The organism is Vibrio sp. AND4 (assembly GCF_000171815.1).
Taxonomy (GTDB): domain Bacteria; phylum Pseudomonadota; class Gammaproteobacteria; order Enterobacterales; family Vibrionaceae; genus Vibrio.
This window is the reverse complement of the sequence record NZ_ABGR01000012.1, coordinates 1-91,734: the sequence shown is the minus strand read 5'-3', so window position 1 is coordinate 91,734 and position 91,734 is coordinate 1. Positions and strand designations below refer to the sequence as shown.

At 46.6% G+C, this 91,734-nt stretch carries 82 protein-coding genes, 6 tRNA genes and 2 pseudogenes; 31 read left to right on the top strand and 59 right to left on the bottom strand.

Features of this window, described 5'->3' with window-relative positions:
* Window positions 1-271 (bottom strand): annotated as a pseudogene (locus AND4_RS13065) (N-acetyl-gamma-glutamyl-phosphate reductase); the annotation flags it as partial.
* A 143-nt stretch (window positions 272-414) separates the two neighbouring features.
* On the opposite strand from AND4_RS13065, the gene argE reads away from it, so the two are divergent.
* The 3 genes from argE (at window position 415) to AND4_RS13050 (ending at window position 5,461) form a co-directional block, all read left to right on the top strand.
* On the top strand, window positions 415-1,551 hold the full coding sequence (gene argE, locus AND4_RS13060) for an acetylornithine deacetylase (RefSeq protein ID WP_009843448.1): 1,137 nt from the start codon (window positions 415-417) through the stop codon (window positions 1,549-1,551).
* 299 nt (window positions 1,552-1,850) lie between these two features.
* Window positions 1,851-4,484, top strand: a complete 2,634-nt coding sequence (gene ppc, locus AND4_RS13055; protein WP_009843447.1) for a phosphoenolpyruvate carboxylase — start codon at window positions 1,851-1,853, stop codon at window positions 4,482-4,484.
* Between the two features lie 437 nt (window positions 4,485-4,921).
* Window positions 4,922-5,461, top strand: coding sequence for a PadR family transcriptional regulator (locus tag AND4_RS13050; RefSeq protein ID WP_009843446.1), 540 nt, complete (start codon window positions 4,922-4,924; stop codon window positions 5,459-5,461).
* A 79-nt stretch (window positions 5,462-5,540) separates the two neighbouring features.
* Here the strand turns inward: AND4_RS13050 and metF are convergent, their stop codons facing one another.
* From metF to AND4_RS13035, 3 genes are all read right to left on the bottom strand, one after another.
* The gene (gene metF, locus AND4_RS13045; RefSeq protein WP_009843445.1) at window positions 5,541-6,443 is read right to left on the bottom strand and encodes a methylenetetrahydrofolate reductase; all 903 of its coding nucleotides are present in this window, start codon (window positions 6,441-6,443) and stop codon (window positions 5,541-5,543) included.
* A 260-nt stretch (window positions 6,444-6,703) separates the two neighbouring features.
* A complete protein-coding gene (locus tag AND4_RS13040) occupies window positions 6,704-9,112 on the bottom strand; it encodes a bifunctional aspartate kinase/homoserine dehydrogenase II (RefSeq protein ID WP_009843444.1) in 2,409 nt (802 codons plus the stop codon).
* Window positions 9,113-9,129: 17 nt separating this feature from the next.
* On the bottom strand, window positions 9,130-10,290 hold the full coding sequence (locus AND4_RS13035; RefSeq protein ID WP_009843443.1) for an O-succinylhomoserine (thiol)-lyase: 1,161 nt from the start codon (window positions 10,288-10,290) through the stop codon (window positions 9,130-9,132).
* Between the two features lie 228 nt (window positions 10,291-10,518).
* Here AND4_RS13035 and metJ point away from each other — a divergent pair, with 228 nt between their 5' ends.
* Window positions 10,519-10,839 (top strand): met regulon transcriptional regulator MetJ, encoded by a 321-nt coding sequence (gene metJ, locus AND4_RS13030; protein ID WP_009843441.1) that lies wholly within the window; start codon window positions 10,519-10,521, stop codon window positions 10,837-10,839.
* A 109-nt stretch (window positions 10,840-10,948) separates the two neighbouring features.
* On the opposite strand, the gene AND4_RS13025 is transcribed toward metJ, so the two are convergent.
* The 10 genes from AND4_RS13025 to fkpA all read right to left on the bottom strand — a co-directional run bounded on the left by AND4_RS13025 (window position 10,949) and on the right by fkpA (window position 19,917).
* On the bottom strand, window positions 10,949-12,226 hold the full coding sequence (locus tag AND4_RS13025) for a malic enzyme-like NAD(P)-binding protein (RefSeq protein WP_009843440.1): 1,278 nt from the start codon (window positions 12,224-12,226) through the stop codon (window positions 10,949-10,951).
* Window positions 12,227-12,522: 296 nt separating this feature from the next.
* Window positions 12,523-13,707, bottom strand: coding sequence for an elongation factor Tu (gene tuf / locus AND4_RS13020; RefSeq protein WP_009843439.1), 1,185 nt, complete (start codon window positions 13,705-13,707; stop codon window positions 12,523-12,525).
* A gap of 151 nt (window positions 13,708-13,858) precedes the next feature.
* Window positions 13,859-15,958, bottom strand: coding sequence for an elongation factor G (gene fusA / locus AND4_RS13015; RefSeq protein ID WP_009843438.1), 2,100 nt, complete (start codon window positions 15,956-15,958; stop codon window positions 13,859-13,861).
* A gap of 134 nt (window positions 15,959-16,092) precedes the next feature.
* The gene (gene rpsG / locus AND4_RS13010) at window positions 16,093-16,563 is read right to left on the bottom strand and encodes a 30S ribosomal protein S7 (protein ID WP_009843437.1); all 471 of its coding nucleotides are present in this window, start codon (window positions 16,561-16,563) and stop codon (window positions 16,093-16,095) included.
* 118 nt (window positions 16,564-16,681) lie between these two features.
* Window positions 16,682-17,056, bottom strand: coding sequence for a 30S ribosomal protein S12 (gene rpsL, locus AND4_RS13005; RefSeq protein ID WP_004399892.1), 375 nt, complete (start codon window positions 17,054-17,056; stop codon window positions 16,682-16,684).
* A 178-nt stretch (window positions 17,057-17,234) separates the two neighbouring features.
* On the bottom strand, window positions 17,235-17,510 hold the full coding sequence (gene tusB, locus AND4_RS13000; protein ID WP_009843436.1) for a sulfurtransferase complex subunit TusB: 276 nt from the start codon (window positions 17,508-17,510) through the stop codon (window positions 17,235-17,237).
* A 7-nt stretch (window positions 17,511-17,517) separates the two neighbouring features.
* Window positions 17,518-17,874 (bottom strand): sulfurtransferase complex subunit TusC, encoded by a 357-nt coding sequence (gene tusC, locus AND4_RS12995; RefSeq protein WP_009843435.1) that lies wholly within the window; start codon window positions 17,872-17,874, stop codon window positions 17,518-17,520.
* Window positions 17,871-18,266 (bottom strand): sulfurtransferase complex subunit TusD, encoded by a 396-nt coding sequence (gene tusD, locus AND4_RS12990; protein WP_009843434.1) that lies wholly within the window; start codon window positions 18,264-18,266, stop codon window positions 17,871-17,873. Before tusD ends, tusC begins: the two co-directional genes overlap by 4 nt.
* A gap of 2 nt (window positions 18,267-18,268) precedes the next feature.
* A complete protein-coding gene (locus AND4_RS12985) occupies window positions 18,269-18,985 on the bottom strand; it encodes a transcriptional regulator (protein WP_083796290.1) in 717 nt (238 codons plus the stop codon).
* Between the two features lie 143 nt (window positions 18,986-19,128).
* Window positions 19,129-19,917, bottom strand: coding sequence for an FKBP-type peptidyl-prolyl cis-trans isomerase (gene fkpA / locus AND4_RS12980; RefSeq protein WP_009843432.1), 789 nt, complete (start codon window positions 19,915-19,917; stop codon window positions 19,129-19,131).
* A 128-nt stretch (window positions 19,918-20,045) separates the two neighbouring features.
* Between fkpA and AND4_RS12975 the strand changes: the two genes are divergently transcribed.
* Both AND4_RS12975 and AND4_RS12970 read left to right on the top strand, forming a co-directional pair.
* Entirely contained in the window at window positions 20,046-21,032 is a 987-nt protein-coding gene (locus tag AND4_RS12975) for a PQQ-binding-like beta-propeller repeat protein (RefSeq protein ID WP_009843431.1), read from the top strand.
* Window positions 21,029-21,256: a SlyX family protein gene (locus tag AND4_RS12970; RefSeq protein ID WP_009843430.1), complete on the top strand. Its 228-nt coding sequence runs from the start codon at window positions 21,029-21,031 to the stop codon at window positions 21,254-21,256. Before AND4_RS12975 ends, AND4_RS12970 begins: the two co-directional genes overlap by 4 nt.
* A 95-nt stretch (window positions 21,257-21,351) precedes the next feature.
* Here AND4_RS12970 and AND4_RS12965 read toward each other — a convergent pair whose 3' ends face one another.
* The 5 genes from AND4_RS12965 to kefG all read right to left on the bottom strand — a co-directional run bounded on the left by AND4_RS12965 (window position 21,352) and on the right by kefG (window position 25,656).
* Window positions 21,352-22,293, bottom strand: coding sequence for an isoaspartyl peptidase/L-asparaginase (locus AND4_RS12965; RefSeq protein WP_009843429.1), 942 nt, complete (start codon window positions 22,291-22,293; stop codon window positions 21,352-21,354).
* A 131-nt stretch (window positions 22,294-22,424) separates the two neighbouring features.
* Window positions 22,425-22,964 (bottom strand): peptidylprolyl isomerase, encoded by a 540-nt coding sequence (gene slyD, locus AND4_RS12960; protein ID WP_009843428.1) that lies wholly within the window; start codon window positions 22,962-22,964, stop codon window positions 22,425-22,427.
* A gap of 88 nt (window positions 22,965-23,052) precedes the next feature.
* Window positions 23,053-23,253 carry a YheV family putative zinc ribbon protein gene (locus AND4_RS12955; protein ID WP_043991662.1) on the bottom strand — a complete coding sequence of 67 codons (201 nt, stop codon included), beginning with the start codon at window positions 23,251-23,253 and terminating at the stop codon, window positions 23,053-23,055.
* Between the two features lie 35 nt (window positions 23,254-23,288).
* Window positions 23,289-25,085, bottom strand: coding sequence for a glutathione-regulated potassium-efflux system protein KefB (kefB, locus tag AND4_RS12950; RefSeq protein WP_009843426.1), 1,797 nt, complete (start codon window positions 25,083-25,085; stop codon window positions 23,289-23,291).
* Window positions 25,069-25,656 (bottom strand): glutathione-regulated potassium-efflux system ancillary protein KefG, encoded by a 588-nt coding sequence (gene kefG, locus AND4_RS12945; RefSeq protein ID WP_009843425.1) that lies wholly within the window; start codon window positions 25,654-25,656, stop codon window positions 25,069-25,071. Before kefG ends, kefB begins: the two co-directional genes overlap by 17 nt.
* A gap of 167 nt (window positions 25,657-25,823) precedes the next feature.
* Between kefG and AND4_RS12940 the strand changes: the two genes are divergently transcribed.
* The 6 genes from AND4_RS12940 to crp all read left to right on the top strand — a co-directional run bounded on the left by AND4_RS12940 (window position 25,824) and on the right by crp (window position 31,468).
* Entirely contained in the window at window positions 25,824-27,743 is a 1,920-nt protein-coding gene (locus AND4_RS12940) for an ABC transporter ATP-binding protein (protein ID WP_009843424.1), read from the top strand.
* Window positions 27,740-28,219: a TIGR02444 family protein gene (locus AND4_RS12935; protein ID WP_009843423.1), complete on the top strand. Its 480-nt coding sequence runs from the start codon at window positions 27,740-27,742 to the stop codon at window positions 28,217-28,219. The genes AND4_RS12940 and AND4_RS12935 overlap by 4 nt, the downstream gene beginning before the upstream one ends.
* 95 nt (window positions 28,220-28,314) lie before the next feature.
* Complete coding sequence (locus AND4_RS12930; RefSeq protein WP_009843422.1) at window positions 28,315-29,322, top strand: hydrolase; 1,008 nt, start codon at window positions 28,315-28,317, stop codon at window positions 29,320-29,322.
* Between the two features lie 69 nt (window positions 29,323-29,391).
* Window positions 29,392-29,604 carry a YheU family protein gene (locus AND4_RS12925; protein WP_009843421.1) on the top strand — a complete coding sequence of 71 codons (213 nt, stop codon included), beginning with the start codon at window positions 29,392-29,394 and terminating at the stop codon, window positions 29,602-29,604.
* Between the two features lie 124 nt (window positions 29,605-29,728).
* Window positions 29,729-30,598: a phosphoribulokinase gene (locus AND4_RS12920; RefSeq protein ID WP_009843420.1), complete on the top strand. Its 870-nt coding sequence runs from the start codon at window positions 29,729-29,731 to the stop codon at window positions 30,596-30,598.
* A 237-nt stretch (window positions 30,599-30,835) separates the two neighbouring features.
* On the top strand, window positions 30,836-31,468 hold the full coding sequence (gene crp / locus AND4_RS12915; RefSeq protein WP_005381432.1) for a cAMP-activated global transcriptional regulator CRP: 633 nt from the start codon (window positions 30,836-30,838) through the stop codon (window positions 31,466-31,468).
* A 679-nt stretch (window positions 31,469-32,147) separates the two neighbouring features.
* Here the strand turns inward: crp and AND4_RS12905 are convergent.
* The 6 genes from AND4_RS12905 to AND4_RS12880 all read right to left on the bottom strand — a co-directional run bounded on the left by AND4_RS12905 (window position 32,148) and on the right by AND4_RS12880 (window position 41,085).
* Window positions 32,148-32,939 (bottom strand): DUF1338 domain-containing protein, encoded by a 792-nt coding sequence (locus AND4_RS12905; protein WP_009843418.1) that lies wholly within the window; start codon window positions 32,937-32,939, stop codon window positions 32,148-32,150.
* Between the two features lie 257 nt (window positions 32,940-33,196).
* Window positions 33,197-34,654, bottom strand: a complete 1,458-nt coding sequence (astD, locus tag AND4_RS12900) for a succinylglutamate-semialdehyde dehydrogenase (protein WP_009843417.1) — start codon at window positions 34,652-34,654, stop codon at window positions 33,197-33,199.
* 28 nt (window positions 34,655-34,682) lie between these two features.
* Entirely contained in the window at window positions 34,683-35,702 is a 1,020-nt protein-coding gene (gene astA, locus AND4_RS12895) for an arginine N-succinyltransferase (RefSeq protein WP_009843416.1), read from the bottom strand.
* 108 nt (window positions 35,703-35,810) lie between these two features.
* A complete protein-coding gene (locus AND4_RS12890; RefSeq protein WP_009843415.1) occupies window positions 35,811-37,022 on the bottom strand; it encodes an aspartate aminotransferase family protein in 1,212 nt (403 codons plus the stop codon).
* Between the two features lie 361 nt (window positions 37,023-37,383).
* A complete protein-coding gene (locus tag AND4_RS12885; RefSeq protein ID WP_009843414.1) occupies window positions 37,384-37,971 on the bottom strand; it encodes an aminodeoxychorismate/anthranilate synthase component II in 588 nt (195 codons plus the stop codon).
* Window positions 37,972-38,157: 186 nt separating this feature from the next.
* On the bottom strand, window positions 38,158-41,085 hold the full coding sequence (locus AND4_RS12880; RefSeq protein ID WP_009843413.1) for an ExeM/NucH family extracellular endonuclease: 2,928 nt from the start codon (window positions 41,083-41,085) through the stop codon (window positions 38,158-38,160).
* A 514-nt stretch (window positions 41,086-41,599) separates the two neighbouring features.
* Here AND4_RS12880 and AND4_RS12875 point away from each other — a divergent pair.
* Entirely contained in the window at window positions 41,600-41,995 is a 396-nt protein-coding gene (locus AND4_RS12875) for a hypothetical protein (protein WP_009843412.1), read from the top strand.
* 50 nt (window positions 41,996-42,045) lie between these two features.
* Here AND4_RS12875 and trpS read toward each other — a convergent pair whose 3' ends face one another.
* The 5 genes from trpS to nsrR form a co-directional block, all read right to left on the bottom strand.
* Window positions 42,046-43,083: a tryptophan--tRNA ligase gene (gene trpS / locus AND4_RS12870; RefSeq protein ID WP_009843411.1), complete on the bottom strand. Its 1,038-nt coding sequence runs from the start codon at window positions 43,081-43,083 to the stop codon at window positions 42,046-42,048.
* A gap of 115 nt (window positions 43,084-43,198) precedes the next feature.
* The gene (locus AND4_RS12865) at window positions 43,199-43,885 is read right to left on the bottom strand and encodes a phosphoglycolate phosphatase (protein ID WP_009843410.1); all 687 of its coding nucleotides are present in this window, start codon (window positions 43,883-43,885) and stop codon (window positions 43,199-43,201) included.
* Between the two features lie 110 nt (window positions 43,886-43,995).
* Entirely contained in the window at window positions 43,996-44,739 is a 744-nt protein-coding gene (gene rlmB / locus AND4_RS12860; protein WP_009843409.1) for a 23S rRNA (guanosine(2251)-2'-O)-methyltransferase RlmB, read from the bottom strand.
* Window positions 44,740-44,815: 76 nt separating this feature from the next.
* Window positions 44,816-47,308, bottom strand: coding sequence for a ribonuclease R (rnr, locus tag AND4_RS12855; RefSeq protein ID WP_009843408.1), 2,493 nt, complete (start codon window positions 47,306-47,308; stop codon window positions 44,816-44,818).
* Window positions 47,309-47,425: 117 nt separating this feature from the next.
* A complete protein-coding gene (gene nsrR, locus AND4_RS12850; RefSeq protein ID WP_009843407.1) occupies window positions 47,426-47,851 on the bottom strand; it encodes a nitric oxide-sensing transcriptional repressor NsrR in 426 nt (141 codons plus the stop codon).
* Window positions 47,852-47,962: 111 nt separating this feature from the next.
* Between nsrR and hmpA the strand changes: the two genes are divergently transcribed.
* Complete coding sequence (gene hmpA, locus AND4_RS12845; protein WP_009843406.1) at window positions 47,963-49,147, top strand: NO-inducible flavohemoprotein; 1,185 nt, start codon at window positions 47,963-47,965, stop codon at window positions 49,145-49,147.
* Between the two features lie 106 nt (window positions 49,148-49,253).
* On the opposite strand, the gene AND4_RS12840 is transcribed toward hmpA, so the two are convergent.
* Window positions 49,254-49,889, bottom strand: a complete 636-nt coding sequence (locus AND4_RS12840) for a tetratricopeptide repeat protein (protein ID WP_009843405.1) — start codon at window positions 49,887-49,889, stop codon at window positions 49,254-49,256.
* Window positions 49,890-50,122: 233 nt separating this feature from the next.
* Window positions 50,123-51,439, bottom strand: a complete 1,317-nt coding sequence (locus AND4_RS12835; RefSeq protein ID WP_009843404.1) for an adenylosuccinate synthase — start codon at window positions 51,437-51,439, stop codon at window positions 50,123-50,125.
* Between the two features lie 173 nt (window positions 51,440-51,612).
* On the opposite strand from AND4_RS12835, the gene AND4_RS12830 reads away from it, so the two are divergent.
* The gene (locus tag AND4_RS12830) at window positions 51,613-51,798 is read left to right on the top strand and encodes a DUF2065 domain-containing protein (RefSeq protein ID WP_009843403.1); all 186 of its coding nucleotides are present in this window, start codon (window positions 51,613-51,615) and stop codon (window positions 51,796-51,798) included.
* A gap of 107 nt (window positions 51,799-51,905) precedes the next feature.
* Here AND4_RS12830 and hflC read toward each other — a convergent pair whose 3' ends face one another.
* The 8 genes from hflC to tsaE form a co-directional block, all read right to left on the bottom strand.
* Window positions 51,906-52,883 carry a protease modulator HflC gene (gene hflC / locus AND4_RS12825; protein ID WP_009843402.1) on the bottom strand — a complete coding sequence of 326 codons (978 nt, stop codon included), beginning with the start codon at window positions 52,881-52,883 and terminating at the stop codon, window positions 51,906-51,908.
* Window positions 52,884-52,885: 2 nt separating this feature from the next.
* Window positions 52,886-54,088, bottom strand: coding sequence for an FtsH protease activity modulator HflK (hflK, locus tag AND4_RS12820; protein WP_009843401.1), 1,203 nt, complete (start codon window positions 54,086-54,088; stop codon window positions 52,886-52,888).
* A 45-nt stretch (window positions 54,089-54,133) separates the two neighbouring features.
* Window positions 54,134-55,423 carry a ribosome rescue GTPase HflX gene (hflX, locus tag AND4_RS12815; protein WP_009843400.1) on the bottom strand — a complete coding sequence of 430 codons (1,290 nt, stop codon included), beginning with the start codon at window positions 55,421-55,423 and terminating at the stop codon, window positions 54,134-54,136.
* Window positions 55,424-55,461: 38 nt separating this feature from the next.
* A complete protein-coding gene (gene hfq / locus AND4_RS12810; protein ID WP_009843399.1) occupies window positions 55,462-55,725 on the bottom strand; it encodes an RNA chaperone Hfq in 264 nt (87 codons plus the stop codon).
* A gap of 192 nt (window positions 55,726-55,917) precedes the next feature.
* A complete protein-coding gene (miaA, locus tag AND4_RS12805; RefSeq protein WP_009843398.1) occupies window positions 55,918-56,850 on the bottom strand; it encodes a tRNA (adenosine(37)-N6)-dimethylallyltransferase MiaA in 933 nt (310 codons plus the stop codon).
* The gene (gene mutL / locus AND4_RS12800) at window positions 56,847-58,877 is read right to left on the bottom strand and encodes a DNA mismatch repair endonuclease MutL (RefSeq protein WP_009843397.1); all 2,031 of its coding nucleotides are present in this window, start codon (window positions 58,875-58,877) and stop codon (window positions 56,847-56,849) included. The genes miaA and mutL overlap by 4 nt, the downstream gene beginning before the upstream one ends.
* Window positions 58,878-58,895: 18 nt before the next feature.
* Complete coding sequence (locus AND4_RS12795) at window positions 58,896-60,626, bottom strand: N-acetylmuramoyl-L-alanine amidase (RefSeq protein ID WP_009843396.1); 1,731 nt, start codon at window positions 60,624-60,626, stop codon at window positions 58,896-58,898.
* Window positions 60,620-61,084: a tRNA (adenosine(37)-N6)-threonylcarbamoyltransferase complex ATPase subunit type 1 TsaE gene (gene tsaE / locus AND4_RS12790; RefSeq protein WP_009843395.1), complete on the bottom strand. Its 465-nt coding sequence runs from the start codon at window positions 61,082-61,084 to the stop codon at window positions 60,620-60,622. The genes AND4_RS12795 and tsaE overlap by 7 nt, the downstream gene beginning before the upstream one ends.
* Window positions 61,085-61,380: 296 nt before the next feature.
* On the opposite strand from tsaE, the gene queG reads away from it, so the two are divergent.
* Window positions 61,381-62,508, top strand: a complete 1,128-nt coding sequence (gene queG / locus AND4_RS12785; protein WP_009843394.1) for a tRNA epoxyqueuosine(34) reductase QueG — start codon at window positions 61,381-61,383, stop codon at window positions 62,506-62,508.
* A gap of 868 nt (window positions 62,509-63,376) precedes the next feature.
* On the opposite strand, the gene AND4_RS20280 is transcribed toward queG, so the two are convergent.
* From AND4_RS20280 to orn, 7 genes are all read right to left on the bottom strand, one after another.
* Window positions 63,377-63,466: transfer RNA gene (locus AND4_RS20280), tRNA-Gly, on the bottom strand.
* A gap of 51 nt (window positions 63,467-63,517) precedes the next feature.
* Window positions 63,518-63,593 (bottom strand) — tRNA-Gly (locus AND4_RS12780).
* A gap of 42 nt (window positions 63,594-63,635) precedes the next feature.
* Window positions 63,636-63,712, bottom strand: a tRNA-Met gene (locus AND4_RS12775).
* 55 nt (window positions 63,713-63,767) lie between these two features.
* Window positions 63,768-63,843 (bottom strand) — tRNA-Gly (locus tag AND4_RS12770).
* Between the two features lie 53 nt (window positions 63,844-63,896).
* Window positions 63,897-63,973, bottom strand: a tRNA-Met gene (locus AND4_RS12765).
* A gap of 54 nt (window positions 63,974-64,027) precedes the next feature.
* Window positions 64,028-64,103 (bottom strand) — tRNA-Gly (locus AND4_RS12760).
* 156 nt (window positions 64,104-64,259) lie between these two features.
* On the bottom strand, window positions 64,260-64,805 hold the full coding sequence (gene orn / locus AND4_RS12755) for an oligoribonuclease (protein ID WP_009843393.1): 546 nt from the start codon (window positions 64,803-64,805) through the stop codon (window positions 64,260-64,262).
* A gap of 128 nt (window positions 64,806-64,933) precedes the next feature.
* Between orn and rsgA the strand changes: the two genes are divergently transcribed.
* The 3 genes from rsgA to AND4_RS12740 all read left to right on the top strand — a co-directional run bounded on the left by rsgA (window position 64,934) and on the right by AND4_RS12740 (window position 67,872).
* Window positions 64,934-65,998: a small ribosomal subunit biogenesis GTPase RsgA gene (gene rsgA / locus AND4_RS12750; protein WP_009843392.1), complete on the top strand. Its 1,065-nt coding sequence runs from the start codon at window positions 64,934-64,936 to the stop codon at window positions 65,996-65,998.
* 117 nt (window positions 65,999-66,115) lie between these two features.
* Window positions 66,116-66,973 carry an archaetidylserine decarboxylase gene (asd, locus tag AND4_RS12745; protein ID WP_009843391.1) on the top strand — a complete coding sequence of 286 codons (858 nt, stop codon included), beginning with the start codon at window positions 66,116-66,118 and terminating at the stop codon, window positions 66,971-66,973.
* Window positions 66,974-66,984: 11 nt separating this feature from the next.
* Window positions 66,985-67,872, top strand: coding sequence for a DMT family transporter (locus tag AND4_RS12740; RefSeq protein WP_009843390.1), 888 nt, complete (start codon window positions 66,985-66,987; stop codon window positions 67,870-67,872).
* A 112-nt stretch (window positions 67,873-67,984) separates the two neighbouring features.
* Here AND4_RS12740 and gpmM read toward each other — a convergent pair whose 3' ends face one another.
* Window positions 67,985-69,517 (bottom strand): 2,3-bisphosphoglycerate-independent phosphoglycerate mutase, encoded by a 1,533-nt coding sequence (gene gpmM, locus AND4_RS12735; RefSeq protein ID WP_009843389.1) that lies wholly within the window; start codon window positions 69,515-69,517, stop codon window positions 67,985-67,987.
* Window positions 69,518-70,002: 485 nt separating this feature from the next.
* On the opposite strand from gpmM, the gene AND4_RS12730 reads away from it, so the two are divergent.
* From AND4_RS12730 to AND4_RS12710, 5 genes are all read left to right on the top strand, one after another.
* Window positions 70,003-70,437 (top strand): rhodanese-like domain-containing protein, encoded by a 435-nt coding sequence (locus tag AND4_RS12730; RefSeq protein ID WP_009843388.1) that lies wholly within the window; start codon window positions 70,003-70,005, stop codon window positions 70,435-70,437.
* A 199-nt stretch (window positions 70,438-70,636) separates the two neighbouring features.
* Entirely contained in the window at window positions 70,637-71,101 is a 465-nt protein-coding gene (secB, locus tag AND4_RS12725; protein WP_009843387.1) for a protein-export chaperone SecB, read from the top strand.
* 202 nt (window positions 71,102-71,303) lie between these two features.
* Window positions 71,304-72,359 carry an NAD(P)H-dependent glycerol-3-phosphate dehydrogenase gene (gpsA, locus tag AND4_RS12720; protein WP_009843386.1) on the top strand — a complete coding sequence of 352 codons (1,056 nt, stop codon included), beginning with the start codon at window positions 71,304-71,306 and terminating at the stop codon, window positions 72,357-72,359.
* Window positions 72,360-72,437: 78 nt separating this feature from the next.
* Window positions 72,438-73,259, top strand: a complete 822-nt coding sequence (gene cysE, locus AND4_RS12715) for a serine O-acetyltransferase (protein ID WP_009843385.1) — start codon at window positions 72,438-72,440, stop codon at window positions 73,257-73,259.
* 26 nt (window positions 73,260-73,285) lie between these two features.
* A complete protein-coding gene (locus tag AND4_RS12710) occupies window positions 73,286-74,434 on the top strand; it encodes a murein hydrolase activator EnvC (protein WP_009843384.1) in 1,149 nt (382 codons plus the stop codon).
* Between the two features lie 97 nt (window positions 74,435-74,531).
* On the opposite strand, the gene AND4_RS12705 is transcribed toward AND4_RS12710, so the two are convergent.
* The 4 genes from AND4_RS12705 to epmA form a co-directional block, all read right to left on the bottom strand.
* Window positions 74,532-75,488: an acetyltransferase gene (locus AND4_RS12705; RefSeq protein WP_009843383.1), complete on the bottom strand. Its 957-nt coding sequence runs from the start codon at window positions 75,486-75,488 to the stop codon at window positions 74,532-74,534.
* Window positions 75,489-75,672: 184 nt separating this feature from the next.
* Window positions 75,673-76,308: a TetR/AcrR family transcriptional regulator gene (locus AND4_RS12700; RefSeq protein ID WP_009843382.1), complete on the bottom strand. Its 636-nt coding sequence runs from the start codon at window positions 76,306-76,308 to the stop codon at window positions 75,673-75,675.
* 21 nt (window positions 76,309-76,329) lie between these two features.
* Window positions 76,330-76,704, bottom strand: coding sequence for a VanZ family protein (locus tag AND4_RS12695; RefSeq protein WP_009843381.1), 375 nt, complete (start codon window positions 76,702-76,704; stop codon window positions 76,330-76,332).
* Window positions 76,705-76,713: 9 nt separating this feature from the next.
* Window positions 76,714-77,685: an elongation factor P--(R)-beta-lysine ligase gene (gene epmA, locus AND4_RS12690; protein WP_009843380.1), complete on the bottom strand. Its 972-nt coding sequence runs from the start codon at window positions 77,683-77,685 to the stop codon at window positions 76,714-76,716.
* 448 nt (window positions 77,686-78,133) lie between these two features.
* Here epmA and frdA point away from each other — a divergent pair, with 448 nt between their 5' ends.
* The 4 genes from frdA to frdD are packed head-to-tail and all read left to right on the top strand — an operon-like array spanning window position 78,134 to window position 81,488.
* On the top strand, window positions 78,134-79,954 hold the full coding sequence (gene frdA / locus AND4_RS12685; RefSeq protein ID WP_009843378.1) for a fumarate reductase (quinol) flavoprotein subunit: 1,821 nt from the start codon (window positions 78,134-78,136) through the stop codon (window positions 79,952-79,954).
* On the top strand, window positions 79,954-80,712 hold the full coding sequence (locus AND4_RS12680) for a succinate dehydrogenase/fumarate reductase iron-sulfur subunit (RefSeq protein WP_009843377.1): 759 nt from the start codon (window positions 79,954-79,956) through the stop codon (window positions 80,710-80,712). Before frdA ends, AND4_RS12680 begins: the two co-directional genes overlap by 1 nt.
* A gap of 2 nt (window positions 80,713-80,714) precedes the next feature.
* On the top strand, window positions 80,715-81,098 hold the full coding sequence (frdC, locus tag AND4_RS12675) for a fumarate reductase subunit FrdC (protein WP_009843376.1): 384 nt from the start codon (window positions 80,715-80,717) through the stop codon (window positions 81,096-81,098).
* Between the two features lie 12 nt (window positions 81,099-81,110).
* Window positions 81,111-81,488 (top strand): fumarate reductase subunit FrdD, encoded by a 378-nt coding sequence (gene frdD, locus AND4_RS12670; RefSeq protein ID WP_009843375.1) that lies wholly within the window; start codon window positions 81,111-81,113, stop codon window positions 81,486-81,488.
* 487 nt (window positions 81,489-81,975) lie between these two features.
* Here frdD and efp read toward each other — a convergent pair whose 3' ends face one another.
* On the bottom strand, window positions 81,976-82,542 hold the full coding sequence (gene efp, locus AND4_RS12665) for an elongation factor P (RefSeq protein ID WP_009843373.1): 567 nt from the start codon (window positions 82,540-82,542) through the stop codon (window positions 81,976-81,978).
* A gap of 33 nt (window positions 82,543-82,575) precedes the next feature.
* Between efp and epmB the strand changes: the two genes are divergently transcribed.
* Window positions 82,576-83,598, top strand: coding sequence for an EF-P beta-lysylation protein EpmB (epmB, locus tag AND4_RS12660; RefSeq protein WP_009843372.1), 1,023 nt, complete (start codon window positions 82,576-82,578; stop codon window positions 83,596-83,598).
* 94 nt (window positions 83,599-83,692) lie between these two features.
* Complete coding sequence (locus tag AND4_RS12655; RefSeq protein WP_009843371.1) at window positions 83,693-84,190, top strand: MgtC/SapB family protein; 498 nt, start codon at window positions 83,693-83,695, stop codon at window positions 84,188-84,190.
* Window positions 84,191-84,307: 117 nt separating this feature from the next.
* On the opposite strand, the gene AND4_RS12650 is transcribed toward AND4_RS12655, so the two are convergent.
* The 3 genes from AND4_RS12650 to AND4_RS12640 all read right to left on the bottom strand — a co-directional run bounded on the left by AND4_RS12650 (window position 84,308) and on the right by AND4_RS12640 (window position 87,227).
* A complete protein-coding gene (locus AND4_RS12650) occupies window positions 84,308-84,871 on the bottom strand; it encodes a hypothetical protein (RefSeq protein ID WP_009843370.1) in 564 nt (187 codons plus the stop codon).
* 345 nt (window positions 84,872-85,216) lie between these two features.
* A complete protein-coding gene (gene groL / locus AND4_RS12645; RefSeq protein ID WP_009843369.1) occupies window positions 85,217-86,863 on the bottom strand; it encodes a chaperonin GroEL in 1,647 nt (548 codons plus the stop codon).
* A gap of 73 nt (window positions 86,864-86,936) precedes the next feature.
* On the bottom strand, window positions 86,937-87,227 hold the full coding sequence (locus AND4_RS12640) for a co-chaperone GroES (RefSeq protein ID WP_009843368.1): 291 nt from the start codon (window positions 87,225-87,227) through the stop codon (window positions 86,937-86,939).
* A gap of 229 nt (window positions 87,228-87,456) precedes the next feature.
* Here AND4_RS12640 and AND4_RS12635 point away from each other — a divergent pair, with 229 nt between their 5' ends.
* Complete coding sequence (locus AND4_RS12635; RefSeq protein ID WP_009843367.1) at window positions 87,457-88,836, top strand: MATE family efflux transporter; 1,380 nt, start codon at window positions 87,457-87,459, stop codon at window positions 88,834-88,836.
* A gap of 90 nt (window positions 88,837-88,926) precedes the next feature.
* On the opposite strand, the gene pfkA is transcribed toward AND4_RS12635, so the two are convergent.
* The 3 genes and pseudogenes from pfkA to AND4_RS12620 form a co-directional block, all read right to left on the bottom strand.
* On the bottom strand, window positions 88,927-89,889 hold the full coding sequence (gene pfkA / locus AND4_RS12630; RefSeq protein WP_009843366.1) for a 6-phosphofructokinase: 963 nt from the start codon (window positions 89,887-89,889) through the stop codon (window positions 88,927-88,929).
* Between the two features lie 284 nt (window positions 89,890-90,173).
* A pseudogene (gene fieF, locus AND4_RS12625) lies at window positions 90,174-91,081 on the bottom strand (CDF family cation-efflux transporter FieF).
* Window positions 91,082-91,200: 119 nt separating this feature from the next.
* Window positions 91,201-91,710, bottom strand: a complete 510-nt coding sequence (locus AND4_RS12620; protein ID WP_009843363.1) for a CpxP family protein — start codon at window positions 91,708-91,710, stop codon at window positions 91,201-91,203.
* Window positions 91,711-91,734 lie beyond the last annotated feature (24 nt).

The window sequence follows — 91,734 nt, the reverse complement described above, 5'->3', positions numbered from 1 at the left end:
CCGGGGCTAAATCGTGACTCACTTCGTGCGCCGTCGCCAAAAAGACCACATCAGATGCTTGGGCAACTTGCTCAGGGTTGATCAGCGGCGATACTGGCATATCAATCACACCGGTCAATTTTCCGTGCAATTGAGCAATATTCTTTCCTGCATCCACGCTATTGGCGGAAACGTATAAACCTGCTAGCGTGAGTTCAGGGTGTTTGTTGACCATGAAAGCCAGTTCTGCGCCAGTGTAGCCACTGGCTCCGATAATCGTGGTTTTTAGCATGACGTGGCATCCATATACTTAAGGATCAAATGACTATCCATGTTTAAAATTAACTTCATTGTGATTTATTATTCATAAAATATGATTTAATATGTGTTTTACATTTTTGTGCTTTGTCTGTCAACAGGAGAATTGAACAATCCATGCAATTACCAAGTTTTCTAGAGGTCTATGAAGGACTGATCAGCACCTCTTCGATCAGCTCAACCGATCCCAGTTGGGATCAAGGCAATGCCAAAGTGATCGAGAAGCTCGCTTCTTGGTTTAACGATCTTGGCTTCAGTGTTGAAGTGATCGAAGTCGCAACAGGCAAACACAATATGATCGCACGTATGGGCGAAGGTGAAGGCGGTCTGCTGCTCGCGGGTCACAGTGATACTGTGCCATTTGATGAAGGCCGTTGGAGTTTTGACCCACATAAGCTAACCGAAAAAGACAACCGCTTTTACGGTCTGGGGACTGCTGACATGAAAGGCTTCTTCGCGTTTATTTATGAAGCGGTGAAGAAAGTCGATTGGAGTAAACAGACCAAGCCACTTTATGTATTGGCGACCTGTGATGAAGAGACCACCATGCTGGGTGCGCGTCACTTTACTGAGAACGCTCCCTTTCAACCGGATTACTGCATCATTGGTGAGCCCACCAGCCTGGTGCCAATTCGAGGCCACAAAGGGCATGTGGCAAACGCGATTCGCGTAACAGGCAAATCCGGTCACTCATCCGATCCTGCTCTTGGCGTCAACGCGATTGAGATCATGCATGAAGTCATGTTTGCTATGATGCAGCTACGCGATAAGTTGGTAAAAGAGTATCATCACCCAGGATTTGCGATTCCAAGCCCTACCTTGAACCTTGGGCATATTCACGGTGGTGACAGTGCGAACCGTATCTGCGGTTGCTGTGAATTGCATTATGATGTGCGCCCCCTCCCTGGCATCAGCCTTGATGGGTTAGAGAACATGCTGCGCGGCGCGCTAAAGGAAATCGAAGCCAAATGGCCTGGGCGATTAGAAATTATTCCCCTGCACGAACCCATTCCAGGCTACGAATGCCAACATGACCACCCATTTATCGGAGGTGTAGAAGAAATTTGCCAAACCAGCTCAGAAACCGTGAACTACTGCACTGAAGCGCCATTTCTACAGCAGTTGTGTCCCACCTTGGTTCTCGGCCCAGGTTCAATTGATCAAGCTCATCAACCGGATGAGTTCCTATCTCTCGACTTTATCGACCCAACCATTGATGTGCTCTCGCGTGCGATGGTGAAATATTGTTGTTAGTCGCATTTTGTACTTTTCTGACAATGCAGCGCTATTGGGCTGCATTTTGTCATCTTCGACTCCCACTCCCCTCGGCGCTATTTGCTTCTTGAAGTACGCTACATCGCTATTTAAGCGGTCATTTTGTAATTAATTTTCACATCAACTTAGTCAAGCAGACCTAATTTTGCTCTAAATCAGCTAAACAGCAGAATGATTACAAACTGACTCGGCTTTATTTGACTATAACTGGTTATTTTGGCTAGATTGGAGTCTAAACAAGGACAATGGATGTAGTTTTTTTACGAGGCAGGATGACAATGAACGAGAAATACGCCGCACTGAAAAGTAATGTGCGCATGTTGGGCCACCTTCTGGGTAACACAATTCGTGATGCTCATGGCGAAGAAATCTTCGAGAAAGTGGAAACCATTCGTAAATTATCCAAATCGGCTCAAGCTGGAAATCGGGCTGACAGGGAAAGTTTAATAGAAGAAATTAAAAGCCTGCCAGGTGAACAATTGACGCCCGTTACGCGCGCGTTCAACCAATTTCTCAACCTGACCAATATTGCAGAGCAATACCACACCATTTCACGTCATTGTGAAGAACACATCTGCGAACCTGACGCAATTAACTCGCTGTTCGCAAAACTTGAGCAAAATGATGTGAGTAAGCTGGAGACGGCCCAAGCAATCCGCGACCTAAACATTGAACTCGTGCTCACCGCACACCCAACCGAAATCACTCGTCGCACCATGATCAACAAGCTTGTTAAGATTAATGAATGTCTGTCTAAGCTAGAGTTAAGTGATCTCTCTTTCAAAGAACGCAAGAAAACCGAACGTCGCCTTGAACAGCTGATCGTTCAAAGCTGGCACTCTGACGTTATTCGTCAGCAGCGACCTACACCGCTTGATGAAGCTAAATGGGGTTTTGCCGTTGTAGAAAACTCACTGTGGGAAGCCGTACCTGACTTCTTACGTGAAATGAACGACCGCCTGAAATCTTACCTTGGCGAAGATCTGCCAATTGATGCTCGCCCTGTGCACTTCTCATCTTGGATGGGTGGTGACCGCGACGGTAACCCATTTGTGACCCACAGTGTGACTCGTGAAGTGCTGCTTCTGTCTCGTTGGAAAGCTGCTGATCTGTATCTCAACGACATCAACGAGTTGATCAGCGAACTGTCGATGACAGTGTGCAACGACAAAGTTCGTGAGCTTGCCGGTGAAGATCAACACGAACCATACCGTGCAATCCTAAAACAGCTGCGTTCACTGCTGAGCGAAACTAAAGACATTTTAGATGCAAAAGTTCATGGCCAGAAACTGGCAGTCAAAGCACCACTGCAAAAAGTAGAACAACTTTGGGAACCACTTTACGCCTGTTACCAATCGCTGAATGAATGTGGCATGGGCGTGATTGCCAACGGTTCGCTGCTGGATACGCTGCGCCGTGTTAAAGCATTCGGTATCCACTTGGTTCGTCTCGATATTCGTCAAGAGAGCACCCGTCACGCAGACGTTCTGTCTGAGCTGACTCGTTACCTTGGTATTGGTGACTACGAACAATGGAGCGAGCAAGATAAGATTGCTTTCCTAACCAACGAACTTGCGTCTAAGCGCCCTCTTCTACCTCGTGATTGGGAGCCGTCAGAACCGGTTAAAGAGGTTTTGGATACCTGTAAAATTGTTGCAGCGCAGCCTCGTGAAGCATTTGGGGCTTATGTTATCTCCATGGCGCGCACCGCCTCTGACGTCCTGGCTGTTCATTTACTGCTGCAAGAAGCAGGCTGTCCGTATCGCATGGACGTATGCCCTCTATTCGAAACACTGGATGATTTGAACAACGCGGAAGCAGTCATCAAACAGCTGATGGGCATTGACCTATACCGTGGCTTTATCCAGAACCACCAAATGGTCATGATCGGCTATTCTGACTCAGCAAAAGATGCAGGTGTCATGTCTGCAGGATGGGCGCAATACCACGCTATGGACTCTCTGGTTAACGTTGCAGAGGAAGAAGGTGTTGAATTGACACTGTTTCACGGTCGTGGCGGTACGATTGGTCGTGGGGGCGCGCCAGCGCATGCCGCATTATTATCTCAACCACCTAAGAGCCTGAAAGGCGGTCTACGCGTGACCGAGCAAGGGGAGATGATTCGCTTTAAGCTTGGTCTACCTGACGTTGCAGTCAATAGCTTTAACCTGTACGCGAGTGCCATCCTAGAAGCAAACCTGCTCCCACCACCTGAGCCGAAGCAAGAGTGGCGAGACCTAATGGATGTTTTATCTGAAGTTAGCTGTGAAGCGTATCGCAGTATCGTTCGTGGCGAACCAGACTTTGTCCCTTACTTCCGCCAGGCAACTCCGGAGCTAGAACTCGGTAAATTGCCACTTGGCTCACGCCCAGCAAAACGTAACCCAAATGGTGGCGTAGAGAGCTTACGTGCGATTCCATGGATTTTTTCTTGGAGCCAAAATCGTTTAGTTCTTCCTGCATGGTTAGGCGCTGGTGAGGCGATTCAGTACTCGGTAGACAAGGGGCATCAGGCACTACTGGAAGAAATGTGTCGTGAATGGCCATTTTTCTCAACTCGTTTAGGTATGCTTGAAATGGTATACACCAAGTGCAACATGGAAATCTCTCACTACTATGATCAACGCTTAGTTGACGATCAGTTACAACCATTAGGAGATCGACTACGGAAGCAACTGCAACAAGACATCAAGTCAGTGCTGAATGTAGAGAACAACGAGAACCTAATGCAAAGTGACCCATGGGGCTTAGAATCTATTCGCCTTCGTAATACCTATGTTGAGCCATTAAATATGCTTCAAGCGGAATTACTATACCGTACTCGTCAAACAGAGGAAGCTTCTGCAAACCTAGAAGAAGCACTAATGGTGACAATTGCCGGTATTGCTGCTGGCATGCGTAACACGGGCTAATTGAACCGCGTAACGATACACAAAGGCTGAGTAGCAGCTCAGCCTTTATTGTCAGGCAACCATTCCTGCTATTTTGGCAAGATTCGGCCAGATAATTAACCTAAGTAACGAACAAAAAGTCCCCAACAAACAAAATAATTCACTAAACAAGCTTGCTATTGAGTATTTTATTAGTTTTTTTGGGTAATTTTGTCCTACTATTCCACTTCATGCTTATTATTTATATACTACCTCTCCGCTGGAAGCTCACAAATCTAATCATATAAGCTCCAGCTCGATGGAAACATCCATCAACTCTAGGTGATAAACGGCTTTAAGGTGACAGGACCAACATTGTTGGTGCTAGCTACACATTAAAAAACTTAAGCGTCATTAAGAACGCAAATGAAAGTGTAGTTAGCTTATTCACAAGTTTATTGACCATTTGGATTGAAGACATGTCATTACCACACGTAATTCTAACTGTACTCAGCACTCGCGACGCTACCGGTTACGATATCACTAAAGAATTCTCAGCTAGCATCGGTTACTTCTGGAAAGCAAGCCACCAGCAAGTTTATCGTGAACTTAATAAAATGGCCGAGAAAGCACTGGTAACTTGCGTATTAGAGCCCCAAGAAGGCAAACCAGACCGCAAAGTTTACTCAATCACTGACGCAGGCCGTAGCGCGTTGGGCGAATGGTTTGATCAACCAACAGCACATCCAACGGTACGCGACGAATTCTCTGCGAAGCTTGTTGCTTGTGCCGTGCAACCAGCAGCGCCGTTCCGCGACCAACTTTCTGAACTTGTCGAAGAGTCTCGTAAATTGGTTGCTCATTACAAAGAGATCGAAGCGGCTTACTACGCAACGCCATCAACGCTAGACAAGCAAGCACGTCTGGAGCGTCTGACTCTTCGTCGTAACCTAATGCTACGTGAAGCGTGGATTAACTGGGCAGAAGAAGTACTGACAGAACTTGAGGTGATTGGCTAATTCATCACTTTAAATCAAACAAAAGGCTTGCCAGTAGGCAAGCCTTTTCTTTTTACTGTCTCAATCTGAGGAAAACAGATTAAACGCTGACAGCGACTTGTGGACGAACGCCTAAAGTGTGGCACAGTGCGTAGGTCATCTCCGCTCGATTCAGGGTGTAAAAATGGAAATCTTTCACCCCCTCACGGCTTAATACACGGACCATATCAATCGCTTGGCTCGCACCAACTAGCTGACGAGTCACTGGGTCTTCATCCAAACCTTCAAACTGTTTGCTCATCCAACCAGGCACTTTCACATTGTTCTGCGCCGCAAAGCGAGATGCTTGTTTGAAGTTCGAAACGGGCAAGATTCCCGGAACGATCTCTACGTCGATTCCAGCGGCAACGCAGCGGTCACGAAAACGAAGGTAAGACTCGACATCAAAGAAAAACTGAGTAATCGCACGGTTAGCCCCAGCGTCGACTTTGCGCTTTAAGTTGAGTAGATCCGACTGAGCACTTTTCGCTTCTGGGTGTACTTCGGGAAATGCCGCCACTGAAATATCAAAGTCGTGACGCGCTTTAAGCAGTCCAACCAAATCCGAAGCGTACATATCTGGAGCCCCTCCACCCGCTGGAATATCACCACGCAGAGCTACGATGTTTTTAATACCGTTATGCCAGTAATCATCGGCAATACGGATCAGCTCATCACGACTTGCATCAATACACGTTAAGTGAGGCGCAGCAACGAGACCCGTCGCTGTTTTGATCTCTTTAATAATGGAATGAGTTCTATCACGCTCGCCTGAGTTTGCACCATACGTTACAGAGACAAATTTTGGTTGAAGGGTTTTAAGACGGTGCACCGAATTCCACAGCGTTTCTTCCATCTTCTCACTGCTTGGTGGAAAAAACTCAAATGAGACGTTGATATTGTCTGATAGTTCAGCGATATTCTGGTTTAAGGCATCGATGTGCCCTGCATGCGTGTATCCCATCTTACTCTCCCTGCGGCAATTTCACCACGAAATCAAAATTCCTTAAGTTGACGTTTAGACGTCTATATGTCCACAGAATGTATTGAATAGGATTTAATGTCAACCTTGTGATTATGAATTTTTCTCAACTTTAGAATGAAGAGAGTTCAAGTTGCTTAGTCTCTCATCCTCAGACTTACTTTTCGATTTTGCAGAGGCGATAAAAAACCCCAGAAACAATCCGAGGTTTTATCGTCTTTCGTAAACGTGTTGTTGTCAGCTTAGAACAAACCAGCCAAGCGATTGAGGTCAGATTGAATCGCCCCAGCTGTCACTTCACGCCCAGCTCCTGGACCACGAATCACCAGTGGATTATCTTTGTACCATTTACTCTCAATTGCGAAGATATTGTCACACGGCAGTAAGTTCGCCAATGCGTGCTCACGTGATAACGCTTCGACCCCCACTGTCGCGTTACCATTACGCTCTAAACGCGCAACATAACGCAACACTTGGTCATTTCGCAGTGCTTTGACCAAACGCGCTTGTAGCATCTCACTTAGGACATCAGCTCGATCAAAGAAGGCGTCTAAACTCAGTTCTCGCAACTCTTCTGGTACAAGCGATTCCACTTTTACGTTTTCTGGTTCAATATCCAAACCAGATTCACGAGCCAAGATAACCAACTTACGCATCACGTCAGAACCATCTAAGTCAGCACGAGGGTCTGGCTCAGTCAAACCTTGTTGCCAAGCCAAATCGACCAGTTCAGCAAACGATACTGAGCCATCAAATTGCTGGAATAACCAAGATAAGGTGCCCGAAAAAACACCCGATATGGCGACAATATCATCACCACTTTCGCGCAGATCTCGGACGGTATGGTTTATCGGTAGCCCTGCGCCAACAGTGGCATTGTATAGCCAATGACGTCCGATTTTAGCAAAAGCATCTTGTACCTTATGGTAATACTGACTCCCTGCCGAACCTGCTACTTTGTTGGCAGAAATAAGGTGAATACCTTGCTGAGCGACTTCCACGTAACGTGTTGCCAGATCTTTACTCGCCGTGACATCTAATACCACGGCTTCATCGAAGTTCTGTACCGCACTCAGCTTAGTTAACCAATCTCCATCGTTCTCAATACTCTCATCATTAAAACGTTGAGCCACAGTTTCCGCATCAATGCCGTTTTCATCAAACCAGTAAGTTTGACTGTCGACCACGGCGACCAGATCAAAACTCATGCCGTGACGTTTTTCGAGCTCTTCTTTTTGCTCTGCAAACAGTGATAGCCAACTTGACCCAATGTTTCCTTTACCGCACAAGGCTATCGCGACACGCTTTTGTGCTTGAAACAGTTGACTATGAATACTTTGTACCAGCTCTTCGACTTCTGCGCGGCGAAGCACGGCAACCAAGCTTAAGCCAGATTCTGCTTCTGAAATAAACTCCACTGGTGCACGCTTTAATTGTTGATAAAAGCCAAAGCAATGATTGGCGTTTTTTGTCACGCCAGCACCAACTGCAGCCACTAATGAGTAGCCTTCTTTCAGTTTGATTTCGGCTTCAACGGCCAAATCTTGCAGATAAGCCAGTGCACCACCAGCAATCTCAGCAGTATATGCCAGGCGCAAAGTACATTGATCTTCTTGAGCTTCAAATGCTAAAGGCTCTAATTGAACACGCTTTAAAGCTTGCAGAACCTCTTTCTGTGCTCGATCAAAATCGTGGCCATGGAGAAAAGACAGCTGAACCAATAGCACGTCATCAAGTGAGGTAATGATTTTTGCGCCGCGACCCGATGCCAATACACGTTCAATGCGCGTTGAGCCAGATTCTGGCTGATAACTACATTTGAGATTCAAGTCCATTGCACTCTGCGCCACAGGCTGCAGCGTTCGGCTATGAAGTACAGGAGCAGCCAAACGAGCAAGTTCACTTGCCTCATCCAAACGTAGCAGCGGAAGTAGGCAAGCATCCGATACCAAGCGAGGATCTGCACTATAAACACCAGCCACATCACTCCAAATAGTGACTGAACTTACTTCCGCCAGAGCTCCAATTATGGTTGCTGAGTAGTCTGAACCATTACGTCCAAGCAGTACCGTTTCTCCAGCTTGGTTTTGTGCCATAAAACCCGTGATGATCACGCGTTTATGCTTGTGTTGAATCAGTGCGTCTTTGATCAGTTCATATGAACGAGCACGATCGACTTCTGGCTGTGTTCCTGCTTCCGCGCGCAGAAACACACGCGAATCTTGTGCCACCGCTGGCAGGTCCTCTTGCGATAACAGCGCAGCAAGCAAGCGTGAAGACCATACTTCACCATGGCCCAATACCGCCGCTTTTTGTGTGTCTGTCAGCGGAACAGTTAACTCAGCCAAGGTGCTGAATTCATCTTGAAGCAAAGCAAGCAGTTGCGCCTTTACTTGACCTTCTAGCAGAGCTTCTACTAATTCTGTTTGAAACTGTCGTAAGCCCTGCAAGGCCTCATGGGCAATACGACCATCGTTATCTAACCCGTCTAAAAACTCGATCAAACGGTTCGTCGTTTTTCCTGCCGCTGAAACCACCACCAAGTCATTTTCTGCAGAATACTCTTTAAGAATACTGACCACACGCTGGTAGCATTTGGGGTTCGCTAAGCTGCTGCCGCCAAATTTATGCAGCTGACGTTGTACACTCATGACCTTTCCTCCCCCAACTACTGTGCAGCTTTCGCGAATGCTTGCTCAAGATCGGCAATCAGATCTTGCGCATCTTCCAAACCAACCGACAGACGCAGTAACTGTTGAGAGACACCCGCTTCAGCCAATGCTTCTTCACCCATGGCACGATGTGTCATTGAAGCAGGGTGGCAAATTAAGCTTTCAACACCGCCTAACGATTCAGCGAGAGAGAATAGTTCAAGCGCTTTCACGAACACTTTTAACTGCTCAAAAGACCCTGCAAATTCAAAACTCAGCATAGAGCCAAAACCAGATTGTTGTTTTTTCGCGATGTCATGACCAGGATGCTCTGGCAGGCTTGGATGATAAATCTTCGCCACCAAAGATTGCGTTTGTAGCGATGCCAACACTTGCTGAGAGCTTTCTTCATGAACTCGCATCCGCGCACCCAACGTACGGAGCCCTCTTAGTGTCATGTAGCTGTCGAATGGCGTGCCCGTTGCGCCAATACAGTTACCCCACCATGCTAATTCTTCAGCATGCGCTTCGCTCTTGGTGACCACCACACCACCAATGACATCAGAGTGTCCATTAATGTATTTCGTCGTTGAGTGAATAACAAAATCCGCCCCAAGCTCCAGAGGCTTTTGGTACACAGGTGTCAAAAAAGTATTATCCACGGCAACGAGTGCGCCAACTTGTTTTGCTTTTTCACACACGGTGGCAATATCAACCACACGCACCAGCGGGTTTGACGGCGTTTCTAACAAGATAAGCTTTGGTTTCTTCACCATCGCTGCATCCAGAGCTTGCTGATCCGATTGGTCGACAAACTGCACTTTAAAGTCACCTTTATTTGCTCGAGTGTTGAACAATCGATACGTACCACCGTAGCAATCGTGTGGTGCTACAATTAGGTCATCAGGGCCAAGAAACGCGGATATCCAAAGGTTTAAAGCCGACGTACCACAGTTAGTAACGACCGCACCTTTGCCTGATTCGAGTTCATACAACGCTTGCTCGAGCAGACCTCGGTTTGGGTTTCCGGAACGGGTGTAATCATATTGTGGAACCTCGCCAAACGCAGGAAAACCATAGTTAGTCGAAAGATAAATGGGTGGTACAACCGCATGGTATTGACTATCTGATTCAATACCAGTGCGTACAGCAATGGTCGCTGGGTTACGAGTGGTCATGGGTGTATCCTTTCACGGGTGATGACATCTTAAGGGGAATGCGCTATATCTAGCTTGTATAGTTCAATTGATTAACAAGCATCCCTAACGAATAACCTCACTTTACTTGTCTAAAAATGAGACGTCAACACTTCTGGACGTCTATATGTCTTTGCTTATGGCGGTAAATGCAGCTAAAATCAGTGCCTATATTTATTTTCTAACTTATTACATTAATGAAGGTGCGCAATGGCTGACTGGAATGGCGAATACATTAGCCCGTATGCTGAGCACGGTAAAAAAAGCGAACAAGTAAAAAAAATTACCGTCTCTATCCCGCTAAAAGTTTTAAAAGTGCTGACAGATGAGCGAACTCGCCGCCAGATCAACAACTTACGCCATGCGACTAACAGTGAACTACTGTGTGAAGCTTTCCTGCATGCTTACACTGGCCAGCCCTTGCCAACCGATGAAGACCTTCGCAAAGATCGTCCAGATGAAATTCCTACAGAAGCGCAAGCACTGATGACGGCAATGGGGATAGAATTCGAAGCGTTCGACGAAGAATAATTATTTACAAATCCATCAGAATAATAAAGTTGCCCTGATGCAATTTTCGACCAAACCAAAAAAGGGACGCCATCGCGTCCCTTTTCTTTACCATAACAACGACTCTGGCTTACTCAGCCATGTAGTTTTCTGGCATTTCAATACGCGCGACACCTGAATCAACGGCTGCTTTTGCAACCGCTTTTGCTACGCGTGGAAGTAGACGTGGATCCATTGGTTTAGGAATGATGTAGTCAGAGCCAAATTCTAGTTTATCGACACCAGCCGCTTTCAATACCGCTTTAGGAACGGGCTCTTTAGCGAGTCCACGAATCGCATCAACTGCCGCTAGCTTCATTTCATCATTAATTTCGCTTGCACGAACGTCCAATGCGCCACGGAAGATGAATGGGAAGCAGAGTACGTTGTTGACTTGGTTCGGGTAATCACTGCGCCCTGTCCCCATGATCAAATCATCACGGACTGCACGAGCCAGTTCCGGTTTAATTTCTGGATCTGGGTTTGAACATGCAAACACCACAGGTTTTTCAGCCATTAGCTTCAACGCTTCTGCTGGTAGTAGGTTTGGACCCGATACGCCCAAGAACAGATCCGCACCCTCAATCACATCTTCCAAAGTACGCTTATCTGTATTGTTCGCAAATAGCTGTTTGTATTCATTTAGGTCATCGCGACGTGTATGGATGACGCCTTTACGATCCAGCATGTAGATCTTCTCGCGCATTGCGCCACATTTGATCAACAGCTCCATGCATGCAACCGCCGCAGCACCAGCACCAAGACAAACGATGGTTGATTCTTCAAGCTTCTTACCTTGCAGTTCAATTGCGTTCAGCATACCCGCAGCGGTTACGATTGCAGTACCGTGTTGATCATCGTGGAACACTGGTACATCACAACGTTCGATAAGACGCTTTTCAATCTCGAAACAATCTGGGGCCTTAATGTCTTCAAGATTGATGCCACCGAAAGTGTCAGCAATATTGGCAACTGTGTCGACAAATTCGTCGATCGTACGGTGTTTTACTTCGATATCAATTGAATCTAAACCAGCAAAGCGTTTGAACAACAGCGCTTTACCTTCCATTACTGGTTTAGAGGCTAACGGACCAAGGTTACCAAGACCAAGAATCGCCGTACCGTTAGAGATAACCGCAACCATGTTGCCTTTCGCCGTGTACTTGTACACATTGTCAGCGTTCTGCGCGATTTCACGTACAGGCTCTGCCACACCAGGGCTATATGCCAATGCAAGATCGTTAGCTGTCTCAGCAGGCTTAGTCAGTTCTACTGAGATCTTTCCTGGAGTTGGGTACGCATGGTAGTCCAATGCTTGTTGACGACGTTCTTCTTCTGGGCTGACTTCTTGGCGATTGTCTTCAGACATGGATTGTTTCTCTTTTTTATTCTTCGGTAAGGGGGATAAATTCTAAAGGATAGAGGTCCATCTTCATAGGTAAGATTACGAGCGATATCTTTAAAAAAGGTAATAAAGAAACAGATAAGACCAGATATCTGTGACTAGGGCAGACTGAGCGCGGTATAAATCACTTTGTCTATAATGAGAAGAACTGATATGGCGAGAAATTTACAGGTATAAAAAAGGGAAGCCTCAGCTTCCCTTTTTCTAGCGCTTTCTTCAAAAAGAAGAAGAGTGCAAGATTACGATTAATTCAGTAAGAATTAGTCGAAGATCTTAGCAACAACACCAGCACCTACAGTACGGCCACCTTCACGGATAGCGAAACGTAGACCTTCGTCCATAGCGATTGGAGCAATTAGCTCAACTTGCATTTGGATGTTGTCACCTGGCATTACCATTTCTACGCCTTCTGGTAGAGAGATGTCACCAGTTACGTCAGTTGTACGGAAGTAGAACTGTGGACGGTAGCCTTTGAAGAACGGAGTATGACGGCCGCCTTCGTCTTTAGAAAGTACGTATACTTCTGACTCGAACTTAGTGTGTGGGTGGATTGACTTAGGAGCTGCTAGTACTTGACCACGCTCTACTTCGTCACGTTTAGTACCACGTAGAAGTGCACCAACGTTCTCACCCGCACGGCCTTCGTCTAGAAGCTTACGGAACATTTCAACACCAGTACATGTAGTAGTAGTAGTGTCTTTGATACCAACGATTTCTACTTCGTCACCTACACGTAGGATACCGCTCTCAATACGGCCAGTTACTACTGTACCACGACCTTGGATAGAGAATACGTCTTCGATTGGTAGTAGGAACGGCTTGTCAATTTCACGCTCTGGCTCAGGAATGTATGAATCTAGCGCTTCTGCTAGTTCAACAATCTTCGCTTCCCACTGCTCTTCACCATTTAGTGCGCCTAGTGCAGAACCTTGGATAACTGGTAGGTCATCACCTGGGAAGTCGTACTCAGATAGAAGCTCACGAACTTCCATTTCTACTAGTTCTAGTAGCTCTTCATCGTCAACCATGTCACATTTGTTCATGAATACGATGATGTATGGGATACCAACCTGACGGCCTAGTAGGATGTGCTCACGAGTTTGTGGCATTGGACCATCTGTCGCAGCAACAACTAGGATACCACCGTCCATCTGTGCAGCACCTGTGATCATGTTTTTAACATAATCCGCGTGTCCTGGACAGTCTACGTGTGCGTAGTGACGAGTTGGAGTATCGTACTCAACGTGAGAAGTAGCGATTGTGATACCGCGCTCACGCTCTTCTGGAGCGTTATCGATAGATGCGAAGTCTTTAGCTACACCGCCGTAAACTTTAGCAAGAGTAGTACAGATAGCTGCAGTTAGAGTTGTTTTACCGTGGTCAACGTGGCCGATAGTACCAACGTTAACGTGCGGTTTAGTACGTTCAAATTTTTCTTTAGACACAATCGTGTTCCTTCCTAGTTATGATTCATCGTGACCATTATTGATCTCGACGCGCCAGAAATTGTTATTTTATGCGCCAACGCCTGTTAGCGCAATATTTCGACGGCTTGATCTAGCAAAAAGTCATAAACTTTTTAAGCTCAATCGTCTATTAGTAACCACGCTCAGCCATGATGGCTTCAGCAAACGTCTTCGGCACTTCAGCGTACTCATTAAACTCCATAGAGTAAGAAGCACGGCCTTGAGTTGCAGAACGTAGGTCCGTTGCGTAACCAAACATCTCAGACAGAGGAACTTGAGCACGCATGATCTTAAGACCAGCCACACCCTCATCCATACCTTCGATCATACCGCGACGACGGTTTAGGTCACCAACAACGTCACCCATCCAGTCTTCCGGAGTAGTTACTTCGACATTCATCATTGGTTCTAGAATCACAGGTTGTGCTTCTAGTGCACCTTTCCTGAATGCCATTGAGCCAGCGATCTTAAACGCCATCTCGCTTGAGTCAACATCGTGGTAAGAGCCATCGAATAATGTCGCTTTAATATCTAAAACAGGGTAACCCGCTAGAACACCACTATTCATTTGCTCTTCGATACCTTTCGATACCGAGCTGATGTATTCCTTAGGAACCGCACCACCCACAATCTCGTCTACGAATACAAAACCTTCACCAGGTTCTGAAGGTTCAAGTTTGATCCATACGTGACCGTATTGACCACGACCGCCTGATTGACGGACGAACTTACCTTCAACTTCCGCAGAACCACGAATGGTTTCACGGTAAGCAACCTGAGGTTTACCAACGTTACAATCAACGCTGAATTCACGCTTCATACGGTCAACGATGATATCTAGGTGAAGCTCACCCATACCAGAGATCAGAATCTGACCTGTTTCGTCATCCGTTTCCACGCGGAATGATGGGTCTTCCGCGGCTAGTTTACCCAGCGCAATACCCATTTTCTCTTGGTCTGCTTTAGAACGAGGTTCTACAGCGATCTGAATAACAGGTTCAGGAAATTCCATGCGCTCTAGAACTACTTTGTGGTTCTGATCACATAGCGTGTCACCTGTCGTGACGTCTTTCAGACCGATAGCAGCTGCGATATCACCAGCGCGAACTTCTTTTACTTCTTCACGCTTGTTCGCATGCATCTGAACAATACGACCGAGACGCTCTTTCTTGTCTTTTACTGAGTTGTAAACGGCATCACCTGAGTTCACAACACCTGAGTAAACGCGCATGAAAGTGAGCGTGCCCACAAATGGGTCTGTCGCGATCTTAAACGCAAGTGCTGAGAACGGTTCGTTGTCGTCAGCGTGACGTTCAATTTCGTTCTCTTTTTCGTCAAGACCTTTAATTGCTGGTACATCGATTGGCGATGGTAGAAACTCGATCACTGCATCTAATACTGCTTGAACACCTTTATTTTTAAATGCACTACCACAAGTGGCAAGTACGATTTCATTATTTAGTGTGCGAGTACGTAGCGCTTGTTTGATCTCAGCTTCAGAAAGTTCACCTTCTTCAAGGTACTTATCCATCAGCTCTTCCGTTGCTTCCGCTGCCGCTTCAACTAGGTTGTTGCGCCATTCTTCAGCAAGTTCTTGCATGTCAGCCGGAATTTCGTCGTATGTAAACGACATGCCTTGGTCGGCTTCATTCCAGTTGATCATCTTCATCTTGATTAGGTCGATAACACCACGAAAGCCCTCTTCTGCGCCAACGTTCAGTTGGATTGGAACAGGGTTCGCACCAAGACGATGTTTAATTTGGTCCACAACACGCAGAAAATCAGCGCCTGCACGGTCCATTTTGTTAACAAATACCATTCGTGGAACGTGATATTTGTCAGCTTGACGCCATACAGTTTCAGACTGAGGTTCAACACCAGATGAACCACAGAACACAACAACCGCACCATCAAGTACGCGAAGAGAACGCTCTACTTCGATAGTAAAGTCAACGTGTCCAGGGGTGTCGATGATGTTAACGCGGTGCTCTTGGAATTGCGCTTCCATACCACGCCAGAAGGTAGTAGTCGCCGCAGACGTGATGGTGATACCACGCTCTTGCTCCTGCTCCATCCAGTCCATGGTTGCTGCGCCATCGTGAACTTCACCGATTTTATGAGACAGACCAGTGTAGAACAGAATACGTTCCGTAGTCGTTGTTTTACCTGCATCTACGTGAGCACAGATACCGATGTTACGGTAGCGCTCAATAGGAGTTTTGCGAGCCACGATTGAATCCTCTTATTAGAGATAGGGACTATTGCTATAACTAAAAATGCCATTCCCTAGATATAGCAATAGTTCCTAGCATAGGCATAGGAACTAAAGAAGTGCTGCAAGGAACCTTGCAGCACTGAAAGGTATTACCAGCGGTAATGTGCGAACGCTTTGTTTGCGTCAGCCATGCGGTGAACGTCTTCACGTTTCTTAACCGCAGTACCTTTGTTCTCAGACGCGTCTAGCATTTCAGCAGCTAGGCGTTGAGCCATAGATTTTTCACCACGCTTACGCGCAGCTTCAACCAACCAACGCATAGCAAGTGCGTTACGGCGAACCGGACGTACTTCTACAGGTACTTGGTAAGTTGAACCACCTACACGGCGAGATTTAACTTCTACCGCTGGGCGAACATTTTCAAGAGCTTCTTCAAAAACAGCTAAGTGGTCTTTACCAGACTTTTCAGCCATTGAGTCTAGTGCAGTGTAAACGATTTTTTCTGCAGTAGATTTTTTACCGTCAACCATAAGGATGTTAACGAATTTTGCCAGCAGTTCAGATTTGAACTTAGGATCTGGAAGGATCTTACGCTGACCAATAACGCGACGACGTGGCATGGATTTATCTCCGTAGTCTTATTCTTCAGGTTATCCAAAACTTTTCAGTTTCTTCAAAAATTAAAATTTAATTTTAGTGTTTGGCCTTACTTAACGCTTCTCTCTTACAAGAAGGGCATTAAGACTTAGGACGCTTCACACCGTACTTAGAACGACCCTGTTTACGGTCGTTAACGCCAGCACAGTCAAGTGCACCGCGAACAGTGTGGTAACGTACACCCGGAAGGTCTTTTACACGACCGCCACGGATTAGTACAACACTGTGCTCTTGAAGGTTGTGACCTTCACCGCCGATGTACGATGTAACTTCGAAACCGTTTGTCAGACGTACACGACAAACTTTACGAAGTGCTGAGTTAGGTTTTTTTGGTGTAGTAGTGTAAACACGAGTACATACACCACGTTTTTGTGGGCACGCTTCTAGTGCAGGCACGTTGCTTTTAACAACTTGCTTTGCACGTGGCTTGCGTACCAACTGGTTAATAGTTGCCATTAACTAGCTCCTGATTTACTTGAAAGTAAGCTTTGTGAAAAATCTATCCCTAACCGCAGATGGCAGTCAGGGACGCAAAATTCTATGCAGCAGTGAGAGGTGTGTCAAGAAATATACGAATCTTTTTTGTTCGATTAGGACAATTAGTCCGTAAAGCTCAACCGAAAAGAAAAAAGGGTTAATCCCAAGTCAGAGATTTGGCTTGTTTTACCGTTAACTCAACAAAACCAGCGTAATCAATCACAGTTACAGATGGGCTAATACGATTGCCCATGCCTCGAGCTTCAATATCGCTTTGCAAAGCGAACACTGACGGACCTTTTACTTTACTGAACGCCTTATGCTGTGGGTTTGCTGCGTACACGGCTTCTTCAATCAACAAGGCATCATCTTGTTCACTGTACAATGCCATCGCATCGTCTAATGCTGCTACGGATTTGATGATATGTAACATGGCTTCCTCAGAATGACAGCAGTTTGCCCGCTTGCTGCAATTTCGCTTTAAGTTGCTCGGTATTCAGTGCCTTGGCATCAATGATTAAATCCGCTTGCGCCAATCCACGCTCAGATAGCGAGTCGGCACAGACAAACACTTGCTCGATGTCATACAAATCGAACAGCTTTAGCATCGGCGCGTAGTCTTTACTTAAAATGTCGTGCGGATTTTGTCCGAGCAGCAATTGATAAATACCATCACCAACAAACAAGACCGTAATATCTTCACAATATGCAGACGCTGCAAGCAGCGCATCCACGCCTTCACGTCCAGCATTGTTGCCATGAGGCGCGCTACGAAATAAATAAGTTAGCTGACTCAAAACTGCACCACTCTATCTTGCGTTAGCATTGCTTCAGCTAAACTGCCTAAGCCTGCTTGAGCGAATCCTTCTGCTAGATTATTTTGCTCAAGGCCATGTTGACGAGCTTCGTCTTCGCTGATGATACCGCGACGTAAAGCTGCAGCTACGCAGGTTTCCAGGCGAACATCATATTGTTGGGCGAGTGATTGCCATGCTTTAGTTAGGTCAAACTCATCGTTGGCAGGCACGCTCAACGCCGTACCATTGGTGACGCCATCTTGGTAAAAGAACACACTTACCAGAGTGTGACCCTGTTCAATCAGTGCTTGAGCAAATTGGTATGCGCTTCGCGCCGATTGGGTGCCGTAAACTGAGCCGTTGACCACTAGCGTATAAGTTAATCCATTCACACTTATTCTTCCTCAGTCTTACGCTGACGAATATATAAGTAAACGGTGTGTTTGGAAATGTTCAGTCGCTCTGCGACGCGGTTAATTGCGTCTTTGATATCAAAGATGCCTTTGTCGTACAGCTCCATGACTATCTGACGGTTCTTGATATTGTTCGACACCGATTTATCTGCATTAATTTCTTCAATCGTGCGCTCAACCGTTTGGTCCACCAACTCTTCAACATCGCTGGCGAAGTTGACGGATGACGCCGCTTCGTTCGCTTCTTGCGTTGGCATAAAAGATTGCAGAACTTGAGAAAAGGGCGCATCGAGGTTGACGTTAATACAGAGCAAACCAATCACACGGTTTTCACCATTACGGATAGCGACAGTGATCGACTTCATTAAAACGCCACCTTTCGCTCGGGTAAAGTACGAACGAGAGAAGTTACGCTCAGAGCCTTCAATATCTTTCAGCATCTTCAGTGCTAAGTCAGTGATAGGGGACCCTACCTGACGGCCAGTGTTCTCACCGTTAGCGATTTTGATTGCCGAAGTATTGAGATCTTCTAGTGAGTGAAGAACGATTTCACAAAATGGGCCAATAAGACTCGCAATGCCATCGACGACCGCTTCATAAGATCTCAAGATGATTTTATCGTGCTCAGTGAATGGCATCACGTGGACAGATTCCATCTCGAGTAACATTTCCGCATTTATTGTTTCTGTAGTTGTCATAAGCCTTCGAGCGAAAAATCAACAAATTGACGTAAGTTTATCAGAAAATTTGAAAGGCAACCGATCAAACTCATCAACTAGTGACCTAGAACAAAAAAGGCCCGTAAAACGGACCTTTTTTATTTAATTATCGCTGAAAATAATTATTCAGCGGCTTTGTCTTTGTCGCTCTCGATTTTTATTAGCTCAACTTCGAACACTAGCGTTGAGTTAGCAGGGATGCTTGGTGTGTCTTGATCACCGTATGCTAGCTCTGGCGGGATAACAAATTTGAACTTAGAACCTACCGGCATTAGCTGAACACCTTCAGTCCAACCCGGGATTACGCGGTTTAGTGGGAACGTTGCAGGTTCGCCACGATCGTAAGAGCTGTCGAACTGAGTTCCATCTGTCAGGGTACCTTTGTAGTGTACTTGAACGGTATCCGTTTCTTTTGGCTTCTCACCTTCAGCTGAAGTTTCAATTTTGTATAGAAGACCAGATTCTGTCTTCACTACGCCTTCTTGCTTCTCGAAGTCAGCACGGAAGTCATCACCAACTTTCTTAGCCTCAGCCGCTTTCTCAGAAGCTTGCTTTTGCATTGTTTCAGCAACACGCTTATCTAGAGATTCAAGAGCAGCACGAGTTTCTTCTTCGTTTAGCGCAGCCTTCTCGTTGAATACGTCTTCGATACCTTTAAGAACAAGGTCTTTATTTAAGTTGATGCCAAACTCGCTTGGCTTTTCAATGCTAGTGCTTAGGTAGTTAGCAAATGAAACACCGATCGCGTACGCCGCTTTGTCATCGTCTGTTTTAAAGTGAACTGCTTTACCAGTTTCTGCTTGAACTTGCTCTGCTTGAGGTGCTGCTTCTGTTTTAGCTTCTTCTTTCTGACAACCTACCGCTAGCATTACTGTTGCAGCAAGTAGCGACACTTTTAAAACTGATTTCATTAATTTCTCCCAATAATGGCTTAGCCACTGGTTGTTGTGCACAAATCTTCTTTGAGACTGGTGAAGACAATCGTTATACCAATATACTAGCTATATGTCTTGAGACACAAACCGGATTATTGGATGTGATGCAAAGAATTTCTCATTTATTCCTATATTTAATTGTCATCACCACGTTAAATGGATGCTTTTTTACCGATAGCGATGTTCAACGTTGGTCACTCGAACCACAAGGTTCCACCAGCTTTGCGCTTAGTCGAGATGCTCGATTTGCACTGCTGTACTCCAAAGAGCACCAATTGGTTCTCTGGGATTTGGAGCAAAACAAACAGCTCGCAAAGCTGGGTGAACTCGATCAAGCCACCAATGTGGTCTCCCATATTCGCATTTCAGACAATGGCCGTTATGCAATCACAGCAAGCCAGATGAACTTCGCCGTGTGGGATCTCGGATGGACCCAAGCCGACGGGCTTTGGTCTATCGATGATGCGCTGATTCGAGATGTTGATATTACCAGTAACGGTGAACAGGTATTGCTCGGGCTGTCCAGCGGTAAAGCTATCCACGTCAACTTAGTCACCGGTCGTCGTCTAGAGTTCCTTGCGCACCAAGAAAAAGTCAATTCTGTCGCTATTTCACCGAATGGTCGTTTCGCACTCACTGGGGGAAATGACTACAAAGCGTATCTGTGGGACACCGAAACTGGACTGATACTGCGTACCTTTGAGCACGAACAACGCGTGGTCCGCGTCGCCTTACAACGCGACGGGAAACTGGCCATGACCTCAGATGGTGGTAACCAAGCCATCATCTGGAATCTAGAAACGGGCGAAGAAGTCACGCAGCTTAGCAGCTGGTCTCGTCAGCTGATCTTCTCGACGGCGCGCTTCTCCGATGATGGCAGCTTATTAGTGACGGGCACACCTTCCGGTCGCGTGATGATATGGGATACCCAAACAGGCAAACGCATCGATGGATTTGAAGTTGAGCCGAAAAAAGATACTCGCCCTCCCCGTGCGGTCGTGTATGATGCAGCCTTTGATTCCAAGCAACGTGTAATTACTGCCACATCTGCGGGCATTGCCCAAGCTTGGCAGCTAGAGAACGGATCATGACAGAAAAAATCATTCAGCAATTGGAAGCACGCATCAACGACCTAGAGTGTCAGCTTGCGTTCCAAGAACAGACTATTGAAGAGCTGAACTGCGCCTTGTCGCAGCAACAACTGCACATAACCAAGATGCTCGATCAAATGAAATATGTGGTAGGTAAAGTAAAAAATATGGACTCGTCGAATTTAGCCGATCCATCGGAAGAAACACCACCACCGCATTATTAAAGTTAAGGTACAAATTGCATAAAGCCCAGAGCGTTTTCTGGGCTTTGTTGTATTGGCTACTTCAAAATGCAGCTTAGGAATGAGGGGGGACGAAATTATTCGTCTGCGTAGATTTTCACGCTCAACTCGCCTTGCGTATTGATGCCAGCTCGGTACATACCAGAACTGTTCATCGCAAAGTGCAGCTCACCTTTAGCATCAATTGCAATCAAACCACCTTCGCCGCCCATTGCTTTTAAATCACCCTGAATAATATGCTCACACGCCGTGTGTACGTCTTCTTGCAAATAACGCATGCGTGCGGCAACGTCTTCGGCAACACGTTTACGAATAAAGAACTCACCAACACCCGTAGTGGAAACCGCAACAACACCATTCTCTGCCACTGTGCCGCACCCAATCAGCGCAGAGTCTCCCACTCGTCCGTATTTCTTATTAGTCACGCCACCAGTACTGGTCGCAGCGGCTAGGTTCCTTTGTTGATCCAATGCTACAGCCCCAACGGTGCCGTGCTTATGATCATCTGGATAAGGAGACTCAGACAGCCCAAACTGTCCTTTCTCACGCATGGAAAGCAGCTGTTCATAGCGACGTTCAGTAAAGAAGTAATCCTGTTCGGTATATTCATGACCTTGTTCAAAAGCAAACGTCTCTGCTCCCTCTCCCACCAGCAACACATGGTGACTGCTTCGCATCACATCACAAGCAAGCTCAATCGGATTTTTGATATGACGAACCCCAGCAACTGCTCCTGCGGCTTGGTGTCGACCATCCATCACAGAAGCGTCCATTTCGACCATCTCGTTATGGGTCAGCACCGAGCCTTTGCCAGCATTAAAGTTAGGGGAGTCCTCCAGTACTTTCACTGCCGCCACCACCGCATCTAGGGCTTGACCGCCTGTTGCTAGGATTTGATGCCCCACTTTTACTGCAGCTTCTAAATCCGCCAAGATGGATTGTCGCAATTCATCACTCATCTGCTCACGCAAGATAGTGCCTGCACCGCCATGAATGGCAATCGAGAAAGGTTTCGTCATCGCTTTATCCAACTGTTATTGCTTGTATGAGTTCCACTACACCCCAGATAAACAAAAAGCGCAAGTTGAAACCTCAACTTGCGCTTTTAACCGCTTTGCTAGATAGCGTTATCTAGTGGAAGAACATGCGATTAGTGAGAACCGCAGCCGCCGCCACCACAACATTCATGGTCGTCAGCTTTTTCTTCGCCACCACAGCAGCCACCATCTTGATGGATATGACCATGTTCAATCTCTTCTGCTGTTGCTTCACGAGTAGAAATAACTTCTACTTCGAAAGTCAGTGTTTGACCAGCCAGCATGTGGTTGCCATCAACCACCACTTCGTCGCCGTCCACTTCTGTCACTTCAACAGGGATTGGGCCTTGGTCAGTATCTGCTAGGAAGCGCATACCAACTTCGATTTGCTCAACACCTTGAAATACGTCTGCTGGCACACGTTGCACGAGTTCGTCGTTATGGTCACCGTACGCATCGTCAGGGGATACAGTTACAGAGAACTTGTCACCAGCCACTTTACCTTCCAATTCTTTCTCAAGACCAGTGATCAGGTTATTGTGGCCATGAAGGTAATCAAGAGGTGCTTCAGCCGTTGATTGATCAACAACAACACCATCTTCTAACAATACTTTGTATGCAAGGCTTGCAACAACGTTCTTTTCAATTTTCATACTAACTCCAGGGAGATTAATTGACCTAACCAACGTGGGGTTAAGTACCGAGATGTTAGTATTATGGGGATCAATCGACGAAGTTCAATTACTCCGGCCTAAAAATACCAATCATTTCTTGTTCTGAGTGTTTATTTTTTTCTACAGATTGCGGTTTACGCTGCTCGGTATAATGGCAGTCGACACATTCAACCAGTTCAATATTGTTATCAATCCACCAGCGCAGAGTATCTTGCTGACTACAATGCGGGCAACTCGCCCCCGCGATAAAACGTTTCTTGGCTTTCACTTTTTTTCCTTCTCCCGCTTGATACTGCACGGGTACTACTTCCAATGGTTTGGTGACTGTTGGTCGCTTTCCATTTCGCGACCGAAGATTTCCTCTAGCTCTTTACGCGCTTCTTTTGAGCGTTGAGCAAGTTCTTTGTCTTCATTATGCCGAGGCAATAAATCCTTGAGCATAGCATTGTCTAACTTGCGAAAATGTGCTTCTGCGCGCTTTGCTTGGTAAGGATGCATGCCTAGTTCTACGAGCGCTTGGCGACCTAGATCTAACGCACCTAAAAATGTTTCACGCGAGTAGTTGTGTACACCATGATTCATCAACTGATACGCCTCAACACGGCTGCGAGCACGAGCAAGGATCTTCAATTTAGGAAAGTGTACGCAGCAGATGTCGGCAATTGCCATCACCTCGTCTGGCGAGTCCGTGCAGATCACTAACGCTTCCGCTTTATCGGCCCCCGCGGCTCGTAACAAATCAATCTGAGTCGCATCACCATAAAACACTTTGTAGCCATATTTACGCAGCAAGTGAATTTGGCTTGCATCACTTTCTAATACCGTTACTTTGATTTTATTTGCGTACATCAAGCGCCCAACAATTTGACCAAAGCGCCCAAAGCCAGCAATGATGACACGTGGTTGGCGATCCACCACATTAGTCGCCACGCTCTCTTCTTCTTGGTTGAGCGTATGAGCAAACCACTTCTTTTGCCCCATTAGCAATAACGGCGTTGTCACCATAGACAAGCTCACCACAACCAATAAGAACGCGACTTGCTCCTTGGTTAGAATGCCCTCTTGACTTGCCGCAGTAAAAATCACAAACGCAAACTCACCACCTTGGCTCAAAATCGCCGCCATACGGCTACGTGACTTGGCACGAACTCGGGCGGTGCGTGCCAAAACATACAACACCACACCTTTGACCACAACGAGAGCAATAACGGCACCAATGATCGCGAATGGTTGCAGGGCTAATAACCCAAGATTCACCGCCATACCGACGGCAATAAAAAACAAGCCAAGCAGCAGACCTTTAAAGGGTTCAATCGCGATTTCTAGCTCATGGCGATATTCACTTTCCGCCAGCAGCACACCCGCTAAGAAGGTACCAAGGGCCATTGACAGTCCCAGCTTTTGCATAGCGACAGAGATACCAAGCACCACAAGCAGTGCAGCAACAGTGAAAAGCTCTCGCACACCACTCATCACCACAAAACGGAACAAAGGACGCAGTAAGAAGTGACCACCTACCAGCAGTGCAACCACACTCGCCAGCACCCAGAGAGCATCTAACCAATCACCACCACTTTGACCACCTGCCAATAGCGGCAACATGGCGAGCATAGGAATAACGGCAATGTCTTGAAACAACAGAACAGCAAAACCCGATTGCCCGGTTTCCGTGCCAGCTTGCCCCTGCTCTTCTATTACCTTAAGTGCAATCGCCGTGGACGAAAGAGCCAACCCCATACCGATAACTAAACTTACTTGCATGCTCAAACCAAACAGGCTGACGATGCTGCCAATCACGGCGGTAGTGACAATCACTTGAGCCCCACCCAGCCCGAGGATTGGTCCGCGCATCTGCCATAACTTTTTGGGGTTAAGCTCCAAGCCAATTAAGAACAGCAGCAGCACCACCCCGAGTTCAGCAAAGTGAAGAATGGCGTCCACATCGCTGATCAAACCCAGCCCCCAAGGGCCAATTAAAACACCAGCAATCAGATAGCCAAGCACAGACCCTAGACCAAGTCGCTGAGCAATCGGCACCGCAATCACAGCCGCAGAAAGGAATACCACACTACTTTGAAGAAACTCACTGGTTATCGCCATGTAGACCTCCCTGCTCATCCCACTCTTTTAGGGGGTTGTTCAACCATTGACGATATTGCTCCGCATGCTGATAACGTTCAACGTCCGACACATTACGCGACCAGTACAAGGCCAAAGGTTCAATCCAATGCATCTGGCATAGAGCCGCGGTTAGCTCAAACGGCTGGAGGATTTGCTCCAATGGGTATTTGTTATAGCCCATCGGGCTGAACGCATCTTCTTTACCGCCAGTCGTGATCACACTGCGCCAGTACTTGCCCGCTAATGCGCTACCATCACCAAAAGCAAAGCCTTTGCCGAGCACACGGTCCATCCACTCTTTTAGTAGCGCAGGGCAGGAGTACATATAAAGGGGATGATGAAAAACAATCACATCGTGTGTCAGCAGCAGCTCATGTTCATGGTTCACATCAATAAAGAAATCAGGGTATGCACCATAAAGCTCATGCACGGTGACATGACCCAGTGATTCAATTTTTTTAATCATCACTTGGTTAGCAATGGAGTTTTGCGGTTCTGGGTGAGCATAAATAACCAGAACCTTCGGAGGAGTGGGCGAAACAACAGCCAAATGGGCGTCCTTATCTTTATTTTTATCCGTTATCAAATTGTTATACGTTTTTGTATAGCATAATGCAATTAAAGCACAGAGATCGACTTTTCCCGCCAATAGCCCTACTATTCATCGCGAGATCAACGACCAAGAAACGCGCACTGCGCAAAGTGAATTAAAATTCTATGATTACCTTCTCTGATATCCAGTTACTGCGTGGCGGTAAACCTCTTTTAGACCAAGCATCTGCAACCATTCACCCCGGCGACAAAGTTGGCCTGGTTGGTAAAAACGGCTGTGGTAAATCGACGCTGTTTGCCCTTCTAAAAGATCAACTATCGATTGACGCAGGCTCATTCAGCCAACCTCAACATTGGGAGTTAGCTTGGGTTGCACAGGAAACACCGGCACTCGACCGAAGCGCGCTGGAATACGTCATTGATGGTGATCGCGAGTTCCGTGAGCTTGAAAATCAACTGGCCATCGCCGAAGAGAAAGACAACGGCACACTGGTTGCCGAGATCCACGGTAAGATTGAAACCATTGGTGGTTACAGCATTCGTGCACGTGCTGCTGAGCTGCTGGACGGCTTGGGCTTTAGCCAAGATCAAATGAGTTGGAACCTGACCCAGTTCTCGGGTGGTTGGCGTATGCGCCTTAACTTGGCTCAAGCGCTATTGTGCCGCTCTGATCTACTATTACTCGACGAACCGACCAACCACTTGGATTTGGACGCCGTTATGTGGCTAGAGCGCTGGCTGCAGAGCTACCCGGGCACATTAATTCTGATCTCGCACGACCGGGACTTCTTGGATCCAATCGTTGGTCGCATCATTCACATCGAAAACCAGCAGCTGAACGAATACACAGGTAACTACTCGTCATTCGAAAACCAACGTGCACAAAAAATGCTGCTGCAACAAGCGATGTTCGAGAAGCAAAAGAAACAGATGTCGCACATGCAAAGCTACATCGACCGCTTCCGCTACAAAGCCTCAAAAGCTCGCCAAGCACAAAGCCGCATTAAAGCACTGGAGCGCATGGAGAAGGTTCTACCCGCTCAGTTCGATAACCCGTTTAGTTTCCAGTTCCGCGACCCTGCCGCACTGCCAAACCCAATCATGATGATGGATCAAGTATCGGCAGGCTATGGAGACAAGCTGATCCTAGAAAAGATACGCCTCAACCTTGTTCCGGGCAGTCGCATTGGTCTACTGGGTCGCAACGGTGCGGGTAAATCAACCTTGATCAAACTGCTATCCGGTGAGCTAACAACACAAGGCGGCGATCTCACTTACTCACAAGGCGTGAAGATTGGTTACTTCGCTCAGCATCAATTGGAAACATTGCACCCAGAAGAAACACCACTGCAACACATGATGCAAATCGCACCAGACCAAACCGAGCAACAGCTACGTGATTATCTTGGTAGTTTTGGCTTCCGAGGCGACAAAGCGCTTGAGAAAGTCGCGCCATTTTCTGGTGGTGAAAAAGCGCGTTTAGTCTTGGCGCTCATTGTGTGGCAGAAACCAAACCTATTACTGCTCGATGAACCGACCAACCACTTAGACTTGGACATGCGCCAAGCACTGACCATGGCACTGCAAACATTCGAAGGTGCCATGGTAATTGTTTCGCACGACCGCTATCTACTGCGGGCAACAACCGATGATTTGTACTTGGTCCACGATCGCCAAGTCGCCCCCTTCGATGGTGACTTGAATGATTACTACAAATGGCTGACCGAGCAGCAAAAAGCCGAGCGCAAAGAAGCGCAAGCAGCACAACCAGTCAAAGATAACACTAACAGTGCTGCGGCGAAAAAGGAGCAAAAACGACGCGACGCAGAATTTCGCAAGCAGACGGCTCCAATTCGCAAAACGCTGACACAGTTAGAAAACAAAATGGATAAGTTAGGCGAAGCACTCGCGAAAGCAGAACAGCAATTGGCGGATAACACCCTGTATGAAGCCGAAAACAAAGCTAAACTTAACCAAGTGTTGGCGCTTCAAGCTTCGAGCAAAGCCGATCTTGAAGCAATAGAAATGGAATGGATGTCTGCCCAAGAAACACTCGAGCAGATGGAACTAGAGTTTAATCAATGACAAACAAGCATGCAGAATACACTCTCACCTTAGAACACCTTTGGCAGTTCAGTCTGCAATTTTATGGTGTACGAGAAGTAAAGGAAGCGTGCTTATCATTACAAAACAACTACCACGGTAACGTCAATCTACTGCTGCTGCTCAGATGGCTCGATGAGCAGCGGGTTATTTTCCAAGAACAGGATTGGCACTTAGTGCAAAGCTGCCTTGGTCGAAGCGAAGCCCTCCTCCACGCCTATCGCGAACTTCGTCGCCACCTCAAATCACAAGTTAATGACACACTTTATCGCAAAGCATTGCAGTTCGAATTACAACTCGAAAAGCAGCAACAATCAGATCTAGTCGACTGCGTCAACTCGCTAAAATTAGTCAAAAATGATGGCGATCCATTGACGCTTAGGTACTGTCGTCAATTGGGGGGAGAACATTTGCAACAGGCATTCTCTATGCCCGTACCAAACGTTAAGTATCCATAAATCCGTCATAAACCAGTAAAATATCTATACTTATAAAGAATTATATTAATAATTTCTTCAGCGAACATTGAAGGACCGTATGAGAGCAGTTAGGTATGACACAATTTTTCGCAGCCACCGGGATTAAAAACCCGCATCTCCAAACGCTACTACCACGTTTTATCCGCAAGAAAGCGTTATTTACGCCTATTTGGCAAACACTCGATACACCAGATGGTGACTTCCTCGATTTGGCGTGGTCGCAACAACCCGGTTCCAAAGCCGCACACAACAAACCGATCTTCGTCCTATTTCATGGGCTAGAAGGCTGTTTCTACAGTCCTTATGCTAATGGTTTAATGAACGCCTTCTCAAAACGGGGTTGGCTATCCGTGATGATGCATTTTCGTGGTTGCAGCGGAAAACCGAACAAAAAAGCCCGCGCCTATCATTCTGGTGAAGTGACGGACGCTCGTTTTTTTCTTGAGCAGCTCGACAGGCAATTTCCAAATAATCCTAAAGTGGCTGTCGGGATCTCCCTTGGCGGTAATATGTTGGCGAACTACTTAGCTCAATACAAAGACGATCCCATCTTAAGTGCCGCGACCATTGTCTCTGCACCATTAGACTTGGCTGCATGCGCCAACCGGATTGAACAAGGCTTTTCCAAAGTTTACCGACGCTACTTACTCTCTTCGCTCAAACGCAACGCGCTACAAAAACACGACTTAATCCACGGAGAGTTAGCGCTGTCATATAATTCAATCAAACGCGTGACTCGATTGTATGAGTTTGACGATCTGATCACCGCCCCTCTGCATGGCTTTAAAGACGCACAAGACTATTACGATCAATGTTCTGGCTTAAGCAAGTTACAGCAGATCACCCTACCAACACTGATCATCCATGCCAAAGACGATCCTTTCATGACCGACGAAGTCATTCCGAAATTTGTGCTGCCAGACAACATAGACTATCGACTTTACGAACATGGTGGTCACGTTGGCTTCCTCGCAGGCACAGCTCTAAAACCTAAATTCTGGTTGGAAGAGGCACTGCCAGCCTACTACGAAAGTATCGCCGCGGAACACCTTTGTGCTGTATCCAAGCCACAAACACAGTAAACTACTAGGATGCGCCGACATCAACAATCTAAAAGGCGCACTTAAACATCATAAAATTTTGAGGTATTTATGATCATTCCGTGGCAAGACATTGAGCCAGAGACGCTTGAAAGCTTGATCCGAGAATTCGTCCTTCGTGAAGGGACCGACTACGGCTCGGTGGAAACTTCATTGCAGAGTAAAATCGATCAAGTCAAAAACCAACTAGAGAAAAGCGAAGCGGTTATCGTATTTTCTGAACTTCATGAAACGGTTGATATTCAACTAAAAGCAAAGTTTTAGTCCCTTCACATTTCACCGTATCCTACTCGATAATATGGTTTGGTTACGTGCTATAGTGGGGCATCGACTGTGCAGCATACGTGTGCTGCACTCTACAGGTAAGTATTTTTCGACAAGGTTTGTCATGTCAGCGAAACACCCTATTATTGCGGTTACTGGCTCGTCCGGTGCCGGTACCACCACCACTTCTGAAGCCTTCCGTAAGATGTTCAATATGATGAACGTCAAACCAGCGTGGGTCGAAGGTGATAGCTTCCACCGCTTTACACGTCCAGAGATGGATGTCGAGATTCGCAAAGCGCGTGAGCAAGGCAAACACATCAGCTACTTTGGCCCTCAAGCCAATGACTTTTCTGGACTAGAGACTTTCTTCCGTCAGTTTGGTGAAGATGGTCGTGGCAGCGTGCGCCGCTATCTACACACCTTTGATGAGGCCGTCCCATATAACCAAATGCCGGGCACCTTCACACCTTGGCAAGACCTACCAGAGAATAGCGATCTGCTGTTCTATGAGGGTTTGCACGGAGGTGTGGTGGATGGCGATGTGAATGTGGCACGTCACGTCGATTTTTTGATCGGCATGGTGCCAATCGTGAACTTGGAATGGATTCAAAAATTCGTTCGTGACACGCGCGATCGTGGTCATTCAAGAGAAGCGGTGATGGATTCCATTGTGCGCTCGATGGACGATTATCTGAACTACATTACGCCACAGTTCTCACGCACGCACATCAACTTCCAGCGTGTCCCCACCGTTGATACTTCCAACCCACTCGACGCCAAAGGCATCCCGAGTTTGGATGAAAGCTTCGTGGTAATACGTCTACGCGGTATCAAAAATGTCGACTTCCCCTACCTACTGGCAATGATTGATGGCTCATTTATGTCTCGTCATAACACTATTGTGGTGCCGGGAGGGAAGATGAGCTTTGCCGTGGAACTCATAGTGAGACCGATTCTTCAGCAACTGATAGAAACAGGGAAAATTGGCTAAAGTACCCTTATTTGAGTGCTTACTTTTCATACCGTGATCATGTGCACAATTTTGCTTAGAAAATCTCCATCATGGCACGATTAAAATCAAGAAATAGTTTCTGAAAAAGGATACTATTTCGAACTGAGATACAAGAGAGCTTGCAGCATAGATAAAGTCCTCTTATCCTAGTAGGCTAATTCAGGCTTGCTGGAATACGGATAGCGCAAGCGTACCCTGCAGAGGAAGTGAGATATTATGGTTCTAGGTAAACCTCAAACCGACCCGACACTAGAGTGGTTTCTTTCACACTGTCATATTCATAAGTACCCATCGAAAAGCACGCTGATTCACGCGGGCGAGAAAGCAGAGACTTTGTACTACATTGTTAAAGGTTCTGTTGCGGTTCTTATCAAAGACGAAGAAGGTAAGGAGATGATCCTTTCTTACCTCAACCAGGGCGACTTCATTGGTGAACTTGGTTTATTCGAAGAAGACCAAGAGCGTACCGCTTGGGTTCGTGCTAAATCTCCTTGTGAGGTAGCTGAGATTTCTTTCAAGAAATTCCGTCAGTTGATTCAAGTTAATCCAGACATCTTAATGCGCCTGTCAGCACAAATGGCTCGTCGACTACAAGTTACGAGCCAAAAAGTAGGTGATCTCGCGTTCCTTGACGTAACTGGTCGTATCGCTCAGACTCTTCTGAACCTTGCTAAGCAGCCAGATGCGATGACGCACCCAGACGGTATGCAAATCAAGATCACTCGTCAAGAAATCGGTCAAATCGTTGGCTGTTCTCGTGAGACTGTAGGTCGTATCTTGAAGATGCTAGAAGAGCAGAACCTAATTTCTGCCCACGGCAAAACTATCGTTGTTTACGGAACTCGTTAATTCCGATTATCGTTTAAAAAATTTAAAAGCCACCAAATGCAAGTTTGGTGGCTTTTTCTTTTTTGGGAAGCGGGAACGGGAAACAAAGAATCGAGAACCGAGAACCGAGAACGCTACGCTTCAGGATCGGACTTCGTCCTTTGAGATGAAAAGACAAAGAGCCGAGAATTGGGAACACTGCGTTCCGAGAGCGGACTTCGTCCTTCAAGACAAAGCCCAATTAAATTGCGAGTATTCAACTCTTCCAAAGCGAAGCGTTCTCGCATTCCAACAAACTCCAACCTTTAAAACTGAAGCCTTCAACACTCCAGAGTGTAAACCTCTCGAAGCGAAGCGTTCCCGCATCTCTACTCTCGCATTCCAACAAACTCCAACCTTTAAAGCTGAAGCCTTCAACACTCCAGAATGTAAAACTCCCGAAGCGAAGCGTCCCCGCATCTCTAGGGCGTAGCCCGCTCTCGCATTCCAACAAACTCCAACCTTCAAAGCTGAAGCCTTCAACACTCCAGAGTGTAAGCCTCTCGAAGCGAAGCGTCCCCGCATCTCTAGGGCGTAGCCCGCTCTCGCATTCCAACAAACTCCAACCTTCAAAGCTGAAGCCTTCAACACTCCAGAGTGTAAGCCTCTCGAAGCGAAGCGTTCCCGCATCTCTAGGGCGTAGCCCGTTCTCGCCTCTTCTTTACCCGTTGGTGCTCTCGAAGATCTTATCCGCCGATGCAGCCACAAATCCCGGGTACAACTCACCGTTATCCATTGGGTAACGCTTAGCAAACTCATAGAAGCCACCAGGAATCACCTCAATGCCTTCCGTAAAGGTAACTGGCACTTTGTCTGCCATGGTTGATGATTGCTCTAATAACACCTCTGGCGTACCTTTTACTTCACCGCCATTCTCGTTGATAGTGAAGCCTGTTGTGCGCAGGTAGTCATTAACTTGCTTCACTTCTTGATACTGGTCGAGTTGATTCACACTAACTGTAAAGTGGTTTGCTCCGTAACCGTGCGCAGCAAGCCAAGAAGCGTATTCACTCTCTTTCGCCAAGGTTTGGAAATCCGCATAACTAAGGTCCCACAAACGTCCGCCGTACAAGAAATCACTGCCTTGCAACTTGGACACCTTGATCTGCTCGACTAACCGATGAACGATAGTTTGTAGCTCTGAAGAGCACTCATCCACCTTCAATTCACTGATGAAAACTTTAGGTTGCTTAGGATCTGGATGTTCAAAATGCTTTGCGACCAGTTTTTTGCTTTCAAATACGTAATCGCCACAAGCTTTGTAACCTACCGCCAAGAATGGCTTGGCTAACGTTTCAATACCTAGAGGCTCAACATTAAACGTACGTAGCGCAATATGATCATTAATGAGCGGCTCATCTTCTTGAAGAAGTTGATGAACTTTAGCGGCAGAAGGGCAAAGGCGTTGGATATAGTCTTGCCAGAGCGATTCAAATAATACATCGGGCGTCATAACGACTCCTTGTTATGAAATGTAGGGAGGTAAGAGGGACATTATCCTGAGTTCGCAGCCACAAAGCGGCATAAAATCTAGAACGTGTGATCATTTTCCCTCGACGGTATGTCAGGCATAAATGCCAGTCAGTCACGCACTGGAGAGTCTTGAGCTCGCCTTTGACGTTTGCCAGTGCGCTTACCGGAATCCTAACTTGATAAATCACTCTGACAGGTAGAAGCGGCGATACCTTTTCGCCGCTTAGTATTACTCGATTACAGACTAACACCTGGGCTCAATGTCGTTGGCAAGACCGTCTCTTGTCCTTCCATTGAGGCCATTGGGTATGCACAGTAGTCTGCGGCATAGTAGGCACTTGGACGCAAATTACCTGACGCCCCCGGACCACCAAATGGCGCATCGCCACTTGCCCCAGTCAGCTGACGGTTGCGGTTCACTATGCCTGCACGTATGTGATCAACAAAGTATTCCCACTCTCGGTCGTCAGTTGAAACTAAACCGGCTGATAAGCCAAAGCGCGTATCATTGGCCAGATCTACGGCTCTTTCTAGCCCTTGGTAGCGCACGACTTGTAGAAGCGGACCGAAGTATTCTTCATCCGGCAACTCAGCAACGTTTGTCACATCGATGATGCCTGGAGAAACAAACGCCGCTTTGCCCGCTTTCGCTTCAATCAAGCTTTCGCCACCAAGTGCTTGTAAGTTCGCTTGTGCGTCGAGAATGAACTTAGCTGCCGCGAGCGAAATTTGTGGTCCCATAAAGGGGGCAGGTTCTGCAAATGGCTGGTCAACGCAAATATTACTCGTCGCTGCCACCAGTTTTTCAACAACGGCATCCCCTTTGTCACCAAATGGGATATACAGACGACGTGCACAGGTACAACGTTGCCCTGCGCTAATGAAAGCGGATTGAATAATGGTATAAACCGTGGCATCTAAGTCACCGTAATTATCCGAGATGACCATAGGGTTGTTGCCACCCATCTCCAGTGCCAGCATCTTACCCGGCTGACCAGCAAATTGGCGATGTAAAACATGCCCCGTATTTGCACTCCCGGTGAACAATACCCCATCGATGCCTTTCGCATCGGCTAGTGCAATACCCGTCTCCTTCGCACCTTGAACGAGGTTGATCACACCTTTTGGCAAACCCACTTCTTCCCAAAGTTTCATGGCCAATTCACCCGCCCATGGCGTTTGCTCAGATGGCTTGAAGACCACAGTGTTACCAGCCAATAAGGCTGGCACGATATGACCGTTTGGTAAGTGAGCAGGGAAGTTATAAGGCCCGAAAACCGCCATCACACCTAATGGGCGGTGACGCAATACAATTTGGTTACCTGCGGCTTCGCGGGCAGCTTCACCTGTACGATCGTGGTAAGCGCGGATAGAAATGGCGATTTTACCCGCCATTGCCGCTGCTTCAGTGCGTGTTTCCCAAATCGGCTTGCCCGTTTCTTTCGCTATCACTTCGGCGATAGTTTCGCTGTGCTCTTTTACTTTCTCAGCAAAAGCCAACACGATCGCTTCACGTTCTGCAAATGGGCGCTTCTTCCAATCAATGAACGCCTCACGCGCCGCAGACACCGCTTGATTAACCTGCTCTACTGTCGCGCCGTTGCCTTGCCAAATCACTTCTTGATTGTATGGCGACAGAGACGTAAATGCTTCTCCCTGCCCTTGTACCCATTCACCTGCAATCCAATGTGTCATTATTTCTGTCCTTAAATCCTGTCGTCAGTTACTGCGGAAGAAGGCGAACAAAATCACCTTCCTCAACCAAGAGTGCATCTGCCAGTTCTGGGGCAAGAACAACACTTTGCGTTTCTGCGTCATACGCCGCTTTCGCCGCCGCTGCACGAAAGTTCTCAAATGAAGAGTTACACATTAAGAAATCTTGCGTGCTGGTGTGCTCGGAGATTTTGACTTGTGCACGGAATGAATGACGAACCGATTCGATATTACGCAGGTCACACTCTACCGTCGGACCACCGTCGAAAATGTCGACGTAACCACGGTTGGTAAACCCTTCACGTTCAAGCAGCTTTAATGCTGGGCGCGTGTTATCGTGCACCTTACCAATCACCGCTTGTGCTTCTGGGCTAAGCAAGTTGATATAGATTGGCAACTTCGGCATCAAATCGGCAATAAACCCCTTCTTACCGATACCCGTTAGGTAATCCGCCAGCGTAAAATCGATAGAAAAGAAATGCTCTTGAAGCCATTGCCAGAATGGTGAATTACCGTGCTCATCGGACACTCCGCGCATTTCGGCAAAGATGGTTTCCGAAAAACGCTCTGGGTGCTCTGCCATCATTAGGAAACGACATTTGGACATCAAACGTCCGTTCAAACCTCCACGGAATTTCTCACGGAGGAACAAGGTACATATTTCACTGTTACCCGTGTAGTTATTACCAAACGTCAGCAACTTCACCACGTTGTTTACGCCGAGCTTAGGTGAAGAATGCACGACTTTGCTGATGTGATAAGAGTAGAAAGGCACATCCCACCCAATTGAGGCTTCAATACCTGTGGTGCCAGCAACCTCTCCAGTCTCTGACTCAAAGCCGACCATTAGGTAGCCTTCATCACCAGCTTCCTTAACGTCAGGTTTGCCAAAACTGTATTCTGAGTGTTTGATTCGATTGGTTAACAGTTCTTCGTTAACCGGTAGAGATGTAAAACCATGACCTGACTCAACCGCACAAGTGTGCAGCGCGTCATAATCTGACATTGTGATAGGGCGAACTACTAGCATCAATATTCCCTCCTGATGCAGGAAGATCCTAACTATATTTTAGGAACAATGCCCCCATCAAAGTTCCTTGATGAGGGCGTCTAGGTTAGCGATAAATGGCGTTCGCGCTTAAACCAGCGTTGCGATCGCTTTATCCAGCTTCGCCAAACCTTCTTCGATTTCTTGTGGTGTGATCACGAGTGATGGTGTGAAACGTACGACGTTGGCACCCGCAACCAACACCATGAGACCTTGTTTACCTGCCGCAACCAGTACATCACGCGCACGCCCTTGCCAATCTTCATTCAGTGCAGCGCCAAGCAGTAGACCCTTGCCGCGCACTTCCGAGAAAATATGGTATTTCGCGTTGATCTTCTCTAGACCTTCACGAAACATCGTTTCACGCTCGAGTACGCCTGCCAGTACTTCTGGTTTCGTCACTTCATCAACAACCGCTTCTGCAACTGCACACGCGAGCGGGTTACCACCGTAAGTCGAACCGTGCGTGCCCACTTTCATGTGCTCAGCCAGTTTTGCTGTCGTCAGCATGGCACCAATAGGGAAACCGCCGCCTAACGACTTAGCCGTGCTTAGGATGTCTGGCGTAATACCCAAGCCTTGGTATGCATAGAAGTGCCCCGTTCGACCGTTACCTGTTTGAACCTCATCGAAGATCAGCAGTGCATTGTGTTTGTCACACAGCTCACGAACCGCTTGAGCGAACTCAGGCGTTGGTGGAATGATGCCACCCTCACCTTGCAGAGGCTCCATCATTACCGCACAAGTGCGCTCAGACATGTGTGCTTGAAGTGCTTCGATATCGTTATAAGGAAGGTGAGTAACATCACCCGGCTTGGGACCAAAACCGTCTGAGTAAGCCGCTTGACCGCCTACTGTTACGGTGAAGAAAGTACGACCATGGAAGCCTTGTTTGAATGCGATGATTTCTGACTTTTCATTGCTATGAACGTCGGCCGCGTAACGGCGTGCTAACTTCAGCGCCGCTTCGTTCGCTTCCGCACCAGAGTTGGCAAAAAATACCCGCTCGGCAAAGCTGACTTCTGTTAACTTCTTCGCCAATCTCAATGCAGGCTCATTGGTCATCACATTACTTAGATGCCAGAGCTTGTTACCTTGCTCAGTCAATGCATTCACCATGACTGGGTGACAGTGACCAAGGCAACTCACTGCGATCCCGCCAGCGAAGTCGATGTATTCATTGCCGTTCTGATCCCAGACGCGTGAGCCTTTGCCTTTAACGGGGACCATTTCCATTGGGTTATAGCAAGGCACCATGACCTCATCGAATAAACCGCGCTCTACTTTATTTTCCATTGTCATTGCACATTCCTTCTTGATACCGCATGCCGAGCAGATAAGCGAGTTAGGCCGGCACTCTTTGCCAGCAAATAATGTTTTATATTTACGCTATATAGGCATTGTATTTACATTTAATTAACCATTTCAACAGTGATTTATGCTTTTCGTATTGCGATCAAACCACTCACAATCACTATTTGTGCTTATTTATGCACTAAAAAACGTAAATAGAGAAGCAATTTTTTATAACACCTTAGTATTACTGGGATTATAAACCAAGAAGAGGAATGAATAGAAACCACTGAATAGGTAGAACGCATAGTTTTGCATTCTCAATATCCGGACAAAAACATGAATAAATTGTTAAGAAAAGTGATCGGGATCAGATCGCTTTGCGGGCAAGAAAGTTCGCAAGTAACGCATGGCCTTGTTCTGTTTTGATCGACTCAGGATGAAACTGTACCGCATCAATTGGCAGGGTTTTATGCTGATAGCCCATGATCTCATCCTTGGTTCCGTCTGGCAGTTCAGTCCAAGCGGTCAATTCAAACACATCAGGGAGCGTGTCGCTTTTCACCACGAGAGAGTGATAACGAGTGACCGTAAGCGGGTTGTTGAGGTTTTTAAACACACTGCGACCATTATGACGAATCGGTGATGTCTTACCGTGCATTACTTGCCTAGCACGTACCACTTGACCGCCAAACACCTGTGCAATCGCCTGATGACCAAGGCAAACTCCCAAGATTGGTAACTTACCAGCAAAATACCCAATGGCTTGTAGAGAGATACCCGCTTCATTTGGAGTACATGGTCCGGGAGAGATCACCAAGTGGGTTGGGTTAAGCGCTTCAATACCTTGAATATCGATCTCATCGTTACGCACCACCTTTACGTCTGCACCAAGCTCGCAAAAGTATTGATATAGATTGTAGGTAAAAGAGTCGTAATTATCGATGATCAACAACATAAGGGGTGAGTAGCTCCAATCCGTTTTGGCAAGGCTTACGCAGTAAATCGCCACATTCGTGACAATCAAGGGCGGTATTTTGCTATACCAAGCAAGAAAGGCAAGTTTTTGCTGAATAAAAAGACCAGCATAGGCTGGCCTTTGGTCTTTACAGCTATTTGGGGGCTAATTTGTCAGGCAAACCGCTTAGCGACGACGACGGAATACCCCCAGACCTAACATCGCAAGGAGCGCACCAAAGCCAAATGAAGCACCTACATCAGGATGTTCCAGCGTAACATCACGAGAGTCGTTGAACTTCACGGTGCTGCCCGTCGAATCTGTCACTTTTTCTTCTAAGACATACTGGCCTTCCGTTGGGACCTTGTCGAATTCAATACTCACACTGCGCGCCTCAATATCCGCTTGTGTCAGGGTCACACTCGCTTCATAACCCTCAACATCCGACATAGACGACGCCGCTTGTAGTGCTTCTTGCAGGCTAACGGTAACGATATCACCAACAATCGCATTAGGTGGTAGGCGAACCTCAACTTCTAGGTTGTCACCCAAACTTGGCAAGTCAATATCCGTATCAGGGAAATCAATCGCAATGATCACTGGATCGTGGTCAGACGCCGAGAACGCATCTTGATACTTAGGCATGTCACCTGTGTACTTACTGCTGTATTCAAACAAGTTACTTTCTAGTGAGTTGATATGCCAATCTTCAATCGCCACTACTTTTTGTGCCAAGCCGTTACTCGCCAGTGCATGGTCAAGATTGCCTAGCTCACCAGAGTAAGTGTATGAAAAAGTATCTGCGCCATGCAGCAAAGTGTTCAGGTTATAGTAACCATAGCCTTTATCAATTTTGCTCTTGTCTACTTGGATTTCACCACCATCAACGTTGGTGTAAGCTGCTGTGTAGATGTCTCGGCCGTATTTCTCTTTCGAGTAGTCGGTGAGTGTAAGCAAAGGATCTTCCATGCCATAGGCGTTCAGGTCGCCCACTACCAGCACGTCACCTTCAATACTTTTCAGCGCGTCACCCACAACGTTCGCAGCAGATACGCGGAAGTTATTGCAGTTGCCTTGCAGATCCGCAGGCTCTGAGTCCTCGACGCCTGCCACCCACTCTTCAATACATTCAGAGCCTTTCGATTTGAAGTGATTAACGACAACAGACAGATCTTTACCTGTTTCTTTCACCGTAAAAGTTTGCAGCAAGCTATGACGCTGGTATTTGTCGTAAGCTGGATTGCCTTCTGCACCATTATTACGCGTGATGGTGTTCTCTTCGATGTGCTGCTCTGGTGTCGCAATCACTTTTGCAGCTTCTTTTGGCGTCACAGCGTCAGCACGGTACAGAATTGCAACCATAATGGCATCGCTACCAAGGTACTGGTTTTGGTATTTGTCTTGATCTTCGATTTCAACATAAGTGTAGTGATCCTCTACTTCATCGATCTCAGCATTCAATGCGTCGACCAAGTTCTTCACCGCACTGGTGTCACCAAAGCCGTTGTTTTCCACTTCCATCAAACCAATGATATCAGCGTCCATCTTATTCATTGCCGCAACGATTTTCGCTTGCTGGATCAGGAACTCATCGAGATGAGTTGCACCACGGTTTTGTCCAGTTGGATTTTCATGGCCACTGTCAGCCACTGAGGTGAAGTAGTTTAGAACGTTGAAACTCGCGATACGCAAATCGGAATCCGCGATCACTGGTGCGTCTTGGCGAGTCACATCAAAGCCTTCACCAGAGGTGACAAAGTTGCTGTTGTCGACATGGTTCGTTGCGATCAGGCGGTATTCGTTGAAACTGTATGCGACAACACCTTGCAGCCCCTCTACTCGTGAACCAAGGCGAATGTGCTGTTCAGAAGAGCCATCTTGATCGGTATCTTTTGCGAAGTCTGGGTAATAAGGGATTTGACCGTTTGGTGCCTTATCATCGGATTCTAGGTATAGGCGGTTTGCTGCGTTGTCCTTAGCGATCTCTACCGCAGCTTCGCTCTCTGCAGCATGCAATTGAGTCGGCTTAAACAGTGGCGCTTGATGAGACAGCATCATGTTATTACGACGTGAATCATAGTCGTAGGAGAAATTGCGAGTCACAAATAAGTCACTTGCCGACGTCAATGCCACTTGCATGCCCTCATGACGCTCTAATGCAGCGCGCAAAGTTTCACCTTCTTTGATAACAAGGTCAGTGACACGAGGGATTTCTGAAGTGCCTGTTACCACATAGCTATTCGCATCAGAGGCAAGTCTTGTATTGCTGTAGTACTCTTGAACTTTACCTTTCACACAGACAAGGTCACCAGCTTTCAGCGCCATATCCGCCGCATCGGTATGAATGAACAAACCTTCTGAAGTCTTGTCGTTGTTGTCACTTTCTAGTGCTTGTAGGTAGAAACCTTTGGTTAGGCCAGTGGTAACAGCTGTCACGACACCTGTTACGAAGTGATCTTCATCTGTAATATACGGATAGCCATCAATGAATGGAGACGTATCGCCTTCCCCTTGGATAGCTTGAATGGTCGTAAAGTTAGGCTGCTGACCATCGAGCTCACAAGCAAATGGTGCTGGCGGCTCAGTCGTATTTAACTCACCAAGACCGTCAATATTGTCTTGCTCGAACGCGGTCCATTGCGATGCATCATAGCTAGCAGAAGGGGTTAGTGCATCACTGTTACGAACCAATGTGGTGTCTTTAGCAAAATCGACGTCCCCCATCACCCCGATAACGTCATGCACTTCACCGTCTTTAAGCAGCGCGATCGGATCGTCACCATTAAAGTTGGCTACGCTTTTATCTGTGATATCCGCGACAGCTTTGATGGCATCACTCGCACCATCGTGCGCTAGCACATACACTTGGCTCGCTTGCAGCGTCACTTGACTAAGATCTATGCTGCTGCCCCAAGTGCCACCACCGTTTGATGATTTCGCCAGTTGGTAGCCTGTTAACGTTACCGCCGTATCGCCGGTGTTCGCGATTTCGACCGCTTTGTTGTAAGAACGACCTTCTACATATTGAGAGATAATAATTTCTGCGTTAGCACTAGCGCTAAGCGCGCTGGCAATCGTTAATGCAAGTAAAGAGGGTTTGATTAACATATCCATTGTCGTACCTGATATTTATTTAAATGCAAACTAAGCCCAGTGTAGAGCCCACCATTTGTGCCTACTATCGGGTTCATTCTTGAAATAAATAAGAAATACCAGCAAAAGCCGTGAAACATATCACATTTGAATATGCAAATTTATGCCAGGACTGTCCATTTAAACACCTTTTGTAATAAAAACAGCAACTAACAATAAAGATATCAATAACAAGACTTGTTGCTCGGTTTTATATCACTCAATATGTTAGGCAAGTTGATGAGTATTAAATTCGAATTCAATTTATTTTAGCAATACAAAGTAAGAATTAGATAATACTAATTCAGCAATATCCTTCCTTCTAAAGCGTTACTATCAAATAAGCTGACTGATTATTTATGCCTTCCTAGTTCAAAGTTTTATAAATCAAATATCACCAGAATCACACAAAACTAGCCAAAACCATAAACACTCGTTATAACGACCGCGAGAGACAGATGACAAGGTCTCCAATAACTATGACTAGGATAAAAAAATGAGAAAACTTCCACAGATTGCGCTAGCTCTTTCGACTTCAATACTGATGGTGGGATGCCAGTCCATTCAGGATAAACTCAAGACAAGCAAACCACTGCAGCCGAATACAACTCAACATTTCATTGAGGAAGCCAAAGCCGAGCTTAACCAATATAAACAGTTTGATGTTAGTGATGAGGGGATGATTACTTTCACCGCTCAGTTGCCGCGATTCTCGACTTACACTTGGAAGCCCGTTGTGATTGCCGAATCAAGCTATCAAATCGCATGCGAGGAGTTGCGTGACTTCACGAAGCGCGGTTTTGTGGTAAAGACATGGTTTGCAGGACGAGGAGGACGTGCCGAGTACTACAACATGGCACGTTGTGAGGAAGAAGCCTCCTCCAGAAAATAAGCATAATAAAGCTCCACCAATGGTGGAGCTTTTTTGTATTCGAATTTTACCTATGGGCGAGCGACAAAACCTACAGCTTCGTACGCTTTTTTCAACGTTTGAGCCGCACGCGCCGATGCTTTCTCGGCACCTTGCTTCATCACTTCATTCATGTACACACGATCAGCACGAATGCGGTGGTATTCTGTTTGAATAGGCTCAAGCATAGCAACCAAGGCTTCCCCTACGTCTTTCTTGAATGGGCCGTACATTTCCACACCTTGGTACTTCGCTTCAATCTCTTCAAAGCTCATGCCTGTCGCCGCAGAGTAAAGTCCCATCAGATTAGAGATACCAGCTTTGCTTTCCCAGTCGTGCGCGATACGTGGTGGCGTTTCTGTGTCAGTTTGTGCTTTGTTGATCTTCTTAATGATCGAACTAGGCTCTTCCAACAGCGTGATGACGTTCTTGCGGTTATCATCAGATTTAGACATCTTCTTGGTTGCATCTTGAAGGCTCATTACGCGCGCGTTTACCGTCGGAATGTAAGGCTCTGGTACTTGGAAAATCGGCTGCTCTGGCGAGTAAATATTGTTAAAGCGGTGAGCAATATCACGCGCTAGCTCTAGGTGTTGCTTCTGATCGCTACCTACTGGCACTTGATGTGCACCGTAAAGCAGGATGTCTGCTGCCATCAGTACTGGGTAGTCAAACAGACCAACGTTTACATCACCAAACTGGCTTGAACTGTCGTTTGAGTAACGTGCAGATTTGTCTTTAAACTGCGTCATACGACCCAATTCACCCATCTGAGTGTAACAGTTAAGAAGCCAACCAAGTTGAGCATGCTCTGGTACGTGCGACTGAACAAATAGCGTGCTCTTCTTCGGGTCAACACCAACTGCCAGACAGATCGCCAATGCGTCTAGAGTCGCTTCATGCAGCGCTTTTGGGTCCTGACGAACCGTAATTGCATGAAGGTCTACCACACAGTATTGGCAATCATAATCGTCTTGCATCTGCTGCCATTGACGTAGAGCACCCAAGTAGTTACCGATACTTAGTTCACCTGAAGGTTGAACACCACTCAATACAATGGGCTTGCTCATTAGAATGATTCCTTTGACTTCTTAATCTAATTAAATGAAAAAACCGTGCTGCGATATGTGCACGGTTTACTCAGTGTACTCATTAGCGAGTATTTTGGAAGCTCTTTTACCGCCGTTATGCCGAAACCGCTACCACTTCCAATAATTCAGCCAAACTGTCTGCCACAAAATCCGGATTGGATGCTGCGATTGGTTCACCATGGTTATAACCATAAGTCAGGCCAAATGAGGCACAACCGGCATTTTTCGCCGCGAGAATATCGTTTTTCGAGTCGCCAACCATCAGCATTTCACTGGGTTGGATTTGGTGTTTCTCCATCAACCAGTTCAGTGCAATTGGGTTAGGTTTTTTCTCTGGGAACGCGTCACCGCCTAGCACATCAACAAAGTATTTTGCGATGTCGTGCTTTTCCAGAACCTCAGGTACAAACTTTGAGGGCTTATTGGTGACCAACGCCATCACAAAGCCTGTTTTGTGTAGTTCTTCAAGCGTCTCCTTTACCTCGGGGTAAAGGTGGCTTAACTTGTGACCGCTTTGCTCGTAGTAGTCATCAAACAGTACACGCGCTTTAGCGCGCAGTTCTTCACTTAACTCTGGATTGATGGTGAGGCTTTGGCTCAATGCACGACCGATCAATACGTCGGCGCCATTACCCACGTAATCACGAACTTGCTCTTCTGAAACCGATGGAAAGCCAAGCGCTTGCGCTGCTTGGTCGGCCGCTACCGCCAGATCAGGCACGCTATCAAGAAGGGTACCATCAAGATCGAAGGCGATGAATTTAATGTCTTGTTGAGTCATAACTTCTCTGAAGGTTTTTTATTTATAAATCGGTGAAAACGACAAAGGATGGCCCCCCATCCTTTGTTTTATCATTCTGTCTGATTTAGCAGTAACAGTTTGTTTAGCCGCTACTTTGCAGCAATACGCTGACGAACCGCTTCAAACAAACAGATGCCAGATGCCACAGATACGTTCAGGCTTGAAACGCTACCAGCCATTGGGATCTTAATCAAATCGTCACAGGTTTCGCGAGTCAGACGGCGCATACCGCCACCTTCAGCCCCCATCACGATAGCAAGAGGACCTGTCAGCTTCGCTTGATAGATATCATGCGTTGCTTCGCCCGCTGTCCCAACAAACCAAATACCTTGCTCTTGCAGTGTGCGCATAGTACGAGCCAAGTTAGTCACTCGGATCAATGGCACGACTTCGGCTGCACCGCAAGCGACTTTGCTTACGGTGGCGTTCATCGGTGCTGAACGATCTTTCGGTACGATGATCGCCGCTGCGCCAGCTGCGTCTGCATTACGCAGGCAAGCACCCAAGTTGTGCGGATCCGTCACACCATCTAATACAAGTAGCAGTGGTGCATCATGCTGCGCTAGGATGCCATCGATGTCATTTTCATTGAGCTGTTTCGCAGCTTTAACACGAGCAATGATGCCTTGATGGTTAGCACCGTGTGCTTTGTCGTCTAGCGTTTTACGAGTCATTTGTTGGATAGACACGCCACAAACCTGAAGATCATTCAGGATTGGCATTAGGCGATCGTCTTGACGTCCTTTTAGCACGTACGCTTCAATAAAACGCTCTGGTTCGCGTTCCAATACCGCCTTCACTGCGTGAATGCCGTAGATAAATTCGTTACTCATTGTTTAACCTGTTGTTCTGGTCATATTGCCTGCGCCAATCTACCCCTTTAAATCCAAGCTAGACTGGCGATTCAGCCTACTCTGCGTCGCTCTTGGTACGCTTGGTCTTCTTCGGCTTACTGTGTGGCTTTTTCTTGCGTTCTTTTTTCACTTTAGGCTTTTTAGCGCCTTCAGTCTTGCCGCGTTTTGCGCCATTTTTACCAGTTTTCTCTGCTTCTGCAGGTTCTGGTCGCTTGGTTGGCTCAATCGCTGGTATCGCGCGAGTAGCGCCTTTGGTTGCCGCACGTTTTTTCTCTTTCGCTTTGCGCTTGGCATCCGCTACGCGTTTCTTCGCCGTCTTACCTTCGCCGCGTAGCTTACGGCTTGTTTCGATTAATTCAAAGTCAATTTGCTTATCATTTAAGTTAACCGCCAGCACTTTTACTTTCACCGCATCGCCCAAGCGATAGATGTTACCGAAGCTTTCACCAATAAGTCTTTGACCAATAGGATCAAACTGGTAATAGTCGTTCGCCAGCGTTGAAATGTGCACCAAACCATCAATGTGCAGTTCAGTCAAACGAACGAAGAAACCAAAGCTAGTAACATTCGCAATGACACCATCAAGCGCATCACCAACATGGTCTTGCATGTATTCACACTTCAACCAATCAGAGACATCTCGGGTCGCGTCATCTGCACGACGCTCTGTCATTGAACATTGCTCGCCGTAGAAGTCCATGTCATCAAACGAATAGTGGTAACCACCCGTTGGCGTCCATCGGTCTTGGTTGCGGCCTGCTTCTTTCGCAATCAGGTATTTGATTGCGCGGTGTAACAGTAAATCAGGGTAGCGACGGATTGGCGACGTGAAATGCGCGTAGCGTTTTAGTGCTAGACCAAAGTGACCGGCGTTATCTGCGTTGTATACCGCCTGTTTCATAGAGCGAAGCAGCATGGTCTGGATCAGCTCTTTGTCCTGACGCCCAGCGATTTGCTTAACTAAATCCGCATAGTCGGTTGGTGATGGCTCCAAGCCACCTTTTAAATCAAGGCCTAACTCACTTAAGAAGTCTCGGAAACCTTGTAGGCGAAGTTCACCCGGAGAGTCATGAACACGATACAATGCTGGTTCTTTCGCTTTTTCAACGTAAGACGCAGAAGCAACGTTAGCCAAGATCATACATTCTTCGATGATCTTGTGCGCGTCATTACGAATCACAGGTTCAATGCTTTCAATCTTACGATCAGCATTGAAAATAAACTTGGTTTCAACCGTTTCGAACTCGATCGCACCACGGTTATCACGTGCATTTTTTAGCACTTTGTACATCGCGTGCAGTTCTTCGAGATGCGGGACGTGCGTGTGATAACGCATACGCAGTTCTTCATCTCCTTCAAGTATCGCACCCACCTTGTTGTAAGTCAGACGAGCATGCGAGTTCATCACCGCTTCATAATGCTTGTAACCTGATAGCTTACCCGTTTCTGAGACAGTCATCTCACACACCATACACAAGCGATCAACTTGCGGGTTAAGCGAACACAAGCCGTTTGACAACACTTCAGGCAACATTGGTACCACTTGCGATGGGAAGTACACCGAGTTACCTCGATTGATGGCTTCTTTATCAAGCGCAGAGTCCGTGCGTACGTAGTAACTGACGTCAGCGATGGCGACCCATAGACGCCAACCTCCCCCTTTCTTCTTCTCACAGAAAACGGCGTCATCGAAGTCTCGAGCGTCCTCACCATCTATGGTTACTAGGGGCAGGTCGCGTAGGTCTATACGGCCCACTTTCGCCTCTTCGGGCACTTCTTCGCTCAGGTTTTCGATCTGCTTATCAACCGCTTCCGGCCAGTCGTGTGGGATCTGGTGGGTACGAATGGCAACTTGCGTCTCCATACCTGGCGCCATATTTTCACCAAGTACTTCAACCACTTTCCCCATCATGCCCCGTGAGCGAGAACCACGGTCAGTAACCTCAATCACCACCACGTTACCCATTCGGGCACCCGCTTTATGCTCATTGGGGATCAGAATGTCTTGGCTAATGCGCGAGTCATCAGGTACAACATATGAGTAGCCATATTCAAGGAAGAAACGCCCTACGATCTGCGTATTACGCTCCTCTAAAACGCGCACAAGACGCCCTTCACGACGACCACGTTTGCTGTTGTCGGTTGGTTGTACCAAGACGAAGTCACCGTGGATGATGTGCTTCATCTGGTGATGTGGCAATACAATGTCATTATCCTTGCCTACACTGCCTTCTGGACGAACCCAGCCATGGCCATCTTTATGACCAATTACATAACCTTTCACCATCTCGAGTTTTTCTGGTAACGCGTAGCACTGACGGCGCGTAAACACGAGCTGACCATCGCGCTCCATCGCACGCAGTCGGCGACGCAACCCCTCGTAATGTTCTTCACCTTCCAGCTTCAGTGCTTCAAACAAATCATTGCGATTCATTGGAGCACCTGCTTTTTTTAGAAACTCAAGAATGAACTCTCTACTCGGGATTGGATTTTCGTAATTTTTGGATTCACGATCGGCGAAAGGATCGTTTGAAATATGGTCTGACATAGGCACGCCTATCTAGCAAGGAAGGTATAGAGCTAGTATATCTGAGTCTCTCAATAAGCTACAGAAATAGCTTTAAAAAGAGAGTCAGTAAAACGAATTGATGCAGCGTTGATAAGACTAAGGACGAGTGAGTAATATCAGCAACTCTGAATTATCACGCAATAGTTCTTCAATCGTGCAACCATCTAATTCAGCCATAAAGGCCATTTTCGCTTGCGCTAACTTCTCTTTTAGACGGCAGGCTGGCGTGATGTGACAAAACTCCACAGAACAATTCACCAAATCGAGTGGCTCCAAATCACGCACGACACCACCGACTGTAATTTCTTGCGGCGCCTTCAATAAACGAATCCCGCCGTTTTTGCCACGTACGGTATGTACATAACCAAGCTGCCCAAGGCGGTTGATCACTTTCACCATGTGGTTGCGTGATACACCAAATAAATCAGTCACTTCAGTAATATTTGTCAACTCATCTTTTGGCAGTGATGCCAAGTAGATTAAGGTTCTGAGCGCGTAGTCGGTAAAGCTGGTTAACTGCATGTTGCTATCCTCTCTAATCGCAAAATTGTAAATCTTTTCTTGATTAAAAGATACATTTGAGATACAACTTTAAACATGCATTGAAAATACAACTTTAAATAGAGAAGCATTATGATCAGTAACAAAACCATTGACATCGTGAAAGCAACCGCACCTATTATTGCTGAAACGGGCCCAAAACTAACGGCGCATTTTTATGATCGCATGTTTACCCATAACCCTGAGTTGAAAGACATTTTCAACATGAGTAACCAGCGTAATGGTGACCAGCGTGAAGCTCTATTTAATGCAATCTGTGCTTACGCTGCTAACATTGATAACCTACCTGCGCTGCTTGGTGCAGTAGAGAAGATTGCCCACAAACACACGAGCTTTATGATCACTGAAGATCAGTACCAAATCGTCGGTACTCACCTACTTGCCACTATCGATGAGTTACTTTCGCCAGGTCAAGAAGTTCTTGATGCATGGGCAGAGGCTTACGGCGTGCTAGCGAACGTGTTTATTCAACGTGAAGAGCAAATCTACCAAGAGAATGCAGCGCTTCAAGGCGGCTGGCGTGGTCTGCGTGAGTTCGAATTAGTAGGTAAGCAACTGGAAAGTGAAAACATCTGTAGCTTTGTTTTCAAACCAACCGATGGTGACAAGGTTTCTGAGTACAAACCAGGGCAATATCTGGGTATTTACATCAACAGCGATAAGTTCGACAACCAAGAAATTCGCCAATACAGCCTATCATCTGCCGTCCAAGAAGATACTTACCGTATCTCTGTAAAACGCGAAGAAGGCGGTAAAGTGTCGAATTACCTTCACGATGAGCTGAACATCGGCGATAAAGTGCAACTTGCCGCACCTGCAGGTGATTTCTTTATGGATGTAGACGCAGCAACGCCAGTTGTTTTGGTGTCGGCGGGTGTGGGTTTAACACCAACTCTATCTATGCTTGAAAGCCTCTCTGAGCACCAAGCGCCAGTGACCTGGGTGCACGCTGCAGAAAACGGCCAACAGCACGCATTTAAGCACCACGTAAATCAGCTCGTGAATGCAAAAGAGAACATGAACTCGCTAGTTTGGTATAACCAGCCAACAGCAGAAGATAAAATTGGCGAAGACTTTAACTTCAGTGGTTTTGTAAACCTAAATGAAATTGAAGTCGCTCTAAAGCAAGACAAGGTACAAGTTTACTTCTGTGGTCCTGTCGGCTTTATGCAGCATGTAGCGAAACAGTTGCTTGATCTGGGTGTGCCGCAAGAACAGTTCCACTACGAGTGCTTCGGTCCACACAAGGTCGTTTAATCGCTCACGATTACTCGTCGGGAAAAACAACAAAGCCCACATGATGTGGGCTTTGTTGTATGTATTGGCTGAGCTTTATGAAGTTATTCGTCTTAGAAAAGTAAGTCTACCAGAAGGTATCGCGGCGTTTGGCTCGCACAATTATGTTTTCTGGCATGCGTTGCTCAAGACCATTTCTAAGCATCGCTATGCGCTTGTATTTTCTTTGGTCTGCAGTCACCGAGTTATACAACCAGCGGTACGCGTCTTCGTAATCCAGCGGGCTGCCGTAATCACGCAGTAGCAACTCAGCAAGGTGAATTCGCGCATTCAGATTTCCCATGGACGCCGCTTCACGTAAATATGGAATTGCACGTTCTTTATCTTGTTGGACTAGGGTACCGCGAGAGTAGTAGCGGCCTAACTGCTCCAACGCGGCTGGCAAGCCTTGGTGGGCTGCGTTTTCCATGTAGTAAAGACCAAGCTCTACGTCCTGCTCTACACACACACCCCACGCCAACATATCACCATAAAGAAATTCATAGGACGGCAAGTTAATACGTGTTGCGCGTGCCACGATATCTTCCACTAATTGGCAGTGATCAGCGCGCACACGTTCTAAGTGCTTATTTTGCTCAATAAGCTTTATAAGCTCTGCTTCGGTGTAGATGGGAACAGGCGCCCCTATCTCGGCAACATCCGCCTTAGCCGATGTTGCACTCAGCATCAACAACAGTGAAGCAGCCACTGTTCGTAACTTCATAAATGTACTCTTTAAGGTATCTAAGAAACCAAAGATCAGCTCAGGATCTCCTCTGCTTGATAACCTTATCGGCAAAGGTCCGTTAAGCTTTAGGCAATTTTTGCCTCCCATTTAGCTTAACGGCAAATCTTTGCCACAGCGAGTTACATCTTTTAGCCATAACCCCTCGACGTATAGACACAAAAAAGCCAGCGATAAACGCTGGCTTTTGCAACTGTCTGTACAATCAGGAATTAAGCACCGTATGGGTGAACCTTGATGATTGTTTCGTTACGGTCAGGGCCTGTAGAGATGATGTCTACTGGCACACCCGTCAGCTCTTCGATACGTTTGATGTAATCCAAAGCCGCTTGTGGTAGAGCGTCGATTGATTTCGCACCAAATGTTGTCTCAGACCAACCAGGCATTGTTTCGTAGATTGGCGTTGCTTCTTCGAATGACTCTGCAGACATTGGAGAAACTTCTAAGATAGCGCCATCTTTCATCTTGTAACCAGTACAGATCTTGATCTCTTTAAGGCCATCAAGAACGTCTAGTTTAGTAAGACACATACCGGTTAGAGAGTTGATTTGGATTGCACGACGCATCGCTACTGCATCAAACCAACCTGTACGACGCAGACGACCAGTCGTTGCACCAAACTCGTGGCCAACATCACCTAGGTGCTTGCCCACTGGGTCCTGCTTATCTAGTCCGTCGTATAGTTCTGTAGGGAATGGGCCTGAACCAACACGAGTACAGTAAGCCTTAGTGATACCAAGGATGTAACCGATGTGACGAGGACCAAAACCAGAACCTGCAGCAACACCACCAGCAGTCGTGTTAGAAGAAGTTACGTATGGGTAAGTGCCGTGGTCGATATCAAGCAGAGTACCTTGCGCACCCTCGAACATAATCTTGTCGCCGCGCTTACGTGCTGCGTCTAGTTCGTCAGTTACGTCCATAACCATTGAAGTCAGTAGTTCAGCGTAACCCATGCACTGCTCAAGTACTTCTTCGTAGCTTACTGTTTTCGCTTTGTAGAAGTGCTCTAGCTGGAAGTTATGGAACTCCATTACTTCTTTCAGTTTCTCAGCGAACACTTCTTTATCGAAAAGGTCACCAACGCGTAAACCACGACGAGCGACCTTATCTTCGTAAGCTGGACCAATACCACGACCCGTTGTACCGATAGCTTTCGCACCACGAGCGATTTCACGCGCGTTGTCGATAGCGATGTGATACGGAAGAATTAGAGGACAAGCTTCAGAAACGAAAAGACGCTCACGAACTGGGATACCGCGCTCTTCAAGAGGCTTCATTTCTTTAAGTAGTGCTTCAGGCGACAGTACAACACCATTACCGATAACGCATTTTACGTTATCGCGAAGGATACCTGAGGGAATTAAGTGAAGAACGGTTTTTTCACCGTCAATTACAAGTGTGTGACCTGCATTGTGACCGCCTTGGTAGCGCACCACGTATTTTGCATCTTCAGTCAAAAGGTCTACGATTTTACCTTTACCTTCGTCACCCCATTGGGTGCCTAGAACGACTACGTTATTTCCCATCTTTCCAAGTCTGATTGCTAGTTAAAAATGGATTCTAGCACCGAATCGCTCTTCTTGCAGTCATTTTTTATTCACAGAGTTGATACTAGAATGCAAACTCGCTTTCCCTGCTCGTTTCGAAAACACTACATCACTGATAGTATTTAGTTTTCAGAATTCAACTAGGAATCATAATGTCTGAGTCTATCTGGCTAGCGATTGGGCTAGTATTAATCGTCGAAGGTATTGGACCTTTGGTCGTGCCAAATGGCTGGCGCAACATGGTGGCTCAGTTGAGTGAGCAGCCCAATAACCAGTTACGCCGCGTTGGTGGTTGCTTAGTCGTGGCAGGCGCCGTCATCGCCATTATGATGGGTTAATCACACGATAACCTCACCCCAATGCAGCAAAAACCATTTCTCACAAATACCGATAGCGACAAAAAAGGCTCCATAACGGAGCCTTTAAATTTGCTGTAACGCTTAGCTTATTTCGCAGCTGCGCCTTTTGCGTTGTTCATGTATTGGAAGAAGTCACTCTTCGGATCCAGAACAAGGACGTCATTCTTAGAACTGAACGATTTCTCGTATGCTCTTAGAGAACGTAAGAAGCTGAAGAATTCAGGATCTTTGTTGTAAGCATCTGCATAAATCTTCGCCGCTTTTGCATCCGCTTCACCTCGTGTGACACGAGCTGTTTTGTCTGCTTCTGCAAGAATTTTTGCCACTTCAAGCTCGGCTTGAGCGCGAATAACCTCTGCTTTCTCACGACCTTGAGAGCGGAACTTACGCGCTACTGACTCACGCTCTGCACGCATACGACGATAAATAGATTCACTGATTTCGTCAGGTAAGTTGATTTTCTTAATACGGAAATCAACAACTCTTACCCCCAAGTCTTTCATCGCACTTTCGCGAGTATCGCTGAGAACTTCCGCCATAATGACGTCACGCTCACCATCGATTTCAAGCGCTTTGAGAGCGGCTTCAGTCGTCAGTTCATCTTCCACTCCGCCGACCAACTCTTGGCTTTTCTTACGAGGCCCGGAGATGATCTGCTTAATTTCGCGCGAACCAATTTCTGAACGTAAAACGTCGGTTACTTTACGCTCTAGAAGCGCTTCTGCCGTCAGCGTGTTACCGCCACCAGTGGCAAGATAGTAACGACCAAAATCCTCGATACGCCACTTCGCATAGGTATCAATGATTACGTCTTTTTTCTCGGAGGTTACGAAACGGTCAGCACGACCATCCATCGTTTGGATACGAGCATCCAGTTGTTTGACACGGTCGAACAATGGCATTTTAAAATGCAAACCCGGTTCGTAAACGCGAGTAATGTCGTTATCTTTTAAGACACGACCAAATCGAACGACGATACCGCGTTCACCTTCTGGAATCACAAACAGTGACATCAGCATCAATGCCAATGCAATGACCAGTACAGGGATCATTAACTTACGCATTCTTAGTATCTCCCTTGACGTGCACCAGTTGAACGAGACTGTGTATTCGAAGTACTCTCTGTCGGACGCTCAGACTCCAACTGGATATCATCGTACGTTGAACTGGACTTCGATTTACGTTTAGTATCTGTCTGACCACTTTGGCCTACCAATTTATCGATCGGAAGGTAAAGAAGGTTGCCGCTTGATTCAGAGTCAATCAGTACTTTAGACGTACTCAGGTATACTTCTTCCATGGTATCTAGATACAAACGGTCACGAGTTACACTCGGTGATGCTTGGTATTCAGGTAGCAGTTTTTCGAACTGCGCAACTTGACCAAGCGCTTCGTTTGTCACACGTTCCGTGTAACCTTGTGCTTCTTTCTTCAGACGCTCAGCACGACCTGTAGCCTTAGGAAGAATATCATTGCGATAGGCTTCAGCTTCACGTTCAAAACGCTCTTCATCCTCACGCGCTGCGATTGCATCATCAAACGCATCTTTCACTTGTTCAGGCGGACGCGCAGACTGGAAGTTCACGTCGACGATCATGATACCCATATCGTAGCTATCGATGATTTGGTTGAGTGTTTCTTGCGTCGTTTGACGAATTTGCTGACGACCGCTTGTCAGGATGCTATCCATTAGAGAGTCACCAATGACCGCACGCAGCGCAGAATCCGTTGCTTGACGCAAGCTGTCGTCTGCATTTGTTACGCGATATAGATATTTGTATGGGTCGGCAACTCGGTATTGGACATCCATTGCGACGGTTACTACGTTTTCATCTTTGGTCAGCATAAGACCAGATGCACGCAGCGAACGAATCGCTTGCACGTTAACTGCTTCGTATTCGTCGATAAAACGAGGACGCCAGTTCAGACCAGGGTCTACGATACGATCGTATTTACCTAAACGCAGCACCACGCCGCGCTCTGCTTCACCTATAGTGTAAAAACCAGCGAAGAACCACACCGCAATCGCAATAACCGCAATCACACCGAAGCCGATTGCGCCACCACCACCGCCGATAGAAGAACCACCGCCACCTTTTTTACCAAACTTGCCACCCAGCTTTCGACTCAGTTTATTGAACACTTCATCTAAATCTGGCGGCCCTTGATCTCGACCACCAGGACGCTGGCCACCACGATTATTATTACCCCAAGGGTCATTATCGCGGCCATTGTTGCCGTTGTTATTTCCAGGCTCATTCCACGCCATTAGAAAGCTCCATCATTTGATATGACGTTATACTGTAGCAGTCCTTTAAGTGACTATAAAGTCGACTAAAACTGCCCCTTCTCTTTTTTCAAGTCTAGACCAGTCTACCTGTTGCATTCGAATATCGATCAACAAGTCACCTTCCTGGTCATACTCCTCACGTTGAATACACTTCATGTCAAAGAATGTACTACGGAGTCGCCCTTGATACTGTGGAGGAATTCGCAACTGATACTCAACCATTTGCGACGCAAGACGTTCGGTCAGCGCGTCAAATAGAAGTTCAATGCCTAATCCATCCATCGCCGATACCCAGACCGCACGAGGTACGCCTTCCTCGTCTCGTTCTATACGTGGTTTCTGCTCTTCAAGGTTGTCAATCTTGTTCATTACTACGAGCGTCGGCACTTCATCTGCATCGATCTCTTCTAGGACTTCATGAACAGCTTGAATATTCTCACGAAAACGCTCATCACTGGCATCAACAACATGTAACAAAATGTCAGCTTCTTGCGTTTCCTTTAAGGTCGCCTTAAATGCGGCAACCAAATCGTGAGGCAGATGTCGGATAAAACCAACGGTATCTGCAAGTATTGCGGGGCCCACATCTGCTAACTCTATCTTACGTAACGTTGGGTCAAGAGTAGCAAACAGCTGATCTGCCGCATAAACACCAGCTTGTGTAATGCGGTTGAAAAGTGTCGACTTACCCGCGTTGGTATAGCCTACGAGAGAAACTGTAGGGATTTCAGCTCGGTTTCGAGCACGACGCCCTTGTTCACGCTGCTTCGCTACTTTCTCAAGACGACGCAGGATGGTTTTGATTCTTTCACGCAATAAACGACGGTCAGTTTCTAACTGGGTTTCACCTGGCCCACGTAAACCGATACCGCCTTTCTGCCTTTCAAGGTGTGTCCAACCACGAATCAAACGAGTAGAGATATGACGAAGTTGGGCTAGTTCTACTTGCAGCTTACCTTCGTGTGTTCTTGCTCGTTGAGCAAAGATATCGAGAATGAGACCAGTGCGGTCGAGAACTCGACATTTACACAGTGCTTCGAGGTTACGTTCTTGGGCAGGAGAGAGGGAGTGATTAAAAATCACAATTTCAGCACCAGTTAATTGTACCGCAGTAGCAATTTCTTGTGCCTTACCCTCTCCGACATAGTATTTCGGGTGTGGGGATTGGCGACTACCAGTTACAACTTGCAGCGCCTCTACCCCAGCAGAAGAAACCAGCATTTCGAATTCAGCCAGATCTTCCCATTCACCTTCTTGCGTGAAGTTGATATGAACAAGTACGGCTCGCTCACCGGTTTCATAACGGTCAAACAAGCATTCAACTCCTTGTTGTTAAAATACGATATGAAGAATTATTCTTCAGGCTTCTCTTGTGGACGCTCACCTTGAGGACGTTCAGCATTGTGGTGGCTGACAGGACGAGCCGGCACAACGGTAGAGATTGCATGCTTGTATACCATCTGGTTAACCGTATTCTTCAATAAGATCACGAACTGATCGAAAGACTCGATCTGACCTTGCAATTTGATACCGTTCACAAGGTAGATAGATACTGGAATACGCTCACGACGCAGCGCATTTAGGAATGGGTCTTGTAGAGATTGCCCCTTAGCCATTTTATTTTCCTTATTTAATTTGTAGTTGTAATTATTTAGCTAGTGGTGCAATGCAAAGGTGTTACTTTTGCATCTGAGCTAAACGAATCAAAAATGCACTCTAAGTAATTAGCAGCATAGTATAAAAACCGCCAACCACCGATCCTTTGAAAGTGCGTTCACGCAAAAACGAACACATTATACACAGCTAACTTAATCCGATGCTATTGCTTCTGACATGGTTTCAAGTGCCTGTCCAATGTTTTCGCTATCTAACCAAGTTAAATCATTCCAGCTGCGTAACCAGGTGATTTGACGCTTGGCCAATTGACGAGTCGCACAAATGCCACGAAAAATAGCTTCGTCGCGTGTGCAGTCCCCATCTAAGTACTCCCACATCTGTCTGTAGCCAACGCATCGGATAGAAGGAAGGTCTGGGTGAAGATCTTTGCGCGCATACAACACGTTCATCTCCTCTTCAAAACCCGCTTCCATCATCTTGTCGAAACGTTGCTCAATACGACGGTGAAGTTCTGCCCTGTCCTTGGGAGCTATTGCAAACTGTTTGACTCGGTAAGGTAAGCTATCACCTTTTTTCTGAGTCAACTCAGTAAGAGTTTTACCTGAAATGCGGAATACTTCCAATGCCCTAGACAAACGTTGAGGATCATTCGGATGGATTCTCACTGCCGATACAGGATCAATCTCTTTCAGCTCATCGTGCAACACCGACCAACCTTTAGTCAATGCCTCTCGCTCAATTTGCTGACGAATTTCAGGATTTGCAGCAGGAAGTGGCGATAACCCCTCAAGCAAGGCTTTGTAGTACAACATAGTACCGCCTACTAACAGTGGGATTTTTCCCTCTGCTACAATATCATCCATCATCTGTAAAGCATCGCGACGAAAGTCCGCCGCAGAGTATGATTCGCTCGGATCAAGAATATCGATAAGACGATGCGGCGCCAAGCTAAGCTCGCGCTCATCAGGCTTCGCGGTACCAATGTTCATATCTTTGTAAATTAACGCTGAATCTACGCTAATGATCTCAACCGGATACTTCTGACGAAGTCGAATCGCTAGCTCTGTTTTGCCTGATGCAGTTGGCCCCATTAGAAATAGCGCCAAAGGTAGTTTGTCTGTCATGGTCTTAATTTGGCAATCGTGGCAGAGAAATCAACAGCTGACACAAATTTTGTGTCTTCTAATGGTAATTGACCATGCCTTAGCTGTTCAAGTTCCGCAATAATTTGAATGGCTTCGGAAAGAGTATAGTGACTTTTTACAGTGGTCACCTTAAAAGCAAGCCAATCTATCAATTCTGATAGTGGTTGCGCCGTTGCTCCCTCCTTCCTCAAGCGAGCTTGCGCGTAAGATAACAGATCTGGTATCAAATTTTGTAAGTTTTGTTGGCGCAGTGGGGCTGGTACGCCCATGACCATCAAAGCTTTATCATTTCTCGCTTTAAGCTGAATACCTAACTGAGCAAAGTCTTGCTGATGGTCTTGCGCTAGCTGCACTAACTCAGGCTCTAATTTCACTGATAATGGCACCAGTAACGGTTGAGCTTTTAACGCGCCGTCGCTCGGTGTGAGCTGACCTTTGGTTCGATAAAACTCCGCTCTTGGCAGCGCAACCAGAGCTACACCACCATCACTGCTCATCAAGACATACTGTTCGCCCACCACAGCCAGAGCTTTGCTAAGTGCCGTAACTGGCGGCAAAACCATTTCTAGCGGGGTACTGACTGGCACTTTTTGGGGCACTGTTTGAGGCTCAAAATCGGGCGTCTTAAGTAACTCATGATAAGCACGCACTTCTTGTTTACTCGGTGCGGGGTCGGCGTGACGTAGCTCCTTGCTTGAAGTTGGTTTCGACACGGGTTTAGAGTCAACCCAATCGGTTCGCTTGAAAGAATCCACCGCTCGCGCTTCTCGCACAGAAGAATCACTTGTCGCTCTATCACGAGGTTTTACTTTGTAATCTGAGCGCCCTGGGTAAGCTGGCGTGCTATCAATCGCTTGATACACTCGTTCTGGTACTTGAGCACCCATTTTCTCAGGTATATTTGTTGGTTCCTCAGAAGGCGCTACCACAACCTCTGACGGCTCTATTAGCTCGACGGGTTCCGCATGATGGAACGCGGATTCGTTCACCTGGGGTTTATCAATCACTAAACTCTGCGCAAGGGCGTCAGCAAGCGCTTGATAGATAAAGTCATGCACTAAACGAGCTTGATGAAAACGCACTTCATGCTTAGCTGGGTGCACATTAACATCCACTTGGTGCGGGTCGAGCTCAATAAATACTACATACGCAGCAAATTGATCTGACTTTAGGCTAGCTGCGTAACTTTGACGAATCGCATGATTGATCAGCTTGTCACGCATCATGCGACCATTCACGTAGCAATACTGTAAATCGCTCTGCTGTCTCGCCCCTTCAGGTGTGGTAATCCAGCCGTGTAACTTAAGCCCTTGATGTTCTAACTCAATCCGCAGCATATTACGCACAAAAACGTTACCACATACCGCAGCGATTCGCTTTTCAGTTTGTAACTGATTTTTTGCCGCGCGATATTGGCGGACCATTTTACCGTTGTGGCGCACATTGATGGTAACGTCGAAACGACTCAACGCAATGCGTTTTAGTAATTCATCGATATGAGCAAATTCGGTTTTCTCGGTGCGAAGGAATTTACGACGTGCGGGAGTGTTAAAAAACAAATCTAACACCTCAACCGAAGTGCCAATCGGGTGAGCTGTAGGCTGAAGCTTAACCTTCATGTCCCGACCTTCAGAGTATGCACTCCATGCCTGCTCTTGCACTGCGGGACGAGAGGTCATAGTCAGACGCGATACAGAGCTTATACTCGCTAACGCCTCGCCACGAAACCCCAAACTCATGATGGCTTCAAGATCGTCCAAAGTGTGAATCTTGGAGGTCGCATGGCGACTTAACGCTAGGCCCAACTCATCTTTCACTATCCCTTTGCCATTATCGCGCACACGAATTAACTTAGCGCCACCTTTCTCGATATCAATATCAATACGAGTTGCACCAGAGTCAAGACTGTTTTCTACCAGTTCCTTCACAACAGAAGCGGGTCTTTCAACCACTTCTCCTGCTGCGATTTGGTTTGCCAATCGCGCTGGCAAAATCTTAATGCTCATGATGAGTTATCAGCTCACTTATTTGTTTGGAATGATCAGCACCTGCCCAACGGCAAGCTTGTCAGAACGCAGTTTATTCGCTTTACGGATGCTTGAGACACTCACGCCATATTTCGACGCAATCTTACCAAGGTATTCTCCACGGCCAACTTTGTGCTTACGAATTGGTTTATCTTTCACCGCAACAGTGATCTTTAATTTCTGACCAACCCAAACCGTATCTGACTTCAGATTATTCTCACGACGAATATCGGCGATCTTCACTTTGTAATGGCTGGCAATCTTACCGAGGAACTCCCCCGATTTAACCGTGTGCGTGATTGTCTCCGTTTTCACCGTTTTTGCTGTGCTCGGCACAGAAACTGAGGCGACACCAGTACCTGGGATCTTCAACTTCTGGCCAACAGCCAAACCACTGGACTTCAGTTTATTCGCACTCATGATAGCCTTCATTGACGTGCCATATCTCTGAGCAATCACTGACAACGACTCACCACGTTTAACGATATGAACCGATGATTTGGCTGAAGAAGAAAATACCGTGCCTTCTGGCGGGTTATCTTTCAGGTATTGTACAACTGCTTTGGTGATCGCACGCGCCAACTTATCTTGGTGAGATCGTTGAAACAGCAACTTCTCTTCGGTTGGATTCGAGATAAACCCAGTTTCAACCAAAACAGAAGGGATCTGCGGAGAACGCAAAACAGCCAAGCTGGTATTGATTGGTTTCGAATTGTGTAGACGAGCAACCTTACCCATCTCGCCTAATATGTTGGTCGCAAGCTTATAGCCTTCTTTTTGCGAATGGCTAAACTGGAGATCCAATAGCGTTTGGTTAACGTTACGGTCATTCGAACTCGTAACAAAAGCGGTCCCTGTACCACCTAGTAACTCCGACTGTCTCTCGTGGTTTTCTACCCAACGTGATATTTCAGTGTTTGCCCGACGCGTGTTCAATACGAACACTGAACCACCGCGCGGTTTTGGTGAGGTAAACGCATCAGCATGGATGGAAATCAATAAGTGTGCATTGTTCTCACGCGCAATCGCAACGCGTCGATTGAGGTTAACAAAGTAGTCACCGCTACGCGTCATGCGTGTTTTGATGCCAGGCACTGCATTTAATTGAGCAGCAAGCTTACGAGAAATACTCAATACCGCGTCTTTTTCATATTTACGGCGTGATGGGCCTATTGAACCAGGGTCCTCACCACCGTGACCGGGGTCAATCACAATAAGCGTCTCTTGTACACGTTGCACCATGCTCATATCTTTGCTCGGTGTTGCAGGCTTACTTGGCTTAACCGCTGTGGTTGTTGGCGTCGATTTTTTTGCTCCATGCGGCAAGTCAATCACCAAACGATGGCCATATTGCCCAGCAGGAGTCGGTTTTAGTGTGAATAACTCAGCCTGAACGCTCTTCTTCAACTCAAACACTAAGCGGTATGTACCCTTGTTAGGCGGAGAGCTCTGACGAACACGCTTTAACACCGGGCTGTCGGTCACTGTGACAGGTAACTTGGCTTGCATAGTGGTGCTTTTGAGATCCACCACCAAACGATCAGGGCTAGACAAGGAGAAATAAGAATAGTCAGCTTCCGTATTCATATCGATGACGACACGAGTCTCATCAGGTGAAGGCCAAACCCGGAAACTTTTTACAACGTTAGCAAATGCTAAGTTGGGGATGAAAAGGAGAAAAGTGGCGACAAATGTCGCCACTACTCTAAATTTTGAAAGACTCAACATAGCTTCAATCGACTGAGTAGCTGCACACCATATTCATTATTTGCCGTTAATTCGGCCACGCGTTGCTCGCCTTGGTAGCGAATATCTACATCAAGGTCGGGTTGTGGCAGCATTCCTTGCCCTTTTTCTGGCCACTCCACCAAACAGATCGCGTCATCCGTAAAGTAATCACGAATGCCCATGAACTCTAACTCCTCAGGATCAGCCAATCGGTAAAGATCGAAGTGGTAAACGTGCCACTTATCCAGTTGATAAGGTTCAACCAAAGTATAGGTCGGGCTTTTTACATTACCTTGATGACCAAGAGCACGGACAAAACCTCGACTAAAGGTTGTTTTACCTGCGCCCAAATCACCGTGCAGATAAATGGTGGTTTGTTGAGAACATAGCTGGGCCAATGCGGTACCTAATGCTACCGTTTCGTACTCATCTTTAAGATTAAATTGTTTCGTGCTCATTGACGCTTCTCTAACTAATGATCATTGACTATATAAAAATCAAAACAACAGGAATAGTAAACTGTGTTGGTTTTAAGAGACAAGCTCTCAAATGTCATATATGCAAAAAAATGACCTAAAAAGACAAAACCTTACACCTAATTCCATTAAGTGCATAAGCAAAATGACTTTGCCTACATCAACTTTTGATTACTTTGTTTCAAAATCCATTTCTCGACTTTATGTCTAGACTTTCTGGTAGCACCAATACATAAGATCCGGTAAGATCCGCCCCCTTTTTATCTCGGTGATAAGACATGAACTTTGAACAACTCGCTCAACAAATAAAAATTTGGGGTAAAGAGCTCGGCTTCCAGAAAGTTGGCATCTGCGATGTTGATCTTAGTGAACATGAGGCCGCTCTGCAAAAATGGCTGGATGCAGGCTATCATGGGTCTATGGACTGGATGGCTCGTCACGGCATGATGCGCGCCAGACCAAGTGAACTTCTACCAGGAACAGTACGCGTTATCAGCGTACGCATGGATTACCTACCACCTGAAGCTAAGTTCGCGTCAAACTTGGCAAACAAGAGCCATGCCTACATCAGCCGCTATGCACTTGGTCGTGATTATCACAAGTTGGTAAGAAAGCAGCTTAATAAGCTTGGAAAGTTGATTGAGCAAGAAGTCGGACAATTTGGCTATCGTCCTTTTGTCGACTCGGCCCCGATACTTGAACGTCCATTGGCACAAAAAGCCGGATTAGGCTGGACCGGCAAGCACTCCCTTATATTGGATAAAGACTGTGGCTCTTGGTTTTTCCTCGGCGAATTGCTTATCGACTTGCCATTGCCAGTCGACGAACCAAGTATTGACCAATGTGACAAGTGCAAAGCGTGCATGACATCCTGTCCGACACAAGCGATCGTCGATGAAAAAGTCGTGGATGCAAGACGCTGCATCTCTTATCTCACAATCGAATTTGATGGCGTAATTCCAGAAGAGTTCCGCAAACCAATGGGAAATCGCATCTATGGCTGTGATGACTGCCAACTTGTTTGCCCTTGGAATCGATACGCAGATATCACCGCACAAGAAGACTTCCATCGCCGTGACACTTTTGAAGACCCAGACCTCGTCACCATGTTTCTTTGGGATGAATCCACCTTCCTCAAACAGATGGAAGGTTCTGCTATTCGTCGAATTGGACATCTGCAATGGTTACGTAATGTTTCTGTCGCACTGGGTAATTCAGGATATAGTCAACGAGCAGTTGAAGCCTTGCAAGCCCGTCATGGTGAAAATCAATTACTAGATGAACATATCAATTGGGCTCTAGAACAGCAATTTAAGCAAATTCCCATCAATGATTCAGATTCTATCGAAACCAAGAAGAAACGTTTAATTAGAGTCGTTGAAAAAGGCCTTCCAAGAGACGCGTAATGCGTAGCTCATATGTCAGAGATTGAAAACTTTTTTATGTGACCAATTCATGACCTTGTTCTCAATTCTGTAATGTGGAAAAAAATCAGAAAATTAGAATATTTCAGGGAAGAGAAAAAAGTTAAACACAACTGGAAGAAATGATTAGGATCAAACAAACACAAAATAATGATCCAAACTTAGAGTAGTCGATCTACCAATTATTTAGCATTACCTTTTTAAAACAGCAACTTATCGGAGTTGGTGGAATTTTCATCACTCTCAAACAAAGAGAAGATCCTTGCTAACAACAGTTAAAATCGAAGCTAAAAACACTTTATCAACCAACTTATCCACAAGATACAATATGTGGATAACTCTGTTAATTAAATAGCATAAAGTGCTCCGGAGGCCAGAATATTCGTTGCTCGGACAAGTCGTCTCATGTTTAAAACACGACGAAATTGCCGACATCGACTGACGCGGATTAAAAATATTATTTTGGGGGTTGATGCTTCGCAGCATTATGAAAAGAGCGATGTGAATAGGTTGCAAGTGCCTTATTTTAACCGGGAACCGCATCCATCTTTTATCCACCTTGGCAGTAATAAGAGCTGGAGTAATACATGAGCTCTCCTATCCATAGTGGAAAGGCGTTATCTTAACCTTAGTAAGGCCGATTGGTAACTGAGCAAGTATTATGATGTTACTGTTAAATACAATGAAGGCTATGCTTTCCACGTAATAAAGTGGAGCGGTACACGACATTCCTGCCCATTAGAGAGAGATGTAACCGATACCTTAGTTAGGTGCGCCCCACCAGCTGAGCGAGTGTCACAACATCACAGTTGAGCACAATGAGTGCTACTTTATACTTCCGAAAAGAAGTTGGAGCGACACACGAGGTTCTCTGTCCATAACAGGAAGGCGTGACCTCAACCTTGGCAAGGTTGCGCTCTATCAACTGAGCGAGTGTCGCAATGTCACTGTTGAGCACAATGAGGGCTACTTTATACTTCCAAAAAGAAGTTGGAGCGACACACGAGGTTCGAACTCGTGACCTCAACCTTGGCAAGGTTGCGCTCTACCAACTGAGCTAGTGTCGCATCTCTTTAACAGCTTAAACAAAATTCAAACTATCTAGAATTTGGTTGCGGGGGCCGGATTTGAACCGACGACCTTCGGGTTATGAGCCCGACGAGCTACCAAGCTGCTCCACCCCGCGTCCGTGTTTCATCGTTAAGTACGGTGACAACTCTCTCCACGTTCTTAAAAGAAAGTGGAGCGACACACGAGGTTCGAACTCGTGACCTCAACCTTGGCAAGGTTGCGCTCTACCAACTGAGCTAGTGTCGCATCTCTTAACGGCTTGAGCATCATTAAAAACAACATTCAAACTGTCTTAAATTTGGTTGCGGGAGCCGGATTTGAACCGACGACCTTCGGGTTATGAGCCCGACGAGCTACCAAGCTGCTCCATCCCGCGTCCGTAGTTCATCGTTAAGTACGATGACAACTCTCCCCACGTTCTTAAAAGAAGTGGAGCGACACACGAGGTTCGAACTCGTGACCTCAACCTTGGCAAGGTTGCGCTCTACCAACTGAGCTAGTGTCGCATCAACAACGTTTCCGCTGTTCAGGGCTGCGAATTATAAGAGCATTTTGTTGTGATGCAAGTCCTTCGTTCAAAAAAACTTTATTTTTTTTCCAACAGATGAAAAAGAAAGCAAAACGCTCATAAATTACAACACACTGGGCCACTACTTTAACAGTTAGATCTTAAAGATGGTTTCTCGGTAGTACTTTAGCTCAGCAATTGACTCACGTATATCATCTAATGCCAGATGCGTGCCCTGCTTAGAGAAACCGTCTAACACTTCTGGTTTCCAGCGGCGAGTCAGCTCTTTTAACGTGCTCACATCCAAATAACGGTAATGAAAATATGCCTCTAGGTCAGGCATGTGCTTGTATAAAAAACGACGGTCTTGACCAATGCTATTACCACAAATTGGGGAAACGCCCCTTGGCACCCACTTCTGCAAAAACTCGATGGTTTGCTCGACGGCATCCTGTTCAGATATTTGACTATGACAAACGCGCTCTACCAGACCGCTCGTAGTATGCGTATTGGTACACCACTCATCCATCTTAGCCAGCTCTTCTTTTGGCTGATGCACCGCTAAAACGGGACCTTCGGCTAAAATATTTAGCTCGCTGTCCGTGACGATAGAAGCAATTTCGATGATTTTATGTGTTTCAGGATCAAGGCCTGTCATCTCTAAATCCACCCAAATCAGATTTTGATCGCTAAAGGACATGGTTACGCCACCTATTTGTTTATCGGTAAAAGAGGTACTATACCTGAAAATACTCGAAACACGATACTCACAAGTTTGGCCGAAACCTCGCTCAATCAGTTGAGTTAACTCACATTAAGTAAGAGATTGTGACAAAAAAGAAAAAGTTAACCAAAGGTCAAGTGCGTCGCGTACGCAGCAACCAACAAAAACGCCTTAAAAAGCAAGAAGAGTCCATCCAGTGGGATGAGAACATGCTAGGGGCAAGTAAACAGGGGCTGGTTATCACTCGTTTCGGTCAGCACGCTGACATCGAGGATCGAGAAACTGGTGAAGTACAACGCTGTAATCTTCGTCGCGGCATCGAATCGCTAGTATCTGGCGATCGCGTGCTTTGGCGTGAAGGGCTTGAGTCAATGGCTGGTATATCGGGCGTAGTGGAAGCGGTTGAACCTCGCACCTCGATGTTGACTCGCCCTGACTACTATGATGGCTTGAAACCCGTTGCAGCAAACATCGACCAAATGGTGATCGTTTCTTCCGTTCTGCCAGAGCTTTCACTTAACATCATTGATCGCTACCTAGTTGCGTCAGAAACGCTAAACATCTCGCCGCTTTTGGTACTTAACAAAGTTGATCTACTTGCAGACGAAGATCGTGCAATGTACGAAGAGTGGCTTGAAGAATACAAACGCATTGGCTACCGAGTGTTATTTGTGAGTAAGCAATCCGGTGAAGGTATTGCCGAACTTGAAAAACAACTACACGACCGTATCAACATCTTTGTTGGGCAATCTGGTGTGGGCAAATCCAGTCTGGTAAACGCCTTAATGCCTGAACTTGAGCAAGAAGTGGAAGAAGGTGAAATATCTGAGAACTCTGGTTTAGGTCAGCATACAACCACAGCAGCCCGTTTGTATCACATCCCTACTGGTGGCGACCTAATCGACTCTCCTGGGGTTCGTGAATTTGGTCTGTGGCATTTGGAAGCTGAAGAGGTAACCAAAGCATTCATTGAATTCCGCTCCTACCTTGGCGGGTGTAAGTTCCGCGACTGTAAGCACAACGATGACCCTGGTTGTATCTTGCGTGAAGCAGTAGAGAAAGGCGAAGTCAGTGAAGTGCGCTTTGAAAACTACCACCGGATTTTAGAAAGCATGGTAGAAAATAAAGCCAACCGTCAGTACTCACGTAACAAGAAAGCCGATCTTTAGCTGAGTTGAGACCGCAACTGTGTGAGAAATCATCACCTAATGCTGACAAACAGATGAAACTTCAGTAACATCACGCGCCCTAAAGCGAGAATCTAACAGATAGTATCGGAATTAAAGATGGACAAGATTAAAGTTGGACTGCAGTACTGGATCCCACAACACGGACTAACACGCCTTGTGGGTAAACTGGCTTCAGCTGAGGCTGGCGGTCTAACAACAGCAGTCATTCGCTGGTTTATCAAACAATACAAGGTGAACATGGATGAGGCGAAACACTCCGATCCTAAACACTTTAAAACCTTTAACGAATTCTTTGTTCGTGAGCTAAAAGACGGTGCACGTACGATTGCGGAAGGTGAAAAGGTGATCACTCACCCTGCGGACGCATGCGTAAGCCAATTTGGTCCGATTGAAGATGGTCAGCTTATTCAAGCGAAAGGTCATAACTTCTCAGCACAAGAACTGCTTGGCGGGAACGGAAAACTAGCGGAAGAATTCCAAGACGGTTCTTTTGCAACCCTGTATCTGTCACCGAGTGACTACCACCGTGTGCACATGCCTTGCGACGGTACACTGCGCCAGATGATTTACGTGCCTGGTGACTTGTTCTCAGTTAACCCGCTAACGGCAGAAAACGTACCAAACCTATTTGCACGTAACGAGCGCGTAGTGTGCATATTTGATACTGAGTTTGGCCCAATGGCACAAGTGCTGGTTGGTGCGACCATCGTAGGTAGTATCGAGCAAGTATGGGCTGGCACAATCACACCACCACGTGGTAACTCAGTGTACCAATGGGACTACCCTGCAGAGGGCAACAAAGCTGTTATCTTGAAGAAAGGCGAAGAAATGGGTCGCTTTAAGCTTGGCTCGACCGTTATCAACCTGTTTGCTAAAGATGCGGTAACATTTGATGAAAGCATGGAAAATGGTCAGCCAACAGTGATGGGAACACCTTACGCCCACCAGCAGTAAGATCACCACTCATGGGTTACGAATGGTTGGCGTTGTGTGCCGCTTTCTTATGGGCTATCTCCAGCTTAATTTCGGTTGTACCAGCTCAACATCTCGGTGCGTTTGCTTATAGTCGCTGGCGTATGGGGTGTACGGCGGTTATCCTCTCCGCTATGGCGTGGACAACTGGTGGCTGGTTAAGTGTCTCGACAGAGCATATAACGCCGATGATGGCGTCAGGTTTGATTGGCATTTTTATTGGCGATACAGCGCTGTTTGCCTGTTTGAATCGCATGGGGCCACGCCAATCTGGTTTGCTGTTTTCATGCCATGCGGTGTTCTCAGCCATCTTGGGTTACTTCCTGTTTAGTGAAAGCATGACCAGTATGGAGCTGATTGGCGCTGCTTTAGTTTTCAGCGGCGTTGTCATGGCGATTTTCTATGGCCGACGTGGACAGACAAGCAATGCACTTGAAGCAATAAAAGGTAATGTTTGGGTAGGTATAGGCCTAGGTTTAACTGCTGCAATGTGTCAGGCTCTTGGGGGCATTATCGCCAAACCCGTGATGCAAACCAGTATCGATCCTGTCGCAGCGTCTGCTATTCGTATGATCACGGCATTTGTCGCGCACTGCGCGCTCTGGTTGGTTGGCGTAAAAGTCGCGCGTACAACACAAACCATCACGTGGAAAGTCTTCGCCATTACAGCATTAAACGGCTTCTTGGCTATGGCAGTAGGTATGACATTGATTCTTTATGCCCTGCGCGAAGGTAATGTCGGAATGGTCGCTCTGCTCTCATCTACCACACCGATCATGTTATTGCCCCTGCTATGGATTTACACCAAGAAGCGCCCGAATCGTTTTGCTTGGCTGGGCGCAGCGCTGGCGGTCATCGGCACTGCTATTCTAGTGCATTAGAGCGGGTCCAGTCTTAAAACTCAGCCTTCGCAGACTCATCAAACCAAAAATCAAAGATAGAAAAAGCCCGAGTAAAAAACTCGGGCTTTTATCATTCAGAGTCGTCAATAAGTTACTTAACGAGTACTTCACCAGACATTTCGGCAGGAATGTCTAAACCAGCTAGAGAAAGCATTGTTGGAGCCAAGTCAGACAGTTTACCGCCTTCTTTGAACTCAACCGCTTTGTCACCTACGTAGATGAGAGGCACTGGTAAGCTAGTGTGAGCAGTGTGGACACCACCAGTCGTAGGGTCAATCATCATTTCCGCATTACCGTGGTCCGCGGTAATCAATAATTGACCGCCCACTTCTTTAATCGCTTCAACAACTTTACCAACACTCTCATCGAGTGCTTCGATTGCTTTCTCCGCGGCTTCGTAAACGCCAGTGTGACCAACCATATCTGCGTTCGGGTAGTTACAGATAATGGTGTCGAATTTACCAGACTTGATCGCCGTAACCATCTTCTCTGTAAGCTCTGGAGAACTCATTTCTGGTTGCATGTCATAAGTCGCAACTTTTGGAGAAGCAACAAGTTGACGCTCTTCACCTTCAAATTCGTTCTCAACCCCACCGTTGAAGAAGAAGGTTACGTGCGCATATTTCTCTGTTTCAGAGATACGCAGCTGAGTTTGACCTTGTTTAGATAACCACTCACCGTATGTGTTTTCTAGAGAGGCAGGTGGGAATGCCGCCACTAGAGGGATATCAGCCGCGTATTGAGTCAGCATTACGAAGTTGATTGTTGGGAATACAGTACGCTCAAAGCCGTCAAATGCAGGCACGAATGCACGAGTGATTTGACGTGCACGGTCAGCTCGGTAGTTCATGAAGATAACGGCATCGCCATCTTGCATGATTGCGTCTTCTTGATCTTCAGCTTTAATGGCCGTTGCTTTAACGAACTCGTCGTTTTCTTCACGAGCGTAAGCCGCTTCTAGACCTGCAACTGCTGTTTCTGCTGTGAACTCAGCTTTCGCTTGAGTGAGAAGATCGTAAGCAACTTGAACGCGATCCCAGTTGTTGTCACGGTCCATTGCGTAATAACGACCGACGAGAGAAGCAACACGACCTTTGCCTAGTTTCGTAAATAGGTCTTGGAAACGTTGTAGTGAGTTTTCAGCACTACGTGGTGGCGTGTCACGACCGTCGAGGAAACAGTGTAGGTAAATTTTCTCAGCGCCACGAGCTGCCGCCATTTCAACCGCTGCGTAGATGTGATCTTCGTGAGAGTGAACGCCACCTGGAGACATAAGACCCATGATGTGTACCGCTTTTTCAGCTTTTACCGCAGAGTCGATAGCTTCTGCTAGTGCCGCTGTATCAGCGAATTCACCGTCAGCGATAGACTTAGTGATACGAGTTAGATCTTGGTATACAACGCGACCTGCACCGATATTAGTGTGACCAACTTCTGAGTTACCCATTTGACCATCAGGTAGACCAACGTCCATACCTGAAGCAGAGATAAGCGTGTTAGGGTTATTCGCAATCAGTGCATCTATTACTGGTGTTTTAGCATTTGCAATTGCGTTACTTGCTGTATCCTCACGGTAACCGTAACCGTCAAGGATGACTAGAGCCAGTGGCTTCTTAGCAGACATAGTGATGACCTCATCAAATTTAAGTAACTTTCGGTTTAGAGCTTCGCTGCTCCATCTAACCTTGAAACAAAACTAGCGTAATTTTACTACACTTTTTAACCAAAACTGTAGGTTAAGATCAAATAATGTTGGCGATTGATTGTTACTATCTTACAAGTTAACGAGCAATCCAACCTAGTTAGCAAACATATTCCACAAGCTTAGCGACTTTCAAGGGGTTGTATGACCACCGAAATACTTGGGTGAAACACTTTTTGTTATTATTTATTGTGCGCTTTTTTGACCAGATGTGAAGTTAAATCCGCCAATTGAATTGATAGGGAGAATTGATACTCAGATTGCATCAATAACCTGCAATTTCTTGGCTCATCAGAAACGCTTGGATCTCAATTATTCATGCGGAAATTTTTACCCTCTCGCCTAAAACGGCTATCCCCGCTATACTCCTGCTTTATTTTTCCGCTAACAGTGTAAGAGCTCAGAACATGCAAGAGTACATTGATTTTTTTCAACAGAACATGATGCTATCTTTAGTTTGGGTAGGTCTTCTTGTCACATTGATCATCACGACCGTGAAGTCAGCGACGGCCGCATACAAAGTAGTTAACGTAAACCAATTGACTCACCTAATGAACCGTGAAAACGGTGTTGTCGTTGATATCCGCTCCAAAGACGAGTTCAAACAGGGTCACATTACCGACGCACTTCACATTTTGCCATCTGATATCAAAGCAGGTAACTTAGGCAGTCTTGAAAACCGTAAATCAGACCCAATTATCCTAGTATGCAAAACGGGGCAAACGGCTCAAGAAAGTGCAAACCTACTCGTCAAAGCAGGCTTCGAAAACGTAAGTCTACTCAAAAACGGGTTGATTGCATGGAACGAAGCAAACCTTCCACTATTGCGTGGTAAGAAATAAGGTTGCGGTAAGACAATTTTGCCCGCCTCGTTATATCAACTGAGCAAATAGAAAGCGGTTGAAGCACTAAGTTGTGATGCTTTGCACGTAATGCGCGCTTCATCTAGTCAAGGTAGATTTGCTCAGTTAATCTCAGGAAAAACCTATTTCTGGGTCTAGAGAGTTCTGGACCCAACACATGTTTATTAAGGATTTAAAAATGGCTGAAGCAGCACCACAAGACGCACAACAAAACTTTGCAATTCAACGCATCTTCCTAAAAGACGTTTCTTTTGAAGCGCCAAACTCTCCAACAATGTTTCAAAAAGAGTGGAACCCAGATGTTAAACTAGACCTAGACACTCAAAGCCGTGAGCTTAGTGAAGGCGTTTACGAAGTGGTTTTACGTCTAACCGTTACTGTTAAGAACGAAGAAGAAACTGCGTTCCTATGTGAAGTTCAACAAGGTGGTATCTTCACTGCTGGCCAAATGGAAGCTGGTCAGCTTGCACACTGCCTTGGTGCATTCTGCCCGAACATCCTATTCCCATACGCTCGTGAAACTATCTCAAGCCTAGTTGTTAAAGGTACGTTCCCTCAACTGAACCTAGCGCCAGTTAACTTTGATGCACTTTTCATGAACTACCTACAGCAGCAAGCTCAACAAAGCGAAGCTGAAGCGTAATTAACGCTTTGTAAATGACGTGTCGCCTTTCACTCGAATAAGTACACGCCACATACCTGAAGAAAATGCACAAAGCGTCCACTGAGATGCAATGTGCATTTTTTATTTCTGATAAAAGTTCCTAGTTCCTCCCTCCTCCAGAGCGTAAACTCTAGCGATGATGAACTAGATTCTACTGATAGAAAGACAATTAGGCGGTAGCATGACACAAGCAAACACAAACAATGCTCACGTTATAGATAGTGCTTACGGTAAAGACGTAGCAATGACTGTGATCGGTGCTGGCTCATACGGCACCTCTTTGGCAATTTCCCTCGCTCGTAACGGTGCGAACGTTATCCTATGGGGTCACGACCCAGAGCATATGGCGCGCCTTGAAGCGGACCGCGCCAACCATGCATTCTTACCCGATATTGATTTTCCCGAAAGCTTGATCATTGAATCGGATTTAGAAAAAGCCGTTCAAGCGAGCCGTGATTTGTTGGTTGTGGTTCCTAGCCATGTTTTTGGCATCGTACTAAGCAGCTGTAAGCCTTTCCTACGTGAAGACTCTCGTATCTGTTGGGCAACCAAAGGTCTTGAGCCAGAAACAGGTCGTCTACTTAAAGAAGTCGCGTTCGACATCATCGGTGACAGCTACTCGCTGGCTGTGCTGTCTGGCCCTACATTTGCGAAAGAGTTGGCAATGGGTATGCCTACCGCAATTTCTGTCGCTTCTCCAGACGACATTTTTGTTGCCGACCTGCAAGAAAAAATCCACTGTAGCAAAACCTTCCGTGTTTACGCGAACAACGACTTTATCGGCATGCAACTTGGTGGTGCGGTGAAAAACGTTATCGCGATTGGCGCGGGTATGTCTGATGGTATTGGTTTTGGTGCCAATGCTCGCACGGCGCTGATTACACGTGGTTTGGCAGAAATGAGCCGTCTTGGTGCTGCACTTGGCGCACAACCTGAAACCTTTATGGGCATGGCAGGCTTGGGCGATCTCGTCTTAACTTGTACCGATAACCAATCGCGTAACCGCCGTTTTGGTTTGGCTCTGGGCCAAGGGAAAGATGTCGACACTGCGCAAGAAGAAATCGGTCAGGTGGTCGAAGGCTACCGCAACACCAAGGAAGTTTGGATACTGTCTCAACGCATGGGTGTGGAGATGCCAATTGTTGACCAAATTTATCAAGTATTGTACCAAGGGAAAGATGCACACCAGGCAGCCCAAGATTTACTTGCTCGTGACAAAAAAGCCGAAGGAAAGTAGCAATCTAGCGCCCTTTGCACCTCATCTGAGAAGTATAAAAGTTGTCGGGTTACGGAAGAGCCACTCAGGATATTGAGAATGAAACACTGCGAAAAACAAAAAGTCTGGGACAAAATCGTGTCAGAAGCCCGTGAGTTGTCTGAGCAAGAGCCAATGCTGGCGAGCTTTTATCATGCGACTATTATCAAGCATGACAGCCTATGTGCGGCATTGAGTTACATTCTGGCCAACAAATTGAACACGGCTTCCATGCCCGCAATGGCGGTGAGAGAGGTGGTTGAAGAAGCTTTTGCCGCTGATCCAACCATCACGGAATGCGCAGCTTGTGATATTTGTGCCACAGTGAATCGCGATCCAGCTGTTTTAATGTTCTCAATGCCATTATTGTACCTAAAAGGCTACCATGCTCTGCAAGGTTACCGAGTGGCTAACTGGTTGTGGAAACAAGGTCGTCATGCCCTTGCGACCTACCTACAAAATCAGATTTCTGTGGCATGTCAGGTCGACATTCACCCTGCTGCGTGCATTGGTAGTGGTATCATGCTAGACCATGCTACTGGCATTGTGATTGGTGAAACTGCGGTGGTCGAAAACGACGTATCTATCCTGCAAGATGTCACCCTTGGTGGTACAGGTAAAGAGAGCGGTGACCGCCACCCGAAAATTCGCGAAGGCGTAATGATCGGAGCAGGGGCAAAAATCCTGGGCAATATCGAAGTAGGACAAGGGGCAAAAATTGGCTCTTGCTCCGTGGTATTGCAAGCAGTACCGCCGCACACAACCGTAGCTGGCGTACCTGCAAAAATTGTTGGTCGTCCAAAAACGGACAAACCTTCTCTCGATATGGATCAAGGCTTTAACGGCAAGTCACAAAGCTTTATCCACGGCGATGGTATTTAACCATCCTCTAACCCTTGGACAATAATGTGGTAGGTAACTCTCAAGTGCGAAAAAAAAATCACCCGGTACTTCGCTCGGCTATTTTATTAACTTGTGCTTTGTCTGCCATTTACCCTATCACCTCCTCTGCCGCCAGCAAGCAAGAGTTAAAAGGCGTCTCTAGCGAAATTAACCGCCAGAAGAAATCGCTGACTTCTCAAGAAAAACAACTGAACGATTTGCAAAAGTCACTCAAGAACCAAGAACTCGGCATCTCAAAGTTAGAACGCGGGATCAAGCAAACTAAAGCTGAATTGACGCAAGCGAATCAAAACATCAATAAGTTGGAAGAGAAAATTGCCCAGCAAGAGGCTCAGCGTCAAGTGCAAGAAAAAGAACTGAAGCAGCTGCTTCAGACCTACTACGTCACCGAGCGAGCTAAGGCTAATGGGCACCTCCTAAATGAAGGCATGGAGGAAGATCGCATTAGCCAATACTTTCAGCACCTTGCTAAAGCACGGGCTAAAGTCATTGATGCGATAACCCAAACCACACAAGAATTAGCACACAACAAGAATCAACTTGAGCTAGAAAAAGCACAAATTGAAACCTTGCTTAAACAGCAATCAAAAAAACGTTCATCTTTGGCAAGCACACAGTCACAACGCAAAGGAACGCTGAATAAGATTCAAAAGAGTATCAAAGACGACAAACGTTATCTGGCGGAACTGCAACGCAACGAAACCCGACTCAAAGCCGAAATTGCCAAGGCGGCGAAACGCAATGCCGTCCCTATGAACGGTATTGCCAAACAACGCGGTAAGCTACCATGGCCACTTAAAGGTCGGGTACTACATAGCTTCGGCACCAAACAGACAGGTCAAGTGAACTGGAAAGGTATGGTGCTTGCTGCAAGCTATGGTCAGCAAGTGAAAGCCGTTTATCCTGGCACAGTCGTATTCGCCGAATACTTGCGTGGCTATGGCTTAGTCGTTCTGCTTGACCATGGCAAAGGCGACATGACACTTTACGGCTACAACCAAGCATTACTCAAGAAAGAAGGCGATAAGGTTACGGCTGGCGAAGTCATTGCCCTCGCCGGGGATACCGGTGGTCAAGACCGGGCCTCACTGTACTTCGAGATTCGCCGTAACAGTCAAGCGCAAAACCCGAAATCTTGGTTAAAGCGTTTATAGCAGCCGTTTAAAATCACCGTTCTAAATGACGTTTCAACGAGACAAAAAAGCAAAGGAGCCACTCGGCTCCTTTGTCGTATTCATAATCTAGAAAATGTTATGCGTAGTAGGTCTCGACCGCATCGACGAAGGCACTGACATCGTTTTTGCTTAACGCATTGATACCTGCGGCAGCCTCTCGACCGCCACCCGTTGGGAACTGCCCACACACGGCCACTGCCCCTTGCTTGTTATTCAGCGGGGCACGAAGAGAAACCGTGTAAGTGCCATCGGTGTTTTCCGTTAATACTGCGTGTGCCGAGTCTGGGTTTTGGTTTGCAAGCCAGTTACCGTAAACACCACTGATTCGGCGTGATGCTGCATTGTTTGGCAGTTTAAACAGCTTGAGCTTAGTACTCTCATAAGTCGCCGGAAGCGCTTGTGCCAAATCCATGTCTTGTTGGTAAGCCGATTGCAATTGATAGTAAGGTGAAGCTTTATCTGCTATCACGTCAAATGGTGATACATAGTGTTTCAACGCTTGGAATAAGTCCGCTGGATGGAAGTGTAGATCATCAACTTTAGAACCGTAACCGTTGTAGTTAACCAATGTACCTAGCTCTTTTAGTTGCGCCTTTTGCTCTTCATCAAGGCCAGCTTTATCCGCCAGTGAATCCGCTTTCGCGATCAAGTTATCACCATAAGCTGCCGTGATAGCCCAAGTATGGAAACGCCCTTTCAGCAACTGATCGACAATTAAAGCGGTACACATGTTGGCATCTAGGTCGATGTGCGCGTCCAAGTTACCGTGTTGAGGAATCTCACCCGCCTTGTGGTGATCGGCATAAAACACATGCGCGCCTAGAGCTAAAGCTTCCTCTAGACCCACCATATTCTTTTCCATTGAAATGTCCAACACCGTCAGCTCATCGCCCGCTTGAACATCCACCTGCTCCACTAGCTTGATATCGCGCTTTACGCCCGTTACTAATTCAGCATCGATGGGATCCGCTAAACGCAATTGCAACAATGCGATGATGCCATCGGCATCACCATTAAAAATGTCGTACTTCATTGAACAGTAGTTCCTTTATCAAGAGTCATACACTCACGGATTGCTTTTAGGTGAATGGATCCTATTTTGCGAAACGAGTGCAGCCAGTCAACTCAAGAAGGACGTTGAAAATGAGAGCGGCACTCTAAACTGTGCGTAGAAGCATACTCTCATTTTCCAGTTTCAATAGGGAGGGAAAATAGTATTAACTGTGCAGTCGACTTACGGCTTCTTCAAGCAGCAGTAATTGCTCCATACCCTGCCCCGTCGACACTGGCTTAACCACATTAAGCATTTGTAGCATGCCTTGTTTTACCATTTGTTCAGTGATTTGGGTCTTTGGTGACATCACTAATTGGTAAGCTAACCAACTGCACGCAATAAGGTGTAACGTGCAAACCAGTGATTTCAACTGCTCTTGGTCGACATTCAACAACTCCAAAGAGACAAACTCTTGCATGATCGCAATCAGGTTGGCTTGCAGCTTCTCTTGAACATCCATGTATTGCTCGTGCAATTGCTCGTCTCGAGAAAGGATTTCGGGAAGGTTCGCGTAAAAAAAACGGTACTTCCACATTAAAGTGAACAGCGAGTCGAGGTAGCTTTTCAGCATGGTCAGGCTCTCTTGAGAACCTTGAATTGGGGTAAAGCGCTCAAGCAGTTCCGCCGAGTAAAGCGCAAAGATCTCGCGGACAATTTCTTGCTTATTACGAAAGTGGTAGTAAAGGTTACCAGGACTGATTTCAATGTGGTCAGCGATGTGGTTGGTTGTGATATTTCGCTCACCATGTTGGTTGAACAGCTCCAATGCGGCATAGACGATTTTATCGCGCGTTTTCATGATTATCGTATTCCCTCTTTATTATCGCATCGAGTATAGCGACTTCACCAACCTAGGTCGATAGAGGCTCCAGATGCGGTAACATAACAGACCAGTTAGAATGCCTATCGTGTTTGCAATGAGATCATTCCAAGACGTTTGTCGCCCCACATACCCTTGTAAAACTTCGATCATGGCACTGAATAACAGAACACTCAGTGCCACAACCAAGCGTTGACGCCAGCTCGCAACACTAAAACCCGCTAGGAAACCAAAACCACTGTACGCCATCGTATGCTGTATCTTATCCAAGTACGCGATGTCGCCCCAATCTTGCAATTCACCCGAGCTCAAAGATAAGTAAGCGATTAACGCCGCGTAGCTGAGAGTAACAGCACGGGCAATGGTCAAATTCATGAATACCCCTTAAGCAATGGGGAACGGGAAAGCCGTCACTTGGTCAATATGCTCACAACCCAGCGCCAGCATGATCAGGCGATCAACACCGAGCGCCACACCGGCGCAATCTGGCAAGCCCGCTTCCAATGCACCAATTAAGTGGCCATCGATCGGCTGTGGCTGCAATCCCACTTCCAGACGTTTTGCATTATCTTGTTCAAAACGTGCCAATTGCTCTTTCGGGTTGTCCAGCTCATGGAAACCGTTCGCCAGCTCAATACCTTTGAAGTACACCTCAAAGCGATCTGCGACTCGGTTATCTTGCGGGTTTATCTTAGCTAAGGCCGCTTGCGATGCCGGGAAGTCGAAAATGAAAGCGGGTACATGCTGACCAATCTTAGCTTCCACACCGATGCTAAATAGCAATTGCAGCATGGTATCACGATCTTCTTCCGGCTCTGCAATATCACTCAGCCCCAGCTTAGCCGCCACCGCTTTTAGCTCTCGCATTGAGCCTTCTAGTGGGCACACACCGAGCACATCAATAAAAGCTTGTTGGTAAGTCATGCGCTCTGCAGCGCCACACTTCAATATCAGTTGCAACAGGTCATCCATTTCATCCATCAACTGATGATGATCAAAACCGACGCGGTACCACTCCAGCATAGTGAACTCAGGATTATGGTAACGTCCATTCTCCTCATTGCGGAAAGCTTTGTTGATTTGGTAGATACAACCACTGCCTGCCGCCAGTAAGCGCTTCATGTGGAATTCAGGGCTGGTCATAAAGAAAAGTTTGCTGCCATCGGCGTAGCCTGGGCCAACAAACTCGGTTTGAAAAGTATGCAGGTGAACATCCGTCACGGTCGCATGACTCATGGCTGGCGTATCGACTTCCATCACCTGTCGCTCAGTGAAGAATTGACGAATAGCGCTAATCAATGCAGCACGTTGACGAAGTTGTTCAATGGAAGCGCTCGGTTGCCAGTTCATTTGCATAACAAGACTCTCAATACATTAGTGAGCGAGAAAAATAGCAATTTTGCCACGCTTTGCCTAGTTCATTGAGGTGAGGTTCATTTTAATTTCATCCTCTAACAAACGAATAAAAATCGATAAAAGTTGAAGCCAGTATTTCTCGTTCTGCAGTACAGAACAATACTAACAATCAACCATACAATTACTACGGTTAATATCACGCAACACCTATTTAACATTGATTGAGTTTGCGCATGTGCCTTCAATGATTCGCGCCGTGATAGCAATCACATAACCTAGAATTTTTATGCTGCCGCATGCATTACCGTATAAAAAACCCAAATAAATCAATTTTTCTGCCAAAAAGCTCCTCTAAACTAACCCTACTACTTTTGAGGGATTACTTAAAAACGTCCCTCACATTGACAATAACAAGCGGATTTTCGCAATCACACACTGGAGGATAACTGTGCAAATTATCACCACAGATATCGCAGTCATCGGCGCTGGCGGCGCTGGTCTTCGAACTGCTATTGCAGCGGCTGAAGCAAACCCGGACTTAGAAGTTGCACTGATTTCTAAGGTTTATCCAATGCGCTCCCACACGGTTGCTGCAGAGGGTGGATCGGCAGCAGTTATCAAGGATGAAGATAGCCTAGACAACCACTTTAACGACACTGTTGGCGGTGGTGACTGGCTATGTGAACAGGACGTTGTTGAATACTTTGTAGAGAACGCAACTCGCGAAATGATCCAGATGGAGCAATGGGGTTGCCCATGGAGTCGTAAAGAGAACGGAGAGGTCAACGTACGCCGCTTTGGTGGTATGAAGGTCGAACGCACATGGTTCGCAGCCGATAAAACTGGCTTCCACATGCTTCATACTCTATTCCAGACATCAATGAAGTACGACAACATCAAACGTTTTGATGAGTACTTTGTGGTAGACCTGCTTGTGGATGAAGGCGAAGCACAAGGCCTGATTGCAATTCACATGTCAGAAGGTGAATTGGTGACAATTAAAGCGAAGTCAGTTGTATTGGCTACAGGTGGCGCAGGTCGCGTTTATCACTGTAACACCAACGGCGGAATCGTCACTGGCGACGGCATGGCAATGGCTTACCGCCACGGTGTACCGCTACGTGATATGGAATTCGTTCAGTACCACCCGACTGGTCTTCCGGGCACTGGCATCCTAATGACAGAAGGTTGTCGTGGTGAAGGCGGTATCATAGTCAACAAAGACGGCTATCGTTACCTGCAAGACTACGGCATGGGTCCTGAGACTCCAGTGGGTCAACCTAAAAACAAATACATGGAACTGGGTCCCCGTGACAAAGTTTCTCAAGCTTTCTGGCATGAACAGCAGAAAGGTAACACCATCAAACACCCTCTTGGTGATGTGGTGCATCTAGACCTTCGACATCTTGGTGAAGAGTACTTACAAGAGCGTTTACCATTTATCTGTGAGCTAGCAAAAGCTTACGTCAACGTTGACCCTGCAAAAGAACCAATTCCAATTCGTCCAACCGTTCACTACACCATGGGTGGTATTGAAACCAACGGCGAATGTGAAACTCGCATCAAAGGTCTGTTTGCTGTTGGCGAATGTGCGTCTGTTGGTCTTCACGGTGCAAACCGTCTAGGTTCCAACTCGCTGGCTGAATTCGTGGTATTTGGCCGCGTAGCTGGTGAGCAAGCAGTGAAACGCGCAACAGAATTCAAAGGCTGGAACGAAGCATCTATTGCAGCTCAAGTGGCAGCAGTTGAGGCTCGTATCGAAGCATTGCTAAACCAAGAAGGCGATGAGAACTGGGCAGATATCCGCACTGAAATGGGCCACACCATGGAAGCGGGTTGTGGTATCTACCGCCAAGAAGACTTGATGCAAGCAACGATTGATAAGATCACTGAACTTAAAGCTCGTTACAAGAAAATCAGCATTAAAGACAAAGGCAAAGTGTTCAACACTGACCTTCTTTACGCTATCGAAGTGGGCTACGGCCTAGAGGTGGCAGAAGCCATGGTTCACTCGGCAATTCTACGTAAAGAGTCTCGTGGTGCACATCAACGTCTAGATGATGGTTGCACAGAGCGTGACGACGTGAACTTCCTGAAACACTCACTTGCTTTTTTCCAAGAAGATGCAGCACCAAGTATTGACTACAGCAACGTGAAAATCACTAAATCTCAGCCTAAAGCGCGTCTGTACGGTGAAGCAGCAGAGAAGGCTGCGGCTGCTGAAAAAGCCGCTGAAGCAGAAGCGAAAAAGGTAGAGGAGCAAGCATAATGTCAGCAAACCGCATTCAAAAAGTCGACATTCTGCGTTACGACCCAGAGAAGAACGCAGAACCTTATACGCAAACGTTCGAAGTTCCCTTTGATGAGACCATGTCTGTACTAGACGCTCTTGGTTACATCAAAGACCACCTAGATAAAGATCTGTCTTACCGCTGGTCTTGTCGCATGGCGATATGTGGTTCTTGCGGCATCATGGTAAACAACGTGCCTAAGCTTGCTTGCAAGAGCTTCCTACGTGATTACCCAAATGGCGTAACTATCGAGCCACTAGCAAACTTCCCTATCGAGAAAGACTTGATCGTGGACATGACACCGTTCATCGAGCGTCTAGAAGCGATCAAACCTTACATCATTGGTAACGACCGCAAACCAGAAGATGGCACAAACCTACAAACACCTGAACAAATGGCGAAATACAAGCAGTTTGCTGGTTGTATCAACTGTGGTCTTTGCTACGCAGCCTGTCCTCAGTTTGGCTTGAACCCTGAGTTCATCGGTCCTGCGGCTCTGACTCTGGCACACCGTTACAACCTAGACAGCCGTGACAACGGTAAAGATGAGCGCATGAAGCTGATCAACGGTGAAAACGGTGCTTGGGGTTGTACGTTCGTCGGTTACTGTTCTGAAGTGTGTCCGAAGAGTGTGGATCCTGCAGCGGCAGTAAACCAAGGCAAAGTAGAGTCTTCTATGGATTTCGTAATTGCTATGTTGAAACCTGATGGTTCACCGAAAAAAGTGGAGGCATAAGGATGAGCAGCCGTAAACCTTACGTTCGTGAAGTACAACGCACTTGGTGGAAGAACCATCCTTTCTACCGCTTCTACATGCTGCGTGAAGCAACTGTGCTGCCACTGATCTTGTTCACTGTCTTCCTAACGATCGGTCTAGGTTCGCTAGTGAAAGGCCCAGAGGCTTGGCAAGGTTGGTTGGCGTTCATGGCAAACCCTATCGTGGTAGCGATCAACATCGTTGCACTACTAGGTAGCCTATTCCACGCGCAAACTTTCTTCAGCATGATGCCACAAGTTATGCCAATTCGTCTGAAAGGCAAACCAGTGGATAAGAAGATCATCGTTCTGACTCAGTGGGCAGCGGTAGCGTTCATCTCACTGATCGTTCTCATCGTGATGTAAGGAGCTTGAGTAATGAAACCGAATTATAGTGTTAATACTGCGCCGAAACGTTCTGATGAGCCAATCTGGTGGGGTCTATTTGGTGCCGGTGGTACTTGGTTTGCGATGATCACGCCAATCACAATATTGGTACTGGGTATCCTAGTGCCGCTAGGCGTCATAGATGCACAAGCAATGAGCTACGAGCGCGTATCTGAATTTGCAACCAGCATCATTGGCGCACTATTCATCATTGGCACGCTAGCACTGCCAATGTGGCACGCCATGCACCGTGTACATCACGGCATGCACGACCTAAAATTCCATACCGGAGTGGTAGGTAAAATTGCTTGTTACGCATTTGCAGGCCTGATATCTGGGCTCGCAATCATCTTTATCTTGATGATTTAAATGCTGACAAAAATGATAAAAGCTGGCAATTCGCCAGCTTTTTTATTGCCTGCCATTTATGCTTATCACCAGCACTGGTCAATGTAATTAAAGCCAACTATCACTTTTACCCGATAGAGATCGCCATCTCATCCTGTTATTTTGTGCAACGCTTGAAGCAAAATGCCTATGGTAACCCCTACCAAATTGTACGCGTAATCGCTGGTTGATTTGTTGCCTATCATCACTCTGATGGATAGCCATTATCTCGCTTTGGGGTACTTATATAGTTTTAGGTTACCTATGTTCTTTTTGCTTTTTTAGCTTTTGACCACCAATGATCTTATTGCTGTGTGATCTGATTAATTTAGTCCACTCCTCCCCCTGAAAGCCACAACAAGTTAGTCAAAGAAATCTATCTGGTTGTGATTTGAAACAGCTAAGTAAAATGACAGACAATAAAAAAGGCCGCCGAAGCGACCTTTTTTGATTGAATACTTTGAGTGAGTTACTTCACACGACCAACGTATTCGCCAGTACGAGTATCAACTCTCACAACTTCACCGATAGCGATGAATAGAGGCACGCGAACTACCGCGCCAGTTGCTAGAGTGGCTGGCTTACCACCAGTACCTTGAGTATCACCTTTTAGGCCAGGATCGGTCTCAGTCACGGCGAGCTCAACAAAATTTGGTGGCGTTACTGTGATAGGGTTATCATTCCACAACGTTAGAGTACATACGTCGTTTTCAACTAACCATTTCGCTGATTCGCCAACTGCCTTTGCGTCAGCTGCGATTTGCTCAAATGTTTCGTTGTTCATGAAGTGGTAGAATTCGCCATCGCTATATAGGTAACCGAGTTCAACGTCAACAACGTCAGCTAGTTCTACGGTATCGCCTGACTTAAATGTTTTCTCTAACACTTTACCTGACAGCAGTTTACGAAGTTTTACACGGTTAAACGCTTGGCCTTTGCCCGGCTTAACGTATTCATTTTCGATAATTGAGCAAGGCTCGTTATCCATCATGAATTTTAAACCGCCTTTGAATTCATTGGTGCTTACTGACGCCATGATTTCCTCTTACACATCTTTGAGTTGATTTCAATGCCAGACATAATAACCCGAAAAGTCGAATCTGTTGAGCAAAACTGGCTCAAACAACTATCGAATGCGATCTCGGACCCGAGAAAACTACTCGAAGTCTTAGAAATAGACCCAACACCGTGGCAAAAAGGTTTCGCGGCACGTGAACTCTTTTCGCTTCGAGTTCCGCTAAGTTTTGTTGAGCGAATGGAAAAGGGCAACCCTCACGACCCTTTATTGCGTCAGGTTTTGCCGCTCAGTGAAGAGTTTGAGGTGCATCAAGGCTACTCTGCTGATCCATTAGACGAGCAAGGCAACGCGATTCCAGGACTGCTACACAAATACAAAAATCGCGCATTGATGATTGTGAAAGGTGGCTGCGCGATAAACTGTCGATACTGTTTTAGTCGTCATTTTCCTTATCAGGACAACAAGGGGTCAAAGTCGGTTTGGCAAACCAGTCTCGATTATGTCTCTCAGCATCCAGAGATCAACGAGGTTATCTTATCGGGGGGCGATCCTCTGATGGCGAAAGACAGTGAAATCGAATGGCTGATTCAGGCTATCGAACACATTCCGCACATCAAGCGCCTGCGTATTCACAGCCGTTTACCTGTGGTCATTCCTGCTCGTATTACTGATCAACTATCCCACCTACTGCAAGCTTCCCGCCTACAAATTGTGTTGGTGACACACATCAACCACGCCGACGAAATCAATGCAGAATTGACCGCTAAAATGGCAAAGTTGAAGCAAGTTGGTGTGACTCTGCTAAACCAAGCCGTACTGTTAAAAGATGTCAACGACAGCGTTGAAGCACAAGTTACACTCAACGAAGCGTTATTTGATGCCGGTATTTTGCCTTACTACTTGCACGTTCTCGATAAAGTCCAAGGTGCGGCGCATTATTTTGTCTCAGATACACAAGCCAAAGAGATCATGCGCGGCGTGATCACGCGAGTATCTGGCTACTTAGTGCCCAAGTTGACCCGTGAAATAGGTGGTCGGCCAAGTAAAACACCACTGGATCTAAATCTAGAGTAAGTTGTTTACCGCATAAAGATTGTCGTTACGAGTAAAAGCTTTTGTTCGATCCAAGGCGCTTATCTATGCATACTCCGCCAATTTGGAGGTTAAAATGCAGACAACTTTTGAACACCTTTTCGAGCTTGAACCATTCAGTTGGCCAGCAATGTTTTGCTGCGCCATCAATGGGCTGATGATAGGTATAGAACGTCAAACTCGGGGCAAACCTGTTGGCATTCGTACCTCAATTCTTGTTATCTCAGGCACTTACCTATTTATGTCGATGGCAGTTTCCCTCTCACCAAACACACTCGACCAAGCTCGGGTACTTGGCCAGATCATTACAGGCGTGGGCTTCTTAGGCGCTGGCGTGATGATGACGCAAGATGGAAAGATCCATGGCGTAACTTCTGCGGCGGTGATTTGGGTTCTGGCTGGTTTAGGCTTGATGATTGGCTTAGGTTTGTTATCACAATCGATCATTATTACCGTATTAGCGCTGACCGTTTTACTCGGTGTGGACAAGGCGGAAAGTCGTGTCCAAGCTCTGCGCCGTGGGGTACATCAAAGAATGCAGCAGCGAAAAACATCCAAACGTTTAATCAAATAAACCACTTAATAAAAAAGCCCCGACATCTCATCGGGGCTTTTGTGTATCGAGTCATTATTGTGGAAGTTCGCTCGATTATTCAGCGAAAATCACGATAAGATTATCAAAGTTCACTGACTATTTAGCAAAGTTCACTATCGGGAAACATTTGAAGAAACCGTTGTCTGCACAGTTTAGTAGACCAATTTGAACACCGTCGATTTGATCAGTCATGTTAAAGAGACCAAGCTGGAAGTTCGATTTTTTAGAGATACTTGCCAGACCGATATCCGCCATTGTGTAACCCTCAGAATAATTCACCGCACTCCAGTTCAGACCTGCAACGTTGTTTGTTACGTTAACCGCACCTAGGTTAAGACCTGTGGTTTGGCCCTGGTTCCAGTTGAATAGACCGAGAGAAAGGCCGTTCATTTCTTGGTTTACTTTTGACGCACCAAAGAAAAGACCAAAGTTAACACCCGTTGTGCGGTCTGTTTCAGACATACCGAGAAGTGCGAAGTCGACACCTTTCACCTCGTTCACCTGACCGTGAAGAACCGCTAAACGAACGCCACCAACAGAAGAGTTTGAAGGAGCGTTAGTGTTATCGATGGTCGAGATCATAACTGGCGTGCTATCAGCCAGAGCGACAGGTGAAGCAATACTGGCGGCAACAGCCAGTGACATCATAAGCTTTTTCATTTTCGTCTCCGTTGGGGGATGGTTGATTGGCAACTTAGTTTATTGGCAACTTGATTTATTGATGATTTTATTTTCAATAAACTGGTTTTTAATCACTTGGTCTTCAAGAACCGAGTCTTTAATAACCACATATGTTGTAGTGATTTTGCTCCATTCGATGTCGAACAATGTTAGCTAGGGGTCATATTTAAGCGTTTTCAGGACAGAACAATGAATCCAATACACTGTTTTTCACGTCAATAACGCAGATACAAAAAGCCGAGGCATTCACCTCGGCTTCATCATTTGGTTTGGTTGGTTGTCTTTGCGCTACAAAAAAGTTAGAGCGTCAAGACAAGCAGCAATTTACATCATGCCGCCCATACCACCCATACCGCCCATACCACCCATGTCAGGCATACCTGCGCCGTCTTTTTGTGGTTGGTCAGTAATCATCGCTTCAGTTGTGATCATTAGACCTGCGACTGATGCGGCGAATTGTAGTGCGCTACGAGTTACTTTCGTTGGGTCTAGGATGCCCATCTCTAGCATATCGCCGTATTCACCTGTTGCGGCGTTGTAGCCGTAAGAACCTTTACCCGCTCTCACGTTGTTCGCTACCACTGACTCTTCGTCACCAGCGTTCTTCGTGATTTGACGGATTGGCGCTTCCATTGCACGCAGAGCAACACGGATACCAACATTTTGCTCCTCGTTGTCACCTTCTAAGTCAACGATCTGAGAAGCTGCACGGATTAGCGCAACACCACCACCAGCAACAACGCCTTCTTCAACCGCTGCGCGAGTCGCGTGTAGTGCGTCTTCTACGCGGTCTTTCTTCTCTTTCATTTCAACTTCAGTAGCTGCACCAACTTTGATGACTGCAACACCGCCTGCTAGCTTAGCAACGCGCTCTTGTAGTTTCTCTTTGTCGTAGTCTGAAGTTGCATCTTCGATTTGCTGACGAATTTGAGCAACACGACCTTGGATCATGGCTTCTTCACCCATGCCATCGATGATGGTTGTGTTTTCTTTTGTGATTGCAACGCGCTTCGCTTGACCTAGGTCTTCTAGTGCAACTTTTTCTAGCTCTAGGCCAATTTCTTCAGAAATCACGATACCGCCAGTCAGAATAGCGATGTCTTGTAGCATAGCTTTACGGCGGTCACCGAAGCCAGGCGCTTTCACTGCCGCCACTTTAACGATGCCACGCATGTTATTCACAACAAGCGTTGCAAGTGCTTCACCCTCTACGTCTTCAGCGATGATCAGCAGTGGACGAGATGCTTTCGCCACGGCTTCTAGTGCAGGAAGAAGCTCACGAATGTTCGATACTTTCTTATCGATCAGAAGGATGAAAGGGTTTTCTAGATCAACAGAACCCGCTTCTTGGTTATTGATGAAGTAAGGAGATAGGTAACCACGGTCGAACTGCATACCTTCTACTACATCTAGCTCATCTTGTAGTGCTTGACCTTCTTCAACAGTAATCACACCATCGCGGCCTACTTTTTCCATTGCTTCAGCGATGATGTTACCTACGCTTAAGTCAGAGTTCGCAGAGATAGTACCAACCTGTGCGATTGCTTTGGTGTCGCTACACTCAACAGACAACTGTTTAAGTTGCTCAACCGCTGCGATAACCGCTTTGTCGATACCGCGCTTAAGATCCATTGGGTTCATGCCTGCCGCAACGGCTTTTAGACCTTCGTTTACGATTGCTTGCGCGAGTACGGTTGCTGTTGTTGTGCCGTCACCCGCTGCGTCGTTTGCTTTAGACGCAACTTCTTTCACCATTTGTGCGCCCATGTTCTGGAATTTGTCTTCCAGTTCAATTTCACGCGCTACTGATACACCATCTTTAGTGATAGTTGGTGCACCAAAAGATTTGTCTAGAACTACGTTACGACCTTTAGGGCCGAGTGTTACTTTTACTGCATCGGCTAGAACGTTTACACCCTCTAGCATTTTAACTCGTGCGTCATTACCAAATTTAACGTCTTTAGCAGCCATCTTTGATTTCCTTTCTAAATTCTGTTTTGATTTCGTTTTTGAATCTGAGTAAAAAGTTACTCAATGATTGCTATTACTCAACGATCGCCATGATGTCGTTTTCAGACATTACCAGCACTTCTTTGCCGTCGATCTTTTCAGTTTTAGTGCCGTAACCTTCAGCGAAAATCACAGTATCACCCACTTTAACGTCCAACGGTAGCACTGTGCCGTTCTCTAGAATGCGGCCTTTACCCACAGCTAGAACCACGCCGCGAGTCGATTTTTCTGCAGCAGAACCCGTTAAAACGATGCCACCCGCTGACTTTGATTCCAATTCTTTGCGTTCAACGATAACTCGGTCATGTAATGGACGAATGTTCATCGGTCGTCTCTCCTGAAAATTTCCATGATTATTTGATAATTGCCCATGTAGGGGCACGTGTTCACTATATTAGGGGTAAAGCTAAGGATCCCAAGGGGCTGGCGTGATTTTTTTGTGACTTAGTTAAAATAACCAGCAGCTAAGCAACGGTTTGCGTGCGAAATGCTCACTCGCGGAGGCAGCGGCTTTCTTGTATCCTTCCACTTCCCTCACCAGATAGACATCAAAAATGTTGGAAAAGAACAAGCCGGACACTCAGGCCCAAGATAAACATGGTTTGCTGACCGCGCCCATTCCAGACACATTACGCAAAATGACCATTCCCATGACCATGGGCATGATTGCCATTTTGATGTTTAACTTGGTCGATACTTTTTTCATCTCGCTGTTGGGCACTAAAGCGCTGGCGGCGATCAGCTATACCTTTCCTGTGACCTTTGCGGTGAACTGCATCACGATGGGCATTGGTATGGGGCTATCGACCAACATAGGTCGTCTACTTGGCCAGGGTTATGCTCCCCAAGCCGCCCGTTTTACCAGCCATGGTTTGCTGCTTGCGGTGGCTTTGGTCACGATGGCCTCAACCTTAGGTTGGTTTACTATCGATCCACTATTTCGCTTCCTAGGAGCAAAAGCCGACGCTATCCCGCTCATTGAGCAATACATGCAAATCTGGTACTTAACCATTCCTCTGTTAGTGATACCGATGGCGGGTAACAGCGCCATTCGTGCCTCGGGCGATACGAGAACGCCAGCCAAGATTATGATGCTGGCAGGGCTCATTAACGGCCTTCTCGACCCAGTGCTCATCTTTGGCTTAGGACCTTTCCCTGAGCTCGGCATTCAAGGTGCAGCAATTGCCAGTGCATTCAGTTGGTTTGGCGCGTTGTGCGGATCTTTCTACGTATTGATAAAACGCGAAAAGCTGCTTGCTGCCCCACAGTGGTCGCTCATCAAACAAGATTGGCAACAAACTCTCAAGATAGGCACACCTGCCGCACTATCAAATGCCATGACACCGCTTTCTGGGGCGATTCTGATGATGATACTTTCCAGCCATGGAACCGCAGCAGTCGCGGCGTATGGGGCTGCGCAGCGTATTGAGTCGATCTTGATTCTGGTGTTAATGTCGCTAACCTCAGCGCTCACCCCATTTATGGCGCAAAACTTGGGGGCCAATAACCCAGCGCGTGCATTCTCAGCCTGGTTCCTAAGCATGCGCTTTGCGATTTTCTTCCAAGGTTTTATCTTCTTGATGATGGTGCCTCTTAGTATTCCTCTTGCTGCGCTGTTCTCACAGGAAGCAGCCGTCAAAGATTTACTGTGGCATTACCTCTTGGTGGTGCCATTTAGCTATGGCTTCCAAGGCATTGTGATGATGTTAGTCAGTGGCTATAACGCAATGCACAAACCACTGCGAGCTTTCCAATGGAGCTTTATGCGCTTGTTTGTCTTCACTTTGCCTGCGGCGTGGATTGGCAGTCAGTTGTACCGTGTTGAAGGGCTATTTATCGGCATAGCACTGGGCAATATACTCGGTGGACTGGTGGGTTACCTGTTCGCACTGCGTGAACGTCGCTTAATGCTAGCTGAACACTCAGACTCTTGATGAAACAAGATCAAACAAGTCTGAATATCAAAATAAAAAACCGCGGATAGCCGCGGTTTTTTTGGGGATTTCACAACGATTCAAGCTAGCTTAGAATAACTCTTCAGCCACTTTGTATAAGTCGTTGCGTACTGGACGCTTCATGTTCTCGATTGCATCTATGATGTCGTGATGAACCAACTGCTCTTTGACGATCCCCACGCAACGGCCGCCGTGGCCTTCCTGTAGTAAGTGAACCGCGTAGTTACCCATTCGAGACGCAAGAACACGATCAAATGCCGCTGGACGACCACCACGCTGGATGTGACCAAGTACCGTTGCACGAGTTTCACGCCCTGTTGCCGTTTCAATCTCTTTCGCTAGTTCGTTTGCATCCATCATCAGCTCAGTGAGTGCGATAATGGCATGCTTCTTACCTTTAGAAATGCCGTCTTGGATATTTTTGATTAACTTGTCTTTATCTAGACCTGTTTCTGGCGTAATGATGTACTCACAGCCACCTGCGATTGCAGACATCAGAGTCAGGTCACCACAGTGACGCCCCATGATTTCTACGATAGAAATACGCTGGTGAGAAGAAGACGTGTCACGCAAGCGGTCGATCGCATCGATAACCGTGTTAAGTGCTGTTAGGTAACCTATGGTGTAATCTGTACCTGCGATGTCATTGTCGATGGTGCCCGGCAAACCGATACATGGGTAGCCCATTTCCGTCAGTTTCTTAGCTCCCATGTAAGAGCCGTCGCCACCGATAACTACAAGTGCATCAATACCGTGTTTTTTCAGGTTCTCAATCGCTTGTTCGCGTACTTCCACTTGTTTGAATTCTGGGAAGCGTGCAGAGCCTAGAAATGTCCCGCCTGTGTTGATCACATCGGAAACACTAGAACGATCTAGCTTCTCTATCCGGCCTTCATACAGACCTAGGTAGCCATCGTAAACACCGTAAACTTCCAATCCTTCAGACAGTGCAGTACGAACTACGCCACGTACTGCAGCGTTCATACCAGGTGCGTCACCGCCACTTGTTAAAACACCGATCTTCTTAACCATGCTCACCCTCGATCTTTGACAATCAATTTATTTAATTTTCTTCTAGGCCCCTTGTTACCAAGCAACCTGCATAATGCAAAACTGTGCGTTATGTTACATTTCCTCTACAGGAATACCAATGAAAACACACTTTTTTATGTAACTTTTCTACTTATGTAAGAGTATTACAGTTTCCCTCTACAACTTCGTTGATTCACATCAGGATCACGTTTGTAAAGATGTGGTGATGGAAAGATAGCCAATAAGTGCCGATTTGTCGCCAGACACCATCGCTTTTTCGGCCGTTACCAATCTTGTATTTTCTGTTCTTTCTCTGGCCCAAACACCACTGACAATGGATCTTGGTGAATCAACACGTCCGCTTCAGGGAAAAGTGCCAACAAATTACCCTCTACTTTATCGGCTATATGATGCGCTTCGATCAAACGTAAATTATCATCAAGTTCTAGGTGTAACTGGATAAAACGTGTGGGGCCAGACATTCGGGTTCGTAACTGATGCACACCGAGTACCCCCTGTACTTTTAGGCACTCTGCTCGGATTTGCTCTAACTCTTCATCAGGCAGTTTTCTATCTAATAAGGTCTGAATCGCTTCACTGACCATCTTGAAAGCGCTGTACAAAATAAAGAGACCAATACCAATCGGAAGACGGCATCAGCCTGAGTGACACCAAAGTAGCTTAGGCCCAATGCCACCATAATGGCGCCATTCATATATAAATCCGTTTGGTAGTGCAGTGAGTCCGCGGCAATTGCTTGACTGCTGGTTACCCGCACCACATGCTTTTGGAACATCACAAGTCCAAAAGTCACCACCATGGCGAACAGGGAAACGTAAACCCCTAATTCAGGGCTATTGAGATCATGTGGACGGAAAAAGCGGTCGATGCCATTCAGTATCAGGAACACGGCAGAGCCAGAGATAAACATCGCTTGCGCCAGCGCCGCTAAAGACTCTGCTTTACCGTGGCCGAAGGTATGTTCTCTGTCCGCAGGCTGCAGGGAATAGCGCACCACAATAAGATTGACTACCGATGCCGCGATATCCAGCATCGAGTCTATTAAGGATGCCAGAAGGCTAACAGATCCGGTGACCCACCAGGCTATGACTTTAACGATTAAAAGAAGCGTCGCGACAATCGTCGCCATCCAAGCTGCCGTCGTGATTAAACGTGCGTATTGCTGTTTCATGTTCAGATAGTTAACTCAAACCTTGTGTTGAGTATACCTTGAGAATGAGGCAATGAGTATGACATTGCCGAGATCAAAAAGAGGCAGCGCTCTGGCTGCCTCTTTTTGATCTTTAGCAATCAGCTTTCGTGATGCTTGTTAGTAAGCTTTTGGAACTTCTCACCACACTTTTGATGGCGCTCTTTTTGTAGCTCAATGTATTTTGTTTTTTGCTCAGGCGTCAGCACGCTCAGCATTTTGTGTTTCTTCTCTAGCATCGCAACGCGACGTCCTGCTTGCTTTTCAACCATCTCTTTTGCTAAAACATTTGCAGTGGCTTGATCAAAGTTGTCAGCCAAGAGCAACGCTTGAACTTTTTCTTGATGCGCTTGGCGCTCTGCCATGCGAGCTTCTTTACCATCTGCGAATTTCGCTTTCATTGCCGCTTTGTTCGCTTGACGCATTTCTTTGAGTTGGCCTTTTTGTGCATCCGTCAGGTCTAGTTGACGCATAATGCCACGATCCATGCCTTTACCGCAGTCGCCATGGCCACCTTTGTGGTCTTTACCACCAAATGCGAATGCACTCGCTGTACCTAGAGTGAGAGGTAAAACAACAGCCGCTAGTACTAATTTCTTTGCAGTTTTCATAATGAGATTCCTTACACAGGTTAG

Bases quoted from the DNA above. Each gene is read 5' to 3' on its own strand.
- astD (WP_009843417.1), bottom strand. From the start codon at position 34,654: ATGACACATTGGATTGCAGGTGAATGGGTACAAGGGCAGGGAGAAGCA.
- rnr (WP_009843408.1), bottom strand. From the start codon at position 47,308: ATGTCAGACCATATTTCAAACGATCCTTTCGCCGATCGTGAATCCAAA.
- AND4_RS12640 (WP_009843368.1), bottom strand. From the start codon at position 87,227: ATGAACATTCGTCCATTACATGACCGAGTTATCGTTGAACGCAAAGAA.
- AND4_RS12890 (WP_009843415.1), bottom strand. From the start codon at position 37,022: ATGACAATGGAAAATAAAGTAGAGCGCGGTTTATTCGATGAGGTCATG.
- AND4_RS12680 (WP_009843377.1), top strand. From the start codon at position 79,954: ATGTCAGCAAACCGCATTCAAAAAGTCGACATTCTGCGTTACGACCCA.
- AND4_RS12925 (WP_009843421.1), top strand. From the start codon at position 29,392: ATGATCATTCCGTGGCAAGACATTGAGCCAGAGACGCTTGAAAGCTTG.
- slyD (WP_009843428.1), bottom strand. From the start codon at position 22,964: ATGAAAATTGAAAAGAACGTTGTTGCAAGCCTTGCATACAAAGTATTG.
- AND4_RS12975 (WP_009843431.1), top strand. From the start codon at position 20,046: ATGCAAAGAATTTCTCATTTATTCCTATATTTAATTGTCATCACCACG.
- rpsG (WP_009843437.1), bottom strand. From the start codon at position 16,563: ATGCCACGTCGTCGCGTTATTGGTCAGCGTAAGATCCTTCCAGATCCT.
- AND4_RS13050 (WP_009843446.1), top strand. From the start codon at position 4,922: ATGTCATTACCACACGTAATTCTAACTGTACTCAGCACTCGCGACGCT.
- efp (WP_009843373.1), bottom strand. From the start codon at position 82,542: ATGGCGTCAGTAAGCACCAATGAATTCAAAGGCGGTTTAAAATTCATG.
- AND4_RS12835 (WP_009843404.1), bottom strand. From the start codon at position 51,439: ATGGGAAATAACGTAGTCGTTCTAGGCACCCAATGGGGTGACGAAGGT.
- gpsA (WP_009843386.1), top strand. From the start codon at position 71,304: ATGACACAAGCAAACACAAACAATGCTCACGTTATAGATAGTGCTTAC.
- AND4_RS12905 (WP_009843418.1), bottom strand. From the start codon at position 32,939: ATGACGCCCGATGTATTATTTGAATCGCTCTGGCAAGACTATATCCAA.
- astA (WP_009843416.1), bottom strand. From the start codon at position 35,702: ATGCTAGTAGTTCGCCCTATCACAATGTCAGATTATGACGCGCTGCAC.
- AND4_RS12875 (WP_009843412.1), top strand. From the start codon at position 41,600: ATGAGAAAACTTCCACAGATTGCGCTAGCTCTTTCGACTTCAATACTG.
- tsaE (WP_009843395.1), bottom strand. From the start codon at position 61,084: ATGAGCACGAAACAATTTAATCTTAAAGATGAGTACGAAACGGTAGCA.
- hfq (WP_009843399.1), bottom strand. From the start codon at position 55,725: ATGGCTAAGGGGCAATCTCTACAAGACCCATTCCTAAATGCGCTGCGT.
- AND4_RS12880 (WP_009843413.1), bottom strand. From the start codon at position 41,085: ATGGATATGTTAATCAAACCCTCTTTACTTGCATTAACGATTGCCAGC.
- argE (WP_009843448.1), top strand. From the start codon at position 415: ATGCAATTACCAAGTTTTCTAGAGGTCTATGAAGGACTGATCAGCACC.
- AND4_RS13035 (WP_009843443.1), bottom strand. From the start codon at position 10,290: ATGACCACTCGTAACCCAGCGACCATTGCTGTACGCACTGGTATTGAA.
- cysE (WP_009843385.1), top strand. From the start codon at position 72,438: ATGAAACACTGCGAAAAACAAAAAGTCTGGGACAAAATCGTGTCAGAA.
- hflC (WP_009843402.1), bottom strand. From the start codon at position 52,883: ATGCGTAAGTTAATGATCCCTGTACTGGTCATTGCATTGGCATTGATG.
- metF (WP_009843445.1), bottom strand. From the start codon at position 6,443: ATGGGATACACGCATGCAGGGCACATCGATGCCTTAAACCAGAATATC.
- AND4_RS12795 (WP_009843396.1), bottom strand. From the start codon at position 60,626: ATGTTGAGTCTTTCAAAATTTAGAGTAGTGGCGACATTTGTCGCCACT.
- AND4_RS12730 (WP_009843388.1), top strand. From the start codon at position 70,003: ATGCAAGAGTACATTGATTTTTTTCAACAGAACATGATGCTATCTTTA.
- secB (WP_009843387.1), top strand. From the start codon at position 70,637: ATGGCTGAAGCAGCACCACAAGACGCACAACAAAACTTTGCAATTCAA.
- AND4_RS13025 (WP_009843440.1), bottom strand. From the start codon at position 12,226: ATGTCTGAAGACAATCGCCAAGAAGTCAGCCCAGAAGAAGAACGTCGT.
- trpS (WP_009843411.1), bottom strand. From the start codon at position 43,083: ATGAGCAAGCCCATTGTATTGAGTGGTGTTCAACCTTCAGGTGAACTA.
- kefB (WP_009843426.1), bottom strand. From the start codon at position 25,085: ATGGCGATAACCAGTGAGTTTCTTCAAAGTAGTGTGGTATTCCTTTCT.
- fkpA (WP_009843432.1), bottom strand. From the start codon at position 19,917: ATGAAATCAGTTTTAAAAGTGTCGCTACTTGCTGCAACAGTAATGCTA.
- ppc (WP_009843447.1), top strand. From the start codon at position 1,851: ATGAACGAGAAATACGCCGCACTGAAAAGTAATGTGCGCATGTTGGGC.
- miaA (WP_009843398.1), bottom strand. From the start codon at position 56,850: ATGACAGACAAACTACCTTTGGCGCTATTTCTAATGGGGCCAACTGCA.
- AND4_RS12965 (WP_009843429.1), bottom strand. From the start codon at position 22,293: ATGACGAAACCTTTCTCGATTGCCATTCATGGCGGTGCAGGCACTATC.
- AND4_RS12885 (WP_009843414.1), bottom strand. From the start codon at position 37,971: ATGTTGTTGATCATCGATAATTACGACTCTTTTACCTACAATCTATAT.
- nsrR (WP_009843407.1), bottom strand. From the start codon at position 47,851: ATGCAGTTAACCAGCTTTACCGACTACGCGCTCAGAACCTTAATCTAC.
- AND4_RS12650 (WP_009843370.1), bottom strand. From the start codon at position 84,871: ATGAAAAAGCTTATGATGTCACTGGCTGTTGCCGCCAGTATTGCTTCA.
- rpsL (WP_004399892.1), bottom strand. From the start codon at position 17,056: ATGGCAACTATTAACCAGTTGGTACGCAAGCCACGTGCAAAGCAAGTT.
- rlmB (WP_009843409.1), bottom strand. From the start codon at position 44,739: ATGAGTAACGAATTTATCTACGGCATTCACGCAGTGAAGGCGGTATTG.
- asd (WP_009843391.1), top strand. From the start codon at position 66,116: ATGGACAAGATTAAAGTTGGACTGCAGTACTGGATCCCACAACACGGA.
- metJ (WP_009843441.1), top strand. From the start codon at position 10,519: ATGGCTGACTGGAATGGCGAATACATTAGCCCGTATGCTGAGCACGGT.
- pfkA (WP_009843366.1), bottom strand. From the start codon at position 89,889: ATGGTTAAGAAGATCGGTGTTTTAACAAGTGGCGGTGACGCACCTGGT.
- queG (WP_009843394.1), top strand. From the start codon at position 61,381: ATGAACTTTGAACAACTCGCTCAACAAATAAAAATTTGGGGTAAAGAG.
- AND4_RS12705 (WP_009843383.1), bottom strand. From the start codon at position 75,488: ATGAAGTACGACATTTTTAATGGTGATGCCGATGGCATCATCGCATTG.
- frdD (WP_009843375.1), top strand. From the start codon at position 81,111: ATGAAACCGAATTATAGTGTTAATACTGCGCCGAAACGTTCTGATGAG.
- AND4_RS12655 (WP_009843371.1), top strand. From the start codon at position 83,693: ATGCAGACAACTTTTGAACACCTTTTCGAGCTTGAACCATTCAGTTGG.
- epmA (WP_009843380.1), bottom strand. From the start codon at position 77,685: ATGCAAATGAACTGGCAACCGAGCGCTTCCATTGAACAACTTCGTCAA.
- hmpA (WP_009843406.1), top strand. From the start codon at position 47,963: ATGATCAGTAACAAAACCATTGACATCGTGAAAGCAACCGCACCTATT.
- AND4_RS13040 (WP_009843444.1), bottom strand. From the start codon at position 9,112: ATGAGTGTACAACGTCAGCTGCATAAATTTGGCGGCAGCAGCTTAGCG.
- AND4_RS12635 (WP_009843367.1), top strand. From the start codon at position 87,457: ATGTTGGAAAAGAACAAGCCGGACACTCAGGCCCAAGATAAACATGGT.
- AND4_RS12740 (WP_009843390.1), top strand. From the start codon at position 66,985: ATGGGTTACGAATGGTTGGCGTTGTGTGCCGCTTTCTTATGGGCTATC.
- AND4_RS12840 (WP_009843405.1), bottom strand. From the start codon at position 49,889: ATGAAGTTACGAACAGTGGCTGCTTCACTGTTGTTGATGCTGAGTGCA.
- mutL (WP_009843397.1), bottom strand. From the start codon at position 58,877: ATGAGCATTAAGATTTTGCCAGCGCGATTGGCAAACCAAATCGCAGCA.
- AND4_RS12985 (WP_083796290.1), bottom strand. From the start codon at position 18,985: ATGACAACTACAGAAACAATAAATGCGGAAATGTTACTCGAGATGGAA.
- AND4_RS12920 (WP_009843420.1), top strand. From the start codon at position 29,729: ATGTCAGCGAAACACCCTATTATTGCGGTTACTGGCTCGTCCGGTGCC.
- AND4_RS12700 (WP_009843382.1), bottom strand. From the start codon at position 76,308: ATGAAAACGCGCGATAAAATCGTCTATGCCGCATTGGAGCTGTTCAAC.
- frdC (WP_009843376.1), top strand. From the start codon at position 80,715: ATGAGCAGCCGTAAACCTTACGTTCGTGAAGTACAACGCACTTGGTGG.
- AND4_RS12930 (WP_009843422.1), top strand. From the start codon at position 28,315: ATGACACAATTTTTCGCAGCCACCGGGATTAAAAACCCGCATCTCCAA.
- AND4_RS12940 (WP_009843424.1), top strand. From the start codon at position 25,824: ATGATTACCTTCTCTGATATCCAGTTACTGCGTGGCGGTAAACCTCTT.
- hflK (WP_009843401.1), bottom strand. From the start codon at position 54,088: ATGGCGTGGAATGAGCCTGGAAATAACAACGGCAACAATGGCCGCGAT.
- crp (WP_005381432.1), top strand. From the start codon at position 30,836: ATGGTTCTAGGTAAACCTCAAACCGACCCGACACTAGAGTGGTTTCTT.
- AND4_RS12970 (WP_009843430.1), top strand. From the start codon at position 21,029: ATGACAGAAAAAATCATTCAGCAATTGGAAGCACGCATCAACGACCTA.
- tusB (WP_009843436.1), bottom strand. From the start codon at position 17,510: ATGTTACATATCATCAAATCCGTAGCAGCATTAGACGATGCGATGGCA.
- AND4_RS12695 (WP_009843381.1), bottom strand. From the start codon at position 76,704: ATGAATTTGACCATTGCCCGTGCTGTTACTCTCAGCTACGCGGCGTTA.
- epmB (WP_009843372.1), top strand. From the start codon at position 82,576: ATGCCAGACATAATAACCCGAAAAGTCGAATCTGTTGAGCAAAACTGG.
- AND4_RS12865 (WP_009843410.1), bottom strand. From the start codon at position 43,885: ATGACTCAACAAGACATTAAATTCATCGCCTTCGATCTTGATGGTACC.
- AND4_RS12620 (WP_009843363.1), bottom strand. From the start codon at position 91,710: ATGAAAACTGCAAAGAAATTAGTACTAGCGGCTGTTGTTTTACCTCTC.
- groL (WP_009843369.1), bottom strand. From the start codon at position 86,863: ATGGCTGCTAAAGACGTTAAATTTGGTAATGACGCACGAGTTAAAATG.
- AND4_RS12830 (WP_009843403.1), top strand. From the start codon at position 51,613: ATGTCTGAGTCTATCTGGCTAGCGATTGGGCTAGTATTAATCGTCGAA.
- gpmM (WP_009843389.1), bottom strand. From the start codon at position 69,517: ATGTCTGCTAAGAAGCCACTGGCTCTAGTCATCCTTGACGGTTACGGT.
- AND4_RS12935 (WP_009843423.1), top strand. From the start codon at position 27,740: ATGACAAACAAGCATGCAGAATACACTCTCACCTTAGAACACCTTTGG.
- orn (WP_009843393.1), bottom strand. From the start codon at position 64,805: ATGTCCTTTAGCGATCAAAATCTGATTTGGGTGGATTTAGAGATGACA.